This is a genomic window from Psychrobacter sp. H29 (assembly GCF_059073055.1).
On the sequence record NZ_JCACRY010000001.1, the window covers coordinates 1,614,801 to 1,730,143 of the forward strand.

General features: G+C 43.4%; 92 protein-coding genes, 4 tRNA genes and 3 rRNA genes (2 of these 99 cut by a window edge). 25 read left to right on the forward strand and 74 right to left on the reverse strand.

Annotation, left to right across the window (positions count from 1 at the left end):
- The 11 genes from bamB to AC5JP1_RS06360 all read right to left on the reverse strand — a co-directional run.
- Window positions 1-672, reverse strand: the 5' portion of a protein-coding gene (gene bamB, locus AC5JP1_RS06310) for an outer membrane protein assembly factor BamB (protein ID WP_493843541.1). Its footprint begins 549 nt before the window's first position; the window shows 672 of its 1,221 coding nt (coding positions 1-672); the start codon lies at window positions 670-672; its stop codon lies beyond the left edge, outside the window.
- 143 nt (window positions 673-815) lie between these two features.
- Window positions 816-1,610 (reverse strand): YfgM family protein, encoded by a 795-nt coding sequence (locus AC5JP1_RS06315; protein ID WP_493843542.1) that lies wholly within the window; start codon window positions 1,608-1,610, stop codon window positions 816-818.
- Between the two features lie 70 nt (window positions 1,611-1,680).
- Window positions 1,681-2,970 (reverse strand): histidine--tRNA ligase, encoded by a 1,290-nt coding sequence (hisS, locus tag AC5JP1_RS06320; RefSeq protein WP_493843543.1) that lies wholly within the window; start codon window positions 2,968-2,970, stop codon window positions 1,681-1,683.
- 127 nt (window positions 2,971-3,097) lie between these two features.
- Window positions 3,098-4,213 (reverse strand): flavodoxin-dependent (E)-4-hydroxy-3-methylbut-2-enyl-diphosphate synthase, encoded by a 1,116-nt coding sequence (ispG, locus tag AC5JP1_RS06325; RefSeq protein ID WP_443524703.1) that lies wholly within the window; start codon window positions 4,211-4,213, stop codon window positions 3,098-3,100.
- Between the two features lie 109 nt (window positions 4,214-4,322).
- Window positions 4,323-5,150, reverse strand: a complete 828-nt coding sequence (locus tag AC5JP1_RS06330; RefSeq protein WP_493843544.1) for a helix-turn-helix domain-containing protein — start codon at window positions 5,148-5,150, stop codon at window positions 4,323-4,325.
- Window positions 5,141-6,076: a type IV pilus biogenesis/stability protein PilW gene (gene pilW / locus AC5JP1_RS06335; protein WP_493843545.1), complete on the reverse strand. Its 936-nt coding sequence runs from the start codon at window positions 6,074-6,076 to the stop codon at window positions 5,141-5,143. Before pilW ends, AC5JP1_RS06330 begins: the two co-directional genes overlap by 10 nt.
- Window positions 6,077-6,274: 198 nt before the next feature.
- On the reverse strand, window positions 6,275-7,504 hold the full coding sequence (gene rlmN / locus AC5JP1_RS06340) for a dual-specificity RNA methyltransferase RlmN (protein WP_493843546.1): 1,230 nt from the start codon (window positions 7,502-7,504) through the stop codon (window positions 6,275-6,277).
- A gap of 190 nt (window positions 7,505-7,694) precedes the next feature.
- Window positions 7,695-8,792, reverse strand: coding sequence for an RNA-guided endonuclease InsQ/TnpB family protein (locus AC5JP1_RS06345; RefSeq protein WP_319049967.1), 1,098 nt, complete (start codon window positions 8,790-8,792; stop codon window positions 7,695-7,697).
- A gap of 285 nt (window positions 8,793-9,077) precedes the next feature.
- Window positions 9,078-9,509, reverse strand: coding sequence for a nucleoside-diphosphate kinase (gene ndk / locus AC5JP1_RS06350; protein ID WP_057759031.1), 432 nt, complete (start codon window positions 9,507-9,509; stop codon window positions 9,078-9,080).
- 281 nt (window positions 9,510-9,790) lie between these two features.
- Complete coding sequence (locus tag AC5JP1_RS06355; RefSeq protein ID WP_493843547.1) at window positions 9,791-11,080, reverse strand: adenylosuccinate synthase; 1,290 nt, start codon at window positions 11,078-11,080, stop codon at window positions 9,791-9,793.
- Window positions 11,081-11,233: 153 nt separating this feature from the next.
- Window positions 11,234-12,529, reverse strand: coding sequence for an ATP phosphoribosyltransferase regulatory subunit (locus AC5JP1_RS06360; protein WP_493843548.1), 1,296 nt, complete (start codon window positions 12,527-12,529; stop codon window positions 11,234-11,236).
- 506 nt (window positions 12,530-13,035) lie between these two features.
- Here AC5JP1_RS06360 and AC5JP1_RS06365 point away from each other — a divergent pair.
- Together AC5JP1_RS06365 and corA are read left to right on the forward strand one after the other, a co-directional pair.
- Window positions 13,036-13,425, forward strand: coding sequence for a DUF2237 family protein (locus AC5JP1_RS06365; RefSeq protein ID WP_319049964.1), 390 nt, complete (start codon window positions 13,036-13,038; stop codon window positions 13,423-13,425).
- A 180-nt stretch (window positions 13,426-13,605) separates the two neighbouring features.
- Complete coding sequence (corA, locus tag AC5JP1_RS06370; protein ID WP_493844443.1) at window positions 13,606-14,760, forward strand: magnesium/cobalt transporter CorA; 1,155 nt, start codon at window positions 13,606-13,608, stop codon at window positions 14,758-14,760.
- Window positions 14,761-14,825: 65 nt separating this feature from the next.
- Here the strand turns inward: corA and AC5JP1_RS06375 are convergent, their stop codons facing one another.
- From AC5JP1_RS06375 to AC5JP1_RS06465, 19 genes are all read right to left on the reverse strand, one after another.
- Window positions 14,826-15,344: a phosphate-starvation-inducible protein PsiE gene (locus tag AC5JP1_RS06375; RefSeq protein ID WP_319049962.1), complete on the reverse strand. Its 519-nt coding sequence runs from the start codon at window positions 15,342-15,344 to the stop codon at window positions 14,826-14,828.
- Window positions 15,345-15,441: 97 nt separating this feature from the next.
- Window positions 15,442-16,320, reverse strand: a complete 879-nt coding sequence (gene folD, locus AC5JP1_RS06380) for a bifunctional methylenetetrahydrofolate dehydrogenase/methenyltetrahydrofolate cyclohydrolase FolD (RefSeq protein WP_493843549.1) — start codon at window positions 16,318-16,320, stop codon at window positions 15,442-15,444.
- A 343-nt stretch (window positions 16,321-16,663) separates the two neighbouring features.
- Entirely contained in the window at window positions 16,664-18,142 is a 1,479-nt protein-coding gene (locus AC5JP1_RS06385) for a capsule assembly Wzi family protein (RefSeq protein ID WP_493843550.1), read from the reverse strand.
- A gap of 108 nt (window positions 18,143-18,250) precedes the next feature.
- The gene (locus tag AC5JP1_RS06390; RefSeq protein WP_493843551.1) at window positions 18,251-19,456 is read right to left on the reverse strand and encodes a DegT/DnrJ/EryC1/StrS family aminotransferase; all 1,206 of its coding nucleotides are present in this window, start codon (window positions 19,454-19,456) and stop codon (window positions 18,251-18,253) included.
- Window positions 19,457-19,509: 53 nt separating this feature from the next.
- On the reverse strand, window positions 19,510-20,163 hold the full coding sequence (locus tag AC5JP1_RS06395) for a NeuD/PglB/VioB family sugar acetyltransferase (protein ID WP_493843552.1): 654 nt from the start codon (window positions 20,161-20,163) through the stop codon (window positions 19,510-19,512).
- Complete coding sequence (locus tag AC5JP1_RS06400) at window positions 20,156-20,770, reverse strand: sugar transferase (protein ID WP_493843553.1); 615 nt, start codon at window positions 20,768-20,770, stop codon at window positions 20,156-20,158. Before AC5JP1_RS06400 ends, AC5JP1_RS06395 begins: the two co-directional genes overlap by 8 nt.
- Before the next feature lie 78 nt (window positions 20,771-20,848).
- Window positions 20,849-22,015: a nucleotide sugar dehydrogenase gene (locus tag AC5JP1_RS06405; protein ID WP_493843554.1), complete on the reverse strand. Its 1,167-nt coding sequence runs from the start codon at window positions 22,013-22,015 to the stop codon at window positions 20,849-20,851.
- Window positions 22,016-22,999, reverse strand: a complete 984-nt coding sequence (locus AC5JP1_RS06410) for an SDR family NAD(P)-dependent oxidoreductase (RefSeq protein ID WP_493843555.1) — start codon at window positions 22,997-22,999, stop codon at window positions 22,016-22,018. It lies immediately after the preceding gene.
- A gap of 84 nt (window positions 23,000-23,083) precedes the next feature.
- Window positions 23,084-24,235, reverse strand: coding sequence for a glycosyltransferase family 4 protein (locus tag AC5JP1_RS06415; protein WP_493843556.1), 1,152 nt, complete (start codon window positions 24,233-24,235; stop codon window positions 23,084-23,086).
- A gap of 2 nt (window positions 24,236-24,237) precedes the next feature.
- Window positions 24,238-25,218 (reverse strand): EpsG family protein, encoded by a 981-nt coding sequence (locus AC5JP1_RS06420; protein ID WP_493843557.1) that lies wholly within the window; start codon window positions 25,216-25,218, stop codon window positions 24,238-24,240.
- On the reverse strand, window positions 25,208-26,332 hold the full coding sequence (locus AC5JP1_RS06425; RefSeq protein WP_493843558.1) for a glycosyltransferase family 4 protein: 1,125 nt from the start codon (window positions 26,330-26,332) through the stop codon (window positions 25,208-25,210). Before AC5JP1_RS06425 ends, AC5JP1_RS06420 begins: the two co-directional genes overlap by 11 nt.
- 96 nt (window positions 26,333-26,428) lie before the next feature.
- On the reverse strand, window positions 26,429-27,223 hold the full coding sequence (locus AC5JP1_RS06430; protein WP_493843559.1) for a glycosyltransferase family 2 protein: 795 nt from the start codon (window positions 27,221-27,223) through the stop codon (window positions 26,429-26,431).
- Entirely contained in the window at window positions 27,213-28,565 is a 1,353-nt protein-coding gene (locus tag AC5JP1_RS06435; RefSeq protein WP_493843560.1) for a polysaccharide biosynthesis protein, read from the reverse strand. The genes AC5JP1_RS06430 and AC5JP1_RS06435 overlap by 11 nt, the downstream gene beginning before the upstream one ends.
- 243 nt (window positions 28,566-28,808) lie before the next feature.
- A complete protein-coding gene (locus tag AC5JP1_RS06440; RefSeq protein WP_493843561.1) occupies window positions 28,809-29,837 on the reverse strand; it encodes an NAD-dependent epimerase/dehydratase family protein in 1,029 nt (342 codons plus the stop codon).
- Between the two features lie 39 nt (window positions 29,838-29,876).
- The gene (tviB, locus tag AC5JP1_RS06445) at window positions 29,877-31,154 is read right to left on the reverse strand and encodes a Vi polysaccharide biosynthesis UDP-N-acetylglucosamine C-6 dehydrogenase TviB (RefSeq protein WP_493843562.1); all 1,278 of its coding nucleotides are present in this window, start codon (window positions 31,152-31,154) and stop codon (window positions 29,877-29,879) included.
- 40 nt (window positions 31,155-31,194) lie between these two features.
- Window positions 31,195-32,712, reverse strand: a complete 1,518-nt coding sequence (locus tag AC5JP1_RS06450; RefSeq protein WP_493843563.1) for a polysaccharide biosynthesis protein — start codon at window positions 32,710-32,712, stop codon at window positions 31,195-31,197.
- A 515-nt stretch (window positions 32,713-33,227) separates the two neighbouring features.
- A complete protein-coding gene (locus tag AC5JP1_RS06455) occupies window positions 33,228-35,459 on the reverse strand; it encodes a polysaccharide biosynthesis tyrosine autokinase (protein WP_493843564.1) in 2,232 nt (743 codons plus the stop codon).
- Window positions 35,460-35,559: 100 nt separating this feature from the next.
- On the reverse strand, window positions 35,560-35,991 hold the full coding sequence (locus tag AC5JP1_RS06460) for a low molecular weight protein-tyrosine-phosphatase (RefSeq protein ID WP_493843565.1): 432 nt from the start codon (window positions 35,989-35,991) through the stop codon (window positions 35,560-35,562).
- A 12-nt stretch (window positions 35,992-36,003) separates the two neighbouring features.
- Window positions 36,004-37,089, reverse strand: a complete 1,086-nt coding sequence (locus AC5JP1_RS06465; RefSeq protein ID WP_493843566.1) for a polysaccharide biosynthesis/export family protein — start codon at window positions 37,087-37,089, stop codon at window positions 36,004-36,006.
- A gap of 567 nt (window positions 37,090-37,656) precedes the next feature.
- On the opposite strand from AC5JP1_RS06465, the gene rluB reads away from it, so the two are divergent.
- Window positions 37,657-38,604, forward strand: coding sequence for a 23S rRNA pseudouridine(2605) synthase RluB (gene rluB / locus AC5JP1_RS06470; RefSeq protein WP_319049937.1), 948 nt, complete (start codon window positions 37,657-37,659; stop codon window positions 38,602-38,604).
- Between the two features lie 171 nt (window positions 38,605-38,775).
- Here the strand turns inward: rluB and AC5JP1_RS06475 are convergent, their stop codons facing one another.
- The 3 genes from AC5JP1_RS06475 to AC5JP1_RS06485 all read right to left on the reverse strand — a co-directional run bounded on the left by AC5JP1_RS06475 (window position 38,776) and on the right by AC5JP1_RS06485 (window position 41,059).
- A complete protein-coding gene (locus AC5JP1_RS06475) occupies window positions 38,776-39,333 on the reverse strand; it encodes a hypothetical protein (protein ID WP_493843567.1) in 558 nt (185 codons plus the stop codon).
- A 53-nt stretch (window positions 39,334-39,386) separates the two neighbouring features.
- The gene (locus AC5JP1_RS06480) at window positions 39,387-40,070 is read right to left on the reverse strand and encodes a hypothetical protein (protein ID WP_493843568.1); all 684 of its coding nucleotides are present in this window, start codon (window positions 40,068-40,070) and stop codon (window positions 39,387-39,389) included.
- Between the two features lie 212 nt (window positions 40,071-40,282).
- Window positions 40,283-41,059 carry a hypothetical protein gene (locus AC5JP1_RS06485; RefSeq protein ID WP_493844444.1) on the reverse strand — a complete coding sequence of 259 codons (777 nt, stop codon included), beginning with the start codon at window positions 41,057-41,059 and terminating at the stop codon, window positions 40,283-40,285.
- Between the two features lie 182 nt (window positions 41,060-41,241).
- Between AC5JP1_RS06485 and AC5JP1_RS06490 the strand changes: the two genes are divergently transcribed.
- Window positions 41,242-41,844 carry a LysE/ArgO family amino acid transporter gene (locus AC5JP1_RS06490; RefSeq protein ID WP_319049934.1) on the forward strand — a complete coding sequence of 201 codons (603 nt, stop codon included), beginning with the start codon at window positions 41,242-41,244 and terminating at the stop codon, window positions 41,842-41,844.
- Between the two features lie 178 nt (window positions 41,845-42,022).
- Here the strand turns inward: AC5JP1_RS06490 and AC5JP1_RS06495 are convergent, their stop codons facing one another.
- The 3 genes from AC5JP1_RS06495 to AC5JP1_RS06505 all read right to left on the reverse strand — a co-directional run bounded on the left by AC5JP1_RS06495 (window position 42,023) and on the right by AC5JP1_RS06505 (window position 44,965).
- Complete coding sequence (locus tag AC5JP1_RS06495; protein WP_319049933.1) at window positions 42,023-42,664, reverse strand: MarC family protein; 642 nt, start codon at window positions 42,662-42,664, stop codon at window positions 42,023-42,025.
- Between the two features lie 232 nt (window positions 42,665-42,896).
- Window positions 42,897-43,757 carry a carboxylating nicotinate-nucleotide diphosphorylase gene (gene nadC / locus AC5JP1_RS06500; RefSeq protein WP_493843569.1) on the reverse strand — a complete coding sequence of 287 codons (861 nt, stop codon included), beginning with the start codon at window positions 43,755-43,757 and terminating at the stop codon, window positions 42,897-42,899.
- A 176-nt stretch (window positions 43,758-43,933) separates the two neighbouring features.
- Window positions 43,934-44,965 carry an NUDIX hydrolase gene (locus tag AC5JP1_RS06505; protein WP_493843570.1) on the reverse strand — a complete coding sequence of 344 codons (1,032 nt, stop codon included), beginning with the start codon at window positions 44,963-44,965 and terminating at the stop codon, window positions 43,934-43,936.
- 346 nt (window positions 44,966-45,311) lie between these two features.
- Between AC5JP1_RS06505 and nadA the strand changes: the two genes are divergently transcribed.
- The 3 genes from nadA (at window position 45,312) to AC5JP1_RS06520 (ending at window position 49,548) form a co-directional block, all read left to right on the forward strand.
- Window positions 45,312-46,451, forward strand: a complete 1,140-nt coding sequence (nadA, locus tag AC5JP1_RS06510) for a quinolinate synthase NadA (RefSeq protein ID WP_493843571.1) — start codon at window positions 45,312-45,314, stop codon at window positions 46,449-46,451.
- 1 nt (window position 46,452) lies between these two features.
- On the forward strand, window positions 46,453-48,495 hold the full coding sequence (gene nadB / locus AC5JP1_RS06515) for an L-aspartate oxidase (RefSeq protein WP_493843572.1): 2,043 nt from the start codon (window positions 46,453-46,455) through the stop codon (window positions 48,493-48,495).
- Window positions 48,496-48,630: 135 nt separating this feature from the next.
- The gene (locus tag AC5JP1_RS06520; RefSeq protein WP_493843573.1) at window positions 48,631-49,548 is read left to right on the forward strand and encodes a LysO family transporter; all 918 of its coding nucleotides are present in this window, start codon (window positions 48,631-48,633) and stop codon (window positions 49,546-49,548) included.
- A gap of 21 nt (window positions 49,549-49,569) precedes the next feature.
- On the opposite strand, the gene AC5JP1_RS06525 is transcribed toward AC5JP1_RS06520, so the two are convergent.
- The 3 genes from AC5JP1_RS06525 to AC5JP1_RS06535 form a co-directional block, all read right to left on the reverse strand.
- Entirely contained in the window at window positions 49,570-50,217 is a 648-nt protein-coding gene (locus AC5JP1_RS06525; protein ID WP_493843574.1) for an OmpA family protein, read from the reverse strand.
- Between the two features lie 26 nt (window positions 50,218-50,243).
- On the reverse strand, window positions 50,244-51,503 hold the full coding sequence (locus tag AC5JP1_RS06530; RefSeq protein ID WP_493843575.1) for an FAD-dependent monooxygenase: 1,260 nt from the start codon (window positions 51,501-51,503) through the stop codon (window positions 50,244-50,246).
- Between the two features lie 166 nt (window positions 51,504-51,669).
- Complete coding sequence (locus AC5JP1_RS06535) at window positions 51,670-52,977, reverse strand: UbiH/UbiF/VisC/COQ6 family ubiquinone biosynthesis hydroxylase (RefSeq protein ID WP_493843576.1); 1,308 nt, start codon at window positions 52,975-52,977, stop codon at window positions 51,670-51,672.
- Between the two features lie 714 nt (window positions 52,978-53,691).
- Here AC5JP1_RS06535 and AC5JP1_RS06540 point away from each other — a divergent pair.
- On the forward strand, window positions 53,692-54,777 hold the full coding sequence (locus AC5JP1_RS06540) for a PhoH family protein (protein WP_493844445.1): 1,086 nt from the start codon (window positions 53,692-53,694) through the stop codon (window positions 54,775-54,777).
- A 331-nt stretch (window positions 54,778-55,108) separates the two neighbouring features.
- Window positions 55,109-55,738, forward strand: a complete 630-nt coding sequence (ybeY, locus tag AC5JP1_RS06545) for an rRNA maturation RNase YbeY (protein WP_493843577.1) — start codon at window positions 55,109-55,111, stop codon at window positions 55,736-55,738.
- A gap of 34 nt (window positions 55,739-55,772) precedes the next feature.
- Here the strand turns inward: ybeY and AC5JP1_RS06550 are convergent, their stop codons facing one another.
- Together AC5JP1_RS06550 and AC5JP1_RS06555 are read right to left on the reverse strand one after the other, a co-directional pair.
- Window positions 55,773-56,648, reverse strand: coding sequence for a mechanosensitive ion channel family protein (locus tag AC5JP1_RS06550; RefSeq protein WP_493843578.1), 876 nt, complete (start codon window positions 56,646-56,648; stop codon window positions 55,773-55,775).
- A gap of 164 nt (window positions 56,649-56,812) precedes the next feature.
- Window positions 56,813-57,700: an energy transducer TonB gene (locus AC5JP1_RS06555; RefSeq protein ID WP_493843579.1), complete on the reverse strand. Its 888-nt coding sequence runs from the start codon at window positions 57,698-57,700 to the stop codon at window positions 56,813-56,815.
- Window positions 57,701-58,214: 514 nt separating this feature from the next.
- Here AC5JP1_RS06555 and AC5JP1_RS06560 point away from each other — a divergent pair.
- A complete protein-coding gene (locus AC5JP1_RS06560; protein WP_493843580.1) occupies window positions 58,215-58,994 on the forward strand; it encodes a hypothetical protein in 780 nt (259 codons plus the stop codon).
- An 89-nt stretch (window positions 58,995-59,083) separates the two neighbouring features.
- Here AC5JP1_RS06560 and AC5JP1_RS06565 read toward each other — a convergent pair whose 3' ends face one another.
- The 14 genes from AC5JP1_RS06565 to ndhC all read right to left on the reverse strand — a co-directional run bounded on the left by AC5JP1_RS06565 (window position 59,084) and on the right by ndhC (window position 76,428).
- A complete protein-coding gene (locus tag AC5JP1_RS06565) occupies window positions 59,084-59,914 on the reverse strand; it encodes a ferredoxin--NADP reductase (RefSeq protein WP_493843581.1) in 831 nt (276 codons plus the stop codon).
- Between the two features lie 176 nt (window positions 59,915-60,090).
- Window positions 60,091-61,569: an NADH-quinone oxidoreductase subunit N gene (locus tag AC5JP1_RS06570; RefSeq protein WP_493843582.1), complete on the reverse strand. Its 1,479-nt coding sequence runs from the start codon at window positions 61,567-61,569 to the stop codon at window positions 60,091-60,093.
- A 3-nt stretch (window positions 61,570-61,572) separates the two neighbouring features.
- A complete protein-coding gene (nuoM, locus tag AC5JP1_RS06575; RefSeq protein WP_319049918.1) occupies window positions 61,573-63,198 on the reverse strand; it encodes an NADH-quinone oxidoreductase subunit M in 1,626 nt (541 codons plus the stop codon).
- Window positions 63,199-63,201: 3 nt separating this feature from the next.
- Complete coding sequence (nuoL, locus tag AC5JP1_RS06580; protein WP_493843583.1) at window positions 63,202-65,076, reverse strand: NADH-quinone oxidoreductase subunit L; 1,875 nt, start codon at window positions 65,074-65,076, stop codon at window positions 63,202-63,204.
- A gap of 4 nt (window positions 65,077-65,080) precedes the next feature.
- Window positions 65,081-65,389 carry an NADH-quinone oxidoreductase subunit NuoK gene (gene nuoK / locus AC5JP1_RS06585; protein ID WP_025653102.1) on the reverse strand — a complete coding sequence of 103 codons (309 nt, stop codon included), beginning with the start codon at window positions 65,387-65,389 and terminating at the stop codon, window positions 65,081-65,083.
- A gap of 98 nt (window positions 65,390-65,487) precedes the next feature.
- The gene (gene nuoJ / locus AC5JP1_RS06590; protein WP_493843584.1) at window positions 65,488-66,225 is read right to left on the reverse strand and encodes an NADH-quinone oxidoreductase subunit J; all 738 of its coding nucleotides are present in this window, start codon (window positions 66,223-66,225) and stop codon (window positions 65,488-65,490) included.
- Entirely contained in the window at window positions 66,222-66,770 is a 549-nt protein-coding gene (gene nuoI / locus AC5JP1_RS06595; RefSeq protein WP_021813437.1) for an NADH-quinone oxidoreductase subunit NuoI, read from the reverse strand. Before nuoI ends, nuoJ begins: the two co-directional genes overlap by 4 nt.
- A gap of 55 nt (window positions 66,771-66,825) precedes the next feature.
- Window positions 66,826-67,869: an NADH-quinone oxidoreductase subunit NuoH gene (nuoH, locus tag AC5JP1_RS06600; RefSeq protein WP_493843585.1), complete on the reverse strand. Its 1,044-nt coding sequence runs from the start codon at window positions 67,867-67,869 to the stop codon at window positions 66,826-66,828.
- Between the two features lies 1 nt (window position 67,870).
- The gene (nuoG, locus tag AC5JP1_RS06605) at window positions 67,871-70,933 is read right to left on the reverse strand and encodes an NADH-quinone oxidoreductase subunit NuoG (protein ID WP_493843586.1); all 3,063 of its coding nucleotides are present in this window, start codon (window positions 70,931-70,933) and stop codon (window positions 67,871-67,873) included.
- 10 nt (window positions 70,934-70,943) lie between these two features.
- On the reverse strand, window positions 70,944-72,368 hold the full coding sequence (nuoF, locus tag AC5JP1_RS06610) for an NADH-quinone oxidoreductase subunit NuoF (protein WP_493843587.1): 1,425 nt from the start codon (window positions 72,366-72,368) through the stop codon (window positions 70,944-70,946).
- Window positions 72,365-72,874, reverse strand: coding sequence for an NADH-quinone oxidoreductase subunit NuoE (gene nuoE / locus AC5JP1_RS06615; RefSeq protein WP_201555956.1), 510 nt, complete (start codon window positions 72,872-72,874; stop codon window positions 72,365-72,367). Before nuoE ends, nuoF begins: the two co-directional genes overlap by 4 nt.
- Window positions 72,875-73,026: 152 nt before the next feature.
- On the reverse strand, window positions 73,027-74,781 hold the full coding sequence (nuoC, locus tag AC5JP1_RS06620) for an NADH-quinone oxidoreductase subunit C/D (RefSeq protein ID WP_493844446.1): 1,755 nt from the start codon (window positions 74,779-74,781) through the stop codon (window positions 73,027-73,029).
- A 168-nt stretch (window positions 74,782-74,949) separates the two neighbouring features.
- Entirely contained in the window at window positions 74,950-75,618 is a 669-nt protein-coding gene (locus AC5JP1_RS06625) for a NuoB/complex I 20 kDa subunit family protein (RefSeq protein ID WP_443524778.1), read from the reverse strand.
- Window positions 75,619-75,804: 186 nt separating this feature from the next.
- Window positions 75,805-76,428, reverse strand: a complete 624-nt coding sequence (gene ndhC / locus AC5JP1_RS06630) for an NADH-quinone oxidoreductase subunit A (protein ID WP_443524780.1) — start codon at window positions 76,426-76,428, stop codon at window positions 75,805-75,807.
- 847 nt (window positions 76,429-77,275) lie between these two features.
- Here ndhC and AC5JP1_RS06635 point away from each other — a divergent pair.
- The 5 genes from AC5JP1_RS06635 (at window position 77,276) to argB (ending at window position 84,566) form a co-directional block, all read left to right on the forward strand.
- Window positions 77,276-79,309: a UvrD-helicase domain-containing protein gene (locus AC5JP1_RS06635; RefSeq protein ID WP_493843588.1), complete on the forward strand. Its 2,034-nt coding sequence runs from the start codon at window positions 77,276-77,278 to the stop codon at window positions 79,307-79,309.
- A 126-nt stretch (window positions 79,310-79,435) separates the two neighbouring features.
- Entirely contained in the window at window positions 79,436-80,839 is a 1,404-nt protein-coding gene (mgtE, locus tag AC5JP1_RS06640) for a magnesium transporter (RefSeq protein WP_493843589.1), read from the forward strand.
- 175 nt (window positions 80,840-81,014) lie between these two features.
- A complete protein-coding gene (gene dut / locus AC5JP1_RS06645) occupies window positions 81,015-81,479 on the forward strand; it encodes a dUTP diphosphatase (RefSeq protein ID WP_493843590.1) in 465 nt (154 codons plus the stop codon).
- A gap of 126 nt (window positions 81,480-81,605) precedes the next feature.
- A complete protein-coding gene (locus AC5JP1_RS06650; protein WP_493843591.1) occupies window positions 81,606-83,576 on the forward strand; it encodes a phosphohexomutase domain-containing protein in 1,971 nt (656 codons plus the stop codon).
- Between the two features lie 87 nt (window positions 83,577-83,663).
- The gene (gene argB, locus AC5JP1_RS06655; protein WP_319049905.1) at window positions 83,664-84,566 is read left to right on the forward strand and encodes an acetylglutamate kinase; all 903 of its coding nucleotides are present in this window, start codon (window positions 83,664-83,666) and stop codon (window positions 84,564-84,566) included.
- Between the two features lie 142 nt (window positions 84,567-84,708).
- Here argB and AC5JP1_RS06660 read toward each other — a convergent pair whose 3' ends face one another.
- Complete coding sequence (locus AC5JP1_RS06660; RefSeq protein WP_493843592.1) at window positions 84,709-85,080, reverse strand: Spx/MgsR family RNA polymerase-binding regulatory protein; 372 nt, start codon at window positions 85,078-85,080, stop codon at window positions 84,709-84,711.
- A 222-nt stretch (window positions 85,081-85,302) separates the two neighbouring features.
- On the opposite strand from AC5JP1_RS06660, the gene leuS reads away from it, so the two are divergent.
- From leuS to AC5JP1_RS06695, 7 genes are all read left to right on the forward strand, one after another.
- A complete protein-coding gene (leuS, locus tag AC5JP1_RS06665) occupies window positions 85,303-88,002 on the forward strand; it encodes a leucine--tRNA ligase (RefSeq protein ID WP_493843593.1) in 2,700 nt (899 codons plus the stop codon).
- A gap of 50 nt (window positions 88,003-88,052) precedes the next feature.
- Window positions 88,053-88,763: an LPS-assembly lipoprotein LptE gene (locus AC5JP1_RS06670; protein ID WP_493843594.1), complete on the forward strand. Its 711-nt coding sequence runs from the start codon at window positions 88,053-88,055 to the stop codon at window positions 88,761-88,763.
- 186 nt (window positions 88,764-88,949) lie between these two features.
- Window positions 88,950-90,023: a DNA polymerase III subunit delta gene (locus AC5JP1_RS06675; RefSeq protein WP_493843595.1), complete on the forward strand. Its 1,074-nt coding sequence runs from the start codon at window positions 88,950-88,952 to the stop codon at window positions 90,021-90,023.
- 331 nt (window positions 90,024-90,354) lie between these two features.
- Window positions 90,355-91,677, forward strand: a complete 1,323-nt coding sequence (locus AC5JP1_RS06680; RefSeq protein WP_319049900.1) for an efflux RND transporter periplasmic adaptor subunit — start codon at window positions 90,355-90,357, stop codon at window positions 91,675-91,677.
- A 260-nt stretch (window positions 91,678-91,937) separates the two neighbouring features.
- A complete protein-coding gene (locus tag AC5JP1_RS06685; RefSeq protein ID WP_493844447.1) occupies window positions 91,938-93,887 on the forward strand; it encodes a MacB family efflux pump subunit in 1,950 nt (649 codons plus the stop codon).
- A 195-nt stretch (window positions 93,888-94,082) separates the two neighbouring features.
- Window positions 94,083-94,158 (forward strand) — tRNA-Lys (locus AC5JP1_RS06690).
- A 198-nt stretch (window positions 94,159-94,356) separates the two neighbouring features.
- A tRNA-Lys gene (locus AC5JP1_RS06695) sits at window positions 94,357-94,432 on the forward strand.
- A 68-nt stretch (window positions 94,433-94,500) separates the two neighbouring features.
- On the opposite strand, the gene AC5JP1_RS06700 is transcribed toward AC5JP1_RS06695, so the two are convergent.
- Window positions 94,501-95,289, reverse strand: coding sequence for an MBL fold metallo-hydrolase (locus AC5JP1_RS06700; protein ID WP_319049899.1), 789 nt, complete (start codon window positions 95,287-95,289; stop codon window positions 94,501-94,503).
- Window positions 95,290-95,591: 302 nt separating this feature from the next.
- The gene (locus tag AC5JP1_RS06705) at window positions 95,592-97,679 is read right to left on the reverse strand and encodes a catalase (RefSeq protein ID WP_493843596.1); all 2,088 of its coding nucleotides are present in this window, start codon (window positions 97,677-97,679) and stop codon (window positions 95,592-95,594) included.
- A gap of 425 nt (window positions 97,680-98,104) precedes the next feature.
- Between AC5JP1_RS06705 and AC5JP1_RS06710 the strand changes: the two genes are divergently transcribed.
- A complete protein-coding gene (locus tag AC5JP1_RS06710) occupies window positions 98,105-98,896 on the forward strand; it encodes a dienelactone hydrolase family protein (protein ID WP_443524796.1) in 792 nt (263 codons plus the stop codon).
- A gap of 101 nt (window positions 98,897-98,997) precedes the next feature.
- On the opposite strand, the gene AC5JP1_RS06715 is transcribed toward AC5JP1_RS06710, so the two are convergent.
- The 14 genes from AC5JP1_RS06715 to AC5JP1_RS06780 all read right to left on the reverse strand — a co-directional run bounded on the left by AC5JP1_RS06715 (window position 98,998) and on the right by AC5JP1_RS06780 (window position 112,308).
- Entirely contained in the window at window positions 98,998-99,657 is a 660-nt protein-coding gene (locus AC5JP1_RS06715; protein WP_493843597.1) for a DUF938 domain-containing protein, read from the reverse strand.
- Window positions 99,658-99,755: 98 nt separating this feature from the next.
- Window positions 99,756-100,220, reverse strand: a complete 465-nt coding sequence (locus tag AC5JP1_RS06720) for a flavodoxin family protein (protein WP_493843598.1) — start codon at window positions 100,218-100,220, stop codon at window positions 99,756-99,758.
- Between the two features lies 1 nt (window position 100,221).
- A complete protein-coding gene (locus AC5JP1_RS06725) occupies window positions 100,222-100,635 on the reverse strand; it encodes an OsmC family protein (RefSeq protein ID WP_493843599.1) in 414 nt (137 codons plus the stop codon).
- A 98-nt stretch (window positions 100,636-100,733) separates the two neighbouring features.
- On the reverse strand, window positions 100,734-102,191 hold the full coding sequence (locus AC5JP1_RS06730) for a hypothetical protein (RefSeq protein WP_493843600.1): 1,458 nt from the start codon (window positions 102,189-102,191) through the stop codon (window positions 100,734-100,736).
- A gap of 115 nt (window positions 102,192-102,306) precedes the next feature.
- Window positions 102,307-103,140 carry a TIGR02391 family protein gene (locus AC5JP1_RS06735; RefSeq protein WP_493843601.1) on the reverse strand — a complete coding sequence of 278 codons (834 nt, stop codon included), beginning with the start codon at window positions 103,138-103,140 and terminating at the stop codon, window positions 102,307-102,309.
- Window positions 103,141-103,197: 57 nt separating this feature from the next.
- Window positions 103,198-103,578, reverse strand: a complete 381-nt coding sequence (locus AC5JP1_RS06740) for a DoxX-like family protein (RefSeq protein WP_493843602.1) — start codon at window positions 103,576-103,578, stop codon at window positions 103,198-103,200.
- Window positions 103,565-104,005, reverse strand: a complete 441-nt coding sequence (locus tag AC5JP1_RS06745) for a thiol-disulfide oxidoreductase DCC family protein (RefSeq protein WP_493843603.1) — start codon at window positions 104,003-104,005, stop codon at window positions 103,565-103,567. Before AC5JP1_RS06745 ends, AC5JP1_RS06740 begins: the two co-directional genes overlap by 14 nt.
- A 445-nt stretch (window positions 104,006-104,450) precedes the next feature.
- A 5S ribosomal RNA gene (gene rrf, locus AC5JP1_RS06750) occupies window positions 104,451-104,564 on the reverse strand.
- 142 nt (window positions 104,565-104,706) lie between these two features.
- Window positions 104,707-107,562: ribosomal RNA gene (locus AC5JP1_RS06755) — 23S ribosomal RNA — on the reverse strand.
- A 338-nt stretch (window positions 107,563-107,900) separates the two neighbouring features.
- A tRNA-Ala gene (locus AC5JP1_RS06760) sits at window positions 107,901-107,976 on the reverse strand.
- A gap of 10 nt (window positions 107,977-107,986) precedes the next feature.
- Window positions 107,987-108,063 (reverse strand) — tRNA-Ile (locus AC5JP1_RS06765).
- Window positions 108,064-108,136: 73 nt separating this feature from the next.
- Window positions 108,137-109,675: ribosomal RNA gene (locus AC5JP1_RS06770) — 16S ribosomal RNA — on the reverse strand.
- Together the 16S, 23S and 5S rRNA genes with 2 tRNA genes alongside form the textbook arrangement of a ribosomal RNA operon.
- Window positions 109,676-110,459: 784 nt before the next feature.
- Complete coding sequence (gene pssA, locus AC5JP1_RS06775; RefSeq protein WP_443526903.1) at window positions 110,460-111,362, reverse strand: CDP-diacylglycerol--serine O-phosphatidyltransferase; 903 nt, start codon at window positions 111,360-111,362, stop codon at window positions 110,460-110,462.
- Between the two features lie 58 nt (window positions 111,363-111,420).
- On the reverse strand, window positions 111,421-112,308 hold the full coding sequence (locus tag AC5JP1_RS06780) for a 23S rRNA (adenine(2030)-N(6))-methyltransferase RlmJ (protein ID WP_319052029.1): 888 nt from the start codon (window positions 112,306-112,308) through the stop codon (window positions 111,421-111,423).
- Window positions 112,309-112,449: 141 nt separating this feature from the next.
- Between AC5JP1_RS06780 and AC5JP1_RS06785 the strand changes: the two genes are divergently transcribed.
- Both AC5JP1_RS06785 and dapE read left to right on the forward strand, forming a co-directional pair.
- Window positions 112,450-113,205: a 2OG-Fe(II) oxygenase gene (locus AC5JP1_RS06785; protein ID WP_493843604.1), complete on the forward strand. Its 756-nt coding sequence runs from the start codon at window positions 112,450-112,452 to the stop codon at window positions 113,203-113,205.
- A gap of 61 nt (window positions 113,206-113,266) precedes the next feature.
- On the forward strand, window positions 113,267-114,484 hold the full coding sequence (gene dapE / locus AC5JP1_RS06790; RefSeq protein WP_493843605.1) for a succinyl-diaminopimelate desuccinylase: 1,218 nt from the start codon (window positions 113,267-113,269) through the stop codon (window positions 114,482-114,484).
- Between the two features lie 100 nt (window positions 114,485-114,584).
- On the opposite strand, the gene AC5JP1_RS06795 is transcribed toward dapE, so the two are convergent.
- Window positions 114,585-115,097 (reverse strand): GyrI-like domain-containing protein, encoded by a 513-nt coding sequence (locus AC5JP1_RS06795; RefSeq protein WP_493843606.1) that lies wholly within the window; start codon window positions 115,095-115,097, stop codon window positions 114,585-114,587.
- Window positions 115,098-115,162: 65 nt separating this feature from the next.
- Window positions 115,163-115,343, reverse strand: the 3' portion of a protein-coding gene (iscX, locus tag AC5JP1_RS06800) for a Fe-S cluster assembly protein IscX (protein ID WP_201572234.1). It continues 29 nt past the right edge of the window; the window shows 181 of its 210 coding nt (coding positions 30-210); its start codon lies off the right edge, out of view; its stop codon occupies window positions 115,163-115,165.

Genomic DNA, 115,343 nt, shown 5'->3' on the forward strand with positions numbered 1-115,343 from the left:
AGACAACAATGCTGTTTCATTATCTAATAACGTCGGTGCTGCACTACCGCGAACGCTAATGGCTGGTACTTGGGTCGCAAACTGCCATACTGATTGACCGGTCTGTAGTGATAAGCCATGCAAGAAACCATCATTTGCTGATAGCACCACACGATTATTACTGATCAATGCAGGAGACAAGACCGACCCTGATAACTGTTGCTGCCAGCGCTTGGCACCCGTAGCACTATCGAATGCCATGATTTGACCACTGCGAGTACTGATAACAGCAGTTTGACTGAGCGCGTCTAAAGCAACGCCGCCTGTGATTTGATCACCAACGTTTATTGACCACAAGCGATCACCTGCTTGATTAAAGCCTACCAAGTCGCCACCGCGTGAGGCAGTAACGACTTGCCCATTGGCATAACCAACCTGCAAATCTAATGAGTCTTTTTTGCTGGCTTTTTTATTGCCCACGTCAGTGCTAAATACTGGCTGTAGCACGCTAATTGGCTGCGCAATTTGTACTAACTTTACTGGGTCATTGACCACGGGCTTGATACCGCGAGTACACCCTATCACTGCAGTGCTCATCACAGCAAGTACTGCTACATGCATGACTGTCTTTTTGACAGTCTTAGTACTGAACCTGGTACTTAACATTTTGCTTGCGCGAATAGATTGGGTCATTATACGTTCTCACTACAGATGAATTATTATTAATTAGTACATTGGCTAACCGCACATTAGTAATCTTATTTAAAAGTTTTTGAGCGACTACTAACTATTATTTAAGCGACTACTATTAGTGTTATCGTTCAATACAATCCTACTTACTGTACCATCTCAACGGCCACACTTTCTGAGCTATCAACCACTAATGGCTGTTCAGGAGTCGCTGACTCTTGAACAAGACTCGCTTGCTCTGCAATAGGCTCAGGCGTGATACCTAGACTTTCCATTTTTAATGCCAATACTGCACGCGTTTCTTGACGGCTACGTAACAGCTCCCAAGCATTATTGTAAGACTTGATCGCTGAGTCTTTGTTGTCTTGAACCAAATAAATATCACCTAGTAATTCTTGCTGACTGGCTTCAAACGAGCTTGGCATATCGTTATTGGCTTCTGATAAAGCTGCATCTGCGTCCCCAGTAGCCAGTAATGTCTTGGCATAACGCAGACGAGTAATCGCCTCTAACCCCGCATCCCCCAAGTCAATTGCGAGTGCTTGCTTGAGCGTCTCAGTTGCTGCAGTGAAGTCATCGCTATCTACTTGCTGGCGAGCCTTAATCATTAGTGCTTGCCACGCATAAACTGAGTCGCCATGGGTGCTTACTAATGCATCAATATTCTCGTCTAATTGTGTGCGGCTCTGTGCCAGAGCTTCTTGCGCTTGTGCTTCTAGATCTGGGTTCTGCGATGCGATGCTGACCTCTTCACTCAATCGCTGGATATCTGCGTATTGATCGGCGGCGACCGTATCTACGCGCGCATGGTTATTCTGCCAGTATGTCCAGCCAAAATAAGCGGCCAGCGCCAACAAAATCGCAGTGACGATATAACTGCCATACTGCTTTAGTGCTTGCATGGAGTTGTCTGCATTCGGCGAGTTGGGGGTCAGAGCCATATATATTTACCTGATAAAATGTACATTAATTTACTGATACCAAAATCAAAACCACGGTATAACAAGATGATTAGCCACGAGAAAAGTTGTCTTTGCTCGATAACCAGTCTTGTACGACCGTTTGCTGCTCACCTGTCTGCATGTCTTTAACACTGATTGTATTATCATCTAGCTCTTGCTGCGCAATAATAACCGTTAGTGCAGCGCCTGACTTATCTGCTTTTTTCATTTGTGCTTTTAAGCTAGTGGCACTTGCCATTTTTACACGTACATCTGGGCGACTGTAGCGTAAACGTTGTGCATAATCAACACCAGCACTATAAACCTCTGGGTGAGCGACAACGAACACATCACAAGCAGGTACATCAGCAATTGGTGCAACCGCTTCCATAAGTAACAACAAGCGCTCAAGCCCCATCGCAAAACCAACGCCTGGTTCAGATTTTGCCGGCTTGCTACCATCAGTGCCCGTAGACTTTAACTGTCCGATCAGACCGTCATAACGACCACCAGCACAAACTGTCGCTTGGCTACCTAACTTGTCCGTTACCCACTCAAAGACCGTTTTATTATAGTAATCAAGCCCGCGTACCAGATGCGGGTTAATTTCAAAATTGATGCCAAGTGTTGTTAAGTATGACTGAACTTGATCGAAGTGCGCCTTACTCTCTGTACCCAAGAATTCTGCCAGCTTTGGCGCGTCTGCCAACAGTGCTTGTGTACTCGCCTCTTTACTATCTAGGATACGTAGCGGATTGGTCGTCAAACGGCGCTGACTGTCTTCATCCAACTGATCTTTTTTGTCAGTTAAATAAGCGACCAATGCTTCGCGATAAGCATAACGCTCATCACTCTCACCTAAGCTATTAAGCTGCAAATGCATCTCATCTTTTAGGCCCAACTCTTGCCACATTAGATGGGTCATCGCAATCAGTTCAGCGTCAGCGTCTGGTAACGCACTACCAAAGCTTTCGACACCCAACTGATGAAACTGACGATAGCGGCCTTTTTGCGGACGCTCATAGCGAAACATTGGACCGATGTACCAAAGCTTAGGAGTATCACCGCGCAGCAGATTATGCTCGATGACAGCGCGTACTGCGCCTGCCGTACCTTCAGGACGTAGCGTCAAAGGCGTGGGCGGCTCAGACTTATCCGTAAAGCTATACATCTCTTTTTCGACGATATCAGTAGCGCCGCCAATGGCACGTGCAAACAGATCAGTCTGCTCAACGATAGGCAGGCGGATATGCTCGTAACCATATCTACCAAGTACATCAGCCAATATTGCTTCTAGATGTAGCCATTTTGCTGATTGATCAGGCAAAATATCATTGAACCCTTTAATAGCTTTGATCATGGTACGGTCGTATCCTTAAAAATTTAACAGGTATATCTATTGTTGTTATCTATCTAAATGTTCATCGTGTTTTAAATTAACTGCTTGACGTTGTGTATCAGTTTGACACATGTATCAACACACTGGCCTATCTTACGCGAATGATTTCGTTTTCGCGCTTTTTTGCCAAGTCTTCTGCGTGAGCACGAACCATGCTTTCTATTTCATCGACCAAATTGTCGGTATCAATAAGATGGCTTTTTTCGCCCATACGATAGACTAGCGATCTTGGTGCGGCGCCAACGATACCGATATCTGCCTCTTTGGCTTCTCCTGGACCGTTTACCTTGCAACCAATGACAGATAAATCCATCGGTTCACGGATATCTTCTAAACGCGACTCTAACGCTGTCATCACTCTAATCACATCAAACTCTTGACGCGAGCAACTTGGGCAAGCGATAAAGTTGACGCCATTTGAACGGATATTCAGCGATTTTAAGATATCAAAACCAATCTTAATCTCTTCTTCAGGCTCGGCAGCTAAAGAGATGCGAATAGTATCACCAATACCGTCTAGTAAGAGACCACCAAGGGCAATTGCAGACTTCACCGCACCAGTACGATATACCCCCGCTTCGGTTACCCCAAGATGAAGTGGATTATCAATTTGTGCTGATATTAGACGATAAGCATCTAGTGTCAAAAACACATTACTGGCTTTGACAGATACTTTGTACTGATCAAAGTTAAGGCGCTCTAAAATATCGATATGGCGCATCGCGGACTCAAGCATCGCCTCCCCAGTTGGCTCAGTATATTTACGCTGAATGTCTTTCTCTAAAGAGCCTGCATTGACGCCAATACGGATAGGAATATTATGATGTTTGGCACAAGCAACCACTTCACGCACCTTGGCATCGCTACCGATGTTACCAGGGTTGATACGTAAGCAATCAGCACCTGCTTCAGCAACTGCCAGAGCAATTTTATGATCGAAATGTACGTCTGCAATGAGAGGCACGCTCACAAGTTTACGAATCTCGCCAAAGGCTTTTACGGTATCCATCGTTGGCGTTGACACCCGCATTAGATCAGCACCAGCTTCAACACAGCGCTCGATTTGGGCAACCGTTGCGGCCACATCACAGGTGTCAGTATTGGTCATACTCTGCACACTGATTGGCGCATCACCACCAATTGCAACATCACCCACATAGATTTGTTTGGTCAAACGACGGTTGATAGGTGATGGCATTGACATACATAAATCCTTGAATCAAAAATAAAAAAGCCACTGGCTTGTATATATAAACGAGCTTGCACATGTGACCACTTTAGCGAAAACAGGCAATCAAACCTTTCATCAACAATTAAGGCGTTAACTCAAAAGTCGCTTGCTTATCAGTTGCATAAGTCTCTAAAGCGACCGTTTCTTGGTTAAGCATCAAGCTGACATTATCGATATTATCGATTTGCACGTCGAATGGTGGCATACCTGATAGATCATAGTCGCCAGCTGTCTGGTCCCCGCTAATCAGATTATTGCCAGAGGCATCAGTGATACTAACTACGGCATCATCGCTCAACTTAACATTCAGAAAAGCCGTACTAGCATTGGCATCACCCAGATTCAGCGCAGAGCCAGAAGCGCCAACGCTACTGGCATCATTATCAATGTTAATCGCGGCCCCCTGCGCTTGCTCTATGGCTGATACATCTTCCACAGCAGCGACAGGCTCTTGGTTATTTTCTTTACTCGCATTACTCACCATACGGAATAAAAATATCGCCAAAATAATGAGTCCAATCACACCGATGATCAATAGTGGATTGAAACGGATACGACTATGCGTATCACGCTGCAATGTTCCCATTGGTCGCAGTGGCGTATCCGTGTTATTTACTGACTTGGCTTTAAGCTCATTAGGATAGGCGGCATCGAAGCTACTTGCGATTTTGGCTGAATCCAGACCCAAGTATTTGGCATAGTTGATGGCAAAGCCACGAGCAAAGGCGGCTTGTGGTAGTTCAGAGAAGTTTTCGCTCTCTAATGCCTCTAGATGGCGTTTTAAAATAAATAACTCGGCGGCCGCCTCATCTAAACTGACTTGCTTAGTTTTTCGGGCTTGCTGCAACATGGCACCAAATGATCCCTGAGCGTTAGATTGAGTGTTCGATGATGGGGTGGTCATTTCCATGGTGCCTCTGGATTGTTAAGCCAAGTCTTAAGTTGTTTCGCTTCATCGCTCAGTGGATAAGCAGATAAAAGCTGCTGGGCCAATTGCTGGCGCGTTGTCGTGTTTTTTTGTGCTGCTGCAAGTTTGATACCTTGTAGGAGCAAGCGGGGGCTAATGCCCTGCCCTTGCACCAATATCAATGTCTCATCATATAATCTTTGAGCTTGCGGTACGCGCTGTTGTTCAAGCAACAAATCAACCAATTCGATATGGGCGATGATGCTATTGCGGTTACCATCAAGCGCTCGCAAGAACGCTTTGGCAGCGGCGCTGTTATCACCCAGCTGAAGGTATGTGCGCCCTAGATTTTCTAATGCACCGATACGGCCTTCATAGCCTAATGATGCGCCTGCAATCTCGAACTGCTCTGCCGCCTCGCGATAGCGCTTCGCCTGTGACAAGTAAACACCATAATTATTGTGTGCTTGCACAAAATCTTTGTCTAGCGCGATTGCTTTTTTGAAGTACTGATCGGCTTTTGCAAGATTGATGCGGCTGCCTTCTTGTTGCAACAAAACGCCCATCATATCATAGGCTGGCGCGTAACGGCTATCGGCAGCAAAGGCTTTTTCAAGCTGACGCTGCGCCGCATCCAGCTCATTTTTACGGATATATTGTGCCGCCAGTGAGGTGCGCACACGTGCAACTTCTTGTTGGTCTGAATTGCGATCACCGCTTGCGCCCGTAGAGGTTTGATAGACTGTACCACCTGTCAGATCATTACTTGACGTGCTCTGACAACCACTTAATAATGATCCTGCGAGCACAGCCATAAACAACATTTGTTTCGGCGCATTGACGTGAGTCGTCATCACGCCTATTTGCTTATAACGTTTAAAAAATGGTTTGTTAGGTTCAAACTGACAAGAATTTTTAGAAGTCATCATAGCCGCCATCATAAAACTGTGGTTCAATGCATTTGATCATCGAGGCATCAGTTTAATAGATTTAACCCCTATAAGTACAATTTAGTTGTTATTAATTGCTGTGTTCTTCAGTCTCGAGCGTTATTGATACATTTTCGTTACCATTGCGACAGACAAATGACAGCTAAGCGCCTACGTTAGGTACTTCTATGACTTGCATCAACCGTTTTCACGATCCTTGATGCTTTGCTGCCATGCAGCCGAACGTCTGGTACGATCAGCCACTTGTCCAACCAACTGACCACAAGCCGCGTCAATATCATCACCGCGCGTTTGGCGAATAGTACAGACAAATCCGGCTTCGCTAAGTATATTACTAAACGCATGAATACGGTTGTTGCTCGACTTATCATATGGCGCATGTGGGAACGGATTGAACGGGATAAGATTGATCTTACTTGGTAGACCGTCTAATAGTGCGACCAACTGATGCGCATGTTCATTGCTATCATTGACCCCGTCAAGCATCACATACTCAATGGTGACGTGCTTTTTGTGACGTGGATTAACATCATAGACGTAGTTTTTTGCAGCGGCAATCAGCTCATCTAATGGATACTTTTTATTGATTGGCACCAGCTCATTACGCAGCTCATCGTTTGGCGCATGCAATGAGATCGCTAATGCCACATCAATGTCTTGGGCAAGTTGATACATTTTGGGAACGACACCTGATGTTGATAAAGTCACACGGCGCTTTGATAACCCATAAGCATGATCGCTGAGCATCAATTCCATTGAGCCAACCACGGGCTTATAGTTTAATAGCGGCTCACCCATACCCATCATGACGACGTTGGTGACATTGTTTTCCCATAGACTGTGATCGACATTTTCTAAGCTTTCGTTTTCGTCAGTCATATATGAGGCATTGGCAACCCATAGCTGTCCAATAATCTCAGCGGCACTCAAATCGCGCTCAAAACCCTGCTTACCCGTACTACAAAAACTACAATCAAGCGCACAGCCGACTTGTGAAGACACACACAACGTTTTACGGCCATTTAGCTTACTGTCATCTGCTGGAATCAACACCGTCTCAACCAATGAGCCGCCCGTCACTTCAAACACCCACTTACGTGTACCATCATCGCTGTATTGGCGATGAATCACTTTGGGCGGTTCCACGCAAGCATTGAGCGATAATTTATCACGCAAGGATTTGCTCAAATTGGTCATTTGCTCAAAGTCGGTAACCCCATGCTGATATATCCATTTAACAACCTGAGTAGCACGAAATGGTTTTTCGCCGATACTTTTGAAGTAATCAGCCAGCTGCGCTTGGGTCATACCCAGTAGATTGGTTTTGGCATGTGCCTCGTCTACTAACTTAATACTGTCAGTAAGCTTGGCAGGTATGTGCTGGGTTGGTGCTTGAACAGTTGACATAATAGGTAACCTTTTTGCATCAGTCTAATAAGCGATGCAATTATTGATATGAGCGTTGCCGTACACACGTATGGCTTGAATGCATGAGCAATCCGTTATGAGCGTAGCGTTTATCTCATGAGCAACCAATGCCAATACAACGCGTTGATACTGATTAGAGGATGCTGATAAGGGATTGTTGACTTCCTCTCTAAAATGAAGAGATTCCTACTGCTAGACGGTCAAGCCCGACCGCAAGAATATTCTTTGCCGCATTGACATCTCTATCATGCGTTGTGCCACACTGAGCACAAGACCATTCTCTTATTCCTAAGCCTTTTCTACCTTTTGGACTGTTTTGGCGTGAACCGCAACACGAACAGGTTTGGGTTGTGTAATTTTCATTCACTTCTAAGTAACGGCAACCTGCATGCTTGCATTTATAATCCAGTTGCCGCTTCACTTCGAACCAACTAGCATCATAAACAGATTTTGCTAGCTTGCTTGAGATGAATGATCTCGATTGAAGTTTACCAATAATAATTATATTGTTGTTTTTAACCAGTTTGCTGGTGAAAACATGGATTAGATGTTGCCGGGTATTTTTTATCTTGGCATGAATCGCTTTGACACGCCTTTTATTATTGGCTCGTTGAGCAATGCCTAATTTAGCTGCATATTCATAAGTTAGCTTGGTAGCTAGAGTATCGCCATCACTGGTAGTTGCCGCTTTTTTACATCCTAAGTCGATACCAACCTTACCAGTACCACACTTCAAGTTTGAGTGCTCTTTAACAGTCACGCACGCATACCATAGTCCACGGCTGTCTTGTACGAGCTCACAGGTGTTAATGTTATACAAAGATAAGTTATAGCTATCCCAGACGTCGATAGTAATTTTTTGGCCTTTTGCAAGGCTAAATTGAATTATAGATTTAAGACTTTTCTTTCCTGCCTTCTTGATACCCAAATACCTGATTGCAGATTTCTTAAAAGGGATCCAGCCAAGCGACCTACGTTTGGCTTTCGGATTATTGGTACGCCAGTTTAATTTGGCTCTTTTAAATTGTTTTCGGCTTTTAGCATGAGTTTCAGTGATTGCTTGAAGCGTTTGGCTGTGCAGACCTAAAAATTCGCCTGCACCTTTGGTGTACGGTGCAATATCGTAAGCTGAAAAGAAACGCCCAGTACGTTGCACATGCTTAAAACTCAAATCATTTACATAGTTCCACACAAAATTAACCGCCTCAGCCAGTTTATTGAGCTGATTGACGTGCTTGTTTTTGATGCGTAATTTAAGTGTTTTCATAGTTTGAGTGTTTAGCAATCTGACAGAGAAATCAACCGACGATATGTGAGTCTTTATATCACTATCCTAAATTGCAAGACTTTATGACGATTTTGGTAAGAATAAATAGGACTTATAATGAGGGACTCTTCAGATAATTTCAATCTAGATTGCTTTATTATAATCGAAGTTGCCCATCAGCAAATAGCTAAAACGGCCTATACCCATAAGATATAAGCCGTCTTGCAAAACCAATTATTAACAATCACTATGCTACAGAGTAGCTGACATTAATAACTGCTGCTATTAGCGCGTACGTGCACAAACTTCGTCATCGCTGAAGAAGTAGCTGATTTCACGTGCTGCTGATTCAGCTGAGTCTGAACCATGTACTGCGTTTTCGTCGATGCTGCTAGCGAAGTCAGCACGGATAGTGCCTTCAGCTGCTTCTTTTGGGTTAGTAGCGCCCATGATTTCACGGTGCTGAGCGATAGCGTTTTCGCCTTCTAGTACTGATACCAATACTGGACCTGACATCATGAATGACTTTAGGTCGTTGTAAAATGGACGCTCAGCGTGCTCAGCGTAAAAACCGCCTGCTTTTTCGTCATCAAGTTGTAGCATTTTAGCGGCAACGATTTTTAGACCAGCTTGTTCAAAGCGGCTATAGATAGCGCCGATGTGGTTGCCAGCAACTGCGTCAGGTTTGATGATAGATAAAGTACGTTCGTTAGCCATGAAAAGCTCCTAATAAATGATAAATTCGATAAAAAATGAAAGGGTTAATACTTTGTTTTATCTTTAGCCGCCATATTGGCCTCAGCTCACTTAACTAACTCATGGTCAGTCAAATCTAATACCTGAGTGCCAACATAGGATTGCTGCCTATTATAATGATTAAGACTATAAATGATAGGGTTAATTTATGACCATACCTTGCAAAAAAGTAAAAATCCCAATGCTCAGCACTGGGATTTTTATTAATACTAAAAATGATTCACTAAGATGTATAGTGAAAATTAAGCATCATATGGGTCACGTAATACGATCGTCTCTTCGCGATCAGGACCAGTTGAGATGATGTCAACTGGGCAACCAATCAACGCTTCGATACGTTTGATGTATTTTTTAGCGTTCTCTGGTAGGTCGTCATAGTTAGTAACACCAACCGTTGACTCACTCCACCCTTGCATAGTCTCGTACTTAGGCGTTACTGACTCATAGAATTCAGCATCATGCGCGCCTGCGCACTCAGTCTCAGGTAGGTTATAACCCACACCAATGAGCAATTCCTCAAGACCATCTAGTACGTCAAGCTTGGTCAGACAGATACCTGACATCGAGTTAAGTACTACGGCACGGCGTAGCGCTTCCGCATCGAACCAACCACAGCGACGCGCACGACCAGTTGTTGCACCAAACTCATGACCGACTTTGGCAAGATGAGCACCAACATCATCGAACAGTTCTGTTGGGAACGGGCCGCTACCCACACGCGTGGTGTAAGCTTTAGTGATACCAAGTACATAATCTAAGTACAATGGACCGATACCAGTACCCGTAGATACGCCACCTGCTGTCACGCTTGAGCTGGTCACAAACGGATAGGTACCATGATCGATATCAAGTAGTGTACCTTGAGCACCTTCAAACATAAGGTTCTTGCCAGCCAAACGCAATTGATTTAGGTCTTCGGTGACATCAGTAACCATACCTTTAATTTCTTCTTTCCACTCTTGGCATAGCTTGAGTGTCTCATCAAAATCAATCGCGTCAACTTTGTAGTATTCAGTCAGTTGGAAATTGTGATATTCAATGAGGTTACGTAGCTTCTCTTCTAGATCTTCACGGAACAAATCAGCAAGCTTGATTGCACGGCGTGCTACTTTGTCTTCGTAGGCAGGACCGATACCGCGACCTGTTGTACCGATTTTACCGCTGCCGCGCTTGGCTTCGCGAGCTTGATCAAGTGCCACATGATAAGGCATGATCAGCGGGCAGTTAGGAGAGATACGCAGACGCTCACGTACTGGTACATTGTTGTCTTCTAGCTCTTTCATCTCTTTTAGTAGTGCGTCAGGTGCGAGTACCACGCCATTACCAATAAAACAGGTCACGCCTTCACGCAAGATACCTGATGGAATCAAATGCAAGACAGTGGTTTTGCCATCGACAACCAACGTGTGACCAGCATTATGACCGCCTTGGAAGCGGGCTACTGCTGAGGCTTTTTCGGTAAGTAAATCAACGATTTTACCCTTACCTTCGTCGCCCCATTGGCTACCCAAGACTACAACATTCTTACCCATGATCAATCCTTACCTTTATGTATTGAGGTGTGTGCAATAACAGTTGGAAAGCTAAAATAGCTTTGTGCTTTATTTACTGTATCTTTTTATCTAACGAACCATTGAGCGTTCTAATAACGTGTACTTAATAAATTTTATTTATTGAACTGGCAACTAAACAGTTTGTAGATGCCATTGATTGTCCGTCATAACCAGTCGATGAGTAACGTCATGTGGACGATCATCTGCGTTCAATGGCATGGTGACGCGGTAACCTTGCTGGCGCAGACTCTCAACTTGCACAGATAACGTTTGTGTCTCATCTGCAGATGCGTCAGCCAGCGATCCAAAATCAACCAGTACAATAGTTGGCGCATCAAGCTGTGTATGAGCGAGCAAGCGACTGATATCCATACTAAAGCCGGTGGCGGCGCGTAAGGTTTGCGTTTGGCTCTGCATACCATCAAAGCGACCACCACGTACTAGTGGCTGGGTCTCACTATTGATATAGCCGTTGAATACGATACCCGTATGATAGTGATAGCCTGATAGCTCGGTCACATCGATACTGACTGGGCACTGCCACTGATCTTCTAAATGAGATTTTAGACGTTGTAGCTCATCCACAGCGGTTGCGATTTGGCTGTCTTGTTGCGCTGCGTCTGACAATTTGGCCAACAAGTTTGCGATATCATGACCGAAGCGTGCCAACACATAAAAATCATCGCCCATCGGCAACTCACGGCAGACGCGCTTGAGTTCTGGAAGGTTTTTATTGGCATATAAATACATCAAGCGCTCAGTCGCGTTATCTGGTAACTCAGCCAATTCAGCTAGGCGCTTAAATATCGCTACATGACCCAAGTCAATATGAAGCGCAGCGCTCATATTTAAGTTATTTACCATTGTAAATAACACATCAATCAGTTCAATGTCTGCTGTCAGTGATTCACAACCAAATATTTCAGCACCTAACTGTAACGGTGTACGCGAGCCAAACAGTCCTGATGGCAACGTATGGATCACATCACCAACGTAACAATAACGTGCAATACCCGTACCGCCATGATGCGCATCTATACGTAAGATCTGCGGCGTAATATCAGCACGCACACCCATTAGACGTCCGGTCAGCTGATCGATGATCTTAAAGGTCTGACGCTTGAGATCTTCTGATGCATCACTGAGCAAAGATTCAGTAAACTCGAGCATGGGTGGACAAACAAGCTGATAGCCGTGAGTGATAAGCTGCTCAATCAATTGATGCCTAAGCACTTCTTGCTTATGCGCATCTTCGAACAGTACATCGACTACCCCATCAGGTAATAGCCAGCTGTTGGCAACATCGCTCGCAAAACCACTCAGATAGGGCATGCTATTAGATGCAGCGCTGTCTTTTGCAGGCTGAGTCGCTGTCTCGTTTATGGAGTTTTGCTGGGTAGGTTTTGCAGAATCAGAACTAACAGACACAATAAATCCTTGTTTGGCGTATCGCTTACCAAAAACGCGGTAATGAAGCGGTACTCAAAGGGTTGTTTTGCCAAATATTGACGCCGTGTTTTTTCAACACGCAACATCATTGACCCAATTATTTATAAACAAACCAGGTAACCGCAAAAGGGTGAATAATAAGTATAATTTTGAATGATAAGACGAGTATCTTTATGCGCTGAAAAATTGCGACAAATAATCAAGGCACTTTATGCTTTAGTTTAGCATAGCACTTAAGGTTCGCCTAGTGACAATTATCTCCAATCGGTATCTAATTAACATCTGATGACGCCTTATTAGTAAAGCAGATACTGTCTCATCTATGACCTGTCTACGATAGGGTTTAACACGACATTTATTTGATTAAGATGTGAATGATGATAGCGTGTATTTTTTGTTATATATCGCGTGCTGCGTACGTTTGCAGCAGCGTTTTTGGCACATACTCATGATACACTAACCCATATTTTTATCTCGGAAGCCTTATGTCATCTGATTATCACCCAAACCCTGCCAATAACCAAACCAACGTACTAGGCACAGCCCTTGCCAGCTGTTGCTTCGATCCTATCACCGGCTATTACCGCAACGGTTTTTGTCATACTGGCAATCACGACGTTGGTCAGCATACGGTTTGCGCCAAGATGACCAGCGAGTTTTTGAACTTTTCAGCCAGTCGCGGTAACGACCTGATCACCCCATTACCTGAATACAATTTTGCAGGTCTCAAACCTGGTGATTATTGGTGTATTTGTGCACTGCGCTGGGTTGAAGCATTAGACTTTGATATCGCGCCACAAATCAAACTAGAAGCCTGTCACGAGAGCCTATTGGCATTGGTAGATATTGACACCCTAAAAAGCTATGCCTTATAAAGGATTGCTAAATAAAGGGCATTAGTACTTAGCCATACTCAGTCACAGCAGTCATGCTCACGGTTTTTAGACATCAGCTTTTAGATTATTGCAGTTTTTTATTATGTGGTAGGAGGATATATGGAAAACGACAATAACCAATTAATCAAAAAAACGGCTCATATTGCTCCTGACTCTAATATGAGCCACATTTATGCCAATATGAATGACAAGCACCTCTATTTAGATGGTGATGACAGCTATATTTATGGCGATGTTGATGCGACAACAGAAGATACTATCGAGACCATGACGGTCTATGATCCTGACTCTGAACGCTATGAAGATATTGATTCATCGAGTGCCGATGAAGTGGTCAACTGTTACGCTTACTCTCGCAAAACAGGCGAGAATATAGACAAGGTGGCACTCAATGATGTGAGCCGTGCGCTTAGTAATAACGGTCAGTTTATTTGGCTTGGTCTCTATGACCCCAGCCTAGAAACCATGGTCAAAGTAAAAGACGCTTTTGATATCCATGAGTTGGCAATTGAAGATGCCTTCGCTGATCATCAGCGTGCCAAGGTAGAAAACTACGACAACGATATGGTCTTTGTAGTGCTACGTACTGCCAAGCTTGAAGACAATGTCATTCGTTATGGTACGACTGCGATATTCATGGGCAAAAACTACCTGATTACTATTCGCAATGGTCCATCAAACTCCTACGCCCCTGTGCGTGAACACTGCCATCGTCGCCCTGAAAAGCTACGTATGGGTCCTATCTTTGTGCTGCATGCCATACTTGATTTTATCGTTGATAACTATATGCCGATCACTGATCGGTTAGGTCGGTATTTGCGTGAGCAAGAGCGCTACGTTTTTACCTATGAGTTTGATAAGGGCACACTAAAAAATCTCTATGAACTCAAGTCGCAGCTGGTGCACATGCGAGCTATTATCCTACCAGTCCAAGACATCTGTAGCTTTTTTATCAATCACAAAAAGAGCGAAATTGTCTCTGGTTTCTCTCAAGCAGCCAAGCCATATTTCCGTGATGTGAACGACCATCTCTTGCACTCACTAGATGCTATTAACGGCCTCAATGAAATGTTAAGTGTGGTTATGAATACCTATATGGCTATGGTCAATATGGGGCAGAATGAAGTCGTACGTAAGCTTGCAGCATGGGCAGGTATCTTAGCGGTGCCGACCGCTATCGCTGGCATCTATGGGATGAATTTTGATTTTATGCCTGAGCTGCATTGGAAATATGCTTACCTTGTGATCATGATTATCATCATCGCGTTGTGTAGCTTCTTATACTACAACTTCAAAAAACTAAAATGGCTATGATAGCCCATTCCTATATAAAAAAAGGCTACCAGTAGTAGCTTTTTTTTATATATAGGTATTGAACATTACTCACGGCGATGCTTTGTGTGACTATCTGGTGCTTGTGCATCGTCAGGTAGCATAGCTTTGACCGTTAAATTTGCATACTGTTTGTCGAGATTATCCTCTGGGCGACCAAAGGTTTTTGCGGTCCACGTCAGCACTACGATAGCGCCACTCAATAGCATGATCGCTACAGAAATTGTCGCCAGCAGCCATAGGTGAAAATAATCCGAGACCGCCTGTACGTCGACAACTAAATGTCGTGATAATGCAGTTATGGCAATAAATATCAAAAACTGAACGGGTAAACGATGGGTCTTAAAATAGATACCTATCATAGCTAACAGCTCAAGGTAAATAAACAGCATCAAAATATCTTTTAAGTCCGCTGAACCCTTTTGGACAATATCAACAAACTCCTTACCTGCCGTCCAAACCACCACCACGCTGATCAAAAACAAAATGACATAATGACAGATATCGACAAATTCTCTGCCAATACCTTGCAGTCGCTCATGAAAACCTACGTTTTTCTTAGACATTTTTAGGTCCTATCAACTAAAAGGTGGTTGATTTAGCCTGAGTCTATATTGCCTCAAGCCTCTTAACTATCGGCGATCAGCATTCATGTCACTACTTTCAGCTGATGTTTAGACCTGCTGACTTTTCAGCAGCATCGACCGTTTGGCGAATAAGCGTATTGATAGTCATTGGACCAACGCCGCCTGGCACTGGGGTATAAGCACTGGCAATACTTTCCATACCATTCATTTCAATATCACCAACACCGCCATCATCTGTTGGATGGAAGCCTGCATCAACAACCACGGCGCCTGCTTTGATCCACTCCGCTTTAATCAGCTCAGGCACACCCACAGCACCAACTACGATATCGGCACGCTTGATATGTGCTGCTAGATCTTGGGTTCTTGAATGACAGATGGTCACCGTACAGTTGGCATTGAGTAGCATCATCGCCATTGGTTTGCCCAAGATAGCACTACGTCCCACAACTACCGCTTCTTTACCTGATAATTCGACATTATGATGCTCTAACAAATGCATGATGCCTTGTGGTGTACATGAGCCGTAGGCAGGCTGCTGCATAGCCATACGACCAAAACCAAGACAAGTCACTCCATCGACATCTTTTGCCAAGTCAATTTGCTCAAAACACGCACGTTCATCGATATGTTCAGGGACTGGATGCTGCAGCAAAATACCATGTACATCTGGATTACTGTTTAGCTCACCTATCTTTGCCATCAGCTGCTCAGTGGTTGTAGCACTTGGCATCTCAACACGTATAGAATCCATACCAACACGGCGACAAGCATTACCTTTCATGCGAACGTAAGTTGCAGAAGCAGGATCATCACCAACCAATATCGTGGCAAGGCTTGGGGTGCGTCCAGTCTTGTCCTTTATCGTATCAACGCGTGTACGCAGATCCTGTTCTATTTGTTTGGCAAGTGCTTTGCCGTCCAAAACGGTGGCGGATTCTTGAGCAGTAGACATAGTAACTCCAATAGGGGGTACGATATAAAAAAATAAAGACAGCGCGCGCAAATACTTTGCATGCCTGTCCTTTGCTTCGTCAACCTTTGACTAAGAATAATATTGTACCTGTGTACGCTGCAAAATCCTAGCATGTATTAGAGTACAGCTAAAAAGTAACTCTTTAGCCATTGCTATGCAATATACAAGTAAAGGGCCATCAAATTGAAAATTACTTATGGAACATGCGCGTCAACTTACCAACACATAGCTCTAGCAACAGCTCAAATAAAAAACGGCCTACTATGATGTTAGTAGACCGTTTCTTAATTTTTAAAGTGCTAAGGTATTCACTTATTCTTGTCTAATAAGTCTGGAACTCTATACCTACACCTGCGCCAATATCGGTTGACTGAGTATCAAAGTCTACTGCCCATACTCTGCTCGTTATTAGTGTCTGAGGTTGCCATTGATGTGCCCATGATACGTCAATAGCTGTTAATCTATCCGTCGTTGGAAAGGCTTGATTGTCAGACTCCCCAGTGCGACGGTCTAACTCTCCTGACTGATTAACCTTGGCATGCTGTAGCTTGCCATGAAGAAAGTTACGCTCATCTAACCATAATTTTCCACCTACTGATATACTCTCAGCATCACCGCCTAAAGAATGTCCGAGTGGATAGCCTTGCTGGTAGTAACCATCGGTATAGGTACCATGATCGTAAGATACGCCTCGGACTTCGCCGCTCGTACGTGTATCTGCATACTCGGTATACAACTGATATGGCTTACCATAGGCGGCAGAAGCATAATCAACGCCAGCCAAATACATATTTTTGGCAGGTAAACCACCCGCTTCATCTTCACCTATGTATTGTGCATAAACACCTGCTGGCACGTTAACCAAAGGCGCTAGACCTAAACGCGCATCAAAACCACCTAATTGGTTAGCAGGATCTTCACCAATCGTAGCACCATTGTCACCGTTATCTTTAGTGCCTAAAACGGCATCACCAAAGGAGCTAAAACTCTCTGGACGACCTTCCCCGCCCCACATAAAGGTTCGAGACGCACCAACTTCTAACCACTCCCATGGACTCGCGGTCAGACGGGCACCAAATAGCTTAGCATCTGGTATAGCCTCATAATCATCTAATTGACCAGCAAACAGCTGATACTGCCATGGTCCTACCCAAGATAAGTATTTTGACGTAGGCGCGGTTTGCGTATCACGCTGCATAGTAATACCTGTGACCGGGATGCTAGCATCCCCTCGGATAAGGCTACCATCATTACCTGGGCCCCACCATGCTGGAATTTTACCTGCTATTAACCACTGATTGGCTGCCGTACCAGCGATATAAGATCCCTCAAAACTAACATCACTATCGTCATCGGTAAGCTCATCGTTTTTTACGTTGGCTTGTAGCTTCATCTCCCAGTTCTCTTCACTGAGTCCTATCGCAGCTGATATCTGCTGTCCTGCCAGATTGTCATCTGCAAAAGTTTGTGGCAGCTGCTGGCGGTTTGTTTGTAAGTAAGCTTCCGCCTCTGCTTTGACTAAAGAATTTGGGTTTTGAGCCAGCTTGACACGTACAGACTGCAATACTCTTTGCTGGGTATCAGTCGTCACTTTAGCTGTATTGAGTGCATTTGTAATCTCATTAGCAGTCAACGGCCATGTGCTGGTGCTAATATGCGTCACACCCTGGGCATTTAACCAGTCCAGCTCAGACTTCAGTTTCATATCATTCATATACAGATTTTGTGCTGAAGTCAACATTGATGCCGTACCGAGAGCAACTAACAAACTCATCTGCTTAAATTTTTGTGGTTTAGACATAATTATCTACTCTTTATGAAGGGCGCTTTTCGATAGCAGATAAGCGGTAATGGATAATATAATAACTATAATTCGTATTATTGGTTCTATTGTTAGCTTGTCTAAGCTTTAATTATCAGTGTTGACTTTTGCTAACACCATATCTAATGCTTGAACTGTTTTGTTAATTTCTAACTCAGTGAGTGTTGGGTGTACCAAAAACATCAAGCTTGTCTCACCCAATTGCTGAGCTATTGGTAGTCTAACCTCTGGACGCAAGCCTGTATTATCAAATGCCTTTTCTAGATATACTTCGGAGGCGGAACCAGAGAAACATGGCACGCCTTGCTCATTAATAGCTGCAATAATACTATCACGATCCCACCCTGCTGGTAGATTCTCAGGCTGAACATAGACATATAGCTTATAGTAAGCATGCTTAGTATCTGTAGACTCAGACATATCTTCTAATCTAGGCACCGACATATAGCCTTTGTCTGCCCAGCGTATGCAGGCATCTAAGATAGCGTGTGCATTAGCAGTACGGCTCGCAGTCCACTCTTCCATACGCGTCAACTGAATACGTCCGATTGCTGACTGCATTTCAGGCATACGCCAGTTGGTACCAAAACTCTCATGTAGCCAACGATACCCTGGTGGATGCTCTGTTTCGTACACAGCAGCATAACTTTTACCATGGTCTTTATATGCCCACATCTTACGCCACAGCTGCTCGTCGTTGGTGGTGACCATTCCACCTTCACCACCTGTCGTCATAATCTTGTCTTGGCAAAAACTCCACGCGCCAATATGACCAATACTTCCAACACTGCGACCTTTATAGCGTGCACCATGTGCCTGAGCACAATCTTCAATCACATATATATCATACTCATCTGCCAGTGACATGATAGCGTCCATGTCACACGGCCAGCCTGCCAAATGGACACAAATTATTGCCTTGGTTTTTTTGGTCAATACTGCTTTAATAGAGTCAGCAGTAATATTACCAGTTTCTTCTTCTACATCTGCAAAAACAGGGACTGCACCTACATTAACAACGCATGAAATACTGGCAATAAACGTACGCGGCGTGACTACTACTTCGTCACCTGCGCCTACATTCAGTGCTTTTAATGCCACATCCAATGCCAGTGTACCATTACTGACAGCTACTGCATGCGCACAATCAGCCCATTCGGCAAACTCTTTTTCCAACTGACGACCTTCCTGTCCCGTCCAATAGTTAACTTTGTTAGACAGTAACACTTGACTGACTTTGTCTGCTTCTTGCTGAGTAAAACTTGGCCACGGTGAAAAAGCGGTATTTAACATACGTTCCTCGGTAATAACGAATAATAATTAATCACTAACTGCATAGATGTTGTCTAGGCCTTTATAAGCGGATGAGCAGGGTTTCCTACGACGATTGCTCCCGCTGGGACATCTTTGGTCACGACAGCGCCCATACCTACAATAGCGCCTTCGCCAATGATCAAAGGCTTATCGGGTGTACCTTGTTTAATCACTGCTCCTGCGCCAATATAAGCATGGTCATGGATATGAATATTGCCGTTGCAGCTGACACGCGGCGCAAAAGTCACATAATCGCCGATTACACAGTCATGCTCTACATAGCTATAGAGATTGGCATGAAAGCATTTCCCAATAATGACATTAGAACCAACAGTCACGAACGGACTAAGCGCTGCACCTGCTTCTATAGTCACTTCATCCATAATAACAGTACTGTCTGCTTGTACTGACCAAAGCACTATACCATCAGCAGCTAACTTATTCGTAATTGTCTCTCGTACTTTACTGTTAGCGATGGCGATTAAAACAGCTTTTTTGCCACTTAGCGCAATAAAGTCTTGATAATTTATTGCTTGGTAACCGTTGATAGTCGATACTGCTTGCAGACTGTCATCAATAAAGAGTAAGTCTGCTTTAGGATTGGTTTGCAGTAGCGTTGCTTTTGCCACTGGCATTAGACTCCGCCCGCAGCCCGATGCGCCATAGACCGCATAAACCTCATGCATTGCTTGTCTCTTCTACCGTACTACCAGCAAACTTTGGCATGGTCGCTTCGCCTTCGGCAGAGATACCGTCTTTGACGACCACTTTTTTGACTGTTTTCAATAAAATCTTTATATCAAGCCATAGCGATTGGTTATCAACATACCACGCATCAAGCTCGAATTTTTCATCCCAGCCAATCGCATTACGCCCATTAATCTGCGCATAGCCTGTAATGCCAGGACGCACGTGATGGCGACGTTTTTGCTCATCAGTGTATAGTGGCAAGTACTCCATCAATAATGGGCGTGGCCCTACAAGACTCATGTCACCTTTGATTACGTTCCACAGCTCTGGCAACTCATCTAAGCTAGTATCACGCAGACGCTTACCAAAATCTGTCAGGCGCTCACTGTCTGGCAATACGTTACCCTCTGCATCTGTCGCATCTTTCATCGAGCGAAATTTGATCATCTCAAAAGGTATACCATTCTTACCAGGACGCGTTTGACGAAAGAGTACTGGCGAACCTAAGTTTTTATTCACTTTATAGGCAGTGATGGCATACACTGGAGATAATGCAATTAAGGCTGTAGTAGCAGCGGTAATATCAAAAAGTCGTTTTATCATTTTAGACTTAGCTCACTAAATATTGATTGATTTGAAAAATACAACAAGTATTTATATTTTTCTTGGATCTACTAACTACTAATCACTACCGAATAGATCACGCGTAAATACTTTTTCAGCTACATCCTCTAACTCTTCTGCTAAACGATTAGTCAGAATAACATCAGCTTCTTGTTTGAATTTACTTAAATCACGAATAACACGTGATCCAAAGAACTCTTTATCCTCTAGCACTGGTTCATACACAATTACTTCGATACCTTTAGCTTTTATACGCTTCATAATGCCTTGCATAGCACTAGCTCTGAAGTTATCAGAACCAGCTTTCATAATTAAACGGTATACACCTACTATTTTAGGGTTTGTATTTAATACAGATTCTGCAATAAAATCTTTACGAGTACGATTAGCGTCGACAATAGCACGAATTATATTATTAGGTACTTGCTCGTAATTGGCTAACAGCTGCTTTGTATCTTTGGGTAAGCAGTATCCACCGTAACCAAATGAAGGGTTGTTATAATGGTTACCAATACGAGGGTCTAAACCAACACCCTCGATAATTTGCCTACTATCTAAACTCAGTGATTGGGCATAACTATCTAATTCATTAAAATAGGCAACACGCATAGCTAAATAGGTATTAGAAAATAACTTAACTGCTTCAGCTTCAGTATTTCCTATAAACAATATATCAACGTCTTTCGTAATCGCACCTTGTACCAATAAATTAGAAAACTCTTGTGCCTTTTCAGACTTGTCACCTATAATAATACGTGATGGATGTAAATTGTCGTATAGGGCTTTGCCCTCACGCAAGAACTCAGGAGAAAAAACTAGATTTTGAGTATTAAATTTTTTCTTAGCTTCTTCTGTATACCCTACAGGAACTGTAGATTTAATAATTATTGTAGCTTCTGGATTTATAGCGGTAACAGTAGTAATAACTGACTCTATACTTGTTGTATCGAAATAATTGGTCCGTGAGTCATAATTAGTAGGTGTAGCGATAATTACAAAATTAGCATCCCTATATGCTATCTCTGTATCTAAAGTTGCAATGAAGTCTAATTTATCGCTCTCTAAAAAAGATTGGATATAATCATCTTCAATAGGTGCCTTTCTAGCGTTTAGCAAATCAATTTTCTCTGGAATAATATCTACTGCCACTACTTCATTATGCTGAGCTAAAAGCATAGCATTAGAAAGACCCACGTACCCCGTTCCAGCGATTGCTATTTTCATCTAAATTCCTTTATATTCTTTGTACCAACTTACAAACTGTTGAATACCATATTCAATTTCAGTTTGGGGCTTATAACCTACAGCTTCCTCCAGACGTGATGTATTAGCGTAAGTACGCTCAACATCGCCCGCTTGCATATCAAGCATAACTTTTTCTGCAGATTTACCTGTAGCTGTCTCAATGGCGGCAATAAAACGTGACAGTTGGATAGGTTCGTTATTACCAATATTAAATAAATTATAAGGAATTGTATCTATGGGTATTACGTCTTGAATACGAATAACACCTTCAACTATATCGTCGATATAAGTGAAGTCACGCATCATTTTACCGTGATTAAATACTTTAATAGGGTTACCTTTAAAAACTTCCTCAGTAAACAGCCAAGGCGCCATATCTGGGCGTCCAGCTGGTCCATAAACAGTAAAGAAACGTAAACCAGTTACTGGTAAATCATAAAGCTTGGCATAGCTATAGGCCATTAACTCATTAGATTTTTTGGTAGCTGCATAAAGTGATACAGGATTATCAACCTGATCTTCTTCGCTGAAAACAGTTTTGTCATTCATACCATAAACAGAGCTAGATGATGCATAGATTAAGTGCTGCACTTTATTGTGACGGCAACCCTCAAGAATAGTCATCATACCTACTAAATTACTATCTACATAAGCGAAGGGGTTTTCAATAGAATATCGCACACCCGCCTGAGCAGCTAAATGAATCACACGATCAAATTTTTCAGTATAAAACAACTCAGCAATACCGTCTCGATTAGCTAAGTCTAACTTGATAAAAGTAAAGTCTTCAAAGGGTGTTAACTGAGCAAGACGATACTGTTTGAGTTCTGGTTCATAGTAATCATTAAGATTATCTAGACCTATAACCTGGTTACCTTCCTCTAGTAGACGTTTAGCAGTGTAGAAACCGATAAAGCCAGCAGCACCTGTAACTAAATATTTTAATTTTAAGTGATTTGACATTCAAATTGACCTTATTACTATTTTAGTAAAATATAGCATTAAATTTTTTATGGGATTTTGAATCTATAGCTTATACAAATCTCGTTAACCTACAGAAACTATACCCATTGCCTTTAACATATTATAGTTTACTCTTTTGACATCATATTTTTCTTCAGCAATCTCACGAGAACGTTTACCCATTTTGCCAATAAGCTCTGGTTGTTCAATGAACTTAAACATAGCTTCTACCAATGTGTCTACATCTTTAACAGTTACCAGGAAACCATTGTATCCATCTTCTACTGTTTCACGACATCCTGGTGTATCTGTTGTAATGATAGCGCGACCCATTGCCATGGCTTCGAGTACGGTACGCGGCGTACCTTCGCGATAAGATGGAAGTACATAGACAGAGCTATTAGCAATGGCAGGCTTTACATCGGATAACTTACCCATAAAGTTGAATAACCCATTATTGACCCATTCATCAAGCTCACCTTGCTTTATAGCATCAGGATTGTCGTCGATCCAGCCAACCAAATCAAATGCTACTTGAGGATACTTTTCTTTAATAAGTAAAGCAGCTTGCGCATATTCACGAATGCCCTTCGCTGTCAACAACCTTGCGATCAATAGAAATCTTGGAACTGGCTCACCATCGACCGTAGGCAACTCTGCTACACTATATTCACTTACACTAATACCAGATCCATTGACAATTTTACTGGGTATAGAAGATTTCAAAATACCCATCTTTCTAAATAGTGCTTCATCATCTGGGTTCTGAAAGAATACTTTTTGCGTCGAATTCAGAGCTACTGCATAAAATTTATGCATGAATTTTTGTAACTTAGATTTTTTGTAGCCTGACTCTTCTACTCCTTGAAAAGCATAACCTAGCCCAGTAATCAGAGCAAAAATGTTTGGAACGCGCGCCATCTTAGCAGCGATAGATCCATAGATAACAGGTTTAATCGTATAACCCATTGCGTAGTCAGGCCTGATCTCTTTCATCAGGCGATACAAAGCTAACAATGTCTGTGCATCTGTTACAGGATTGGTTCCGGTACGCTGCATAGGTATATCGTGCACAGTATAGCCTAGCGATATTAAATGCTCACGCTCTTCTACGTAACGCTCGAATTCAGGTGCAACTATATGTATTTCAAAACCAGCATTCTGAATTTCTGCAATGAGAGCGCCGCGAAATTTTAGAATGGAAACAGGATAACTAGCAATTATTAGAAACTTCATAATTAAATCAACCAAAAAAGCCACAGTATAGCAGCAAAAATAATGTAACCTATTACTGCTAAAGATTCGTACCTTCCTTTCAAATCACTGATAGTCAATACTAAAAAAGGCATAGCTGCTGCTAAAAATCTAGATGAATATCCACTTATAAATATATTAATAAATATCATAGTTAATATGGAGATACTCAAGTAAAAATAGTAATTATCTAAACTTTTTATTTTTCCAGAAAAGAACTTTATTAAGAGAAATAAAAACAAGATAATCCAAAACAACATGTACAATGTAGGCGATGAGAGGTCTTTATAATCCTCTCGTCTATCTTCAATTAGTCCCAGCAGTACAGACATGTATGGGCCAGTAATTATAGAAGATATTAAGCCTACAAAAACTGCAATGACAAATTTCTTACTTTGACTTTTTAAGTATTTATCTGTTAAAAAAGCACTATAAAATATAAATATAAATACAAATGAGGCTGTATGTATAAAAAACGCAGGAGTCAAAATAACAAATGATAGTAATTTATTTTTTTTGAAAGCCATTATTGATAATAAGACAAAGGCGACCGCAAAAGCTGATCGTACTTGGGCGTAGGCAAAGTCGATATAGATAGGATTAAGAAGCATAAAACATGTACGTTTATTTTTTATAGAACTAATAAGTAAAAAACTTACGAACAAAATAAATACTGAAACCACTAACAACACATATGTGCTGTTAAAACCTAATTTATTATTAAGTAGATCAACAAAGTAATGCCATCCCCACTCGTAAGATATTTTAGATGTTAGTGTAGAATAATCGAACCAGTAAATTCTATTTTCATAATTATCTATATAATTTATATACGCGTTAAGATCTCTATATTCTGTAGAGCGCAGATTCTCCCATGGAATAAGAACTACTATAAGCGCCAAAAAAAGACTAAAGCTTATGTTTATAATCTTATATTTACTTAGAATTATTTTTTTATTTAACATAAATACTTTCATACTTAGATGAAATACTATCGATTGAATAGTCTTCTTTGCATAGGTTACTTAACAACTTAAGCTTTGATTTATCAAGGTAGTCTTTTTTCCTTAGAACCTCAGCAATAGTTTCACTATATTCTTGAGCGTTCGACGTTGTCAGCTGATCTATCGGGATTAGTAGCTTAGCATCTCCAACATCATTAGAAATAACAAATGTCTCCAGCAACATTGCTTCAACGAGAACATTAGGAAACCCTTCCGTTTTAGAATGAAGACAAAATATATCCATTGCAGCTATACAAACCTTCACATCCTCTCTATGCCCTAATAAAATAAAATTGTCTGATAAACTATAGCGATTTATCCAAGACATTAATTCCAAATTATCCTTTGTATTACCTTTGCCTACTAATAGAAATTTCAAATTAACTTGGGAATAAGATTTTACTAAAATAGCTGCAGTTTCGATAAAAAACTTTTGGTTTTTTACTGGATCAAACCTTCCTACAGAACCAATAATTATATCTTCACAATTAATGTTATTGTTTCTACGAAATGCTGAAATAGATTTATCATCAATAGAAAATGAATCTACATCATAACCATTCGGTATGACTACTATTTTCGTTTCATCGTAACCTATACCTATGTGATATTCTTTTGATACTTGGCCAGCTGAAACTATCGCAGTTGGAATATGATAGGATAATTTTGCACATATTCTGCTAAGCTTACTGGTTAATCTGGAAGCACCTTTTGAAACATCAGTAGTGCGTATACCCCAAATAATCTTATTCACGCCCAGACTTCTAGCTGCTATACCACCTAAGAAATCAGCATGATACATCCATGTTTGAACTACATTGGGATCTATATTTTTAAGTAGCTCTCTAAGTTGCATTAGGGTTTTGGGTACTGAAACCAGAGACTTCATATTAAGACTATATACTTGTATACCTTTATTCTGTAGAGATATCCCTACAGGTCCCATATCCATCAAAGATACAACGCTATGATTAAACATTTTTTTAGAATCACTATTCAATACTAAGCGTTCAAGCATTAACTCTGCACCTCCAGCATTGAGTCCAATAATTACGTGTACGATCTTAATACTCATACTGAAATCCTGAGGTCAATAAATTTTTTAATGCTATGCATAATAAATAAATATTACGCATCAAACTACTTTATAGAATATCTTACTGTAAATATTTTATAACTTTCTATATTTAGAAACAGTGAGTGCTCCATAGTATAAAGTACCTAAAAGACTCTTACCTCTTTCAGTTTTTGAGTTATAGTCTCGAAAAAGCAGCTTTTCTTTATTTAGTAAATACATACCATGAGGACTCTGTTTTTGGATTTTCCTAAGATTCTTAGACATTCCATCTGATAAGTAATCTTTAACAACAATAGCTTTATTTAATAATAAAAAATCTATGTCTTTAGATATATTAGTCCATAATAAAGAAGTGGGAACTCTTCTCTCTTCAAACACATTTTCATATAACCATTTTTTAATATATTTGGCTTCAACTACTTCTTTTTTATCACCACGAACTTTATAGTCTGAGTAAATTTCGACTAAATTAGCAGTTAATATATTATTGGGAAACTCAGAACCTATGATTTTATTTTGTGTGTCTAAACATAAGAAAACAAAACCTGAATGCTGTTTATTATTACTTATAGTGGTGATAATAGTTTCTATCGAATCAAATAGAAAAAAATCATCTGAATCCATCAGCATGATGTAGTCACCAGTAGCCAAGCTTACAGCTTCTTTCAAGGCAACTCCACGACCCGAATTCTTCTGGTAATGGTATTTTATAATTAATTTATTTTCATCAATGTATTTTTGAATCAATAACTTTGAGTTATCTGTAGAGCCATCGTCTACTATAATTATTTCTAACTTATCAAGATTATCATTCAAATACAAACTTTGAAATAACTTCTCTAGTTCCGACTCTCTATTGTATGTAGGTATACATATACTAATTTTCATAGCTCTCTACCTTTTTTAAAGCTAAATAATTTGAATAAATTTCAGACACAGATAACACCAAAAGCAATGAAACTAATAAGAAACTAATTATTAATGAATCAATATTTACTAAGGCACCAATACAGACGAAAGTGAAAAACAGAAAAAATAAATATATTTCCTTATTTTGAAAAATATTAAATTTCTCTGAAATACCTTCCTCTATTAAAACAACTTTAATATATTTACTTGTTATCAGCAATGATAGAAGATAAGAAAGCGTAACACTCATGTTTATATATATAACGTTATCGCTATTAATAAAAAATATAATCAACAGTAGTAACAAAAACATACTTAAAGTAGTTATTTTAAAAATTGCATGTGACTTGTATAGGAATAACAAAAAATAATCTACATGAAAACTCTTTATTCTATTAAATATAATCCCCAGACCTACTACTGCTATCATCAGCCTAGCATCAAACCCAATTGAATTTATATTTATTTCTAGAAAGCTCAAAATATATTTATACAAAGTTAAAACGATTAGGATACCAACTATAGGTAAGTAGGTTAAAAGAGATAAATTTAGTCTAGCGTATTTTTCTAATTTGATAATATTTTTGCTATCCCAATTATTTCTCATGATTGGGAAAGTAGCACTATTTATAATTTGCATGTAAGAAACAATACTTCTTTGCAAAAGATCATATATTATAGAAAAAGCTCCTAAGACCTCATTACCAAACTTATTACCAATAAAAATTCTTACCCCTGAGAATGCGAATTGTGAAATACTATTAGAGATAGAAATAGAGTATCCATACTTTATGTAAAATACATTAATTTTTGAAATACTTTTATAGCTAATAGTAAATAATCCATATTTTTTTAGAAAAAACACTATTGCTAGTAAATATACTAAGTAAAGGAATATTATAAACTCTACTGGTTCGATTTCTATCTTTAATATTAATATTAAATAAGCTATACCAACTAGAGCATAAATAAAATTTAATAATCCATATTCCTTAATTTTAAGATTAGATCTAAAGTATTCTAGAATATGCTCTTTTAGAGAATCTACTAATGCGATTAATACTAAAAGACTAGCATACTCTACTAATCTATTTAGAAATACAGACAATATAAGAAAAAAAACACCTATAAAAATATGTAACGTTAAAAGAGCTTTATTAAAATCAATTTCGTTTGACAATCTCGCAGTAATTTTACTAAGCCATTGTAAGGCAAAAATATTAAGGTAAGTAGCATAAGCATAAATTAACGATATTTCCCCATAACCACTCACACCAAACTTTTTATTGATAATGAATATTTGAAGTAAACCTGCAATCACGCTGAATATTCTAAAAGCTCCATACAATGTTAGGCTCTTTATAAACATTCTTTTACTACCGATTGATATAGTATTTCTCTATTGAGTGAACCATTATTCATATAAAATTTCTTCCAACAATAAACAAAAAAAACAATCCTTAAAAGCTTACGTTTGAAGCACTATTTTTTGTTCAATAGATTTTTGGTCAAAGTGATAGTAAAAGAAGAATATATAATTAAAACAGTTATAAATGATTTAACTTTATTTTTTAAAATCAACATACCAAGGCATCGCCTTTTCAATACCTTGAATAATATCGAACTTTGGCTCATAACCTAATGCATTTTGTATCTTAGTAATATCAGCCTGACTATGACGCACATCACCTGCTCTAAAATCTCGATAGACTGCTGCTTGAGTGTAGCTAACGCCATTAGTATTTAAATGCTCTTTGAGCGCTGAAAACAGTGTATTAAGGGTCGTACGTCCACCTACTGCCACGTTATACACCTGATTTTTAGCTTCTCCAGTGGCAGTGGCTGCCAAGATATTAGCCTGCACAGCATTTTCAATAAAATTAAAGTCGCGACTGGTATCACCGTCGCCATTAATGAATACCTCATCACCTGCGATCATAGCGGCCGTCCATTTCGGTATCACTGCTGCATAGGCACCATCAGGGGTTTGACGCTTACCAAAGATATTGAAATAACGCAGACCGATCGTGTTAAACCCATAGGTGCGGGCAAACACTTCTGCATACAGCTCATTAACGTACTTTGTTACCGCATAAGGTGATAGCGGTTTGCCAATATTTTCTTCAACCTTAGGCAGCGCCGGATGATCACCGTATGTTGAGCTACTAGCAGCATAAGTAAAGCTAGCTACATCAGCATCACGAGCGGCTACCAGCATATTTAAGAAGCCTGAAATATTAGTTTCATTGGTCGCGATAGGATCAGCAATAGAGCGCGGTACTGAGCCTAGTGCTGCTTGATGCAGCACGTAATCAACGCCTTGACAGGCTTTCGAACAATCAGTTAACTGACGAATATCACCCTCTATAAAAGTAAACCTATTCCATTGTTCAGCGCTTACTAAACTTTTTACTTCATCTAAATTATGCTGAAAACCTGTGGCAAAATTGTCTAATCCCACCACTTTTTGATTGAGCAATAATAATGTCTCAAGCAAATTAGAGCCGATAAAGCCCGCTACTCCTGTGATAAGCCAAGCTTTAGGCGTCTGTACTAATGTTTCTTTCACTTTATTGTAGGTTGTCGCTGTCATAGTATTGCTCGCATATTGTTATTGTAAGACTATATAGGCTTATAGACGGATATCTGTGTCTTCTTTGGCGAACACATACTTCAGATCATATAGCACATGATTATGTTTACCTAAACTTCTTATATGCGCTACGCCCATATCGACAAACTCACTGTGAGCTACTGCTAAAATAATACTATCATAGCTATCGGTCGCAGGCTCATTGACAGGCTTAACACCGTACTCTTTTTGAGCCTCTACAGCATCTACCCAAGGGTCATAAACATCGACCTCGATATTGTATTCTTGCAGCTCGTGTACGATATCGATAACCTTAGTATTACGTACGTCAGGACAGTTTTCTTTAAAACTCAAGCCTAATACCAAAACTTTGGCACCTTCAACTTGAATACGTTTTTTAATCATGGTTTTAACTAATTGAGTAACGACATACTCGCCCATACTATCGTTTAGGCGGCGACCTGCTAATATAATCTCTGGGTTATACCCAATGGCTTGGGCTTTATGCGTCAAGTAGTATGGATCAACCCCAATACAATGACCGCCGACCAAGCCTGGTCGAAACGGTAGGAAATTCCACTTAGTACCAGCAGCTTCTAGCACTGCTTCAGTATCGATATTCATTTTGTTAAAGATAACTGCTAACTCATTAATCAGTGCAATATTGACATCTCGTTGCGTATTTTCGATAACTTTAGCTGCCTCCGCTACCTTAATACTAGATGCTTTATGAGTGCCAGCAGTGATGATTAAGTTATAGACTTCGTCGACAAAGTCTGCAATCTCAGGCGTTGAACCAGCCGTTACTTTTAAGATATTAGTAACACGGTGCTCTTTATCACCCGGATTAATACGCTCAGGACTGTAACCTGCGTAAAAGTCTTGGTTAAATACCAATCCAGAAGTTTTTTCTAATACTGGGATACAGACTTCTTCAGTCGCGCCTGGATAAACCGTTGATTCATAGACTACGATATCGTTTTTCTTTACTAGGCTACCAATAGCTTCTGATGCCTTGATCAAAGGTGTCAAGTCAGGCTGCTTATAGTCATCAATAGGAGTAGGTACAGTAACAATAAAGAAGTTACAGTCCTTCAGCTCATTGATGTCTGAGCTATATTTTAAATGTGTGGCTTCTGCTAGCTCCGCTTCGCTAACCTCTAAAGTATGATCAATACCTGTATTGAGAGCAGCAATACGTTCAGCATTGATATCAAAGCCCATAACCGAGTGATGTTTACCGAACTCTACTGCTAACGGCAGCCCCACGTAACCAAGACCAATAACGGCAATTTTAATATTATCAATATTTAGCATAGTATCTATCAACCAACCTTATCAATGAGTGTTTTTCAAATTAGGAGTGAACTGTAGTGTCTTCTTTATAGCCATCTACAAAATATTTGAACTGCAATTTCAACCACACAACGTCATACAGTTGAGATTTTTCTGATAACTTATCTAACGTCTGCTCAAGATCTGTTAGAGAAAACCTATGCTCCATAGCTTGCATAATGAGAGGGTGAACGGTTTCTTTAACATTGTCATCACCGATTATGAGCTCTTCATAGAGCTTCTCACCGGGACGAAGACCAGTAAAGACAATTTCGATATCACCATTAGGATGCTTATCGTCTTTGACCTCATGCCCACTTAGGTGAATCATACGCTGAGCCAGATCGACAATCTTTACTGGCTCTCCCATGTTAAGCACAAAAACTTCACCACCTTGCGCCATAGCACCTGCCTGAATTACTAAATTGGCCGCCTCTGGGATAGTCATAAAATAACGTGTGACATCGGGATGGGTTACAGTAATAGGCAGACCTTGTTCGATTTGCTTGGTAAAAACAGGCACCACAGATCCTGATGAGCCTAATACATTGCCGAATCTAACCATACTAATACAGGTTTTGCTATCTGGCTTTATTGAGGTAGCCTCATGACTCAATGCCTGGCATACAAGTTCTGCCAAACGTTTTGAGGCACCCATGACATTAGTAGGTCTGACAGCCTTATCAGTAGATATCAAGACAAAGGTTTCCACATCTGTTCTAATAGCAGCACGAGCACAATGGTAAGTGCCACGAGTATTATTGATAACCCCTTGGAATGGGTTATGTTCGACCATAGGCACATGCTTATATGCCGCTGCATGATAAACTGTTTGTACATGATAAGTCTGAAATATCCGCATAAGGTTATGCTCGTCAGTGACATTACCGATAATGGATACGATTTGAATGCCTTGATATTCATTGTGATTGGCTTGTGTTGCCAAAAGCTCTTGGTGAATGCTATAAAGAGCAAACTCTGATAGCTCGTACAACACCAAACAAGTTGGTTCATTTTTGAGGATTTGACGACACAGCTCACTACCGATAGAGCCACCAGCCCCAGTTACCAAGACAGACTTTTTTGCTATGTTTTTTTTCAGTAAGTTTTCATCAGGCTCTACAGTTTGGCGGTCTAATACATCTAATATATCGATCTTACGCATATGACTGACAGTAACCTTTTCGTCAGCCAATTCTTGTAGACTTGGTAGCTCTTTTATCTTGATAGAGATGTGTGAAAGTTTTTCAATAATCTTACGTTTGCGAGCACGGCTAATAGAAGGCACTGCCAAAAACACTTGTGCAATATAAAGGGTATTTACGATATTCAATAAATTATCAGTATGATAAATCTTCTTACCCATTACATGGGCACCTGTCAATTGCCTATCATCATCAACAAAAGCAATCACACTATACTTATGTGAGTTGCTCAAGCCTTTCATTAACTCTTGACCTGCTTCACCTGCACCATAAATCAAAATATTATCGTAATCTATAGGCTCATCCTCAAGCCGTTTGCCTTGCCATCGCTTCAAAAGCTCTTTGATCGTTAAACGGCTGTTCCATAGCCATATATAGAGCAGAAACAGAAACAGAATAGGCGTCGATCGGGGTATCTGTGGTAACAAATTAAGGTAAATAATCAGTTCATAAAAAATTATCAGCGCGAAAAATAACTGTAATACACCACTCATAACTGTATCAAGAAACCCTCTAGATACACCATGATAAAATCCCACCAGATATAACCCGACAACAGGTATTAGCGCATAAAGACTTAGTGCCCATAAACTAATATGAAGCTCGACATAACCATAGCGCAATAACAGTGACAATAGCAGGCACGCAATAGCCATGACAAAGTCTGCGCTAATAAGGATTATACGCTTGACATATCTTGGTAGCGACAACAGGTACTGAGCGATAGATTGCAACAATTTTACACCTTCAAGCTTTGGTTTATATGTAACGCTGTATGATGACTGTTTGAACGTATGACTTGTCTATTTAGTCATTGTTACTTTTAAATACTAAGGTATCTAAAAGCATACTACTGATTGTTACCATATGCATAGCTATAGTGATAGCTGTATTTGCTCATGATACCCTGCTGCACGTCGTTTAAGATAATACCATCTACTTTTATATTAGCCTTATTCAGTTGATTGACAGCATAAACCAACTGCCCTTCAATTGAATTATCGTATCTCGTTACCATTAATACTTTGTCGGCATATTGTGCCAGTATCATTGCATCAGAAGCCGCGAGTATCGGCGGTGTATCAACAACGATATAGTCATAATGTAAGCTCAACTCTGTCATCAGATTACTGAGCTTGCTATCAGACAATAGCGACGCAGGATTGCGTGGATGCTCGCCTCTTGGCATGAAATCAATATTATCTATACCTGTAGAATGAATAAAATGACCCAGCTCCTCAGATGGTATCGTATTCGATGTATTATCATGTTGTGATAAATAATCGGCTAAGCCATTATCTTGATTCATACTGAACATCTTATGCAATTCGCCCAAACGCATGTCTGCATCCATGATCAACACTTTTTTGTCGAGTTGAGCAAAAACTTCTGTCAAGTTAGCAGAAATAAATGATTTCCCAACACCAGGGCTTTCTCCAGTGATCAGTATAACTTTTGCTCTTTTTCTTGACTCTTCTGATTTCGACATACCAAAAATCAAATTAGTTCTTAAACTTTTGATGGCTTCATAACTTAAGCTATTGCTATCAGCATATGCTAACAAACGATTTGGTGCCTTTTTATCTTTACGTAGTCTTGTCAGCAGAGGTGAACGAGGGATAGTCGCTACCACAGGTACACCTGTTTTCGCTTCGATACGTTGGGGGTCTTTCACTACGTTTCTCAACATATTTTTTAACAATACAAGTGTCGTTCCAAGCATTGCCCCTAGTAGCATAGCCAAAATGATAATTAGTAGTTTCTTTGGCGCGATCGCCTTAAAGGTATCAATAGGTAAATCGATGATACGTGCAAAGCCAACTTGACCCGCTTTGGCGATTTGTAATTGCTGATAGTTTTTAAGTAACGTCAGATAGATTTCTCTATTTATCTCTGTATCTTGTGATAACTGTAAGAACTCACGCTGTATTTCTGGTAATCCAGCAATAGTGTTATCAATACTTTGCTTACGGCTATTGAGTACTGCGAGCTGTTCATTAATTTGTACAACTAAGGGATGCTCTTCGGTATAGTAAGTCGTTAGATCTGCTTTTTTGAGCTTTAGCTCGTTGAGCTGTGTATCTATCTGTGAATTCTCCGTCAGTAGTAGTTCCGCCTCTTTGCTGACATCGATAGTCCCATATTTGATCCGGAACTCATTAAATACCGCTTCAGAGTCTTCTAGCTTTTGCTTCAGTACTGGAATCTGAGTTTCCATAAAAGCAATGGTCTTGGTCGTTTCTTCAGAGCCACGCGACTGATTTTGATTGATATACGATCGAACAATTTCTTCGAGTATAAGACTAATCTGCTGCTGATTATTACCAGTCATAGACAGCTGAATAATACCCGTCTGCTTGCCTTTTTCGACTACTGATAGCGCACTGTTTATATTATCTGTAGCCACTTGTAATGACTGCTTGGTAAGGCTAATAGGATGGTGATTAAGAGGAATATCAGTCACGGTAATTTGGATCTGTCCATCGACGCCTTTGAACTGGTTTAGCTTATTGAGCTGACCTTCAAAATCATCCAATCCATTACTAAGCGTAAAACCTGACTCAGAACGAACTAATGTAAAAGACCGATTAAGATAACCCTCCGAGACATTGAACTGACTTACTTCTATATTACCGTCCATTGTTTTCAAGGTTACGCCTTCTGGCGTATAAATAGAAGTATTAGTGCGATCACTAATAACTTTATCCATAACCCCTATCTCAGGGTCAGCCAGATGAATACGTAGATGCAATAAATTGATTACTGGCTCTATAATCATCCGTGAGCGGATCAATTCAGCTTCAGCTTGAGCCTTACTATCCTCAGAGCCAATTAACTCTGAGATATCGCCACCAAGTGCTGAGACCCCCGATGATTTATCATCAATTTGTATCAACGCATCTGATTTAAAAGTTGGATTGACATAGCGACTATAGAGTACACCGATTATTAGTCCTAACAGTGCAAACAAAACTATCATTTTCCAGCCCCTCAACAGTGCCAACAGCAGTGCCATTAGATCTATTTCATCGCTATTCTCTTCGCTAGCAGGCTTAGATAGGTGGTTTGAATCTGTATTCATAAGTGTATATTCATCGCTTAAAATTGATCATCTGATAGAAAGAATTAGCAGACAGCTGTTTGATAATATCTTAGTGGATAGTTTTTTGAGTAACAGTCTCTTAACTAATTTTATCAGCCCAAGGCCTGAGACTGTTGACAATATCTTGCCTGGCTATTTCAAATAATGATATGTCATGTCTATAAGGATCAGCAATTTCTTTATTAATCCAATGCCCTATCTTAAAGGTCTTGCCACGGCAATGTGGCCACCGCTCCTCTATCCATTTAGTTTGGCCATCTGACATAGTAAATATAAGATCTGCATTCATAACCAGCTTTTCATTTATCTGCTTTGCGATATGATTCGACATATCGATATCGTACGGGTTCATTACTGCTTGTGAATTTGGATCCACGGGATTACCAACTACTGCGGAGAGTCCAGCAGAGTCAACGTTTTTTTGCGGATACTGTTCTTTTAATAATGCTTTAGCAATTGGACTACGGCAAATATTACCGACACAGACAACCAAAATATTATCAAACGCCATACTGATCGCTTCCTATAAAGTTGAGAAACTTCTGATTGCTGAAGTTGATGGTAACAGGGAACTAAGTACACGGTTCCAGCGTGTCAGACCTGTTGGGTCGACATAGACGATATCATTAGGCAGCATCTCAAATCGGCTAGCCAGTGGGAAGCTGGTAAGCGCCTGCATATCTACATAGTATATATTTGTACGCTGATATTCAGGCTGATCGCGTACTACGTAAATCTTAGCCGCATTAGCCGTATTAGAGTTCAGTCCAGCTGACTCCCCAATCACCTGCGCTAAGCTCAATCCTTGGTCAATAATAGGTACAGGCGCAACTTTACCAAACTCACCCAAGACATATACTTTATTGATATCTTCGCTACTGACACGAATAGAATCACCATCTTGGACATAAATTTGATTGGCTGATAATCCCACCTGCTGTAGAGACTGTAATCCCATACGATAATCGGTACCGTTCCTTCTCAAAACGATACTGTTTGAGTTACCTTCTCTCGTCGTACCACCAGCCATAGATATTGCACTATATAGTGACACAGGTTCATCGGCAATATTGAACTGACCAGGCTTGTTAACTTCACCATCGATAAAAAACTTATTGCCCCGATATTCAGCAACTTTCACTTGTGGGTCTGCATACTTTAGATAGCGCTGTAATCGTGAACTCAAGTTTGCAGTGAATTGTGGCACACTTAGTCCGCCAGCTTGTATACGTCCTATCAACGGAAACTGGATGAACCCTTGCTGATCAACAGGATAACCAGACGCTCCTGCAGCATTAATATCAGGATAGTCCACCAAAACAATACTCAATACATCAGATGGTGTAATGCGGTAATTCATTCTATTAGACGATCGTACTAGGTTAGACAGGTTGCTACTCATTTGTGAGCGAGCGATTTGCTTAGGCGGTAATGTGGCGAGTGTCAGTGGCAGTACATTAAAATCAATACCGTTGTCTGCAGTAAAAGAACCACTAGGTGGTAACTCACCAGTTTGAAGCCCAGAATTGATGGTAGTAGTAGCACACCCATAGAGCATACTACTAGCTAACAAACATACTGTACTTAACAACTTAGTTGTCTGTCTCATATCAAAGAGCCTCTTCTATTACTGCAATCACGTAAAACGATTAAGAAAACAATTCTATATTGCTGCTTTTGCCTTGATGCTATTTCTTTACATCTTTAACAAAAATAATCGGCATCATAACATAAGTTAGCTAATAGTAACGAACGTTCTTATTGATTGATACAAAAAGCTATTTTAATACTTCCTGTACTAATACTTACTTTTACTCTACAGTTAATTCATTGTTTTACATACATTAATCTCAAGCAGTATCTGTAAGGGCACAATAAAAGACCTGTCAACTTAGCCTACAACTGCTACCTAACCAAGTTCAAAACACATTTAGAAAGCAGGTTCATACTTACCATGTCATATGCGGATTTTGTGGAGAAGAACGGCTATTGAGCGAATAAAATAAAAGACTAAAAAGTCCGATAATCATTTCAATTTATTAGTATAATATGTACCGCTAAAAGCAAATATGCTATCTGCCTGTTATTAGATATTGTCTATACTTAAGCCAATGTTTAAAAGCTATAAACAGTCATACATTGAGAAATGTAAACCCACCGACTCAAGGACATCAAGATGAAAGATGAAAAATTACAAAAAGCACTAGCCCGTATGGGGCTTGGTTCACGTCGTCAGATGGAAGAAGTGATCAAAGCTGGTCGCGTCTCTGTCAATAACGGACCGGCAACCATTGGTGATCGCGTCTCACAGGGTGATGAGATTCGCGTTGATGGTCGTCAGATCAAATATACTGCTGAAAACGAGAAGCGTCGCCGTGTATTGGCATACTATAAACCTGAAGGCGAAGTTTGCTCTGCAAAAGACCCGGAAGGTCGTCCAACTGTGTTTGAGCGCCTACCAAAACTGACTCATGATCGCTGGGTTATGGTTGGACGCTTGGATATCAACTCAACTGGTCTACTATTGTTTACCAATGACGGTGAAATGGCGCATCGCTTGATGCATCCTTCTAGTGAAGTGACTCGTGAATACGCGGTACGTGTATTAGGTGAAGTAACTCCTGATATCGCTCGCACATTGACCTCTGGTGTCATGTTAGAAGACGGTATGGCACAGTTTGATGATATCAAAGACGGTGGCGGTGAAGGTGTCAATAAATGGTATCACGTCCAGTTAAAAGAAGGCCGTAATCGCGAAGTACGTCGTCTGTTTGAGTCTCAAGGTCTAAAAGTCAGCCGTCTACTGCGTACGCGCTATGGTACGATTGCTCTGCCAAAAGAGCTACGTACTGGTCGTTTCTTAGAGCTTGATAAAAAAGAAATCAACACGTTGACGGACTTAGTAAGCTTACGCCCACGTTATGGTACGGGTCTGCATGGCGCAGCCAAAGAAAAGCAAGAACGTATCAGAAACAAGCCGCTTAAAGCACGTCGTACTACGGACAGCCGTAGTGATAACCGCAGCGGTAGCGACAATCGTAATAGCAGTGCAAAGCCTAAAAGTAGCGCTAGTCCTGCAAGCCGCGGCACACGTAACACTCGTGACCGCAATAATAAGCGCTAGTCTAAGTTTTCTGTAAAACACTTATAGCGTTAGACGTGCTATAAAAAAGCTGCCAATGATATATAGTCATTGGCAGCTTTTTCTATATTTGTATGTCTGAGAGTCTGTCTATCTGATAGATTCTTTGTACATGACTTTCATACTAAGTATATAAAACACATGGACAATGATTTAATTATCGTGGCTGTCCATGTAACTATCCATAGCTTTTAAGTCCTGTAGATGTTGCGTCTCTATTTGCGCCATTAACATATCTAGACGCTGCTCGATATTATCCAACATTTTTTGTAGCAATCTATTGGCTTCTATACTTTTTTCATCACTTGCGTGGTCAGTACTTGCATAAGTATTCATTAAATGGTGATGACTTGCCAGCATTTCAGGTAGCCGAGTTTGCAGTAGCTTGTTCAGCACAAATTGCTGCTCAGTCGCTGCTGGTACATTATTCTGCGCTGATTGTGACTTCTGATATCTTTGATAGTAATTGACTTTGTTATCTATACTCTGTAGTTGTCTTAGCTGCTGCTCAGATAGGTTTTTTAGATACTTTTTATTTAGGCTTAGCTGTTGCCAACTTGTTGTAGCTAATGATAATGCGGCATTACTATCTTGATATATGAGCACACCTGGTGTGATACCAACCGCCTTATGTAGCGCGTGCCAGCCTTTTTTGCCCAGATAGAAAGTAGCGACAGTCACTACGATGCCAGTCCCTATTAATATACTCATATACACTCGCTACTTGTTACTCAATTCTGTATACCCCTACTCATCATTATCACTTACAGCTTGATATTGTCTACCGTTTCGCTTGTCTCAACGGTATTCTTTGATGCAACACTCTTTGATATAGGAGATTGGATTGTTTCTGTATTTTCATCCAGCTCATTCAATGACTGCATCGTTGCGTTCGCATTTGGATTATCAAAGCGCGTCTGCAAATAACGATTGGTCGCGAGTAGTTTTTGTCCATCTTGATGGTACGACGCGTTTAGCAGATCATCAAACTGAACATCAATGGTTTTGAGTACGTCTAGCAAGGCTTGTTTACCAGTAACGTCTGAGTGCTTGATTTTGGTAGTATCAGCGCGCGCGCCGTCTTCCCCATCTAAATCATGCAAGCGGCGATAGTCTGCGACTGCTTGCGGGATATGTCTGTCCATCAGATTCTGAATCATGATATAGGTTTCATTGATGGTGTCTTTATCGTCTATTTTTCCATCGTTATTGGTATCGCCATAAATCAAACGTAACTTTTTGCCCTTTTGATTGATTTGATCAAGTGCTGCTTTTACGTCAACTGGCAAGCTTTTTTCTGGAATATATCCCAATTGCGGCATCGCCGTATATTCGAGCATTTTGGGCGCTGTGACTTTTTTGATACCGCGATATCCTAGATATAACCCAGCGGCTGGCAGCACCCCGTATAGTACAAACATTACTAGCATGGCAGTCACTTGGGTCATCAGAGTATCCTTATGGTTCGGCAGAATGGTGTGGTAAATTTTTATTATGTTAGCCCATACGCTCAGCTAAGTAGCTTCAATATAGCCAGTCATATATAGGGCACTGCTTTTATTAAACAAAAAAATAAGGCTCTGTTAAAGCCCTATATTGTTATGTACTGAGTCGATTGTGTTTGTCAGTGATGATTTGCTAACAGCACAAGAGAAAACCATTAGCTTTGCGTATAGCTTTGCGTACGGCTCTTGACGTAACGATGTGTCGATGCAAGACGATTCAACACCGTTTGATGCAGCTCATCTAACAGCTCATCAAGCTCATAATCGATTTCTAAAAACAAATCGGTCAGCATATCACCAGCAGTCATTTTACCTTGTGCCATGTTGTTCTTGGTGCGGTGCGGGCTAAATCGTTGTAGCTGCTCATAATGGTATAGCGCTTCGGGGATACTTTCGGATACGAGCTTGTCGATGACGAACTGGCGCTCATTATGTTGCTGCTGCTGTTGTTCGTTCAGCTCGCTACTCCACTCGCGATAGCGCTTTAGCTTACCATTGATACGGTCTAGTATCGCAACGGCTTCTATAGGCATGGCATTTAGGGTGGCCTCATCGACCACGTCAATAAGCTCAGTCATAATCGGACAACGTCCATGTTTGAGATACCACAAAGTATCTGGGTCAAAAGGCGGTCTGTTGGTTGGGCGCATTTGAGCGTGATTGGCTAAATACCGATCAGTCAAAGGCGTTGCTGAGTGAATATCGCTGACTTGCGCTAAAGCTTGACATATACGATCTACCCGCTCAGGCGGTGACAGCGCGGTACGTTCATGGCTTGCAGTACGTTCGGGGTTTAATGGAGTACCGTTATTATTATACTCATCGCTAGTATGATTGACACTCTCTATATGATGACTGGCTCCTGACTGCTGCACATTTTTAGCAGCGAGCGTTGGCAAATCATCTTGAGCTTGCCCAAATGTCTTTAGCATTCTTGTCAAACTGACTACCATGACGCGCTCTGCCCCTCATCTAATACATGCCTATTGTGCCTGTATTGCATACCTTCATTCAATAGCGTATCTTAACAGGTTTTTGCTCACCTGCCAGTACGCAAAGTGTCAACATTCTTACTCTCTGCACCGATGCTCTAAACGCTAAGCACCTTATTATTATGAATGCTCCCGATTATATTTCTGGCTTTTTACTCGGCCTATCACTTATCTTGGCAATTGGCTCTCAAAATGCGTTTGTACTCAAGCAAGGCATTAAACGTGAACATATCTTTTTTATCTGCCTGTTCTGCGCCATTAGTGATGCGCTACTGATCTCAGCAGGCGTCGCTGGGTTTGGTGCGGTAACGGCTCGCTATCCACATGCTGTCGATATAGCCAGACTGGCAGGCGCGCTATTTTTGCTCGTTTACGGCTTACAGAGCTTATATGCCAGTGTTAAACGATCGCATGCAATGACAGTCGATGGTCAAGTGGTGACCAGCTTAAAAAAAGCACTACTTTTATGCTTTGGTTTCACTTGGCTAAATCCCCATGTCTACTTAGATACATTGGTGCTCGTTGGGATGGTTTCAACAGGTGCAAGTAGCAAGATGACTTTTGCCGCAGGGGCGGTTAGTGCGTCGTTCTTTTTCTTCTTTGCACTTGGTTATGGCGCACGTTTGCTGAGACCTCTATTTGCGAAGCCAAAAGCGTGGAATATACTCGATGCGTTGGTAGGACTGCTGATGCTGTATTTGGCTTGGCATTTATACCAGAGCTAAAGACAGGCTAGCCATTAGATATAGAGTGTTAGATTAAGAGGTCGTTATTTGTATCTGGCACGGCCTCTTAATTTAATTATTGGGGTTTTTTGTGGTTAAGATTTTAGATACTAGAATTATGGTTGCTAGAGTTGTAGTTGCTAGAAACATAATTTCTATCAGAGATAAAATCGATAGCCTACATTAAAGCAGGAAACAAGGTACGCAGGCCATTAACGATAATTTCGATAGAAACAGCCGCCAGTAGCATGCCCATGATTCGGCTCATAATATTTAGACCGGTATCACCCAACAAGCGGCTGATACGACCTGCTGCCATCAGTGCCAAATAGCAAAACAAACTGATAAACAGACCCGCGATCAATATGGCAGACACCTGCAACACGCCTGAGACTTGTGAAGAGTAAATAATAACCGTAGAGATACCACCAGGCCCGATCATCATTGGAATGGCGAGAGGTACCACGGCAGCTGCCATAGAAACAGGCGCATCTTTCACATGATCCACATCGAAGTTTTCTTGATCAGGCTTTACAGGGTTACCCTCTCCGTTCATCATATTTAGGGCAATCAAAAACACCAATATGCCGCCCGCCAATTGGAACGAGCCGATAGAAATACCAAGGGTTTTTAGTAAGGTCTCACCTGCAAGCGTAAAAAAGCTGATGGTGATAAAAATGGTCAAACAAGCAACACGCGCAACTTTGCGGCGGTTGTTCATCGAATAGCCACGAGTCAAATCCAAAAATAACGTCAATGCGCTAAATGGATTGATCAACACCATAAAAGCTAGGATTATCTTGATAATTTCAGTATTCACTGAGCGCTCGCTTGTCTATTGATACCACTTGTGCAAAAAGATAAGGCCATCGTGCGAGTGCAACGATGACCAATAGGCAGATATAAACGGCATTGTAACATAGGCAGATAAGCGAATTAAATCATTAACTTTGCTCGATTACACGCTTGCTTTATGTTATTAAACAGCTTGTATCTACAGAGCGATATCACTAGTAGACAATCTATCTCCTACAATTCGCTAAGCGTTTATATTATGCGCTAAAATCCAAACCAATATCCAAAGCCGTAGTACTGTGTGTCAGATAACCCATCGCAATAAAGTCTACGCCTGTACTTGCGGCTGCCTCTACAGTCTCAGGCGTAATACCACCCGATGCTTCAGTCTTTGCACGTCCTTGACACATATCCACTGCTTGCGATAGCGTTTCAGGCGACATATTGTCTAGTAGCACCAAGCTCACACCGGCATCTAACGCCTGCTCTAACTGCTCTAATGTGTCTACTTCAACTTCAATGGGAATCAGATGCCCAGCAAAGTCTTGTGCCTGTTGAATGGCAGTTTTGATATCGCCTGCAATAGCGATATGATTGTCCTTGATTAAAATAGCATCATCCAACCCTAGGCGATGATTGCGTCCACCGCCGCAGCGCACGGCGTACTTTTGGACGATACGTAGACCTGGAATGGTCTTGCGTGTACAAGTAATCTGCGCCGGATATTGTGCCACGCTATCGACAATCTGACGGGTCGCTGTTGCAATACCACTAAGGTGCGTCATAAAGTTCAATGCCGTACGCTCAGCGGTGAGCAAATGACGCGCATTACCGCGTACCGTTGCTAGTACAGTACCAGCGGCGACGGTTTCGCCATCATGGACGTGTGCCACAAACTCAATCTGCATATCGACTGCTGCAAATGACAAGCGAGCCAAATCCATACCACATATCACCCCTGCCTGCCGCGCTTTGATCTGTAGCTTCGCTTTCATATCAGCTGGAATAGTCGCTTGTGACGTGACATCGCCGCGTCTCCCTAGATCCTCAGTCAAAGCATCTTTGACCAATGGCGTGAGCAATACTTCATCTAATGCTGGTTCTTTTTCAATTGTCATTTTTGACCCTCATATAGCCATAATAGTAATGGAAACTGCTAAGCATTTAAACTCAAAATGAGCATAAATATAACGCAAAGCTGATCAACTGGCAAGGATATGTGACAAACTTATCGGTTCATCAAAAATTTTCAGAGTGAAATTGAACACCTTTTAAATTGAGCGTATGCTCTAAGCTATTTACGCTTGGGAAGTTTACTATCCATCAATAAACTCTGTAGTTCGATATCGTGGCGGAAGCAATATAGTTTGGCAGGGCGACCACGCTGAGCGCTACTGCTCTCCCCAGTCTCCATCACTAAGTTCTGTGAATCTAGCAGTCGACGGAAATTTTGCTTATGCAAACGCATACCTGATAAAGCCTCAACGCTCTGCTGTAATTGCGATAAGGTAAATACATCTGGCATTAAACCAAAAATAAGTGGTCGGTATTCAATCTTAGCACGCAGTCTGGAGATTGCAGTGGCGATGACACGGCGATGATCATAGTACATGGGCACACCGATACGCTTTGACCAATCCTCTGGCAGCACAACTGCTTGATAATTGGGTGGGTAATTGGGTGCTTCGGGTATTAGACCTACCTCGTAGAGCATCTCGTAACGTAGCAGCACATGCTCTGCAATCCACTCTCGCTGCTCATGAGCGTCATCATTTACTGCTTTGATATTCGTCAACTCACCATCTGCCAAAAACGACTCGCTTAGTCCCCAGCATAGTCCAATACGCTGACGTCTACGCTCTCGAACATTTGAGTCTTCAGCGGTATTTGCCCATTCCAAAAGCACAGGCACAATAAAATCCATGATGATACTTGGTATACCGTCTAGGTGATTCTCCCACGGGAAATAATCATACCAGTCTCGCCATAACGCTTGGCTTTGCAGCTCTTGCGTCTGTGTCTCTTGTACCAGACCTAAATAGCTGACATAGACAAGTGCATGGCCGTCGATATTACGTCTATTGGTATCGACAAAGGTATATAGCTGCTCTAAATACCCAAGCGGCTGCTGTGTCTGCTCTTCCACCCACTGACGTACGCCTGCCTGTAATGAGCGGTGTAGCGGCATAAGAGGGCCGTTTGGCAATAGCTTGCCTTGATCAACGGTCAGGACTCGAGCGATATGATCAGTAATAGCAACCAACACGGCGACAACTTCTGTTGTGCCGCTACCCTGCTGATGCGCATGTGAATAAGACAACGTCATAATGTTTAGGACTACCTTCTTTTTGAACTGTGGCGAACAGACTACCAATAATAAGAACCTCTTATGCCTCAGTATAACGCGGATCCAGAATATTATAGCGTGAAACTGACACTATCATATACCGCCGTTGTAAACATATCGCATCAATACCGTTTGGCAAAAATTATCAAAAATACATGAGTTAGGAGCGCTTAGTCAGCTGATGTATATCCGTCCGTATACAAAAAACACTTGTAATTATGCTCAAAATGAGCATAATTAAGTTAATTCAATCATTTTTAATCATGAATTATCTGAATTTTTGACACATACATTTATCATTATCGTACCAATAGAGGTCGCCATTATGAAAATTTATCCTTACGACGCACCCATTATGAGTACCGACAACCGTATCGCTACTCAAATGAATATCGACTATGCCAAGGCAAAAATGCTAGCTGACTTGCCGCGTTCTGAGCGCATCGTGATTGAAGAGAACATCAAAAAACTATTAAAGGAACATAACGCCGTACTGGTAGCGCATTATTATGTTGATCCTTTTATCCAAGACTTGGCGCTCGCAACAGGCGGCTGTGTTGGTGACTCGCTCGAGATGGCGCGTTTTGGTCAGGCCCATAGTGCCCAAACGCTCGTGGTCGCTGGAGTGCGCTTTATGGGCGAATCGGCAAAGATATTAAGTATGGAAAAAACGGTACTTATGCCAGATCTAGAGGCGGAATGCTCGCTAGATTTGGGCTGTCCTGCTGATGAGTTTTCGGCATTTTGTGACGCGCATCCTGAGCGTACGGTCGTTGTCTATGCCAATACCAGTGCCGCGGTGAAAGCAAGAGCTGACTGGGTAGTAACCTCCTCTGTCGGTATCGAAATTATCCGCCATCTGCATGCGCAAGGTGAGCCCATCATTTGGGGACCTGACCGGCATTTGGGCAAATACATCGCTCGTGAGACGGGTGCAGATATGTTGCTGTGGCAAGGTTCTTGCCTTGTACACAATGAATTTAAAGCTACCGAGCTTGAGCAATTAAAAGCAGAGCATCCAGAGGCCAAAGTACTGGTACATCCTGAGTCACCTGATAGCGTGGTTGCACTCGCTGATGTGGTAGGCTCGACCAGTAAGTTGTTAAAGTCAACTTACGAGATGGACGCTGATACCTTTATCGTTGCCACTGACTTAGGCATATTGCATGAAATGCAAAAACGCTCACCAAACAAACGCTTTTTGGCAGCGCCTACTGCTGGTGAGAGCGCCAGCTGTAAGAGCTGTGCGTTTTGTCCTTGGATGGCGATGAATGGTCTAAAAGGTATCGAGCAATGCTTAACAAATAACAGCGGTGAGGTGTTGATGACACCTGAGCTGGCAGTTGCCGCCAAAAAACCTTTGCAGCGTATGCTTGATTTTGCTGAAGCACAAAAACAAAACGTCGCTGCCAGTGGCGATATTGTCAAAGACCGTACACTGTTCGCTAATGTTGGAGCAGCATAATATGAATAAGCAGCACTCAGCCAACCATGCCAGCACTATTAAACCTGATAATAATGGGAGTAACAGTAATATGAACACGATTATAAAAACTGACGTCCTTGTTATTGGTGCTGGATTGGCAGGTTTGAGCACTGCACTATCCCTACCTACATCACTGCATGTTACCGTTTTGAGTAAAGCAGCACTTGAGGTTTGCTCAAGTCACTATGCCCAAGGTGGTATTGCCGCTAGCTTAGACAAAGATGACTCTGTCAGTGACCATATCGCCGATACCCTAGTGGCTGGTGCAGGACTATGCACGACTGACAATACTGCCAGCATTTTGGGTGCTGGACAGCAGGCGGTTCAGTGGCTATGCGCGCAAGGCGTGCCTTTTACTCAGAACTCATCTAAAGCCTTAGATCATACAAGCGTACAGGACTTCTCTCAGTTACAGACCAGCGAGTTGCATTTAACAAAAGAAGGCGGGCATGGCTGTAGACGCGTCGCCCATGCAGATGATGCGACTGGCAGGCATGTGATGGACACCTTGATCCTAAAAGCACAGTCTGCGCCTAATATTACTATATTGCCTTATCACGAGGCTTTAGAGTTACTCACATCGCCTATAGCTGATACTCAATACCTCGGTGGCTATGGTGCCAAACATTGCCAAGGCGCACTTGTATTCGATCATAAACAGGCGCGTCAACTTACCTTTCAAAGTCGTACAGTCGTACTAGCCAGCGGCGGATTAGGTCAACTGTTTAAGCGAGCAAGCGCACCCAATGTCTGTGTCGGCGATGGCGTGATGATGGCGTGGCAAGCGGGCTGCCGTTTGGCGAATTTGGAGTTCATCCAGTTTCATCCAACTGGATTAGCCCTGGGTGACAGTAGCTTTTTGATATCTGAGGCGCTACGAGGCGAAGGTGGACGACTATACTGTCCACAAACAGGCGTGCGTTTTATGCTGGATATAGACGCACGGGCGGAGTTAGCACCGCGAGACATCGTTGCTCGCGCGATAGCCACGCAGATTGATAGCAATGGACTTGGTTATGTACATCTTGATGTCAGTCACTTGCCCGCAGACTTCGTAAAAGCGCATTTCCCGCAGATCTATAAGACCCTGCTGGCACATGGTATCGATATGACTACCGACCCTATCCCAGTTGCGCCAACGGCACATTATAGCTGTGGCGGTGTGGTGACTGATGCCGATGGGTTAACGGATTTGCCAGGACTTTATGCGGCTGGTGAGGTGGCTTATACAGGACTGCATGGTGCCAACCGTTTGGCAAGCAACTCCCTACTAGAGTGTGTGGTGGTTGGCCGTAATATCGCAGCCAACCTACCGCATTATCTAGAGCGTTTAGACAACTTGCAGAACCTAGAAGACTTAAGAAAAATGGCTGCGTTCGATCGCGCATCATGTGATGAGTTAACACAATCATACCTTAGTGCATGGGCAGCGCCAGTACTTACCGATACGCAGTCTGTGATGCTGCCGGCATCTGTATCATCAGCATATCACTATGAGCTTACCCATGAATCGCTCACCCCTGATATTGACACTGACATTGACATTGACACTGATATTGCAACCATAACCGCAGCATTAAAAACGCTGATGACTGCTAATATGGGTATCACTCGCAGCGCCGAGCAATTAGAGCAAGCGATGCAACAAATACAAAACTGGCAACATTGGCGTACAAAATCAAAGCTAAGCCAGCTTGGCGCAAATAACGCAAACAGCCCTACTACTGCCAATGCGTTGTTATACTTTCAATTAGAAAGACAACTCACATTAGCAACCTTAATTATCCAGTCTGCCTATCAGCGCTTTGAGAGTCGCGGTGGTCATTACAGACAGGACTATCCAAACCTAGCGACTACTCCTCTTACTAGCGTTGTGGAACCACAACATGATCCAGCTTATGATCAATTCAGTTATTTTGCGGGATCCAAGCAGCCTCTCAAAAGCGATACCAGCCTGCCAGAGCATTGCTTGCCTAAACACTGTCTGCCTGAAAAGAGTCACATGCTAGTAGAAATCGATTAAGACAGTCTAAACGACCATACTGAAAGGTATGGTCAATATGATTTTAGGGATGTATTTTCAGCATTATTTCGGTGTTATGGTACAATCGCAAGCTTGTCAAAAACACCCTGTTAAAAATGCTGCGAGTTCCCTACAATGCAAAGCTTGATTACCCTCGTTTTGGTATTGATGCCAATGTTTATTGGCTTTGCCATTCCTGCCAACCCAACTCTGACCAGACTTGCCGATATGGGCTTGTCTTATTTGGTCTATCTCATCTTGGCACTGATCGGTATTGAGCTGTCGCAGGTAGAAGGCTTAGGCAGTCAAGTTGGCGAAATTGCGCTATATGTTACTGTTCTATCAATACTCACAATTGGTACGGGGCTGTTCGCACTGATGGTGTTTGACCATGTACGACCGTGGCAGGCCAAAAAACCAAGCGTCAAATCCAAAGAACATCGTGTCAGTATTCGGGGCAGCCTATTACAGGTCGTCTGCGTGGTGATTGGGATGGTGATTGGCTTTTTCTTACCTGCTGATTATATGCCGCCTGAAAACTCTATGACGGTCATGCTGATGATTCTGATTTTGCTCGTAGGCATCGGTCTCAAAGGCTCAGGCATTACTTTAAAAGAAGTCATGCTCAATAAGCGCGGTGTTGAGATGAGCATTATCTTTACGCTATCGGTGTTAGTTGGTGGGCTTGTGTTTGCCTTACTATTCACAGATGTGTCGTGGACGAAAGGCTTGGCAATGGCATCAGGGTTTGGTTGGTATTCGCTATCAGCAATCGTGATGACCGATGCTTATGGTGCGGTGTGGGGCAGTGTCGCGCTATTTAATGATTTGGTACGTGAGTTTTTTGCCTTATTATTTATTCCTGTATTTATGCGCAAATACCCTTCTGCTGCGGTAGGTCTCGGCGGTGCAACCAGCTTAGACTTTACCTTGCCTATTATTCAGCAGTCAGGTGGTCTAAAGGTTGTACCACTGGCGATCAGTTTTGGCTTCTTGATTAATATTATCTCGCCCGTACTGATGGTATTTTTTTCGGCGCTTGGGTCGGTATAGCTTTTGATAACTGACTATGATTTAAAACTCAATACATATATCTGATTTTGAGTCATTTTGATTATGATAAACCACTCCATCTTCGGGCTCTGTCGCTAGTCCATAAACTCGACGATTCATGGATTTTCCCTCTGTGGTGTCAGCTGATGAAATAGGCGCTCTGATACCACAGTCAAAAGTACTCAAACGACTAGGCTCGATGTCGTGTTTTAAAATGAGGTAGTTTTTGACTATCATAGCTCTATTTTTGGGTAAAGCACTTAATACCTGTCCCATTTCATCTTCCGAAATATGAGCTTCAATTTTCATAGTAGCGGTATCGTACTTATTCATCTGCTCTGCTACTCTATCAAGCTTGGCTTGATACTTTGGCAACAACTCACTACTGTCTTTATCAAAAAATGCGCGATACTCCATTTTTAGACCTACTCCAATACCTGCAATAGGACAACCTGCTTCATCTATTATCACCTTCCAAGGTGTAGCAGGACATTCATCTATATCATCAAGTACGCCATCCCCATCTGAATCCGGAGTATTTGGTACTAACGTAATAGGCGGCTCTTCAATACTTTGATTGAGCGCCGTGCTTTTTAACGGCGTCTGACAACCTGTCAGTATCAATACACTTATCAAACCCGTTGCTAATGTCGGTAATTTAATACTCATGCTTTATTCATCCCTAAGCCAAAACCCTAAACCCCACTCGCCTGCTTCGCAAACAAGCGCATCAGTGGCTTGATTTTGCCGACGCGGTACATGCCTTCATTACGGATTTGCTGCACGGGACGCGCTTGGGCAAGCGACCCTGCAAACAACCAGTTGAGTGCAGAGAAGCTGTGCATCATCAGGCTGTTATGCGGACGGCGCGAACGCTCATAATGACGCAGTGTTTGATTGCTGCCCCACAGCGTGCCGCCACTACGGGTAAAGTCATGCATCAACTGCTCACACAACACTTTTACATCAAGCATACCGAGGTTCAGTCCTTGACCTGCCAGCGGATGTACGCCATGAGCCGCATCGCCGATGAGTACTAAGTTATCAGCGACGTAGCTTTTTGCTTGCTGTGCTGCTAAAGGAAAACTAGCAATGGACTCAATCTGATGGATAGCGCCCAGCTCGTAATGGCTCGCAACCGCAAGTTTGTCCGCGATAAAGCGATCCTCTTCTTCTATCAATGCCAATGCCTGATTGCGCGGCAAGGTCCAGACGATTGACTGCCAATGTTGCGGGTTTGCTTTATCAGTCTCAGTGATATCCGCTAACGGCAATAGCGCTAGCGTGCCAGTCGGCAACATAGCTTGACGAGCAGTCGCTTGATGCGGCTTTTCGGTCTGAATCGCACAGCAAATCGCCGTTTGATTATAATCAAGCGTATCGACCCCAATCCCTGCTTGCTTGCGGACAAATGAGCCGCGACCATCAGCACCGACCAATAGACGCGCATCAATCGTTGTCTCATCATCTAGCGTCACACGGTAACCTTGCTGAGCACCTAGCCAGTCCATATTGACTACTTTGTGCCCAGCGATAACCGTCAGATACTCGCTGACATCCTCTTCATGCAATCGCTGCCATAAGGCGTGCTCAATGACGGCAGGCTCAACCATACTACCGAGTATCTCAGGCGCAGCGTTTTGATCACGACTGTCGCCAAACAATAACTCGCCCATGCCGTTCAACTGCCAGACCTGCATCTGTGAGTAATCCGCTTTGCGCTGAGATGCGGCAATGTGTTGCCACGCGCCAACCTCCGTGAGCAAGTTAATACTCGCCAGACTGAGCGCATAGACACGCGCGTCACGTTTGCTCAGCACCGCTTGCCACGCTGACTCGTCACGGGCAGGACAGGCATCAACCAATGTCACTGGCATTTTACCTTGTGCCAGCTTTAGCGCGAGCGTCGCGCCAACGATACCGCTACCGATAATCAGCGTACGATTGTTTTTCATAAAGTGTTTCTCAATATTGCTCAATATTAGAATGCTTATTATCAATCTCAATTACATATAGTTGATTCAGTTTAAAAGAGAGACAAGGCAACCGAGTGCAGATGTATAGGCAATACTTCAAGCGAGGTTAACGCTGTCACTCTTTTAAAGAGGATTAACTATAGCGCTATGACTTTAGACCCATCGCGTAGGTTGCCACCAATGGCTTAATATTTGGTAATTTATCAAAGGCTAATAGCGCCATATTACGCGCCAGCTTAATGGCTGGATTGGGATGGGTAAAGCCATGTACCACGGCATCACAAAAACGAATCACCCGCTTTTGATCGGTTTGACGTGCTTTCTCATAACGCTTTAATAATTGTGAATTACCGATATCGTCGCCTTTGAGCACTTGTGAGCTCATCATTTGCGCCAATACATGGGCGTCGCGCATACACAAATTGAACCCTTGACCCGCGACAGGATGCAAAGTATGAGCGGCATTACCCATGATAACGCAACGACCCTCGACCTGCTTGTCTGCCAATACACGTGACAGTGGATACGCGCCGCGGCGACCAGCAGCGACAAACGTGCCCGCGCGCTGCCCAAATGCTTGCTGTAACGTCTGCAAGAAATGCGCATCGTCTTCTAAATATTTGGTTTCTTCGCCTGTTGGACAGACCCAAACCACAGATCGTCTATAGCCGTGTTGATAGTCATCATTGCCTGAGCCCTCTGGATCCGTCAATGGCAGCACAGCTAATGGACCCGCTGGGCTAAAACGCTCAATTGCTACATGCTCGTGCGGCTTATCGGTCTCTACCACGCCAACGATAGCCGTTTGCTGATAGTCATAGGTCGTGGTGCCAATATTCAATAGTGGACGTACCGTAGAATCGCGTCCATCACAAGCGACCAACACGCTGGCTTGTAGCTGTCGCTCGTGTTCCGCATTGCTTTCATCACTAAAACTTAGCGTTACACCGTCCGCTTGTTGGGTCACTGCATTGACACTGGCATTATCAATCAAGGTCACGAGTGGTGACTGCTGCGCGGCTAATAAGAGCTTGCGCCCGAGCCACGCGTTCTCAATCACTTGTCCAAAAGACTCGACTTTTTCTTCGGCTTTATTAAGCTGTGCGCGTCCAAAACTGCCTTGCTCACTAATCTGCACGCTATCAATACGGCACGCATGGCTTTGCAGGTCATCCCACAGTCCGATCTCTTGATAGATCTGTACTGTGCGCCGCGACAGCGCTGTATTGCGACTGTCCAGATAGTGACTGCGTGTACGGTCATCGGTTGGACTGATGGTTGGATAACGGTTTTTTTCCAATAAGGTGCTAGCGATACCGTGATTCGCTAATAGCAAGGCAAAGGACAAGCCCACGTGACCGCCACCAACGATAAGTACTTGCTGATCGGTGATTGCCTTTTTATTGTTAGAGTCATATTTGGAATTAGATAAATGTGAATCAGTCTCTTGCATCGTAGTTATTCCTATTATAATTTTTGAGCATGCCTGCGGTCAGTTCTTGATATCCACAGCGATTGATAGCCGCTTTGTACTCGATTGCCACTGCCTTTAATTTGTAGCCTTTATCATCTGACTATACTCTTTAGCTTAGCTGCTTTAGTTTCAGCTCAGTTACTTTGGCTTCATTGCTATCGTTTTATCTCAATGGTAAAGCGCTGAGATATCGTTCATAGATTACCACAAATTCCTTATCATGCTGCGAGCTAAACCGTAGACAAATCGTATATCTACTCTACTCAAGGACAAGGTCTATAACTACAAAACAAGGTCAGTAGAATACAAAAAACTCAGGTCAACCTATATTTTGATTTGACCTAAAAACAGTCGATAAAGGTCGCCTGTACTGATATTGCAATCTACATACAAAAACGACGTTATCTATCCAATATATGGCTTGAATTTTGAAAATTCTCTACCATAATGAAGACAAGACTTTTATTTATTATTTTTCACAATACCAATAACAAAATGACCGTTACCCTTATTATCTAAAAACCCTTTTTCATTTAGAAACTACTTATCATTTGAAACACTTATCATTTAAAACACTTATGATTTAAAACATAGTAACGCTACTAACTATTTTATCTCTGAAGTCCATGACGCATGCAATACTAGACTATAGCGTCGGGCACACAATACAAGGATAATCGCTTGACTGATACCATGAGCCGCCGTATAAAGTTTGAATTTCTAACGCCAGCACAGCTAAAAACCGTGTTAGGTGAATACAACAACCACATGAAATATATTCAAGAACGCCTCGATATCAAAATCATGCAGCGCCAAGGTGATTTCTGCCTGAGTGGCGATGTGACCGCTGTTGAGCGCGGTGAACGTATCATCTACAAGATGGTAGATGAGGCTCAAAATACCAAAGATATCAGCGCAGAAGAGCTACACTTAATGATCCAATCGAGTATCTCACGCGATGAAGATATGGACAATGAGGAAGATGACGATATCGAAGATGAAGACGACTTAGATGAAGCCAGTGAGTTTACGCCTATTAGCTTGCGCACACGTAAAGGTCGTATCATTCCGCGCGGTGGCAACCAGCAGCGCTATGTAAAAAATGTCTTGAGCTCTGATGTCTCGTTCGGTATCGGACCTGCTGGTACTGGTAAGACCTATCTTGCGGTCGCTTGCGCGGTAGATATGATTGAGCGCAACGAGATTGAGCGTATCTTACTCGTACGCCCAGCCGTAGAAGCAGGCGAAAAATTGGGCTTCTTGCCAGGGGATCTAACGCAAAAGATTGATCCATACTTGCGTCCATTATATGACGCGCTTTATGAGATGATAGGGTTTGAGAAAGTCGGTAAAATGATCGAGCGTCAAATTATCGAGATCGCACCGCTTGCTTATATGCGTGGTCGTACGCTCAACAACTCATTTGTCATTTTGGATGAAGCACAGAACACCACACCTGAGCAAATGAAAATGTTTTTGACGCGTTTAGGCTTTGGCTCACGTGCGGTAATTACTGGTGATATCACTCAGGTCGATTTGCCCCGCGGTCATAAGTCAGGTCTCGCACAGGCAATGGATATCTTAAAAGATATCGAAGAGATTCATATCACTAAGTTTGACTCAAAAGACGTGGTACGCCATCAGTTGGTACAACAAATCGTTGAAGCTTATGATGTGTTCGATGAAGAGCAAATGGCTCTAGAAGAGAAGCGTAAGTTTGAACGTATCAAGGAGCAAGAGCGTAGACAAGCTGTGGCTAACGCTGCTGCTAAACTATAAAGATATTTTCAAAAGCTTGGTTCTAACAAAGACCGGATTACTCAGGGTAGTCCGGTTTTTTCTTACTAGGCGCTATTTAGTTTTACGTGGGTTTAAGTTCAGGCTTAGCCTACGTTCAATGTAGTCTCGCTTTTTAATCACTGCCTGCCCATAACTTAGTGATAGTCGCCTTCATGACGTAGTTGATAATCAGCTAATTATACGAGTGGAGCATCAACTAGCGAACCTCTCTAGTAATAGTGCTATTTTGGATGCCACTATATTTAAAAGATTAACTAAAATATAGTGCAGCTGTTTATATGCGACCATCTACAATAAAAAGGATAATGATATGAGCCAATCTAACAATACTAATATTGATGGTGCCAATGTTGATAATACTGATACTGATAGTAATGCTATGAGTCATGATGCGGAACTCGCAGCACTTGATATCAATGCAGCCGATAGCATTAGTGATGAGGTATTAGATGCGTTTTATAATCGTGCTCATCTACTGTATGTGATAAAAGCAACTTTAGATTATATCGATAAACGTGTCGATGAAGGCCTGACCCTACCCTATTTTGCAGATATAGATACCGAGCTGTGGCAAGAGAAATCTAAAGCATTGGACTTATATATTACTGATGAGATTGAGGGACGCGCTCTGAACTTAGAAGCTCGCGGCAAAGACTATCCAACTAATATTTTGTCTTATCCAAGTGAGTTACCTACTGCGATCATCGGTCTTATGCCAACGTTACCACTTGGTGAGCTTATTATCTGTCATGAAGTGATGGTACGTGAGGCGCAAGAACAAGACAAAACCCTAGCACAGCACATTAGCCATCTACTGGTACACGGTATGCTGCATTTACTAGGGTTTGATCATGAGCTTGGACAAGCTGAGCAAGATGAGATGGAGCGCTTTGAAATTGAGATTTTGGCAGGTCTTAACCTACCAAATCCGTATATCTAACACAGCTATTTTTATCAATTAGTCTTTAGTCCAGTTAGTCTTTAGATAGTGGTAGTTTTTGTGCTTGACCCATTTGATTGATCATATGATCCAGACCTTTAACATGGACGCTACGCTGCGGGAATGGGATCTCAATTTTCTCATCATCTAGTGCGTGCTTGAATTGCTCAAGCAATTGGCACTGCATCGACCACCAGTCATCGTTGGTGGTCCAGACGTTCAGTGTCAAATCAACTGAGTTATCGCCTAGATTGGTCACTCGTACGATAGGCTCAGGGTCGGTAAAAGACAATGGATTATTTCTGGCTAGGCTCAGCATCAGATCTTTGGCTGTTTTGATATCTGCATCATAGCCAATCCCAACTGTAATATCGACACGGCGATTGGGCAACGCAGTATAATTGACTACTGGCGATGTTGTGATGTCACTGTTCGGGATAATGATATCGTGATTGTTGATCGTCGTTAGATGGGTGTTGACCAAGTTAATCTCTGTCACTGTACCTGTATAGCTACTGATCTGCACATAGTCACCGCGCACAAACGGACGAAAAGTCACAATCATAATCCCAGCAGCAAAGTTTGACAGCTGATCCTTTAGTGACAGACCAACGGCAACTGCAGCACCACCCAAAATAGCAACGACCGATGTGGTTTGCACACCTACCTTACTGAGAGCAGCCAATGCTACCACGACCAACAAAACACCGTATAACAAACGACTCAAAAAGCTGGCAACCGTAACATCTAAATGGCTACGAGTCATCAAACGATCTGCAAAAGCGACAGCCTTCTTGGCAAGCCAGCGCCCGACGATGAATATTAATATGGCTAGTGCTACCTTGATGACTAGCTCTAATGCATTGCTGGTGAGCGCTGCAACATCTACTGTAAAACCTAAAAATTCCATACTGACTCTTTATTCTATAGCGGTGTATTATAAATTTGGGTACTAGTTACTTACCATTATCTTGTTTGCAATGGCTATCGCCAAACAATGATTTTCGCCAAAATAGTATGACGCATTCATTGCTACTCTATGTTCGCTTATCGTGTTACTTACTTTCTCTGGCGTTAGTACGTGACGTCCACTGTATCACTATAACGATAAGTACGTATCAGGCGCAGCTCAACGATATCACGCATATCTTTGGTAAATGGTCCAAAGGGTGCTGCTTGCCTGACTGATTGCTTGGCTGCTTCATCCAGTATCGTTGAGTTTGAGCTTTCAAGCAGACGAATGGCCTTAATATTGCCGTTATTACTGATGATAACCATCAGCCGCACTTCACCTGTGATACCTTGCACCCGCGCTTGCACAGGATAATGCAAGTTACCGACGCGCTCGACGTGTTCACGAAAAGTATTGATATAATCTGCTGCTGCTCCGCGCGTGGTCGAATTACTATCCATCGTTACCACTTTGGACTTTGTCGCATAGACTTGCTGGCGCTGAGACAACTGTGCTTCCAAGGTCGCGATTTGCTTACGCAGACGCTCTTCTTGTGCCATTAGATCGTCTTGTGCTTGTTTACTGTCATTGTCTGACTCTACGCTCGCCTGCCGCCAACTCAACGTGGTGCGCAGATAGCTCTCTTGATAGCGCTGCTGTCGTACTTGACGCTGTAAGTTGATGACGTCTTGCGTCTCGCTCATTTGCTCAGCAGACAGTGGACTTATTTGGTCATTCTCTTGTCTGAGCTGCTCCTCTACTGTCCCGCCCCCTGCTTGTGAGGCGTTGGCAATAAATTGAGCCTCCTCATTTGGTTGCATATTATCGGTCAATGCCTTTGCGACATCTTGCATCATTGCTGCAGGGTCCTTACCCATTGAAAAGCTGATACCAAAAATAATCAACACGTGTATGGCGACCGCAATAACGACTGCCACAGGTAAGCTCACATCGCGCTTTGGAGGCTGAGCTGAAAAATGGTAGCTTTGTGAGTCTTTGATATAGGCCACAGTAGGTCTCTGCTTATGGATGCCGTGTATCAGTAACCGCACTTTTCAATAGCTACGATATAAGCACTGTAACGACAGGCACGATATATGTTGGCGCTATCATAACATGACATAGAATTATGTCGCTAGCTTAACCATCAACGGTATTGCTTTAACCTTATCACTTAATACTTGCGTCACTCGATACTGTGTCATTGAATACCGTTCTCACTGAACACTTTCAGTTCGAGCAATAAGTCATATTAATCTTAGTAAGAATCACATTCTCAAAATCATAATAAAACAGATATAAGGCTTGTGATATCAAATGAATTGTCATAAAACGCATGTGTCCATTTTGAAGCCACTGTATTTGTTATATACTGTTTTAGCACTGTGACACTGAGCACCCTATTATTCGGTGCAAAATCATTGTCTACTGGTATCTGATACAAGGTTTTCGTTTATACCTGATACCAGTACGCTGTGTACCACCTATCGAATGATAAGCCCTATAATTGTAAGGATAATAAGTTTGAGTGACTTTGATAACGTGAACAATTCAGACAATTTTGACGAGTTCTTTGAGAATATCGGCTATCGTTTTGACGAGTCACTCGGCAACGGTTGGGATCGCATTGCCCAGTCGGTTCGAGACATCTATAACCGAACCACGGAAAAGCTTGAAGACGAGATATCCTTACCCATCGCACAAACCTACGTCAACGATGCGCTACAAAGCTTTGTGACGGACAATGTAAAGGCAATATTAGAGCTACGTGTTGAGCTGCACGATGATTGGTTTCGCCTTTACTGTACGGTCGATGCAGGCGGTATATATGCTGAGATCGCCAGTAATTTTAGCTTGATCCATGTACAGCTTGATCGCAACGTCCAGCGCTTTGTATTTGGTCAACAAACCTATACCGACATACTAAATCTACGTTGTGAGTCTTTTATCAAACGCCAAGGCGTCAAGCTTGCTATCTGGTTTTATCATAGCGTCCTCAAAAAAGACCCGCTAGGCTTTATCCTCTCTTATGTCAATATCGCACGACCAAAAGACGAGGTCATTTACCTCGATATCAATCGCTGGCTAAAAAACAACAAAAAGATCATGGGCGCTTTGTACAAGGTGCAGGTAAATTACGGTAAGCTCGAAGAAGATCAGATGGTTTTGAAGGCTCAAGTCAACTATCGTGACCTGCTAGCCTCAACAAACAACGAAGATATTATAGGCGATGATGACGAGCCTCAAATCATGCAAGGCCCGATCAATCCTATCGACGATGCGACGGAACCTAGCCAAGAATAGTAGGCTAAAGATAAAATCTAAATTCATAAAAAAACGCTGTATCTAAGGGCTAACAACCTTGAAGATACAGCGTTTTTTTGTGGGAAGGACTACCAGTAGTTTTCGACAGCAATATTGCCTTCTCCGCGCCGATTCATCACCAGCCCTAATGTCTTTAATGCCTCCTTGGTATCTTCTACCATATCTGGGTTACCGCATAGCATGACATGAGTCGTATCAATATCTAAATCGATCCCTGCACTCGCTTGTAACGTACCCTCTAACAATAACTTAGGCAAACGCTCTGACAGTGCACCTTCGACAGGCTCTCTTGTGACAATAGGGATAAAGATAAGTTTTGCTGGATTATCAACTAGCGTGCCAAAGTCTTCTTGCAAGCGCTCAATCTGCTCAACGTAAGCAAGCTCTTCTATCGAACGTGCACTATAAGCCAGTACGATATGCTCGTAGTCTTCCCATGTCTTTAGATCTTGTAGCATCGATAAAAATGGTGCAAGACCCGTACCTGTCGCAAGCAACCACAAATCCTTTGGTAATGGTTTTTGATAACGTGCCAAGGTCAAAAATCCAAATGGCATGGTGTTGAGCAGTAACTCATCGCCCACTTGCAAATGCTGCAACTGCGACGTAAAGGCACCATCAGGTATCACAATAGAGAAAAACTCTAGTACCTCATCAAACGGCGAAGACACAATCGAATATGCACGGAATATATCTTCATTCAATGCTGCATCGGTAGCGGCATCATTTGCGTCATTCTGCTCTTGGTAATATTTCAACTGACTAGGATTGACCCCTAAACGTACGAACTGCCCCGCTGTAAACTTAAAGCTCTCAGGACGGCTGACGGTAAAGCTGAATAGATTGGGCGTCCAAGTGGTTTTGCTCAGTACCGTTACCGTTTGAATATTATCACTCATAATTATTCGTCACTCATACTTTGTTAAGCTGTATTTTTATCAAAGACCCTCGCCAGGTAAGTAACAGCAAGCGAAGGCAGGCAAAAAAAGATGCGCCAAGCTTATCATAAAGCGGGCACATCTTGGTTTTTTAACCGTAACAGCAGATAAGGCTTATCTACTGCTCAATCTTGGTACTACCAAATACGAGCCAAACTTGCCCACTCAATCATGCTGTTCGGCAAGATACCAAAGAACAGAATAATCGCTGTGACCGCAATGACCATGATACCACCGGTACGAATACCCCATTGTCCAGAGACATCAAACTCAATGAACTGCTTAGGACGTTTGAATAGCGTAAGTAAAACGCGCAAGTAGTAGAATAGACCAATCGCACTACCCAAAATAATCATCGCAGCCAAGAACCAATTGGTTCCTTGTACAGCAGCCAAGATAGCAAATAGCTTTGTGATAAAGCCTGCCGTCAGTGGAATACCAGCCAATGACAACATCATGATAGTCATCACAGCAGTCAGTACTGGACGACGCCAGAATAACCCCTGATAATGAGTCAGCTCGTCAGCTTCACCAGATAAGCGGTATGGACTCGACATCAACGTCACGACACCAAAGGCACCAATAGAGGTAAAGGCATAGACTGCCATATACATACTAGAGATACTATCAGCAGCTGAGCCAATACTAACGATAACGATCATCACGTAACCCATATGGGCAATAGAAGAATAACCGAGTAGACGCTTAAGACTGGTCTGACGTACTGCCAGTAAGTTACCCACTAAAATAGACAAGGTCGCCATTACCATTAGTAGCATTTGTACTGATGGTAGTGCTAATAACGCCGTATCGATCAAGAAGCGAACCGCTAGCGCCATCATCGCAACTTTTGATACAGAGGCTAAAAAAGTAGCGATAGGTGCTGGTGCCCCTTCGTACACATCGGGTGTCCACATGTGAAAGGGAGCTGCAGAGAGCTTGAACGCGATACCAAACATCATCATCGCCGCACCCAAAATCAATAGTGGCGACTCAAATAAATTACCCAGTACCATGTTGATTGGTTTAAATGCCAACGAGCCTACTTCTGCATAGATAAAGGCCATGCCCATCAGCAGCGTTGCTGATGCGGTCGCCGATAGCACCAAATATTTAAGTCCCGACTCAAGCGACTGGTTACGCATATACGTGTAAGCCAGCATCCCATATAGCGGTACTGATAGCATCTCTAAACTCATAAAGAACGACGCCATGTGCTGAGCGCTTACCATTAGTAGTGCACCAGTGGTCGCTAGCAACATGAGCAAGTACAGCTCTTCTTTATTGTCTTTGAGGTTGGCGAGGTACGCATACGATAACGTACAGCAAGCCAAGGCACAGACAAAAATCACTACCATATTAAACTGAGCGAAGTTATCAATAACAAATAACTGCTCAGCATTTGGCGCAATAGCACCGCTCTCGATTAGACCAGCCATTTGCCCTAATAAGGTAAATAGACCGATGTTTAAGCCGACCACCGTAATCGTACCAGTGACCATATGAGAGCGTTTAACAGTGAGTGCAATCATCACCACGAGTACCGTAATGACCACGGCAATGATCGGCGCGTAAGGCAACAATCCTATCAAATCATTCATCTTAATCTCATTCATGACTTAACGTGCCTCCATTACATCAAGCAGTTGCGATGCATCTACCTGCGTCACTTGACTGTATATATATGCATTGTTGATCCACTGCATCGCATGACTTGACGTATCAAGGAATGGCTGTGGATATAGTCCAAGCCATACCAAACCCGCCGCCAACATCAGTAGTAGTGACAACTCACGTTTGCCAAGATCTTTAAGTTTACGAACAGGTAGGCCATGTGACTTGGTTTCTCGCTCTGCCAATGCAGCAATGTTGTTTTCACCAAACAATGCGCGATGAATCAAAATAAGTGAGTACAGACCAGCTAGTACCAAGCTAAATGTTGCAAACACCACAAACACAGGATACTGAGCAAATGAGCCAAATAAAATCATGAACTCGCCAATGAAGTTGCCTGTGCCTGGGATACCCAATAACGCGGCACAGAAGAACATCAGGATCGGCGCGTAGTAACGGAACTGACCCCACATACCACCCATCAAGGTCAAATCACGAGTATGCAAACGCTCATACAACTGCCCTGCCATAATGAATAATGCCGCTGAACTCAAACCATGAGCAAGCATCTGAATCATCAGACCTTGTAAGCTGAGCAATGTCCCTGCATAGATTGCTAGTACCACAAAACCCATGTGCGAGATGCTGGTATAAGCGAGCAAACGCTTCATATCGGTCTGCATAAACGCAAGCCACGCGCCATAGAAAATACCGATCGTACCCAAGGTAATCGCTATCGGCGCAAACTCTTGTGACGCTACTGGGAATAATGGCAAGACAAAACGAATCAGACCATATGCAGCAGTTTTAATCAAAACACCTGCCAAATCTACCGAACCAGCTGTTGGTGCCTGCGCATGCGCATCTGGCAACCAACCATGGAAAGGAATAATTGGCAATTTCACCGCAAAGCCAATAAAGAAGCACAGCATGATTGGATATTCCCAGCCGCCAAGAGACGTACCGAGCAAATCATTATAGTTAAAGCTCACTACCCCTTTTTGCGCATAACTGATAATGACCAATACCAAGATACCAATGAGCATGATAAGCCCAGACGCTTGGGTATAGATAAAGAACTTGGTTGCGGCGTATTCTTTGGTTTTACCAACCACATCATGACCCCAAATGGCGATCAAGAAGTAGATCGGAACCAGCATCATCTCCCAAAAGAAGAAGAATAAGAACAGATCAATTGCTAAGAAAACCCCGATGACACCGCCCAAACTCCATAGCAAGTTTAGGTGGAAAAAACCAACACGGCGCTGAATCTCATTCCATGAACAGGCAACAGCTGCCACACCTAGCAAACCAGTCAATGCCACCATCATCAATGACAGACCGTCTAATGCTAAATGAAAACTAATACCGAAGCTTGGTATCCATGGCACACTGAACTCAGCGACCCAAGGCACCGCCGCATCTGGCGCAATGACCTGCTTGCTCATACCGCTAAAATCACCTTGCTGCCAAAGTACCAATGACAACGCAAAGGTCAACGTCATACCAATTAAGGCAATCCAGCGCGGCAGACGTTTATTAAATCGCTCTACCAACCAGCATAGCAACCCTGCAATAAAGGGAATTGCGATTAATGCTGGTAGCATCCACGTTTGTTGTAATTCAATCATCTTTTACACCACCGTCATCATTACCAGCACCAGCAATACAGCCATACCCAAACCAAAGCTTGTAGCATAACCTCGAAGTGACCCTGTTTGCGTCGCAGACAATACTTTGTTACCTACTGAAGCCAGTTTAGGTAATGTTAGCCACGTTTTATCGATAGGGTCGGCTTTAAGTAAGCGGCCGATGAACAAAAAGGGTTTTACAAAAATCACATCATACAGCGCATCAAAACCTAGGCCATGGTAGCACCAGTGATATAGTGCCGCGCCGATACGTGAGCGCTTAAAGCTGGTCAGCATGCGACCTTTATTGACGACGTATAATAGTGCTGCCAATATCAAACCTGCTACCATCGCACCCATCGCAATATACTCTGCGGTGTGCTTAGCGTGATCTTGACCTGCAACTTCTAACAGATGACCCACACTCTCCGGCAATACGCCTTGTAGTGGCGGTGTAATCCATGCACCAACGGCTGTAGATAGCACGAGTAATACCGTCAACGGTAACCAATACGACACCCCTGATAGTTTATGCGCATGGGTTTTTTCTTCACCAAAGAATATGATCCAAATCATACGGAACGTATAAATCGCGGTTAAGAAAGCACCAAATACACCCATATAGAATAGTACTAAGTGACCTGTTGCATAAGTTTCCCAAAGAATCGCTTCTTTAGAATAGAAACCAACGGTAACCCAAGGTATCGCAGCGAGTGCACCGCCACCGACGATATAGCACCAAAATACCAATGGTATCTTTTTGCGCAGACCACCCATCTTAAAGATATCTTGCTCGTGATGTACCGCAAGGATGACCGCCCCTGATGATAAGAACAGCAATGCTTTAAAGAAAGCATGGGTCATTAGATGGAAGATAGCCCCTTGCCATGCGCCTACGCCAAGTGCTAGGAACATATAGCCAATTTGACTCATGGTCGAGTAAGCAAGGATACGTTTGATATCTGTTTGCGCGAGCGCACAGAATCCAGCAACGACAAGCGTCAATGCACCCACGCCGCCAACCCAGTACAACAAGATGCCCGGCGTCAGTTCAAACAATGGATGTAAACGGGCAATCAGATAAACCCCTGCCGTTACCATCGTCGCAGCGTGAATAAGTGCTGATACAGGTGTTGGACCTGCCATCGCATCAGCAAGCCATGTATGTAGTGGCAACTGCGCTGATTTACCCATCGCGCCGCCAACCAACATCATGGTCGTTAGCATCATCGTTGGATTGTTGATGTCAAACACTTCCGGCGCACGCGTAATAATTTCTTGAATATTGAGCGTACCGAACTCGCGGAATAATAAGAACAAACCAAAAGCCAAGAACACATCACCGACACGTGTGACGGTAAAGGCTTTCATTGCTGCAAGACCATTGGCTCTATCGTGGTAATAATAACCAATCAATAGATACGAACAGATGCCCACGCCTTCCCAGCCAAGATATAGCAGGAACAAGTCGTCTGCTAGCACCAGTAACAACATACTGGCTACGAATAAATTCATATAGCTAAAGAAGCGCGCAAAGCCAGTGTCGCCTTTCATATACCAAGCGGCAAACATATGAATCAAAAAGCCAATCCCAGTGATCACGCCCGTCATAGTCAGTGCTAAGCCATCAAAGCTCAACCCAAAGTTTGGCGCAAAGTCGCCCACTTGGAACCATGTCCACAGCGGAACCTGTACGACCGTTCCTGCTGAATTGGTGGTCAAAAAGGTATAGCTAACCACCAGCGTACATAATGCTGATAGCAACATGCTACCTACGCCAACAATCGCTGCGACCGTCTCTGATAATTTGTCGCGCATAAAGGCTAATATCAAAAAGCCAATGAGCGGGAATATAAAGGTTAATGGTAATAAACTCATGACATCATCCTTTCATCTCATTGGCGCTATCGACATCGAGATGCCCACGCTGATGATAAAAACGCAATAATATTGCCAGACCAATTGACGCCTCGGCCGCAGCCAAGGTCAAGATAAAGATAAACATAATCTGCCCGTCTGGATCGACCCAGCGACTCCCCGCCACTACAAATGCCAATGCTGCCGCATTCATCATGATCTCAAGGCTCATAAGCATAAATAGGAAGTTACGTCGTACCATGACACCGCACAGACCAATGGCAAATAAAATTCCTGCCAAAATCAGTCCATGGCTCATGGGTATCATACCCAATACGTTCTGCGCCTCGGAAACTGGCTGTACTAAGCCTGCCACCTCGTGGGCAAACGGCACGTTTGACACATCTTGTGCCACGCTTGCTGCTAGTACCATTAGTCTGACTCCTTGCGCGTGACTTTGTTCGTACCTACTTGGCTACCTATTTTCATGCCTACCTTCGTATCAACCTTCATGCCTACGTAGTCATGCGGGTCAACATCTTTATATTCGTAGGGCTTAGCCATTTGTACGGCGTCATGCTCTGTGTGGGTGCTGTCATTATCGTACAACTCAATACTGTCTTGGCTATCGTTACCAACGATCTCTTCATCGATTGATTCTTTACCCAAATGATAGGCTGCAACCAGTGCCGCCAAGAGTAGCAATGCAGCCACTTCAACCAGCATAATATATTTGGTAAATAACACTGTACCCACTGCTTTGGCAGAGATAGTAGTGCCGCCCATCATGACCGCATCATCATGATTAAGACCGATCATTGCGTATAGCACGACTGCAATAATCAGCGTCAATCCTGTCGGTATTGCCCAAGTGCCCGCATCGAGCCAACGCTCTTCGCGCTCGTCATTACTCATACCTAGATTGAGCATCATAATGACAAAGACAAATAGCACCATAATGGCACCAGCATAAACAACGATCTCTAGCGCACCCGCAAATGGCGCACCGAGTACAAAAAATATCCCAGCGATTGCCAATAATGACACAATCATCGATAAGATAGCATGCACTGGATTGGCCTGAGTCACGACGCGCAAGCTGGCAAATATAGCCACTGCCGCCAGTGAATAAAACCCAGCCAGTTCAGGATGGTTCAAAATATTCATCATGGTAGCAAGCTCCTTAGATCAATCGGTGCAGCTTCGTTTTGTGCTGCGCCTTTTGGTTTGTCCGCTACCGCCATACCTGTCACACGATAATAGTTATAATCAGGATATTTACCTGGTCCTGAAATGAGCAAATGCTCTTTTTCATAAACCAAATCTTGGCGCTTATATTCACCCAATTCAAAATCTGGGGTCATTTGGATGGCTGTCGTTGGACAAGCCTCTTCACACAATCCACAAAAAATACAGCGCGAAAAGTTAATTCGAAAAAACTCTGGATACCAGCGTCCATCGTCGCGCTCGGCTTTTTGTAATGAGATACAGCCTACCGGACAGGCCACGGCACATAAGTTACAAGCGACACAGCGCTCGTCTCCGTCGGGATCACGCGTTAGGACAATACGCCCACGAAAACGTGGCGGTACCGGTACCGGCTCTTCAGGATAAAGGATGGTGTCACGCGGTCTGAGCGCATGACTGTTGACCATCCACATGCTGCGGACAATGGTAAATATACCAATGACGGTCTTTTTTATGGTAGTAAACATGGGATTATTATCCTTATCAGCTTTACCCTAGTTCATCAGTGATGGCTAGTAATGACTATAACGTTGGGGAAAAGATCAAAATGACCGCAGCCGTAATCAATAGATTGATCAAGGTTACGGGCAGACATACTTTCCAGCCAAAGTTCATCACCTGATCATAACGCGGACGCATGAGTGAGCCTCGAGCCAAAACAAACAATGTCATAAAGAACAGCGTTTTAATCATGAACCAAAAAGCTGGTGGAATAAATGGAATATCTAAATTGAAAGGTGCCAGCCAACCACCAAAGAACAAGCAAGTCATCAAGGCCGAAATCAAGACAACGTTGACATACTCACCAATGAAGAACATACCGAATTTCATGCCCGAATATTCGACATGGTAGCCTTCGGCAAGCTCCTGCTCGGCTTCTGGTTGGTCAAATGGATGTCTGTGCGTTACCGCCACACCAGCGACCACAAAGGTCAAAAAGCCAAAAAACTGCGGAATGATGTACCAACCGTCCGCTTGTGACTCAACAATGGCGCGCAGGTTAAATGAACCTGTCAGCGCCACCACACCCATCAATGATAAGCCCAAAAACACTTCATAACTGATGGTCTGTGCAGCAGAGCGTAGACCACCAAGCAGTGAGAATTTATTAGCAGATGCCCAACCACCGAACATCACGGCATAGACCGCAATACCTGCCATGGCAAAGAAAAACAAAATACCAATATCCCAATCAACCACGCCCAATGTCGGCGAGATAGGAATAATGGCAAATGAGGCCAACGCCGTAAACATGGCAACCGCAGGCGCCAACGTGAACATAAACTTATCGGTAAATTTTGGTGTCCAATCTTCTTTAAAGAAGATTTTGAGCATATCTGCAATGAGCTGCAATGAACCAAAAGGACCAACGCGATTCGGGCCATAACGATCTTGCCATAAGGCTAGCATGCGGCGCTCATAGACAATCATCATTGCGGCGACCAGTACCACAACCAAAAAAATGACTAGCGATTGACCTACCAAAAACAAAATAGACCAAGCATCAAAGCTAATGCTATTAGCCAAAAAGCTTGGCACATCAGGGATAATACGAGTCACTTGCATATTACACCTCCTGTGTCGTGGTCGGTGCTGCGCTCATATGCTCAGCCACATTGTTATTCATATCGTTAGCCATGCTACCCATCATCGTTACTGGCGCATCCACTTTACGTACCGATGCTGGCATTGATGGATGAATGATACTCACCTGCCCGACTGGGTAACCGATACAGCCTTCTGCTAGATAACCAACCAACTGTACTGGCAAAGTAATTTTCTGTTTATCAATCTCAATCGCTAGGTAGTCACCAGCAGCGATATTCCAGTCTTTGGCATCATCGATACCGATACGCCATGCGGCAATAGGTAGTTGCTCTGCGACGAGCGGGCTACGTGACGCCATCATTGAGCTGGCATAGATGTTATGAATCGGTACCAGCTTGGCTTGGCCTTGTTGTAAATCAGTGGTGTTTGCAGACATAGCCTCTGGTGCCACGTACTGACGAGTGGCTAGACGCTCTAGCTGATCGAACAAGCGCACACCTGGATCGCCATTTTTCAGATGACCACCAACTTTGTCTTGGTATTTGTTCCATGCTTGCGGTGAGTTCCAGCCTGCTGCACTGGCAAAAGGAATCATCGAGCTTGGTGTTTCTTTACCGCTATAACCTTCCATTGAGAAAGTTAAACCTGTGTCCAAATCTTTTGGCTGCATCGGCTCATGTACTGAAATCGGTGCACGCATGGCGGTACGACCTGAGTAACGACGCGGCTGACGCGCAATCTTAAGACCAGTAATACGGTAGTCCGCTTCAGGTGCAGCGCCTTTGATACCTGCAAGTTTAGGGTGCGTTGCGATCAATGCATTAATCACGTCATCAAGCTGCGTCCAATCAACATCACGACCTTCGATGCTACTATGGACAGCATGTATCCAGCGCCAGCCTTCTTTGATACTACTCATTGGATGATAGTAGTTATTGTCATAGACTTGGAAAAAGCGCTGGGCACGACCTTCGGCAGATATCAGGGTACCATCAGCCTCTGCAAAGCTAGCCGCTGGCAATACGATATCGACGTCTTTATGCCAATCAAGCAACTGATGATCTAACGCAATGACTGTTTTGTCCGTCAATAGCTGCGTCAACTTAGTAGCATCAATAGCGTCTGTTAGCTGGTTTTCTGCTACCACAACCACATCATAATCGGTGGCGAGTAGCTCTTCAACTGAGTGACCACCAAGCATACAGACACCCATACTATTGGCATCAGGAACCGTTAAGTAAATACCTGCTTGCGCTTGGTATTTAGTATTAACTTCTTTCAGCTCAAGGTTTTCAGCAGGTTCGCGCTCTATATCGTCCTGTACTTCTGTATCTACACCCGTTTCAGGCTTGTTCGGTTTGGCTGATAGCTCTTTATCTTCTTCAGGCTGATCATTAGCAGACTGCGCTTGGGCTTTGACTTTGGCATTATGTGCCTCAACCTGCTGCTGCTCAGTCGCTTTGATTGTCGCGCGTTTTTGGGTCAACGCTTGGGTAATCTGTGCCGCTGCTTCTATCAATGCGGTAGAAGACAAGCTGCTACCCGAAACAACCAATGGCTTATCCGCTTGAATCAAGTCATAAGCAATTTGCTGCGCCAGTGCTTGCATACCGTCAGTTTCAGTACTTGCATCAGCATCTTGCGGATCTGCTATGTCTGCTAAATCATCAGCGAAATTAGCAATCTCATCAGCAACTTTAAAACCAAGTTTAGTGATGTCTTCAGGGGTCGCCACTACGCTCACTTTACTGATATCTTCTAGCTTAGTTTGCGTTACATCGATGACATAGACTGGGCTTAGCGCATCTTGAGCGATACGTTTGACTGGTTCGGCAAGCCAAGGCTGCGTTTGCAATGCCGCTGCCATTTTAAGCCCTTCATTTTTTGCCGCTTGACGTACTGACAGTGCAACACGTGATGACGTCTGAGTAATATCTTCACCCAATACGAGCACCGCATCATGCGTTTCGATATCGGTCATGCTAGGATTATAAATACCTTCAGTGCTCAGCACTTCGATGCACTTGTTGACCAATGCTTGCTGCTGATGGTTCAGACCGGTTGAAAAACTATCAAAGCCAACTAGGTTTTTTAACGCAAAGTTAGTCTCTAGACTGGCACGCGGTGAGCCAATACCAATGACTTTTTTATCTTTAATACGTTTGATGGTTTCATCAAGTGCATAGTCAATATTGATTTTGACATGCTTGTCATTGATGCGTTCAAGCGCTTGCGTTGGACGATCCGCGCGGTTGACATAGCCGTAACCAAAGCGACCACGGTCACATAAGAAGTAACGGTTCACCTCACCGTTATAGCGGTTTTCGATACGGCGCAATTCACCATAACGCTCACCTGGTGAGATATTACAACCAGCCGAGCAACCATGACAGATGCTAGGCGCATACTGCATGTCCCACTTACGATTGTAGCGATCAGAGTGGGTTTTATCAGTAAACACACCGGTTGGGCAGACTTCAGTCAAGTTACCTGAAAACTCACTTTCAAACTGCCCATCTTTATCACGGCCAAAGTAAACGCGGTTGTTTGAGCCATAAACACCCAAATCTTCGCCGCCCGCATAGTCTTTATAAAAACGTACACAGCGATAGCAAGCGATACAACGGTTCATCTCATGCGCGATGAATGGACCAAGCTCTTGATTATGATGTGTGCGCTTGGTAAAGCGATAGCGACGACGGCTATGACCTGACATATACGTCATGTCTTGCAAATGACAATGTCCACCTTCTTCACAAGTTGGACAATCATGTGGATGGTTGGTCATGAGTAGCTCAACCATCGACTTACGGAATGCTTTGGCTTCATCGTCAGTCACAGAGATGTACATATCATCGCCAGGAGCGACCATACAGGACATCACTAAACGACCTTTGCCCGCTTCCATGTCATCTTTATTTTGGAATTGCTTGACCGCGCACTGACGGCACGAGCCTACTGAGCCAAGGGCTGGGTGATAACAAAAATACGGCACATCAATGCCGAGTGATAAGCAGGCTTGTAGTAAGTTGTCGCTGCTATCTACTTCGACAGTGGTCCCATCAATATGTATGACTGCCATGCCGCTCTCCTTATTTCGCTACTGGCTGTTGGTTGGCTGCCGCATCAATAACATCGACACCAACCGCCTGCGCGATTTTTTGATCAAACTCTGGACGGAAATATTTAATCGCACTCATTAGTGGCTCCATCGCCCCTGGGGCATGCGCACAGAATGTCTTACCAATCCATAAGTCACGCGTCAGGCCTTCTAGTTTTTCGACATCGCCCACTTGCCCTTCACCATCATTGATGGCAGTGAGCAGTTTGACGCCCCAAGGCAGACCATCACGGCATGGTGTACACCAACCGCAAGATTCGCGTTGAAAGAAAATTTCAAGATTACGCAGTAGCGGCACCATGTCTTGTGCTTCATCAACAACCATAATCAGACCTGTACCCATACGGCTACCCGCATTTTGAATGGTGTCAAAATCTACCACAACATCTAAGTGTTCTGCGGTCAAAAAGTCAGTCGATGCACCGCCCGGTAGCCAAGCCTTCAGCGTTTTACCATCTTTCATACCACCTGCTAAATCTTCAATGATTTCGCGTGCCGTATAACCAAATGGTAACTCCCATAGGCCTGGATCGTTGACCAATCCTGAGCAGCCAAATAGTTTGGTGCCTGGCGTTTTACTTTTGCCTTTGATTTCAGATAACGACTGATACCACTCGACGCCGTGGTTCAAAATCGCTGGCATATTGCAAAGCGTTTCAACGTTATTGACGACGGTTGGTCGACCCCATGCACCAGATATTTGTGGAAATGGTGGTTTGGTACGTGGATTGGCACGGCGGCCTTCTAGACAGTTAATCAGTGCGGTTTCTTCACCGCAGATATAACGTCCAGCGCCCGTATGCACATGCAAGTTAAAGCTAAAATCTGAACCTAGAATGTTATCGCCCATGAGATTATTGGCTAAGCACTCTTCGATAGCAGCGACCAAACGCTCAGCCGCTAAGATATATTCACCGCGAATAAAGATATAACCGTCAGTCGCGCCGATAGCATGGGCAGTAATGAGCATACCTTCGATAAGCTGAAACGGTAAGCGCTCCATTAATAAACGATCTTTAAATGTACCTGGCTCCATCTCATCAGCATTACAGATGAGGTAGCGCGGTAAACCGTCTGGTGGTGACATAAATGACCATTTCAGACCCGCGTTAAAACCTGCACCGCCGCGACCTCGCACATTGGCAGCTTTAATCATATTGCCGACGTCTTTGGGCGATTTAGATAGCGCTTCTTTTAGACCCGAAAAGCCTTTTAGAGATTCATAAGTGGACAAATCAAGCACAGCGTCATGGTGCGCTAGACGCCACGTTAATGGCTTAGTTTCGCTAGTCGCTGTGGCTTTATCGCCATAGATTGGAACACGCTGTGCATTTAGCTGGCTTGGTGCTTGACCTTGACCGCGACGAGCAATCTGCTCTGAAATCGTTAAACTCATGCGTATATCTCCAATAGTTGCGCGACCTCGGAGGGTTGGACAGGGCCGTAAGTATCTTCATCAATGAGTACCGCCGGGCCTTTGTCGCAGTTTCCTAAGCAGCAAATTGGTAGTAACGTAAATCGACCATCAGCAGTCGTCTGACCGTACTCGATACCCAGCTGTGATCTAATCTCAGCTGATAGCGCCTCATAACCTGTCAAGTAACAAGCCACAGAATCACAAATGAGAATGACATGACGACCAACAGGCTGACGATATATACGGTTAAAGAAAGTCGCTACCCCATCCATATCTGACATCGGAATGTCTAGAATATTGGCAATGGCATTCGCTTGTGCGTCATCAACCCAGCCGTTGCGCTTTTGCACGATTTTGAGTGCATCTAGTGAGGCGGCACGCGCTTGCGGATAATGATGCATAAACTCATGAATGGCAGCAATTTCCTCAGTGGTGAGGATGCTCTCTACATCTACTTTTGGCATTTTGTCGGAAACAATTTTCATAATCTTCTATCTTTCCTCACTCATCCTGCTCTATCACTAGACAATATCAGTCTGATTGCAACTGTGTTATATCGACAAGTAACAGCATTTTGGTGTGCCATCAGGCAATAATATATTGATAAACAACTATTCTTTAAGACTTACTGGCACCTTCAACGGTCACAATCTGCCATCACAATATCTATCGATGCCAGATACATAATGGCGTCAGAAACGAGCGACCCATTAATAACCGATGGCATCTGTTGTATATGCGCAAATGTTGGCGTGCGAATACGCGTACGATAGCTCATCGTAGCTTTGTCTGAGGTGATGTAATAACTGTTCAGACCTTTGGTCGCCTCGACGATTGTCGTACACTCACCCGCTGGCATCACAGGACCCCAAGATACTGAGATGAAGTGGTTAATCAATGTCTCAATATCATTCAGAGTACGGTCTTTTGGCGGTGGTACAGCGAGTGGATGATCCGCTTTGTAAGGGCCTTGTGGCATGTTGTCCATACATTGACGAATGATACGTAATGACTGGCGCATCTCTTCAACTTTTACCATACAGCGATCATACGCATCACCGTTGTAACCGACAGGTACTTCAAAATCGTAATTTTCATAGCCCATATACGGACGTGCTTTACGCAAATCAAAGTCCACACCAGTCGCACGCAGGCCTGCACCTGTCACACCCCAAGCCAATGCTTGCTTGGCGTTGTACTGAGCAACGCCTTGAGTACGGCCTTTGAGTACGCTGTTTTGTAATGCTGCTTTGACATACTCGTCCAAGCGTTTCGGCATCCAATCTAAGAACTCACGAACCAGACGCTGCCAACCACGTGGCAAGTCAGCCGCCGTACCACCGATACGGAACCAAGCAGGATGCATACGATAACCTGTCACGGCTTCGATGACGTCATAGGCTTTTTGGCGATCGGTAAACATATAGAATACAGGCGTCATGCCGCCCGCATCCTGAATGAACGTACCAACGTATAGTAAATTGTTGGTGATTCGGAAAAACTCACTCATCATCACACGGATAGTTTCGGCGCGAGGTGGAACCGTAATTCCTGCAAGCTTTTCAACCGACATGATGTACGGCAGCTCATTCATCACACCGCCAAGATAATCAATACGGTCGGTATAAGGAATGAATGAGTGCCACGTTTGGCGCTCAGCCATCTTTTCGGCGCCGCGATGGTGATAGCCGATATCAGGGATACAGTCGACGACTTCTTCGCCATCTAGCTGTAGTACTAAACGAAACGCACCATGAGCAGAGGGATGGTTAGGGCCGATGTTCAAGAACATGAAGTCTTCATCGCGACCTGAACGCTTCATACCCCACTCTTCTGGGACAAAACGCAGGTTTTCTTGCTCGTATTGCTGCTTGGCCGTGTTCAAGAAATACGGAGTAAACTCAGTTGCACGCGCATGATACTCTTTGCGCAGTGGATGCCCTTCCCAGTATTTTGGCAATAAAATACGGGTCAAATGCGGATGACCGCTAAAGACAATACCGAACATATCCCATACTTCGCGCTCATACCAGTTGGCGTTTGGCCAAATATTGGTAGCGCTTGGCACGTTGAGATCGTCTTCGCTCAGTGCAACCTTGACACGTATATCACTGTTGCGCTCAAGCGACATTAAATGGTAAAAAACGGTAAAATCACTGTCAGGCAAACCCTGTCGATGCTGACGCAAGCGCTCATCTATAGCCGACAAATCAAATAGCATGACATAGGGCTTGGGCAATTTGCGAAGGAACAAGAGAACGTCTAATAAGTCTGCACGAGCCACCCAAACCGTTGGAATCTCATCCACAGTGTGCTGCACAACAAATTTACCAGCGTACTTCTGCTCCAGCTCTGTAATGACTGCTGGGACGGGCTTGATCCTAGGATCCATGTTTTTAGAATCTTTGTTTTCGACTACCGTGACCATGAATGATGTATTCCTTCATTAATCATAACTGAACTATGTCAACCATAACTGAGCTATGATAATCATAACCGAACTATGATAAGCGCATAAAATATTAAAACTATTACTACAAGTCTAAATGCTGTTTAAAACCTAAATACTATCTGGGCTACGTAAGTTTTTGACAGCAATACGATCAGCCTGCTTGCGGTCACGCTCAGGCGTCATTTGCGGCTGATAGATACCCTGCTCATTGACATAAGCACCTAACGGACGACGCTCTTTAGTGATGGATTCTTGCAGTAACATCAAACCCTGAATCAACGCTTCTGGGCGCGGTGGACAACCTGGCACATAGACATCAACAGGGATGATCTTATCCACGCCTTGTACGACTGAATAGATATCATACATACCGCCTGAGTTGGCACAGGCACCCATAGAGATGACCCATTTTGGCTCAAGCATCTGCTCATAGAGACGCTGGATAACAGGCGCCATCTTGACGAAGCAGGTACCGGCGACGATCATCACATCGGCCTGACGAGGTGACGCACGGATAACCTCTGCCCCAAAGCGTGACAAATCATGAACCGCAGTCAAGGTAGTGGCGTATTCGACATAACAACAAGAGGTACCAAAGTTAAATGGCCACAGTGAGTGCTTACGCCCCCAGTTTGCTGTTGAATGAACAAGATCTTCTAGGCGACCCATAAAGACGTTTTTATTGACTTCGTCTTCGATAGGATCATTGACCGTTTGGCTGGTCTGTGCAGGATAGGTATCTGCATCAGGGTTGGCTTTTGTTAATGTGTATTTCATAACATACAACCTTCATATTAAGTTTGGCGTAGCAATCGTCTTACTTGTGCTATCGCCATAACTTTTATTATTGAGTATCTGATCATAAATGCCTGATCATCGGTGATCATTGATAAAACCGACTACCGTTTTTATATCTTGCTGCCCATTGTGACAAACGCTACAAGCTAAAATCAACAGCTGGTGCTAACGCTCAGTCTTGTCTTGTTGAGCAGACGTCGCAAAATCTACAGTGGTCACATTACCTGTCGTATTGATATGATCAATGTTTTGTAGATGACGACGATTGGCCTCAATATTGTTTGAGACATTGATTTGTCCTGATGACTGTGCTGGCACCTTACCGGTAGGATCGACCATCAATTCGTGAGCGCCATCAAACTTGGTAATGTCTGCCAGATTAAAGCCAGCAGGAGCGGCGTGTAAGCGTACTTTTTTGCGTAGCTTATCTGCAGGTGCCCAGTTCATCGCGCCCAAGCTGAGCTCATAGATCAGACCAATAATTAGGATAGTGATAAAGGTGGCAGCGGCGGCAAAACCAAGCCAGCCAGCCTCTCTTACTGAAACAGCATAAGCGTAGAGATATAGCGCTTCTAAATCAAAGATAACAAAGAAAATCGCTACAAGATAGAATTTAGCAGACAAACGAATACGGGCGTTGCCAGATCCGACAACACCCGCTTCAAATATTTCTTCTTTTTGTGAGCCTTGAGAGCGGCCACCAAGCAAACGCGGTACAACCAGCATAAAGACAACTAGCCCAATGGCGGCTAAGATAAAAGCAACTGCTGACCAATTAAAAGCAGACATGATAATACGTGCTCCTCACCCAATCGAGTGTCATACACAGCGCAAGTACTGACCTACGAGGGTCGCCTCACGACAGGTATAACGTAGACGAAAACACAAAGCGACTGTCATTGCATTTAAGCATTTGTCACTGAGTTTAAGTAACTGTCATTGAGTCACATGTTAGGTATTTTGCTGGTAATAACCAATTATCAAGCGTATTGACGACGATGTCAGACATGACCAACTGTAGAGATTCCGGAATGCACGCGGACAAAGGCTGGTCGCCCAACGCATCTTCTAACAACGTAAGATCAACGTATTAAATCAATATCATATCTGGCTGCGTATTTAATTGATTTAATAGCTCATTACACGTGGCCAATAATGGCGTGACAACTGGCATAAATTATTTACGTACTATACGCATATCAGTGCCTAAAAGCTAGTTTTTAACTGTATTGAACGGTCACTTTCTGTGCAAAAAAAATGTGTTTTTTTTACTATGAATTATGATATGGACTTTACCTTATATTAACCCCAAATCCATACTTTTGACCATGCTCGCATCTTGCTACGGTATTTATCAAAACTTAGTTGATCAAGCACTCTTATTTCGCCAACCAACTCCTCCCCCAAAAAAGCTATTTTTGCTTTATAATAACCCACCTGATTTTGGTGATATTTTACTATCAGACCTTGAACTCAATTATTCTTATAATACAATTATTCTTATAATACATAGTATCTAACAATAAATAGTATTCAACTGTCGCTACGATATTGATTTTGGTGAGACGCGTCGTGTTCATCTACTTGTGCGATATCAGTGCTACCCTCTTTTTGCTTTTGTCTTACAGGTCACGTTATGAGTCAACTCAATCCCAAACAATCCGAGGCCATGCTCTACGTATCTGGTCCCCTACTCGTCCTTGCAGGTGCAGGCTCCGGTAAGACCTCAGTGATCACGCGTAAGATCGCTTACCTGATCCAAGAGTGTGATATGCCAGCTGAGCGTATCACGGCGGTGACCTTTACCAATAAAGCAGCACGTGAAATGAAAGCGCGTGTCAGCAAACTACTACCAAGTGAGAAAATGCGCGGTCTGACGGTATCGACCTTTCACCAATTTGGTCTCCAGTTTTTGCGCTATGAGTTGATTCATACCCCGCTAAAGGGCAATTTTTCTATCATGGACAGTGACGACAGTAAGCGTTTGCTCATGGAGCTGATGATGCGCGATAACTTGAGTGGCGCTGAAAGTCGTGAGCTCGTTGGCAAAGCCATCAAGATGATCTCTGACTGGAAAAATGATTTGATTGAGCCTGATCAGGCGATGGAAACGCTAGACGATCCAGAAGAAATGATTTTTGCCACGCTTTATGCGCTTTATGAGCGTAATTTGCGTGCGTATAATGCCGTTGATTTTGATGACTTGATTGTATTGCCTACCAAGATTTTACGCGAAAACAGAGAGCTACGAGATAAGTGGCAGAACCGTATTCGTTATCTATTGGTCGATGAGTATCAAGATACCAATACCGCTCAGTATGAGATGATCAAAAATCTGGTGGGGCCGCAAGGGCGATTTACCGTGGTGGGTGATGACGATCAGTCTATCTACGCATGGCGCGGGGCAAAACCTGAAAACATGGCGCTGCTAAAAGAAGATTTCCCAAAACTAAAAATCGTCATGCTGGAACAAAATTACCGCTCGACCACGCGTATTTTGACCTCGGCCAACGCGGTTATTACCAACAACGAGCATTTATTTGAAAAGAAACTGTGGTCAGATAAGGGCCAAGGTGAAAAGATTCGAATCATCAACTGCCGTAATGACGATGACGAATCGGAGCGCGTCGCTAAAGAAATCGTCACGCACAAATTGCGCTTTGGCAATGAGTGGGAGCAATATGCAGTGCTATACCGCAGTAACTTTCAGGCACGCATGCTAGAGGCGCAACTGCGCCAGCTGCAAATTCCTTATAAATTATCGGGTGGACAGTCTTTCTTTGCCCGTAGTGAAATCAAAGACATCATGGGCTATCTGCGTCTGATCTTGAATCCTGAAGATGACAGTGCGTTTTTGCGGATTATTAATACCCCTAAGCGCGGTATGGGACCTGCCACGCTCGAAAAGCTCGGCTTGTTTTCACAAGAACACAGTATATCGCTACTGGCTTCCTGTACTCATGCGGGTTTAAGCCACGTACTACCTTCCAAGGCTTATGGCACAATAAAAGAGTTTGGTGAGTTCATTGAGCACTATACGCGTGAGCTGGATCAGCACCCTGATCCTGTGCCAATCGTGCGTCAAATGATTGATGAAACGGGCTATATTGATTTTGTCCGTAGCGACGCCAAAACACCGCAGCAAGAAAAAAACCGCATTGATAATATCGATATGCTATATACCAGTATTCAGTCGTTGATCAATCGCGCGGAAGAAGACGAAGACCGGACGATTGATACCATCATTCGTAAACTGGTCTTGCTCGATATGCTCGAACAACAGCAAGAAGAAGAAAACACCAACAAAGTTAACTTGATGACCTTGCATGCGGCAAAAGGTTTGGAGTTTGATTTTGTCTATATCATGGGGCTTGAGGAAGAGATGCTACCGCATCGCAACTCTATCATGAGTGAGACAGTCGAAGAAGAACGTCGTCTGATGTATGTAGGGATTACTCGTGCGCGTCGCGAGCTGACATTGACGCTTGCAACCCAGCGCCGTGCTGGCGGACAGATGCGTGTCACTTCTGAGTCTCGGTTTTTGGACGAGCTGCCTGAAGATCATATTGATTGGCCCGCCAAAGCGAAAAAGAAAAAAGCGACCAAAGACCCAGAGGCTGTCGCTGATGAATACTTGGCCAATATTCGAGCGCTACTCGGTAAACGCTAACATCAGCACTAGTAGTATTGACAGCGCATATTGTTGACTGAGTACATTTGGCAAGCGTCACGCTGCAATCGTTGACACATGATTGGGCTATAGTTATTTCACCTTTCTAAAAATATGGGATCCCTTATGCCTACCCCGACGCCCGAGCAGGAACGACCCTCAACACTACCAGGCGATTACAATCCAGCTGAATATAGCGCCGAATATAAACTGCTGTATTTGCAGGATTTGGTGGCCGATAAAGCATATGAAGCGATCACCGAATTTTTAGAAAAGCAGTCTGAGTATGAGATTGCAAGCCTACTAGAATCGTTCCCTACCCAAAACCGTTTACTCATCTGGGAACAAGTACCAGAGAGCATCAAGGGTGAAGTGCTTGCTGAGCTCGAGTACGATACTCGCCAGCCGTTGATGGAGAACATCTCTTCTCAAGAGATCTCATTGTTTACTCAAGACCTCGATGCTCAGGATATCTCTGAGATTCTGGATACCGTAACTGAGAGCGTCCGTACCTCAGTGATGGCAACGCTGGACGAAGAGACGCGTGTCCAAGTCAATAAACTTGATACGTACAACGACTGGGAAGTTGGCAGCTATATGGATCCTGATATTATCCAAATAAGAGATGATATCTATCTGTCTGATGTACAAGATTGGCTGCGCCAAAACGACGATTTGCTTGATGACGAAAGCCAAGAGCTGCTAGTGGTTGATCAAAGCCAGCAATTACTCGGTCTATTGAGCTTAGTAGATTTGATCAAACATAAGCAAAGCACCCTAGTCTCGGAGCTGATTGATACTGCTATTACGATTAACGATCGCTTAGACATCCAAGATGCCGCTGCGATTTTTCGTTCAGAAGACATCCGCTTTGCCCCAGTGATTAATAGTCATGGTGAACTGGTTGGACAGCTAAATGGCGAGGACATCATGGAAATTATCCAAGATGATGTCGATAGCACCATGAAAAACCTCGCTGGTGTTAGTCAAGATGAAGAGCTGTTTGCGCCTATCTTAACCAGTGCCAAAAGCCGTAGCGTTTGGTTAGGCATTAACTTATGTACCGCGCTTCTGGCCGCAGCAGTGATTGGACAGTTCGAGGAAGTATTGGCACAAGTGGTGGCGCTAGCAATACTTATGCCTGTGGTTGCCAGCATGGGCGGTATTGCAGGCTCACAGACATTGACCGTCGTCATCCGCGGTATGGCAATGGGTCAAATCGGTGGTTCTAACCGAGTCTGGCTACTCAATAAAGAGCTGTGGGTGGGTGCGATAAACGGTATCATTTGGGCGATAATTATGGCGTTTATCGCTCAATTATGGTTTTATGATATCAAGATTAGCGCCGTCATTGGCTTTGCCATTGCGATTAATATGACTGCGGCTAACGTCTCGGGGATTAGTATACCGCTGATGCTAAAACGTATGAATATTGATCCTGCGTTGTCCGCCTCAGTAATTCTAACGACCGTGACGGATATCGTCGGTTTTATGTCATTCTTAGGATTAGCGAGTGTACTGATACTTTAGTTAAACTATCGAATAGTCAGTTGTCTGTCTAAAATATGACACTATAATTTATCTAAAAACGTTGAATAACTTTTTAACATCGTAATCTATAAACTGAAATCTAAGAGTTCAACTCTAAAAACTAAGATCTAGAAACTAAAATATAGAAACTATCAAACCATTAAGTGAGTGCGTTATGCAGGCTGTACAAGTTAAAGTCGTAAACCCTAAAATTACTGAAAATGAAGCGTTCTCTCTACCGACTCGTGCAACCGACGGCAGTGCTGGTATCGATCTGCGTGCTTGTATCGATGAGGCCTTGACCATCAAAGCAGGCGAAACCCATTTGATCGGTACAGGCCTTGCGGTCTATATCCAAGATCCTAATTATGCGGGCATGATCCTACCGCGCTCAGGTCTCGGTCATAAGCACGGTATCGTCTTGGGTAACTTGGTTGGGCTCATTGATGCTGACTATCAAGGTGAGCTGATGGTCAGTATTTGGAACCGTAGCGAAAATGACTTTGTACTTAATCCAGCCGAACGTATGGCACAGTATATTGTCGTTCCTATTGCCCGTCCTGCGTTTGAAGTCGTCGCAGAATTCAGTGATGAAAGCGTACGCGGTGCTGGTGGGTTCGGACATTCAGGTCGTCAGTAGCTCAAATAGACAGTTTTTTGGATAGCGACTAGCGTTTATTTGGATAGCATTGATAAGATCTTAGGCTATCTCGTTTTTATCTTACTTATCATCTCACCATAATTACGGAAATAAGGAGTGTAAGCAATGCCATCTTTTGCGGCTCAGCATTTCTTATTTCGTGCTTATGATATCCGTGGGTCGCATCAGTATTTTACAAACGAGTTTGTACAAGCATTGGGATATGCTTTTGCGCATCTCTATAACTCCCAAGACCGCCAACTGACCCAGCATAATGATGCGGTCATGGTTGCTGATATGGATGACTGTAAAAACAGCACTGTAATTACTAAGCAAGGTGCTCGGAGTGAGAGCAATGGCATTAAAAGCACTGATGTTAAAAGCCAGAGTGTTAAGAACACTGGCATTAAAAATAACATTATTACAAATATTGTCGTTATCGGTTACGACATGCGTGTTGGCAGTGAGACGATTGCTCGCGCACTATCTACCACCCTGATAGAGAGAGGCTTACGTGTTATCCAACTGGGGCTCATTACCACGCCAATGATGGCCTTTTGGTCAGAGCAGTATCAGGGTCATGGTATCATGGTGACTGCCAGCCATTCTGCCAAAGACATATTAGGCATCAAGTGGCTAGTCAATCATAAATCCCCAAGCAGCTCAGAGATACAAACCCTGTATCAACAACTGATTGCCCATCACAATCATTACTCACCTAAAAATCAATCTAACAAAGCCATCTTAGACTCAAGCTTTACAGACGCTGTCCTCGATACCGAGTCATCGAGTGATTTACTGACAGAGCTTCCTGCCAAGCAAGTAGCAGATGCTTATATCACGGCTATCGAACAAGTATTTGAGCAGCTGTCTCGGCACACACAGACAACTCACAATCGGACAAGCCACGGTCAAATAGCAACTACAAAAACACCAAAAAACCATCTCAACCATGATCTAATCATAGTCATTGACTGTATGCATGGTGCTACAGGCAACATCGCTCAGCGCTTGTTTGAGCGTTTTTGTCAGCAGGTCATTGTTCTCAATGATACGCCAGATGGCAGCTTTCCATTGGGCAACCCTGACCCCTCCGAGCCTAACCGTCTAACCGAGTTGCAACAAGCTGTCATTTTTCACAATGCAGATATGGGTCTGGCTTTTGATGGTGATGGTGATCGTTTGGTAGTCGTCGACAATGAAGGCAAAGTGGTCACTCCTGATTATTTGCTCTACTTTTTGGCACGTATTGCGCTCACTGAGCATCCCAAACCTCTACTTGATTCCTTACTAGCACCTGAAGTGCTGTTCGATGTCAAATGTACCCATCATTTACCCAAGCTACTGGTCGACCTCAATGCCACGCCTGTGATCAGCAAGACAGGCAGCAGCTTTATGCGCCAACAGATACAACACCCTGACAGTCAAATTGTTTTCGCTGGTGAATTATCGGGACATTTTATTTTCAATGACAGTCGTTTTATTGCTTATGATGATGCGATGTACGCTGCATTACGGCTGCTGCATCGGTTTGACCAGTCTCGTAATGCACTTAACAATAAAAAATCTCTGACAGATATTATGCAACGCCTGCCTGCGATGGTCAGTACCGCTGACCATTATCTACCAATACCGCAGGCGACTATGACAGATTGTACAATTATGGAGCAATTGACGAGTTTCTGTACCTACTTGCAGCATCTGGTTGGTATATCTATCGATACTGATTCTACGAACAGTTCTGTTAGCAACTCTATCAATAAGCCTGAACAACCCTTAAAAGCTACCCATCTACCAACGGCCCTATGCAAGTCATCAATATGTGCCTGCGCTACAGTCAGATCACACATAACAGTTGGGCAAGCCAAGAGTTTATTCCCCACAGGAACTAAGCTGAATTGCATTGATGGTATACGCTTGGACTTTGCACATGGGTTTGGGGTATTACGCCAATCAAACACCAGTAACAATCTGACTGCACGCTTTGCAGGCAACAGCATGGACGACTTAAGAGATATTCAGGCAACGTTTGCGGCTCTGTGCCGACCATTTAGCGCAGCGCTAGCACAACAGATCGTTGCTATGCCTGCTGAGTAGCCATGCGCAATCAAATAATTATCTCGTTAGAGATAATTATAGTTACAACAAAAACAACCCACTCAACACTGCCCTTAGGAGTTCATAATGACGCTTAATTTAGATGATGCCAAAAACACTGCTGAGGTATTGACCACAGCGTTACCCTATATTCAGCGTTTTGTTGATAAGCTCATCGTGGTGAAGTATGGCGGCAATGCGATGACCGACCCTGAGCTTGAGAGCTCATTTGCTCGCGATATCGTCTTACTAAAAACTGTGGGTATGCATCCAGTAGTCGTTCATGGTGGCGGTCCACAAGTCGATAACTTATTAAAAGAGTTGGGTCGTCAATCAGACCGTATCGATGGGATGCGTGTCACCGACAAAAGCACTATGGATGTTGTAGAGATGGTGTTAGGCGGTAGTGTCAACAAATCCATTGTTAGCTTGATCAATAAGCATGGCGGGCGCGCGATCGGTCTGACTGGTAAAGATGCCAATTTGATTCAAGCAAAAAAACTGATGATGGAAAAAATAGGTGCAGATGGTATCGCTGTTCCTGTTGATTTAGGGTTTGTCGGTGATGTAGTGAGTGTCAATAAAGATGTGATCAACATGCTGATTGCCTCTGACTTTATTCCTGTTATCGCACCGCTCGGCGTTGATAAAGAAGGCAATACCTACAACATCAACGCCGATCTGGTCGCAGGAAAAGTCGCAGAGTTTTTGCAAGCCGAGAAGCTGATGCTGCTAACCAATATCAAAGGCGTACTGGGCCGTGATGGTGAAGTGGTCACTGGACTGACGCCAAAGAAAGTCGATGGTCTCATCGAAGACGGTACGATCTCAGGTGGTATGATTCCTAAAATTCAGTGCGCGCTTGATGCGGTACGTAGCGGCGTCAAAAGTGCCGTTATCGTCGATGGCCGTGTACCCCACGCGACCTTGTTGGAGATTTTCACTAATGAAGGCGTTGGTACCCTAATCAGCCGTGAGATAGATGCATAATTAAACTCACAAAATGTGCCTATTATCAGCTATCAATAAAAAAGAGCCCGAGCTTTGCACTAGCTCGGGCTCTTTTAGGTTTTTTAAACTTTTAAGCTTTTAGAGTGGCAATTCTTGAAAGCTGGTCATGTAGAATAACGAATTACGAAAAAGCCTTATCAAACTCCGCTTCATTAAAACCGCACAGCAATACTTCTTGATTTTTATCTGCCAGTTGACCTTCTACAATCGGGCGTTTAATCATGCTGGTATTTTCCACGAGTAAATCTATCGCGTTGTCTACACCAGCATCAGCCGCTTGCTTTTGGCTCTCGTCTAGCTTTCGCCATGTCGTGCCGCGTTTATTCAGCACCTTGTCAATACCCAACTCATTTACCCAGCGCTGTGCTGCTTCTTTATTGATATCTTGTTTTTTATAGTCGTGAAACTCATAGCTAACGCCTAATTCATCTAGCTTATTGAACGCCTTTTTCATTGTGCTGCATGATTTTATTCCGTAAATAGTGATAGTCATTGCGAGTCCTTATTATTTGCCCATAAATGCCTGTGAATGTTCCTATTATACCGAAGGCTGACTGGATATAGAAAATACCTCACGGTCAATCCACAAACCTTGTTAGTGAATGCATCATATCGTCGCAATTTTTGCCAAATTACGCTATGCTATGGCATTGTCAAATCCCACCTATTTTGATCAGTATTAAATAAATCAGTATCAACCAATTTCGAGCCGACTATGAGCAATGCCGTGACAGCAGACCAAACCGATAACCATTATTACAACCCGCAAGCGATAGAAGCCGCACAGCAAACCAAATGGGCCACTGATAAGCGCTTTGAAGTCAGCAATGAGCCAAGCGACAAACCAAGCCGTTACATGCTGTCGATGTTTCCTTACCCAAGCGGCAAGCTACACATGGGTCATGTACGTAACTATACGATTTCTGATGTATTAAGCCGTTATTATCGCCTCAAAGGATATGAAGTCATGCAGCCAATGGGTTGGGATGGTTTTGGGTTACCAGCTGAAAACGCCGCAATTGCCAACCAAACCCCGCCTGCTGCATGGACATTTGCAAATATTGACAATATGCGTGCACAGCTTAAACTACTTGGCCTGTCTATTGACTGGTCACGCGAGTTTGCCACTTGTAGCCCTGAATATTATCAGTGGGAGCAGTGGTTGTTCTTGCAGTTGTACAAAAAAGGCTTGGTGTATAAAAAGCTATCAACGGTCAACTGGGATCCAGTGGATAACACCGTCTTGGCAAACGAGCAGGTCATTGATGGTAAAGGCTGGCGTAGTGGCGCAGCAGTCGAAAAGCGTGATATCCCCATGTATTACTTCAATATCACCGACTATGCTGATGAGCTATTGGATGATTTGGATCAGCTAGAAGGCCACTGGCCCTCTGAAGTATTGACCATGCAGCGCAACTGGATTGGTCGTAGTGCCGGTATGGAAGTGCATTTCCCTTATGAGCTGGCTGGTGAAGAAAACACGCTAGATGTGTTCACAACTCGTCCTGATACCTTAATGGGCGTGACTTATGTCGCCGTTGCAGCAGAGCATCCACTCGCCCAGTATGCTGCTGAAAATGATGAAATAATCGCTCAGTTCTGTGCGCTTTGTAAAAAAGGCTCAGTGGCTGAGGCTGATCTCGCCAAAGCTGAAAAAATCGGTATGGATACGGGCCTGACTGTGACGCATCCACTGACTGGTGAAGAAGTGCCTGTTTGGGTCGCCAACTATGTGCTGATGAGCTATGGCTCAGGCGCGGTCATGGCTGTACCTGCTCACGATGAGCGTGATTATGAGTTTGCGGTGAAGTATGACCTACCGATCAAGCAAGTTATCCATACGCCTGATGGCTATTTTGACGACGCTAAAGCGGATGCCAAAGCAAACGAGACTGATGTTAATACTGAGGTCAATCTTGCCTATACCGAGCGCAATACCTTGGTTAACTCAGGTGAGTTTGATGGTTTAGATTTTGAGCAGGCGTTTGAAGCAATGCTGAGCAAGCTTGAACCGAAAGAGCTTGCCAAGAAAAAAATCCAATATCGCCTGCGGGATTGGGGCGTGTCTCGCCAGCGTTATTGGGGTTGCCCTATCCCAATGATCAACTGTGAGCATTGCGGTACGGTGCCTGTTGAAGAGCAAGACTTGCCTGTTGTGCTGCCAACCGATGTTGTGCCTGATGGTCGCGGTAACCCACTTAAAAACATCCCAGAGTTTGTGAACACCACGTGTCCTAAATGTGGCAACCCTGCTGAGCGTGAGACCGATACCTTTGACACATTCGTAGAGTCAAGCTGGTATTACGCGCGCTTTGCTAGCCCAACGGATGCGCAAAACATGGTCAACAAGTCTGCTGCCAATAAATGGCTGCCTGTCGATCAATACGTGGGCGGTGTCGAACATGCGGTGATGCATCTACTATATGCTCGTTTCTTCCACAAGCTCATGCGTGATGAAAACTTAGTCACTGGTGACGAACCGTTCGCTAATCTAATGACGCAAGGCATGGTACTCGCTGGTACGTTCTACCGCGTCAATGCAGATGGTAGTACGACTTATTACTTTGCAGAAGATATCGATATTGACTTCAATGAACGTGGTCAGCCGATCAAAGCCATCTTAAAGCTAGATGGTCAGCCAGTCACCATCGGTAAGATCGAAAAAATGTCTAAATCAAAAAACAACGGCGTCGACCCGCAAATCACCATTGATAAATATGGTGCAGATACGGTTCGTCTATATACGCTATTTACCGCACCTGCTGATCAGACACTTGAGTGGTCAGATGATGCGTTAAAAGGCCCTTATAACTTTGTGAAAAAAGTATGGCGCATTGCCAATGATCACATGCAAGCGCTAACGGCAGCTGGCATCAGTATTGATACGCTGAACGGTGCGACCTTAAGCACAGAGGGGCTGAGCAAAGAGGCCAAAAACTTACGCCGTAAAACGCACGAAACTATCGCCAAGATCGATAGTGATTTGGGTGATCGTTTGGCACTCAATACCCCAGTATCGAGCCTAATGGAACTTGCCAACGAGTTGACTGCATTTAACGCTACTGGCGAGCAAGAGTTACAAGTTAAGCATGAAGCGTTGACTAACCTCCTTATCATGCTGTCTGTCTACGCACCGCACGTCGGTGAGCATTTACTTGAGCAGCTAGGTCTTGACACCTTAACCCTAGACTACCCAACCGTTGACGACAGTGCACTGGTACAGGATACGATCACGATGGTCGTACAGGTCAATGGTAAAATGCGCGGTAAGATGGATGTCGCACCAAACAGCGATCCTGAGCAATTAAAAGCACAAGCTCGAACGATGGATAGCGTGGCAAAATTCATTACAGGCGAGATCAAAAAAGAAATCGTTGTTCCTAATAAGCTGGTTAATATCGTGGTTGTAGGCTAGTCGTCTAGGCTTAGTGCTCTAAGCCTTTTTATTATCTGAGGATAGCGTTTATGTCATATAAGCATCGATCTGGGCAGTCACAAATACCAAGCACGCGGTACGCTGGTGCAAAGCAATCTGGTGGGCGTAAGCTTGTAACCGCAATGCTCGCAGTATTACCCATGTTTGCAATCATAGGGGCGACCGCAGGCCTGAGTGGCTGCGGTTTTCAGCTGCGCGGTTATGACACGCCTATGCTACTTAACGCCAGCAAAACAGCCGTCATTATCGAAGACAATCGCACCTCATTTCCTCTAAAATTACCATTGACCCGTCGCCTAACGACGTTGGGTGTCGACGTCATTGATAATATGAGCGTTGACGATGTGATTCGTAGTAATCAGCAAGCAGGTACTAAAACAATTGCAGCGATCGATATCCGAAACATACGTTTTAAACGTTATGAATTGGTTGGTGTATTGACAGAGATTCGTTTGGTACTCTCAGCAGACGTCAGCTACCAAACGATTGAGAACGGCAAGCCAGTCACCCTTACCAATCCGATTCAAGTCGAGCGCAGCTACCAGTACAATGAAGCCTCTGTCAGTACCGATGACCAGCAAGGCGATCAGATTCGTGATTGGCTCTATGACAGCTTAGCGCGCCGTATTACCGATCAATACGTGGCGATCTCTTTACCAAAAGTCGGATCTACTACCAAGCAATCTGTATTAACAAGTAAAGGCGTAACTCCGACGGTTGTTGTCGTACCCGAGAAGTAGCCTTTAATCAATACTATTATTAAGCCATACCATTTGCAGTTGTTTAAGTATGAATCATAACGAGCGTACGTACTATATTTAGTTAATGAGCCAGTTAGTCAGTTAAGCAGGTTCGAAAGCGCTCGTTATATTACTGCATTATTGCAAATGCTATCACCTGCTTACCAACCTGTGTCCTATCACTCTATGCAAGATACCTTTATACAAGCCTATCCAAAACTACTGCAACCTTCAGTTGCGGTAGCGGGCTTGTGGCTGGCGCATGGTGATGAGCCATTACTCAGTCAATGGCTGATTGATGCGCTTCGTCCGCATTGGCGCGCGCAAAACTACGCCATAAAACGTATCGAGCTGATATCCGTCAAAAGCTGGCAAGACGTACTGTCAGAGCTTGGCAGCCAGTCTCTATTCGATGATGCTAGCGCTTTGATCGTGACAGGTAATCATAAGCCTGACAAAGCCGTCCTTGCTGAGCTAGAACGCTTTGCCGTTGAAGCGCAGACAAACGCAGGCAGTCATAGTTTGTTGTGGCTAACACCCAAGCAAGACAAACGTAGTCAGAGCAGCAAATGGTTTGCTCCTTTTGCAAAATATGGCACTGTCATTGACTGCAATTTATACAATGAGCAGCAGCGTCAGCAGTTACTACAGATACAGGCGCAAAATTTTGGCTTGCGACTGTCGCAAGAAGCGTGGCAACTTCTGATGTCTCATACTGAACACCATCTACTCAGTGCCTACCAAACGTTATGGCGATTGTCATATCTGTTTGCACCGCAATTAGCTGCTCATAATGAAGATAGCGAACCTCCGAGCAATGCTCCACAACCGATGAACAACGTGGCATTAGATATTAAAGATCTACAAGTCGCTTTAGTCAGTGATGCTCAATTTAGTGTGTTTGACTTATCTGATGCCATGCTCGCTGGTAATAGCACGCAAGTTGCCAAAATCATGTTTCAGCTAAAGGCAACCGATGAGCCGACTACCTTGGTGCTTTGGGCAATCAGTAAAGACATGCGCCAGATCATACAGCTGATAGACGGACAAGATCCTCAGGCGCTTGGTATTTGGCGTAGCAAGCAAGGGCTGTATCAGCAGGCTTGTCGCCGCCAGTCGCAATCTCAAACTGCTGAATGGCCAGCCCTGCTCTATCGCTGTGACCAAGCTATCAAAGGCCTTGTTCGCCAGCCAGCATGGGAGCTGCTATTGCAAGCAGCGTTAGAATTGGCAGGTAAACGCTTATTTGCAATGCGCTGATATCCTTAAATAATATTTAGTCGTCAAACCTCCAACCATCAAGCCTGTATCTGTACTTCTACCTCTACTCGTAATCATAGTCATAGTCATCAAATATCACTTTTTATTACCTTCTTTATAGAGATAGCTATACTACCCCGCCTCCCTCTACAGCCCGCTATCTTCCTCAAGTGTTACCCATCTAATATCCATACCTTCCTAGTCATTCACTTACTGTCATGTTATCTCCACGATGTCTACCTTAACCTTTCGTAAACTAATTACCATTCCCTTTTGTACATGAAGCCTCTACTATGTCTACACTTGATTTAATTGTGATTGGATTGTTGTCATGCGCAAAATGAGCAAAAAGTCTGCTATCAAATGGGGCGTTATCGCCTTAGTCGTCATAGCTCTAGGGGCTTTAGCCTATACCTTCTTAAAACCAGAAGAAACCACCCCCAACTACCTGACTGCGACGGCTGAGATTGGCGATATTGAAAATAACGTCATGGCTTCAGGCAAGGTCAAAGCCTTAAATACTGTCGATGTAGGGGCGCAGGTATCTGGTGAAGTAAAACGTCTGTACGTTGAAGTGGGCGATGAAGTAAAGCAAGGCGATTTGATCGCCCAAATTGACCAGGTCACCCAAAAAAATAGCCTGAGCAATGAGCAGGCTAGCCTCGAGCAGAGCGAAGCAGCATTGCAAAGCGCGCAAGCAGAAGCGCTCAGCAAACAAGCAGCACTAAAAAGCGCGTATGCCGATCTTGCCAGCCGTCAGTCTGAGCTCAAGCAAGCACAGTCTGATTTTGCGCGCTTGCAAGGTTTAGTCGCTATTGACGCGATCTCACAGCAAGAATATGACACTCAAGCGACCAGTGTCGAGACGGCTAAAGCAGCCGTTGCCAATGCTCGTGCTGCTATCGATACCGCAAAGGCAGCCATTGCAACGACAGCCGCAAACATCAACAGTCAACAAGCAGCCCTACGTAAATCACGTACCAATGTCAGTACCGCAGAAGAAGATCTTAGCTACACCACCATCCGCGCCCCTATATCAGGTACGGTAGTCTCCATCACAACAGAACAAGGCACTACCGTTAATGCCAATCAAACGGCGCCAACCTTGGTGACGCTTGCTGATCTATCAACAGTACGTATCAATGCGCAAATCTCTGAAGCTGACGTGATCAATGTCAGTGCTGGGATGCCCGCTTATTTCAATATCATTGGTAATCCAGATCAGCAGTATGATGCGACGTTGACTGCGATTGAACCAGCTCCTGAGCAAATCAGTGACACCAGCTCAACGGATGCTGCTATTTACTATGTTGGCTATGTAGAGGTTCCAAACCCTGACCGTTTATTTCGTATTGATATGACCGCGCAGATTTATATCATTGTCAATGAAGCCAAAAACGCGCTTTTAGTACCGTCAACAGTGATACAAGAAAAGCGTTCTAAAGGCAAAGAAAAAGGTAGTGCAGCCACCGGTAAGTTTGTACGGGTACTGAAAGATGACGGAACTGTAGAAGAGCGTACTGTAGAAGTCGGTATTGATAACCGAGTAAATGCACAAATCTTAAGTGGTCTAAAAGAAGGCGAAGAAGTCATCATCAGTGAAGAAAGTGCTAATAACTCAGGCGGTCGCGTACCTGGTGGACCGCGAATGTAACTTGTGCTTTATACCTGTTGATTGATATAGGGCTCAAGCAAAAGAGCCCTATACTGCGACACTGACTACCCTCTATTGAAGACATTGCTATGACTATACCTCACTCTTCTAAACCATCGCCTGATGGTCACCCGCATAAAGACTCAGAGTCGTATGAATCGGTCGATGTGTCACCCAACTCATCAGAAGCAGACTCGGTAGGATCAAGCCCGGCAGAAGTAAGACCAGACAACAATGACATACATGCTGATAAGCCAATTATGCAGCTGTCTGGTATCATCCGAGAGTTTCCTGCTGGTGAGCAGACCATTAGAGTCTTGCACGATATCAATCTGACGATCAATCAAGGCGAGATGGTCGCTATCATTGGGCAGTCCGGCTCCGGTAAGTCGACGCTAATGAATATATTGGGCTGCTTGGATCAAGCGACAGCAGGGGATTATAAAATATATGGTCAGTCAGCAAGCAAGCTGGACGCTGATCAGTTAGCAGAACTACGCCGTGAGCATTTTGGCTTTATTTTTCAGCGTTATCATCTGCTTGGTGATATCAGCGCCAAGGACAACGTTGCCGTTCCCGCTGTTTATGCAGGTATGGATACTGAGGCACGTACCAACCGCGCCGAAAAGCTACTCACAGACTTAGGACTTGGTAGCAAGGTCAATAACCGTCCCAATCAGCTCTCAGGTGGGCAGCAGCAGCGTGTTTCTGTTGCTCGCGCGTTGATGAACGGTGGTGATGTTATTTTGGCAGATGAGCCAACTGGTGCTTTGGATAGCAAATCCGGCGAAGATGTGATGGCGATATTGCATGATCTGAGCGCACAGGGTCATACTATCATCATGGTGACTCATGACCCCAAGCTTGCAGCTCAAGCTGAGCGCGTGATTGAGCTCAAAGACGGCCACGTCATTGCTGATTATAAGACAGAGCATTATAAGCATACCCAGAAGCAACCAGAGTCTATTTTGGGTGGACATCGCAAAAGCGCGTTTGGTAGTTTTGTCGATCGCCTGCTTGAAGCCTTCAAGATGTCTTTGCTGGCTATGCGCGCGCACAAAATGCGTACCCTATTGACCATGCTGGGTATCATTATCGGTATCGCAGCAGTAGTCTCTATCGTTGGTCTCGGGCAAGGCTCTCAGCAGCAAATACTGGCTAATATCAGCTCTCTTGGTACTAACACTATCACTGTCAATGACGGCTACCCTAGAGGCGATCCTAGACGACGTTATAATGATGATAATCTTACGCCAGAGGACGCCCAAGCTGTGGGCAATCAGCCTTATATCATCAGCGTCAGTCCACAAGTCAATGCAAGCTCTAGTGTGCGCTATCGTAGTGTACAAGAGGACGCTACCGTCAACGGCGTTGGTAAAGACTATCTAGAGGTCACTGGTGAGACATTGGCATTGGGTCAAGGGTTTGATGCAAAGAGCATCAACTTACGTAGCCAAGATATCATTATTGATGACAATGCCAAGCAGACCTTTTTCACTGATGCTGACAACCCTATCGGTGAAGTGATTTTGATTGGTAGTGTGCCAGGTCGCGTGATTGGAGTACTTGAAGAAAGTGATGGTGGTTTTGGTCCAGATGTCACCACACCTACCATATACATGCCCTATACCACCGTCATGTCTCGTATTACTGGTAGTACCAATATCGACCGCTTTGTGGCTTTGTTAGACGATAGCATTTCTTCGAGCGCCGCCGAGACTGCCATCTCTGATCTCATAGAGAGTCGCCATGGCAAAGATGACTTTCAAATACGAAATTCTGACTCTATTCGTCAGACTATTGAGTCAACGACAGGAACGATGACTTTATTGATTTCGTCCGTGGCGGTTATTTCGTTGATAGTTGGCGGTATCGGGGTGATGAATATCATGTTGGTTTCTGTCACTGAGCGTACCAATGAGATTGGCGTACGTATGGCGGTCGGTGCACGCCAAAGCGATATCATGCAGCAATTTTTGATTGAAGCGGTGTTGGTCTGCATCTTGGGCGGTCTCATTGGTATCGGACTGGCCTTTGCCATTGGTGAGTTGATCAATAGTGTCGGCGGTGACAACTTTAAAGTCATTTACTCATCGACCTCGATTATTGCCGCTTTCGTTTGCTCTACCCTGATTGGTGTTGTTTTTGGCTTCTTGCCAGCTCGAAATGCAGCCAAATTAGACCCAGTGGAAGCACTATCTCGAGACTAATTACCACTTATTGATATGTTTTAGCCATGTCTAAAGCGTATCAATACCGATATAGCGCCAAAAATCTAAAGAAACTTAAATAAATGAGCAATTTTATAAGAGATTTACACTTTTTTTATGGTTCGGGGTTGTAATTGTCATAATAATATATATAATGTGCTCTCACGTTTAGGGATACAAACACTTTAAACGTTAGGGCTGTTAGCTCAGTTGGTAGAGCAGTTGACTTTTAATCAATTGGTCCCGCGTTCGAGTCGCGGACAGCCCACCATATTTAGTTTAATCTTTATTGATCGTTCTGCCCTATCCGGCAGTAGATCAATAAAGGTAAGTTTTAGAAAGTTCTTTAGTTAGAATTTTTAATTGCAGTAAAATGCAAACCTAGTTTGGATATAGTGTTTTTAGAATTTACGACAATATAAATTCTCTTGCGCTCAGATGAGGCAAAACTTCATTTAATCCTTACTCAGGGCTGTTAGCTCAGTTGGTAGAGCAGTTGACTTTTAATCAATTGGTCCCGCGTTCGAGTCGCGGACAGCCCACCATATTTAGGAAGCCCAGTTACTATAATAGTAACTGGGCTTTTTTTGTCTGCACTTTTATCTATCTACAATCACTTGTCTGATTTACGCTTAAAAAGTCGAGACTTATCCTTTCTGCGCCACAGTAGTTTGTGCTTGATCGTGTCTTTGATGGTACGTGGATGTTTAGGCGCTTGAGCAATAAAGGCATCAAACTCTGCTGTACTCATTGCCAACTCTCGACCATGCGCCATAAGCACCATTGACGGCTTCAATGCTTTTATTTTCTTTAGTGACTGCACATAGTCTACAGGGCTGTAGACAGGAAAAGGTGCTACGAACTTATGGCGCAATTTGATTATTAAGTCAGCCGTATATACTTGGCGACTGGGCAGATGAAACAACGACAAATCACGATCGGTATGCCCCGGCGTCTCCAATACCTGCCACTCATCAAACTCCGGGACCAGATCGCCATCTGTAACCGTTATATCTGGTTTGAGACTTGCAGAGTAGTATAGGTTTTTGAATTGGCGTCCTTGACGTCTGGCCACGTAGTATCCCAGATGTATATCTACGAAGTGCATCGCGCGTCCCCCAATACCGCCGTACCATTGACCTTTTTTGTCAGATGAGACGATGAGGCAACCGGTCTTTTGCCGAAACTTACGTGCACCGCCAGCATGATCAGGATGCATGTGCGTGACCACCACTACCTTTAGATCAGTTATGGGTCGCTTCAAAATCGTTTTGATGTAATCAAGCACCATCGGTACGTCCGCACGGCAGCCACCATCTAGTAGCATGATTTTATCTGGATACACCGCAAGATAAGTACTTTGGATGTACCCCTCTAAACGTATAATTTTGCATAAACTCATTGGCATTCCCTAGCGCATTCATTATTCTTATAAGTTTGTATATCGTAAACCTTATTTAGTATAGCGCCCACCACTCCAAATAAAATGCCTTTGAGTGAACGCTTGTGACTATAAAAACGCCTATAAATAGCTAATCAAAAATGGCCTTGTCAATCGTAACCCTAAATGCAAAAAGCAAAAACCCAGCACTTTGGCTGGGTTTGAGACAACATTCGATATGACTGTTCTATAGCGCTTTAGGTATGGTTCAAATAATAGCTTACCCTACCTCTACTGAGACGTGCCCAGTGCGCTATATATAATTACGCGAGGTCACGTACCTTTGGCTCACGCTCCCATAGGCGAGTTTTAGCGTTTTCGATAAAACCATCTACATTATCAAGCGGCGTCACAAACGCATCTTTTTCGATAGGTAATTTGCTCAAAATATGCTCTTCGGTCGCAGGGCAATAAGCAATCGCTTTACAATGTGCATAAGCATCATTGAACCAGTCTAACGCCGCGCTATCCATTGCCAATTTCTTGGCTGGTGGATGCATAATAATACTGACAATAGCATCAAAGAGTACAGAAGGAGCACCAGCCAAACGCTCATCAGTTTGGATCTTCGTGCCATCGTCTAACGTCACTTCTTTGTTAGGAGCGACGATCTTAACACTAGCGCCAGCGTCGACAGCCGCCTTTTCAAACTTCGCAACTTCGCTATGGCTAGAACCTTCAGCAACTAAAATACCAACCAAGCGTCCTTTTAGACTCTTAGGTGTGATACCGATGGTCTGCACAGCTTCAGAAGTACCCAAGTCTTGTACAGGTGCCGCAGCATCTGCAGGCTCTGGTAGGTCCATACCGAGCGCTGTGGCCACACGATTGGCTAAATCTTCATCGATGTGACGCAGATGGCTAAGGGTACGAGTACGTACATGCGCAGTATCTACTTTACCCAGCTCAAACGCATACGCAGAGGCAATATGTGCTTGTCCTGTCGCTGTCTGGCTGCGATAGAACATACGTGGTTGACTATAATGATCTGCAAAACTCTCTGCTCTTACGCGACCTTTTACACCATCGTCCAACCGTTCATGGAACGATTCAAATCCGCGTTTAATGCTTTCACGTGGACGTGTTGGATCCAAGCTTTGTGGCTCGTACATAACACGCGTTTTAGGCACTTGCATTTGCATATGACCATCTTGCTGATTATTAGCAAACGGACATTTTGGTGCATTGATTGGAATCTGCGCAAAGTTCGGTGATCCCAAGCGTGATAGCTGCGTATCTAAGTAACTGAACAGACGTCCTTGCAATAATGGATCGTTACTATAATCAATACCTGGCACGACGTGTGATGGGCAGAATGCCACTTGCTCTGTTTCTGCAAAGAAATTATCTACATTGCGATTCAAGACCATTTTACCGATGATTTTTACAGGTACGGTTTCTTCAGGGATTAGCTTGGTCGCATCTAGATGATCAAACGGGAAGTTATTTGCTTCTTCTTCCGTAAACAACTGCACCCCAAATTCCCATTCAGGATACATCTCATTGTCGATAGACTCGAACAAATCACGGCGATGATAATCAGGATCTGCGCCAGAGATTTTTACAGCCTCATCCCATGTGGTCGACTGTACACCCAGTACTGGTTTCCAATGGAAACGTACAAACGTGCTCTTACCTTCTTTGTTGATCAGGCGATAGCTATGAATACCAAAACCTTCCATCATACGTAGGCTGCGTGGTAGTCCGCGATCACTCATAAGCCAAATCAGATTGTGCATGGTTTCAGGGCTCAATGAGACAAAATCCCAAAACGTATCGTGCGCAGATGCTGCTTGCGGAAAACCGCGATCTGGTTCAGGTTTTACGGCGTGAATCAAATCTGGAAACTTGATAGCATCTTGGATAAAGAAGATCGGCATGTTGTTACCAACGATATCCCAGTTACCTTCTTGTGTATATACTTTTACAGAGAACCCGCGTACATCACGTGGCGTATCTTTTGAGCCTTTATTACCAGCAACCGTCGAAAAACGAGTAAACAATGGGGTTTGCTTGCCAGTTTCTGTCAAGATTTTGGCAGTCGTATACTCTTCTAACGATTCAGTCAGCTCAAAGTAACCATGGGCGGCACTACCGCGTGCATGGACGATACGCTCAGGTATACGCTCATGGTCAAAGTGGTTGATTTTTTCACGCAATACAAAATCTTCTAACAAAGTAGGACCGCGCTCGCCTGCTTTTAGCGAGTTCTGGTTGTCACCAATAGCCACGCCTTGTTGAGTGGTCAAAACCTTGTTGTCGTCGCCTGCGCGCTGATGGGTTTCCCCTCCATTACCGCGCTCAGTGTTCATGTCCTTTGCTGGGTCGGTATGATCGATATTCTTATTCATAAAAAATCCTAGCTAATAAGTAAAATGGTCTCTTATAGGACCATTAGAAATAGGTTTACACAGGGTGCTGATTCCTTTGAGATAATAGTGACTTCATATGTCGGTTATTTCTCTGTGTTTTGTATGACCAATTATTAAAAAACATAAAAGAATAAAAGGCATACGGCTTATAGTACTCAAAAATTAAGTTGCATAGGTGGTAAACCTTGTTGATGTTTGGTTAAGGTTTGCAGTCATCATAAAGTCGTATTTTTAAGCTATCTTAGCGGTGCATCAACGTTAACAATAGAATCTTGTAATATAGTTATTCTTTCAGGTATGCTTTTGGAGAGTATTAGAGACAATCGATAAATACATTGGCATAGTTTTAGCCTTATATTTATCTTTTCATATGACTAATTTATATAACTATAAGGCCACCTACCATGTTACAAACTTTCAGCTCTGCATCCAAAAAACCTTATCGCTCATTATTAATGGGTGCATCGATGGGTTTGATGGCATTAACAGTCAGTCAAACGGCTGCTGCTATCACCACCAAAAATGTTACTTATACAGTGGAGAACCAAACTTACGAAGGTTATTACGCCAAAGCAGATAAGGCTAACGCGCCTTTTATCTTACTGATTCATGATTGGGATGGTTTAACTGACTATGAGCGCAAACGCGCTGACATGTTGGCAGCTGAAGGTTATAACGTACTGGCAGCAGATATGTTTGGGCAAGGCATTCGTCCTACCTCTGTTGAAGAAAACAAGCGTTTAACAGGAGAGCTATACGATGACCGCAACAAGATGCGCCGCATATTGGCAGGGGCATTAACAGCAGGACAGCTACAAGGTAATGATGTGCGTAAAGGCACAACTATGGGGTATTGTTTTGGTGGTACGGTAGCGTTAGAGCTAGCACGCTCAGGCTTTGAGCAAAAAGCCTTTGTACCCTTCCACGGTGCCTTTGAGATACCAACAGGTCAGAGCTATGACAACACCACTGGAGAGATTTTAGTATTTCATGGCTCTGCCGACCAATCAGTCTCGCTAGAGAGCTTCGCCACCTTGGGTAAGACATTAGAAGCAGCTAAGATACCGCATGAAATGGTGACATACAGTGGCGCGCCACATGCATTTAGCGTGTTTGGTAGCGACAGATATGATGCTCGTGCAGACGAACGTTCTTGGAAACGCTACTTGGACTTTTTGGCAGAAGAATATAAGTAATATAGCTACGCAAATAAATATGTAGACGTAAAAAAACACCTCAATTAGGATCTGATAACGATCGATTGAGGTGTTTTTTTGCAGCATCAGTTATTTAGTATTCAATTTTTTTGAAATACCAACAGCTGATTGTTAGCGGGCATCGTATAAGTATTTATAAGTTTCAAGTGATGCGAATTTGCTAAATGGACTACGTCTCCCTTATTCCGAATACCGCTATTAGCGTTGCCTGCTCTTAGCATCGTATCAAATCGTTCGTTGCCTTCACTAGTATATGTACCATGCTCGTTAAATGGACCATATACAATCAGCTTGCCATTAACAGGTAGCGCATCACCAGCCAATGCAAATAAGCGCTCGACTAAAATCCAACTGATAATATGCAAGGTATTGGCAGTGAATATCGCATCATAGGGGCTGTCTGCACGACTGCTGAAAGGTATCGCATCTGTATTCAAATCAAATGCCAATGGCGAATATAAATTAGGTGCTGGGTAAGCGTTGTGCCAAGCGACTATATGGCGATGATTATTACTCACGTCGCTGGTTTGCCATTTTATATTAGGCAAGTTAGGCGCAAAGTAAACGCTATGTTGCCCTGTCCCAGAGCCAATTTCTAGCACATGGTTGCAACATTGTAGCTCTGTTTGCAGCACTTGTAGAATAGGCTGCTTATTGTTTTCACACGCTTGAGAAAACGGCAAGGCAGTAATATCTACTTTGTTATTGAGATGATCACTTTCCGTATTATCGTTATGCATTGCTATCCTCCCAGACCGTTTGTTGTTCTAAGCGTTGATAGCAGTAGATTAACAAGCACTGTCTAATACTGCCCTAGTGACTACCAAACAACTCATAACTAGTAAATACCTGCCTCTACCCCAGCAGCAAGCGTCATAGCAAGCTCTTCTACTTGCTCAGCAAAGCTGTCCTGCCACTCGCCTTGTAATATCAGCGCCTCTTGGATCCATGACCAACGTAGCCCTGTCGTAATTGTTTTCATGGCAAGCTTGGTACCCGTACCATCATGCCCTGCCCGTATATATACCGCAAACGGCATACCCTGCTTCTCTTCTAACACTGGATAGTAGCAGCGATCAAAAAAGTCTTTGGTCAGCCCTGCCATATATGCTAGATTTTCAGTTGTACCTAGCAGTAATGCATCCGCTGCCAATACATCTTCAGGCTGCGTGTCCTGCGGTGATTTCAAAATGACAGTGATATCTATATCAGCATGATTGGCACCTTCATAAGCTGCCTGCGCCAATTTCTGAGTATTGGGCGATGGTGCATGAGCAACGATAAGTAGAGTCTTAGTAGACATATCAGGCGTCCACGCCATTATTGAACACTAAGTTCTGAGTAATGGCAGGATCTAAGCTATTGCTTACCGGACAGGTCAACGCGGTCTTATAAAAACGTTTTAAGGTACTTTCATCCAATGCCTTTGAGAAGTTGACCACAATATGTATCTCACTTACCCGCCTTGGTTTGGCAGCCATGACTTTGGTAACTTCTGCGGTCGTACCTGAAATATCGATATTCATCGCTTCGGCTTTGATACCAATAATCGTTAAAATACAGCTGGCCAAACTGGTCGCTAGCAAGTCAGTCGGAGAAAACGCTGCGCCCTTACCGTGGTTGTCCGTCGGTGCATCGGTAATGATTTGATTATTCGACTGCAAGTGGATGGCGGTGGTGCGCAAATCGCCTTGATAGATTACTTTTGATGTGGTCATGGGAGTTCTCTTTGGTGGTTGTTGTTATGTATTTAAATATATTACTCAATGATAAAATATCAATAAAACCAAAGCTAAGGCATAGAATTTACAGTTGCTTAAAGACTTCCTCCACCGAGCAGTAGCTCTGAATCAATTAGTTTTGAATCTTGATATTTAGGGTTTTCAAGTAAGATTTTAAGCACGAATCTGAGATACTCTACAGCAAGGATATGAGTTGTAGTTTCTTTGTCATCCTCAAGCTTAATAATTCGCTTTTTATCTAGTTTTTTGCTTCCATGTACAATCGCTGAACGATAAGCATAAATACTTTTTACATCTTTGAAAGCTTGCTCTGGAGATTTTTTAAAATAATCATCTAAATTTACCAAAGCTCCTATTCTCATCGCTAACTTATGAGTCATTTCTTGATTTCCGTCATCCGAAAGCAATGCTTCAAGTGCAATAGTTGCATCTAGCACAGCATCTTCTTCACTATCTCGGACAAGACATTGATTTAATCTCTTTACTGATAAATCTATTGAGTTTTTTTCCGAATCCATTAATAAGCTATAAATTTTACTAATCTTTTCCATTTGACTATTTTTAACTATAGGAACGGTATCAATTCTCCAATAGTAATCTTCAAAATTCGCTGGGTAAGCGCGCGTAGTAGCACCAACAGCATAAGGTAAGTCTGCCTTACAATGGCCAATCCAAGACTTAGCTAGAGAAAAGATCTGAGCGTATCCTGTGCTTACATTTTCAACTAGCCGTATTGAAGCAAAGAACTTATTAATGCGGTCAGTTGGATATGCTCTTATATTATGTAAAGTATTAAAATTCATCGTACAATCGCTATTTTCTACTTGCCATCCCTTCAGGACTAATGCATGAGTTGCGGAAGAAAGTACAGATTTATGAACACTAACGTTGTTCGATATTATATTGCATCTAGCTAAATGTTCTTTTTCTAATAATCGTCTAACCTCAATCGCTTCAGACAAAATATACGATTCAAAATCAAAGTTGACAAATAGAATTGGGATTACTATGTCAACTGGTAGCGTATCTAAAAAGACGAAATTTTGTATTTCTTCGATAATACTGTTAACTTTATCTTCATAGTAATCAAAACTATCGTATACATGTATATATCTCTCAATACCACTTAATACAGTATTAAAAATAAATGTATCTATAATTTTTTCAAATTCATCATCATTTTTATCTAAGAATTCTCGCATTATAAGTCTCTTTTTAAGATACTTATTATATTTTACAAATTCTAAAAAGTTAGTAAAAGAATTAATATCTGATGCAATAATATCTCCCTCTTTAGATCCAAAACAACCTCTATACTCTTTAACTCCTTGAAAATTTGAAGATGAAAGATTAGGCAAACCGTTTTCTCTAAATGAAATTGAAGGCCACTCATAGTATTTACCGATGTATTTTTTTGAAGATACTCTATCGGAAATTTTGGATAGACCATCCTTTATAGCAGCCCTCAAGAGTAAACCAAACTCCTCTCTATTATTTTCTATTTTTTTAAAGATATTGTCTTCTAATTCCATTTTTGTAACCTTAAGATAAAAATAAAAATTTTAAATATATCAATATCATTTCTGAGTTTTATACCCGTAAACCATCAGACCTAGTCTAAAAATTTTGCATCTGTTAGATAAGTTTTTATTCCTCTTGCGTGTATCTCACAACCGCCTTACTCTCTAAAACAAACAACTGATTAATCAACATAAACTCTCGAATATCATCGCCTAGATCATGACGGGGTTCTTGATGTGCTCGATTGTTGCGATAAGCCATAAAAACATTAGAAAATAAAGAAGCCCTTCCTATAGATTCACCTGAATCTAAATCTCCCCAATGCAAAATTGAATCATTAACTTGAAAAGCTTTTTTAAGTAACCTAGTACTACTTTCATTATGTAAGCCTGTACGGTCTCTAACGATAGATTCTAGCTTTCGGTATGCACCCATAATTGCATTGTCTGGATTCTTATCAAAATCCAATGCTAGCTCGATCAAGCGTGGGTCAAGCAATGCCATAGGAATAGTAAGCGGAAATTCACTAAAAACACTGCGCTCACGTCCCTTGTGAATATAAGCAGAATCATACCACCTAGAAGGACGCACTGGCTTGATACTATTGATATAATCTAAATCTTTCACGGTTAAACTTGAATTAGAGATACGTTCAAAAATCAATTTTGAAATAATGTACTCATTAATATTATCTGTATAGTTGCGTAATAGGTTTAAGACGAATGCATATCCTTTTGGTGCCTCTCCATTGTAACCAGAGGCAAAACCACCTCTAACGATGACCTGAATATCGTATCTGAGAGTTAGCAGTAGCGCATGTGAATAAGTTTCTTCAACAGTGAGTATTTTCACTTCTCTTATATCTTCACCAGCATGTATAAGCTTTATGACTGCCTCTTTGCATATTTGTGTGACACCGCTGTCGCCTAGATATTGAATACCCGCAAATTTAGCTTTCACTTATTTTCCTTATCTTAATTGCTGAGTACTGCTAAAGACAGCAAAGCAGCGTTTCATTTATGCTTTACCTATAAATAAAATCAGATAGCAAAAAACCAAACCTAGAACATTGGTCGTAACGGGATTAAATGCACCTATCAAATACATTGGACTTGCTACAGCTACAAAGAGTAATAGCAAGAGTAGAATAGCTGCGGCTATATAAACAGGAGTGTTAGACTTATTGAGAAATATAATTGCACAACCCAAGACTATCTCACCAATACCCGCTAATGGTGAGATAGTCTTGGCAGGTACACCAAGACCACTAATCGAGACCAAGTGTACTTCGACTGCACTCAACCATAATATCTTGGGCACCAAGCCGTGATAAATAAATAAAAATCCCAATAGAACTCTGCTAATGAACGAGACATGAGCAAGCTTATCTTTTTGCATTTAAAAAACGTGCCTCATTCTCTGGCGATGGTAGAGCACAGTAGTCATATTTACCAAACAGACGATAACGATTCAATGCGATACGGTCATACATCCAATCTCGTATAGGTATTGGAATAATCCCAAAAACACAAACTATTTTCCATGGATAACCTAATTTTGCCATTATTTGAAAAAAAGCATTACTCTTTTGGAGGGACTGGTTACCTTCTACGTAGAGCATAGTTTCATAAGAGTCGGTAGGTAGCCCGAAATAAAGCAGTATTGCTTGGCCCTCTTCTGATTGCACACTACACAATTTGAAGATCTGCTTACTATCATACTTAAGGATAAAATTACTCCATACGTTACATAGCTTACAAACGCCATCGAAAAGAATGACTTTATCTGAGACACCAACATTGGGAGGGAGTTTATCAGTACTCATATTTTACTCTTTTAAATAACCACTTATTGTTGAGTAAATTTAACACTAATATGGATAAGCAACAATCTAAATGTAAAAGTAGATTGTGGTCTGATGAGTCTTAATAATAGATAGCCAAAATTAGGCAAAAAACAAGTATAAGAATAAAAACATGCAATAACATGGGACATGGATAGAGAAAGTAACTAGGTAGAGATAACTAATGAGGTTGACTAAAGTAGAAACAAAACTATAGACAAAGAAAAGCCCCCTTCGCTAACGCGGAGGGGGCTTTTACTTTAGAATAGAGAGCTGACGATGACCTGAGCGCCGTTAAAGCAAAGCATTGCTTTGCCAGGCAGCGCAAGAGAAAACGCTTTAAATAGCGTTTTCTGCGTAGGTCACTAGGAATAAAAGATAAAAAAAAGAGCCACCCAATTAAGGATGACTCTTTTTAAGTATAAGGAGCTGACGATGACCTACTCTCACATGGGCGAACCACACTACCATTGGCGCAACGATGTTTCACTTCTGAGTTCGGGAAGGGATCAGGTGGGGCCATCGCGCTATTGTCGTCAGCAAAGGGGGTTAGATATGAGTCTGTTTTTAGTGTGACTTTTGATAAGTATCACGTAACCTAACTGAATCAAGGTTAAAGGTGATATCGAAATGTTCTGTCTGTGACAGATAATTAGACTTGGTACAAACCACTTGGGTGTTGTATGGTCAAGCCAAACGAGCAATTAGTACAGGTTAGCTACACACATCGCTGTGCTTCCACACCCTGCCTATCAACGTCCTAGTCTTGAACGGCTCTTTAGGGAAATCTAATCTTGAGGTGGGCTTCCCGCTTAGATGCTTTCAGCGGTTATCCCATCCGAACGTAGCTACCGGGCAATGCCATTGGCATGACAACCCGAACACCAGTGGTTCGTCCACTCTGGTCCTCTCGTACTAGGAGCAGATCCTCTCAAATTTCCAACGCCCACGGTAGATAGGGACCGAACTGTCTCACGACGTTCTAAACCCAGCTCGCGTACCTCTTTAAATGGCGAACAGCCATACCCTTAGGACCTGCTTCAGCCCTAGGATGAGATGAGCCGACATCGAGGTGCCAAACACCGCCGTCGATATGAACTCTTGGGCGGTATCAGCCTGTTATCCCCAGAGTACCTTTTATCCGTTGAGCGATGGCCCTTCCATACAGAACCACCGGATCACTAAGACCTACTTTCGTACCTGCTCGACTTGTGGGTCTCGCAGTTAAGCGCGCTTTTGCCTTTATACTCTACGACCGATTTCCGACCGGTCTGAGCGCACCTTCGTACTCCTCCGTTACTCTTTAGGAGGAGACCGCCCCAGTCAAACTACCCACCATACATTGTCCTCGGTATTGTTATACCTGAGTTAGAACCCCAACATGACCAGGGTGGTATTTCAAGATTGGCTCCACCAAGACTAGCGTCTCGGCTTCAAAGCCTCCCACCTATCCTGCACAAGTCAGGTCAAAGTTCAATGTAAAGCTGTAGTAAAGGTTCACGGGGTCTTTCCGTCTAGCCGCGGGTACACAGCATCTTCACTGCGATTTCGATTTCACTGAGTCTCTGCTGGAGACAGCGCTGCCATCATTATGTCATTCGTGCAGGTCGGAACTTACCCGACAAGGAATTTCGCTACCTTAGGACCGTTATAGTTACGGCCGCCGTTTACTGGGGCTTCGATCAAGAGCTTCGCTTACGCTAACCCCATCAATTAACCTTCCAGCACCGGGCAGACATCACACCCTATACGTCCACTTTCGTGTTTGCAGAGTGCTGTGTTTTTAATAAACAGTTGCAGCAGCCTGGTATCTGCGACTGCCAGCAGCTCAAGGAGCAAGTCCTATCACCACCAACAGCGTACCTTCTCCCGAAGTTACGGTACCATTTTGCCTAGTTCCTTCAGCAGAGTTCTCTCAAGCGCCTTGGTATTCTCTACCTGATCACCTGTGTCGGTTTAGGGTACGATTCGTTTATAACTATTGCTTAGAAGCTTTTCCTGGAAGCATGGTATTTGCCACTTCGCTGTACAAGTACAGCTTGCTATCAGATCTCGGTATAAAATAGCCCGGATTTACCTAAGCTATAAACCTACATCCTTTCACCTGGACAACCAACGCCAGGCTGACATAACCTTCTCCGTCCCTCCATCGCATTATAAACAAGTATCGGAATATTAACCGATTTCCCATCGACTACGCCTTTCGGCCTCGCCTTAGGGGTCGACTCACCCAGCCCCGATTAACGTTGGACTGGAACCCTTGATCTTCCGGCGTGCGAGCTTTTCACTCGCATTATCGTTACTCACGTCAGCATTCGCTCTTGTGATACCTCCAGCATGCTTTACAACACACCTTCACAGGCTTACACAACGCTCCCCTACCACTTGAAAACAAATTCAAATCCGCAGCTTCGGCTCCTAGTTTGAGCCCCGTTACATCTTCCGCGCGGGCCGACTCGACTAGTGAGCTATTACGCTTTCTTTAAAGGATGGCTGCTTCTAAGCCAACCTCCTAGCTGTCTATGCCTTCCCACCTCGTTTCCCACTTAACTAGGAATTTGGGGCCTTAGCTGGCGGTCTGGGTTGTTTCCCTCTCCACAATGGACGTTAGCACCCACTGTGTGTCTCCCGGATATCACTCATCGGTATTCGGAGTTTGCATCGGTTTGGTAAGTCGGTATGACCCCCTAGCCGAAACAGTGCTCTACCCCCAATGGTGTTCGTCCGAGGCGCTACCTAAATAGCTTTCGGGGAGAACCAGCTATCACCGAGTTTGATTAGCCTTTCACCCCTATCCACAAGTCATCCCCTGGCTTTTCAACGACAGTGGGTTCGGTCCTCCGGTGCCTGTTACGGCACTTTCAACCTGCTCATGGATAGATCACTCGGTTTCGGGTCTATACCCTGCAACTAGACGCCCTATTAAGACTCGGTTTCCCTACGGCTCCCCTAAACGGTTAACCTTGCTACAGAATATAAGTCGCTGACCCATTATACAAAAGGTACGCGGTCACCTAACAAGTAGGCTCCCACTGCTTGTACGCACACGGTTTCAGGTTCTATTTCACTCCCCTCACAGGGGTTCTTTTCGCCTTTCCCTCACGGTACTGGTTCACTATCGGTCAGTCAGGAGTATTTAGCCTTGGAGGATGGTCCCCCCATCTTCAAACAGGATTTCTCGTGCCCCGCTCTACTTAATATGTTAATGCTAATGTTTCGAATACAGGACTATCACCTACTACGGTCAGCTTTCCCACGCTGTTCTTCTACATTAGTACTAATCGGCTTCTCCCCGTTCGCTCGCCGCTACTAGGGGAATCTCAATTGATGTCTATTCCTAAGGGTACTGAGATGTTTCACTTCCCCTCGTTCGCTTCCTAATAAATTAGGATACCTACCTTATGGTAAGTGGGTTTCCCCATTCAGAAATCTCCGGATCACAGGATATTGCCGCCTCCCCGAAGCTTATCGCAGGCTGTCACGTCTTTCATCGCCTCTGACTGCCAAGGCATCCACCATGTGCGCTTCATTACTTGACCATACAACCCCAAGTAGTCTTTCGACTCCAAAGTGTCATACAATCTAATTATGATAACGATATCACCTATGTTTATACGCTTGATTCAGTTCTCTTTACTTTTTTAATAACTCACCCCTGGGATAACAACTGATGTCGTTAAGAGGTGAGTTATTAAGGTTAAGAAGTGCGCGTGAACACGCTCTTCCTAACCCAGACTCATATCTATGTTTTTAAATAGTCTCTATGCTCTCGTCGAGTCACAGATTCTGTATAAAACAGAAAGAAGTAATCTTAATAAATCACTTGTTTCTGTTTGATACCTATTTTTATTTAGCACTCTAAGCTTAACTAAAGTAGTGGTGGAGCCAAACGGAGTCGAACCGTTGACCTCCTGCGTGCAAGGCAGGCGCTCTACCAACTGAGCTATGGCCCCATTATATAAATGGTGGGTCTAAGTGGACTCGAACCACTGACCCCCGCGTTATCAACACGGTGCTCTAACCAGCTGAGCTACAGACCCTAATACGTCCTAAAACGTAAGCTTAAACTAAAGAACAACTTGTTGTGAATTCTTGCTGACCGAATGCCATCTATAAGGAGGTGATCCAGCCGCAGGTTCCCCTACGGCTACCTTGTTACGACTTCACCCCAGTCATCAACCACACCGTGGTGAACGCTCCCCCGAAGGTTAAGCTATCCACTTCTGGTGCAATCAACTCCCATGGTGTGACGGGCGGTGTGTACAAGGCCCGGGAACGTATTCACCGCGGCATTCTGATCCGCGATTACTAGCGATTCCTACTTCATGGAGTCGAGTTGCAGACTCCAATCTGGACTACGATAGGCTTTTTGAGATTCGCATCACATCGCTGTGTAGCTGCCCTCTGTACCTACCATTGTAGCACGTGTGTAGCCCTGGTCGTAAGGGCCATGATGACTTGACGTCGTCCCCGCCTTCCTCCAGTTTGTCACTGGCAGTATCCTTAGAGTTCCCGGCTTAACCCGCTGGTAACTAAGGACAAGGGTTGCGCTCGTTGCGGGACTTAACCCAACATCTCACGACACGAGCTGACGACAGCCATGCAGCACCTGTATTCTAATTCCCGAAGGCACTCCCGCATCTCTGCAGGATTCTAGATATGTCAAGACCAGGTAAGGTTCTTCGCGTTGCATCGAATTAAACCACATGCTCCACCGCTTGTGCGGGCCCCCGTCAATTCATTTGAGTTTTAACCTTGCGGCCGTACTCCCCAGGCGGTCTACTTATTGCGTTAGCTGCGTCACTAAGTCCTCAAGGGACCCAACGACTAGTAGACATCGTTTACGGCGTGGACTACCAGGGTATCTAATCCTGTTTGCTACCCACGCTTTCGAGCCTCAGTGTCAGTATGATGCCAGGAAGCTGCCTTCGCCATCGGTATTCCTTCAGATCTCTACGCATTTCACCGCTACACCTGAAATTCTACTTCCCTCTCACCTACTCTAGCCTAACAGTTTCAGATGCAGTTCCCAGGTTAAGCCCGGGGATTTCACATCTGACTTATCAAGCCACCTACGCTCGCTTTACGCCCAGTAATTCCGATTAACGCTTGCACCCTCTGTATTACCGCGGCTGCTGGCACAGAGTTAGCCGGTGCTTATTCTGCAGCTAATGTCATCGTCTCCGGGTATTAACCGAAGAGTCTTCTTCACTGCTTAAAGTGCTTTACAACCAAAAGGCCTTCTTCACACACGCGGCATGGCTGGATCAGGGTTTCCCCCATTGTCCAATATTCCCCACTGCTGCCTCCCGTAGGAGTCCGGGCCGTGTCTCAGTCCCGGTGTGGCTGATCATCCTCTCAGACCAGCTACAGATCGTCGCCATGGTAGGCCTTTACCCCACCATCTAGCTAATCCGACTTAGGCTCATCTAATAGCGAGAGCAACAAGTTGCCCCCTTTCTCCCGTAGGACGTATGCGGTATTAATACGAGTTTCCCCGTGCTATCCCCCACTACTAGGTAGATTCCTAAGTATTACTCACCCGTCCGCCGCTCGACGCCTGATAGCAAGCTATCATCGTTTCCGCTCGACTTGCATGTGTTAAGCCTGCCGCCAGCGTTCAATCTGAGCCATGATCAAACTCTTCAGTTTAATCTTGCTATGAAGCTCTTTAAAGAAGCTTCTAAACTTGGCTCATCTAATCTGGCAAAATCGCTAAAAATTATGTTCGTAATGAATTAACTTTGAGTTTTTCTGCTGTCTTAAATGATAATTTTTATAGTTAATAATCTTTCCGAAAAGAAAAGATAGTCAACTTTATTTTTTAGCATTCTGAATCAGCAAAAATCCACACAAGTTGTTCTTTAGTTATGCTTTTAAATAGTCTCAATCACTGTCGTCCAGTCATCGATATATAGGGTATTTCTTTTGCTATACAGCTTTTCCGTCTCCGGTTAAGCTATCTAGCGAGCCGACTATCTTATCATAATGATTTGATTTGTCAAGACTTTTTATAATTTGTTTCACCAGGTTAACTGCGTTATTAATATGTAAACTACATATTAGCTGCCGCTAGTCCGTCCGATGAGGGCGTATTATAGACGCTTTATTTATTTAGTCAAGAAGTATTTTCTATTTAATTCAAACAATCTACATCGTTCAAATCAGTAAACCACTTCCCTTTCGACTGGGTGGCATTATACGCACATCTATTGAGAACGCAAGGAAAGTCTATAAATAATCTTTGTTGCTTTCTATAAGCAGGATTTTACCCACCTAACTTGTTTCTATGGCTATAGAGCTCACTAAGTAAGCTTTTATATCTACAGACTAGGCCTTTTCATCGCAATAAATTTTCTAATCCATTATATAGAGCGCATAAAAAAGGCACTTACCTGACGGTAAGTACCTTTTGATATATACATTAGAAATACTGTTAGCCTTTTACTTTTGTCTTAATCGTAGTAACGATGCCTGATAGCGCATATATGATACCAATAGCTAAGATACCAACTGGAATATCATAAAGTACGATACTCATAACAAGTACACCAATGATAAGAACAACAAAAGGCACTTTCTTTTTATCAAATTCCTTAAAGCTATAATATTTGACATTACTGACCATGAGCAAACCGCAAGTCACTACCCATGCTGCAAACAAGAACATGACAGCGGTATCATACTGTCCAATCCACTCGTTATGATCGACTGCCACCATAACAGCAGAGGTTACTAAGATAGCTGCAAGTGGACTTGCCAATCCGACAAAATATTTTTTGTCCACAGCGCCAATCTGCACATTGAATCGCGCCAAACGAAAGGCACCGCAAGCGGTAAACACAAAAGCACAGCCGAGACCAATGCGTCCCAATGGTTGTAGCGCAAAACTATAGATCAAAATAGCAGGTGCCACACCAAACGCTAGCATATCGGCTAATGAGTCATATTGTTCACCAAATGGGCTTTGCGCATTTAGCATACGAGCAACGCGACCATCTGCCCCGTCTAAAATAGCAGATAAGAAGATCGCTAAAGAAGCCTTGTAAAACTCGCCTTGGGTACTCGCTAAAATCGAGTAAAAACCTGATAACAGTGACAAAGTTGTAATCAAGTTGGGCGCTAAATAGACACCGCGACTAACGACCCGCTTACCTTCAGCCACTTCAGCTTCAACGACTTCAAAGGTCAAGCCATCATAGTTATCGTTGTTTGCTAAGCGTATATTAAAATCATGCTCATCAACAAACGGTGGCTGAGTGGCTGCATTATCTTGTAATAAACCATCATTCACTGTCTCATTATGGGATTGGCCAGTAGGTGGTTGCACATTTGTCATCTTAATATCCTTATTGGCCGCTACTGCTATTCACTGACACCGTTATTTGCTGACGCTTTTATTCGCCAACGAGCCAGCGCACATTGGTCGCGCTATCAGGTGTCAAGTCTGGCGCGTCCTCTACTTTTAGTACTGGCTGCAAGAAACGTAATATCTCACGTGCATGGTTATCAAACTGCCATGGTGGATTGATAACCAGCAGACCGGTACCATTCAGACCAACCGCCACATCATTAGGATAAATATTTAGCTCACAAACCAGCTGACGTCTCATTTCAGTACGTTTGAGCTTTTTATAAAAAAGCTCTACGGCTTCGATGTTTTTGATTGGGAACCAAAGCGCATAAGTGCCTTGTGGCCATTTGTTATAAGCCGCAACCAATAAATCGATGAGGCGCGTAAAATCTTTGTGCTCCTGCTCATAAGGCGGATCAAGGAAAATCAAACCGCGCTTTTCTTTTGGTGGAATAACAGCGGTGATACCTTCAAAAGCATCACGATGCTGGATACCAATTGGCAGCTTATGTAGCTGATAGTTCAACGCATCGTATTCAGTCGCTTTGGCTTCAAACGCCTCAGCACGCACGCCAGCATCAGGCTTTTTAGCCGCGCTTTTTTCGACGTGATGGGCTACCCACCATGGCGAACCAGGGTAGACTTTATTATCATATGTGAATTTGGCTTGTTTGATGCCTTCCATATAATCTTTGACAGCAGCTGGTGCTTTTTCAGTATCTGCTTTCAAAAAAGCTTGAATACCGCCTTTAGCCTCACCTGTCTTACGTGATTCTTCACTACTCAGTGAATACAGTCCACGGCCGCCATAAGCGTCAAGCACATAAAACGGTTTGTTTTTCTGCCCCAGTTGGTTAAGCAGTTGTACCAATAAAATGTGTTTAACCACATCAGCAAAGTTACCAGCGTGGTAGGCGTGTTTATAGTTCATAATCTCAAAAGTTTAAATAAGAAAAATTGCATCTATGGTAGCATAGGCAGAGTAAAAGATAATGTGGTTTTAGTAAGCACTTTCAATAAAAATGCATTGAATGCCGGTATATTGACAGCTGATTGATAATAATGAGATGAAATGACACAGATTATTAGCAACTTGAGCACGACAGCACTGGTCGTTGATCATCCGATAGGTCAAGACAATCCACCATTACTGCTGCCAGACACTCATAATGATAGCCAAGAAATTCCTACTCAGCACGTATTGCAAATGTCTGACTTTGCGGTGGACTGGGAACAAAAGCTAACGGACCAAAAACTTGATACCTTTGTCGCTGATGGCTGGCTGATCATTGATGAGGTTTTTGATAGTACCGCATTGCTCGCGCTACAAGCAGAAAGCGGTTTTATTGACTATCGTGATGCAGAGCTGACCGCTGGCGTTCGCATCAGTGATATTCGCGGTGATAGAATACGCTGGATTACCGAAAACTTCTTTGCAGGCTATTACTATCTACAAAGCATCAATGCGCTGGCTTCATTATTTAATCGTAGCTTGTTCGCGGGTATTCGCCATAGTGAAGCGCATTATGCGTGCTATCCGACTGGCTTCGGTTATCAATGGCATAGTGACAATCCTGCTGGACGCGATGAACGAGTGATCTCGGCAGTGTTTTATCTTAATGATGATTGGGAAACCACCGATGGTGGCGCCCTAGAAGTCGTGGATAAATATGGTGTTCACCATGAAGTGATGCCAGTTGCCAATAGACTCATTATCTTTGACAGTGATTTACGTCACCAAGTACAAACTGCCTATCGCCAACGCTACTCTATTGCCACTTGGATGCGCCGTGATGGCCTTGTCCCGTTTGTCGAAGTAGAAGTTTAACAACTCCCCTTCTTTACTCATTTATATTTAATATTTTACTTATTATACAAAAGGCTTATTCATGTCTGACTCTCACAACCAAACAAGCACGTCTCAACACACGACTCACCAGCAAGCAACCTTAGATTTGAGTATTGCGCTGTTAGAGCGCCCTTCAGTGACACCAGACGATGATGGTTGCCAAGATATATTGTCAGAGCGTTTGGAGCAAGCAGGCTTTGATTGCGAGTTTATGTACTATGGTGATAGACAAGCAAAGGGCGAGCATGCTGAAGTCAAAAACTTGTGGGCGCGCCGTGGTACGACTGATCCCGTGATTTGTTTTGCTGGTCATACAGACGTGGTACCAACGGGTGATGAAGAAAACTGGACATACCCTCCGTTTACCCCAACCATTGCTGATGGATATCTATGGGCACGTGGCGCAGCCGATATGAAAACGGGCATTGCCGCTTTTACTATCGCCGCCGAGCGCTTCGTTGCCAATCATCCTGAGCACAATGGCTCTATTGCTTTTTTAATCACCTCAGATGAAGAAGGGCCGTCAATCAATGGCACGGTTAAAGTGATAGAGACTTTAGAAGCGCGGCAAGAAAAAATCACCTACTGTCTCGTTGGTGAGCCATCAAGTACCGATACGTTAGGCGATATCATCAAGAACGGTCGTCGTGGTTCATTGGGTGCAGAGCTTACGATCACAGGTAAGCAAGGTCACGTTGCTTATCCACATCTGGCATCTAATCCGATTCATGCGGCGATGTCTGCCCTTGCGGAGCTGACGTCGACTGCATGGGACAATGGCAATGACTACTTCCCAGCCACGTCATTGCAAATATCAAACATCAACGGCGGCACAGGTGCAACCAATGTCATCCCTGAAACGTTAGACATTGTCTTTAACTTCCGTTTTTCAACTGAAACCACTGAAGATGAACTAAAGGCAAAAACGCATGCTATTTTTGACAAATATTTTGCTGATAGCAAGGCAAACTACGATATTCATTGGAAATTATCTGGTCAGCCGTTTTTGACTCCTGAAGGAAAACTGGTCTCAGCTTGCCAAAACGCCATCAAAAAAGTCACCGATGTCGATACCACGCTATCAACTTCTGGCGGTACATCTGATGGTCGCTTCATCGCGCCAACAGGGGCACAAGTCGTCGAGCTTGGTGTCCGTAATGCGACGATTCATCAAGTTGATGAAAAGGTAGAAGTCGATGATTTGGGTAAACTTGCACAGATTTATGAGGGTATTTTAGAAAATTTACTGTTAGATTAATTACTGAGATTCAAAGTAAAAAAGCGCCACATCGTATGCGAATGTAGCGCTTTTTTGCGTATTTATATACTAGCTTGCTTTTATAAAGAATATAACAGCCCTACTCAATACCAATATACACATCAACTTGACCGTACTCTAAATTTCCACCGATATAATGCTCAAAATCCACATTAAATGTTCGGGTATGCTCACAGTCTGGCGTATTGAAATATTCCCAAGCACTCTCCCATGCATTCATGACGGTATTAGGCATGTGCCCTTCTTCAGAAAATACCAAGTATTTTCCTGCAGGTATATTTACTTCTACCACATCACTCATGTTAGCCGCAATTTTACTATCTGAGCTGTCTAATTGACCATCTTGCTCGCTGGCAGTTTTCCAGCTGGCAACAACGTCAAACGCCCCTGCTAGATCATCGCTTTCGTAGTTGTGATAGATGCCATAGATATCTTCACCTTCAGGCAGTTCACCCGCATAATTTTGGTAGAACTTTTGCCATAATCTGCCCAGTTTGGCAGTATCATGGCTAATCTCAGCGTTATTAGTGGTACGCACGCTGATACCGCTACACGCTATCGCTTCTGGTAGCTCTTTAATTTGTGATGTCATGATGCGGCCCTTTATATCTGTTGGTTTAATTTCTTATTTATAGTTATGCTTACAGACTAAGTCGATTAGTCTGCTTCATCGATCCAGTTCATTTGAATGGCTTCTAAGATGCCTTCATTTGAGCGTTGTGGATCATCATCGAAGCCTTCAAGCTCAGTCACCCAGCGGTGCAAATCAGTAAAGCGTATGTACTGCGGATCAGTCTCAGGAAACTTTTCATATAGCTCAATTGCGATATCTAAGCTG

Bases quoted from the DNA above. Each gene is read 5' to 3' on its own strand.
- dapE (WP_493843605.1), top strand. From the start codon at position 113,267: ATGTCTGACTCTCACAACCAAACAAGCACGTCTCAACACACGACTCAC.
- AC5JP1_RS06405 (WP_493843554.1), bottom strand. From the start codon at position 22,015: ATGAAAATAGCAATCGCTGGAACGGGGTACGTGGGTCTTTCTAATGCT.
- nuoE (WP_201555956.1), bottom strand. From the start codon at position 72,874: ATGAAAATTGTTTCCGACAAAATGCCAAAAGTAGATGTAGAGAGCATC.
- AC5JP1_RS06395 (WP_493843552.1), bottom strand. From the start codon at position 20,163: ATGCATGAGGTTTATGCGGTCTATGGCGCATCGGGCTGCGGGCGGAGT.
- AC5JP1_RS06490 (WP_319049934.1), top strand. From the start codon at position 41,242: ATGAATGCTCCCGATTATATTTCTGGCTTTTTACTCGGCCTATCACTT.
- AC5JP1_RS06530 (WP_493843575.1), bottom strand. From the start codon at position 51,503: ATGAAAAACAATCGTACGCTGATTATCGGTAGCGGTATCGTTGGCGCG.
- AC5JP1_RS06485 (WP_493844444.1), bottom strand. From the start codon at position 41,059: ATGCTAAAGACATTTGGGCAAGCTCAAGATGATTTGCCAACGCTCGCT.
- AC5JP1_RS06385 (WP_493843550.1), bottom strand. From the start codon at position 18,142: ATGTCTAAACCACAAAAATTTAAGCAGATGAGTTTGTTAGTTGCTCTC.
- nuoH (WP_493843585.1), bottom strand. From the start codon at position 67,869: ATGCAAGTGACTCGTATTATCCCTGATGTGCCAAGCTTTTTGGCTAAT.
- AC5JP1_RS06480 (WP_493843568.1), bottom strand. From the start codon at position 40,070: ATGACCCAAGTGACTGCCATGCTAGTAATGTTTGTACTATACGGGGTG.
- AC5JP1_RS06725 (WP_493843599.1), bottom strand. From the start codon at position 100,635: ATGACCACATCAAAAGTAATCTATCAAGGCGATTTGCGCACCACCGCC.
- argB (WP_319049905.1), top strand. From the start codon at position 83,664: ATGACGCTTAATTTAGATGATGCCAAAAACACTGCTGAGGTATTGACC.
- AC5JP1_RS06540 (WP_493844445.1), top strand. From the start codon at position 53,692: ATGAGCCGCCGTATAAAGTTTGAATTTCTAACGCCAGCACAGCTAAAA.
- AC5JP1_RS06795 (WP_493843606.1), bottom strand. From the start codon at position 115,097: ATGACATCACAAATTAAAGAGCTACCAGAAGCGATAGCGTGTAGCGGT.
- AC5JP1_RS06425 (WP_493843558.1), bottom strand. From the start codon at position 26,332: ATGAGTATTAAGATCGTACACGTAATTATTGGACTCAATGCTGGAGGT.
- AC5JP1_RS06565 (WP_493843581.1), bottom strand. From the start codon at position 59,914: ATGAGTGATAATATTCAAACGGTAACGGTACTGAGCAAAACCACTTGG.
- AC5JP1_RS06660 (WP_493843592.1), bottom strand. From the start codon at position 85,080: ATGACTATCACTATTTACGGAATAAAATCATGCAGCACAATGAAAAAG.
- AC5JP1_RS06675 (WP_493843595.1), top strand. From the start codon at position 88,950: ATGCAAGATACCTTTATACAAGCCTATCCAAAACTACTGCAACCTTCA.
- AC5JP1_RS06520 (WP_493843573.1), top strand. From the start codon at position 48,631: ATGCAAAGCTTGATTACCCTCGTTTTGGTATTGATGCCAATGTTTATT.
- AC5JP1_RS06420 (WP_493843557.1), bottom strand. From the start codon at position 25,218: ATGTTAAATAAAAAAATAATTCTAAGTAAATATAAGATTATAAACATA.
- AC5JP1_RS06390 (WP_493843551.1), bottom strand. From the start codon at position 19,456: ATGTTAAATACCGCTTTTTCACCGTGGCCAAGTTTTACTCAGCAAGAA.
- AC5JP1_RS06570 (WP_493843582.1), bottom strand. From the start codon at position 61,569: ATGAATGAGATTAAGATGAATGATTTGATAGGATTGTTGCCTTACGCG.
- AC5JP1_RS06475 (WP_493843567.1), bottom strand. From the start codon at position 39,333: ATGAGTATATTAATAGGGACTGGCATCGTAGTGACTGTCGCTACTTTC.
- AC5JP1_RS06730 (WP_493843600.1), bottom strand. From the start codon at position 102,191: ATGGAATTAGAAGACAATATCTTTAAAAAAATAGAAAATAATAGAGAG.
- AC5JP1_RS06535 (WP_493843576.1), bottom strand. From the start codon at position 52,977: ATGCAAGAGACTGATTCACATTTATCTAATTCCAAATATGACTCTAAC.
- AC5JP1_RS06455 (WP_493843564.1), bottom strand. From the start codon at position 35,459: ATGAATACAGATTCAAACCACCTATCTAAGCCTGCTAGCGAAGAGAAT.
- pssA (WP_443526903.1), bottom strand. From the start codon at position 111,362: ATGACAAATGTGCAACCACCTACTGGCCAATCCCATAATGAGACAGTG.
- AC5JP1_RS06635 (WP_493843588.1), top strand. From the start codon at position 77,276: ATGAGTCAACTCAATCCCAAACAATCCGAGGCCATGCTCTACGTATCT.
- AC5JP1_RS06525 (WP_493843574.1), bottom strand. From the start codon at position 50,217: ATGAGTATTAAATTACCGACATTAGCAACGGGTTTGATAAGTGTATTG.
- AC5JP1_RS06680 (WP_319049900.1), top strand. From the start codon at position 90,355: ATGCGCAAAATGAGCAAAAAGTCTGCTATCAAATGGGGCGTTATCGCC.
- AC5JP1_RS06355 (WP_493843547.1), bottom strand. From the start codon at position 11,080: ATGGGTAAGAATGTTGTAGTCTTGGGTAGCCAATGGGGCGACGAAGGT.
- AC5JP1_RS06670 (WP_493843594.1), top strand. From the start codon at position 88,053: ATGTCATATAAGCATCGATCTGGGCAGTCACAAATACCAAGCACGCGG.
- ndhC (WP_443524780.1), bottom strand. From the start codon at position 76,428: ATGTCTGCTTTTAATTGGTCAGCAGTTGCTTTTATCTTAGCCGCCATT.
- AC5JP1_RS06720 (WP_493843598.1), bottom strand. From the start codon at position 100,220: ATGTCTACTAAGACTCTACTTATCGTTGCTCATGCACCATCGCCCAAT.
- AC5JP1_RS06685 (WP_493844447.1), top strand. From the start codon at position 91,938: ATGCAGCTGTCTGGTATCATCCGAGAGTTTCCTGCTGGTGAGCAGACC.
- AC5JP1_RS06315 (WP_493843542.1), bottom strand. From the start codon at position 1,610: ATGGCTCTGACCCCCAACTCGCCGAATGCAGACAACTCCATGCAAGCA.
- nuoG (WP_493843586.1), bottom strand. From the start codon at position 70,933: ATGGCAGTCATACATATTGATGGGACCACTGTCGAAGTAGATAGCAGC.
- AC5JP1_RS06705 (WP_493843596.1), bottom strand. From the start codon at position 97,679: ATGAATAAGAATATCGATCATACCGACCCAGCAAAGGACATGAACACT.
- AC5JP1_RS06400 (WP_493843553.1), bottom strand. From the start codon at position 20,770: ATGATAAAACGACTTTTTGATATTACCGCTGCTACTACAGCCTTAATT.
- ispG (WP_443524703.1), bottom strand. From the start codon at position 4,213: ATGTCAATGCCATCACCTATCAACCGTCGTTTGACCAAACAAATCTAT.
- AC5JP1_RS06740 (WP_493843602.1), bottom strand. From the start codon at position 103,578: ATGCAAAAAGATAAGCTTGCTCATGTCTCGTTCATTAGCAGAGTTCTA.
- dut (WP_493843590.1), top strand. From the start codon at position 81,015: ATGCAGGCTGTACAAGTTAAAGTCGTAAACCCTAAAATTACTGAAAAT.
- AC5JP1_RS06710 (WP_443524796.1), top strand. From the start codon at position 98,105: ATGTTACAAACTTTCAGCTCTGCATCCAAAAAACCTTATCGCTCATTA.
- rluB (WP_319049937.1), top strand. From the start codon at position 37,657: ATGAAAGATGAAAAATTACAAAAAGCACTAGCCCGTATGGGGCTTGGT.
- AC5JP1_RS06345 (WP_319049967.1), bottom strand. From the start codon at position 8,792: ATGAAAACACTTAAATTACGCATCAAAAACAAGCACGTCAATCAGCTC.
- ndk (WP_057759031.1), bottom strand. From the start codon at position 9,509: ATGGCTAACGAACGTACTTTATCTATCATCAAACCTGACGCAGTTGCT.
- AC5JP1_RS06375 (WP_319049962.1), bottom strand. From the start codon at position 15,344: ATGTCTAAGAAAAACGTAGGTTTTCATGAGCGACTGCAAGGTATTGGC.
- AC5JP1_RS06650 (WP_493843591.1), top strand. From the start codon at position 81,606: ATGCCATCTTTTGCGGCTCAGCATTTCTTATTTCGTGCTTATGATATC.
- AC5JP1_RS06365 (WP_319049964.1), top strand. From the start codon at position 13,036: ATGTCATCTGATTATCACCCAAACCCTGCCAATAACCAAACCAACGTA.
- nuoC (WP_493844446.1), bottom strand. From the start codon at position 74,781: ATGGATCCTAGGATCAAGCCCGTCCCAGCAGTCATTACAGAGCTGGAG.
- mgtE (WP_493843589.1), top strand. From the start codon at position 79,436: ATGCCTACCCCGACGCCCGAGCAGGAACGACCCTCAACACTACCAGGC.
- AC5JP1_RS06745 (WP_493843603.1), bottom strand. From the start codon at position 104,005: ATGAGTACTGATAAACTCCCTCCCAATGTTGGTGTCTCAGATAAAGTC.
- hisS (WP_493843543.1), bottom strand. From the start codon at position 2,970: ATGATCAAAGCTATTAAAGGGTTCAATGATATTTTGCCTGATCAATCA.
- nuoL (WP_493843583.1), bottom strand. From the start codon at position 65,076: ATGAGTTTATTACCATTAACCTTTATATTCCCGCTCATTGGCTTTTTG.
- AC5JP1_RS06440 (WP_493843561.1), bottom strand. From the start codon at position 29,837: ATGACAGCGACAACCTACAATAAAGTGAAAGAAACATTAGTACAGACG.
- tviB (WP_493843562.1), bottom strand. From the start codon at position 31,154: ATGCTAAATATTGATAATATTAAAATTGCCGTTATTGGTCTTGGTTAC.
- AC5JP1_RS06415 (WP_493843556.1), bottom strand. From the start codon at position 24,235: ATGAAGTTTCTAATAATTGCTAGTTATCCTGTTTCCATTCTAAAATTT.
- nadC (WP_493843569.1), bottom strand. From the start codon at position 43,757: ATGACAATTGAAAAAGAACCAGCATTAGATGAAGTATTGCTCACGCCA.
- AC5JP1_RS06550 (WP_493843578.1), bottom strand. From the start codon at position 56,648: ATGGAATTTTTAGGTTTTACAGTAGATGTTGCAGCGCTCACCAGCAAT.
- nadA (WP_493843571.1), top strand. From the start codon at position 45,312: ATGAAAATTTATCCTTACGACGCACCCATTATGAGTACCGACAACCGT.
- AC5JP1_RS06715 (WP_493843597.1), bottom strand. From the start codon at position 99,657: ATGCATAACGATAATACGGAAAGTGATCATCTCAATAACAAAGTAGAT.
- AC5JP1_RS06460 (WP_493843565.1), bottom strand. From the start codon at position 35,991: ATGGCGTTTGATAATATTTTGGTTGTCTGTGTCGGTAATATTTGCCGT.
- ybeY (WP_493843577.1), top strand. From the start codon at position 55,109: ATGAGCCAATCTAACAATACTAATATTGATGGTGCCAATGTTGATAAT.
- folD (WP_493843549.1), bottom strand. From the start codon at position 16,320: ATGTCTACTGCTCAAGAATCCGCCACCGTTTTGGACGGCAAAGCACTT.
- nuoI (WP_021813437.1), bottom strand. From the start codon at position 66,770: ATGTTTACTACCATAAAAAAGACCGTCATTGGTATATTTACCATTGTC.
- nuoJ (WP_493843584.1), bottom strand. From the start codon at position 66,225: ATGATGAATATTTTGAACCATCCTGAACTGGCTGGGTTTTATTCACTG.
- AC5JP1_RS06465 (WP_493843566.1), bottom strand. From the start codon at position 37,089: ATGAGACAGACAACTAAGTTGTTAAGTACAGTATGTTTGTTAGCTAGT.
- AC5JP1_RS06505 (WP_493843570.1), bottom strand. From the start codon at position 44,965: ATGACGTTGTCTTATTCACATGCGCATCAGCAGGGTAGCGGCACAACA.
- nuoF (WP_493843587.1), bottom strand. From the start codon at position 72,368: ATGAGTTTAACGATTTCAGAGCAGATTGCTCGTCGCGGTCAAGGTCAA.
- AC5JP1_RS06785 (WP_493843604.1), top strand. From the start codon at position 112,450: ATGACACAGATTATTAGCAACTTGAGCACGACAGCACTGGTCGTTGAT.
- pilW (WP_493843545.1), bottom strand. From the start codon at position 6,076: ATGATGACTTCTAAAAATTCTTGTCAGTTTGAACCTAACAAACCATTT.
- AC5JP1_RS06410 (WP_493843555.1), bottom strand. From the start codon at position 22,999: ATGTCAAATCACTTAAAATTAAAATATTTAGTTACAGGTGCTGCTGGC.
- corA (WP_493844443.1), top strand. From the start codon at position 13,606: ATGAGCCACATTTATGCCAATATGAATGACAAGCACCTCTATTTAGAT.
- AC5JP1_RS06625 (WP_443524778.1), bottom strand. From the start codon at position 75,618: ATGAAATACACATTAACAAAAGCCAACCCTGATGCAGATACCTATCCT.
- rlmN (WP_493843546.1), bottom strand. From the start codon at position 7,504: ATGTCAACTGTTCAAGCACCAACCCAGCACATACCTGCCAAGCTTACT.
- AC5JP1_RS06330 (WP_493843544.1), bottom strand. From the start codon at position 5,150: ATGGAAATGACCACCCCATCATCGAACACTCAATCTAACGCTCAGGGA.
- leuS (WP_493843593.1), top strand. From the start codon at position 85,303: ATGAGCAATGCCGTGACAGCAGACCAAACCGATAACCATTATTACAAC.
- nuoM (WP_319049918.1), bottom strand. From the start codon at position 63,198: ATGATTGAATTACAACAAACGTGGATGCTACCAGCATTAATCGCAATT.
- nadB (WP_493843572.1), top strand. From the start codon at position 46,453: ATGAATAAGCAGCACTCAGCCAACCATGCCAGCACTATTAAACCTGAT.
- AC5JP1_RS06700 (WP_319049899.1), bottom strand. From the start codon at position 95,289: ATGAGTTTATGCAAAATTATACGTTTAGAGGGGTACATCCAAAGTACT.
- AC5JP1_RS06430 (WP_493843559.1), bottom strand. From the start codon at position 27,223: ATGAAAATTAGTATATGTATACCTACATACAATAGAGAGTCGGAACTA.
- AC5JP1_RS06780 (WP_319052029.1), bottom strand. From the start codon at position 112,308: ATGAACTATAAACACGCCTACCACGCTGGTAACTTTGCTGATGTGGTT.